Here is a 115,343-nt window from a genome sequence, read left to right on the forward strand (position 1 = left end):
CGCCTCCAGCGCGCACGCCGGGCGGTTTCATCATCCTCAAGTTACTGGAAAAACGTGGCGGCCAGGGGCAGGCACAAATGCGTGATGAAGTGCATGTGCGTCATATCCTGATCAAACCAAGCGAGATCCGTAACGAAGAAGAGACCAAGCGTCTTGCCGAGAAAATCTACGACCGCATCCAGAATGGCGAAGACTTCGCCGAACTGGCGAAAAGCTTTTCGGAAGATCCGGGCTCGGCACTCAATGGCGGCGATCTGAACTGGGTTGATCCGAACTCTCTGGTTCCGGAGTTCCGTCAGGTCATGAACGAGACGCCACAAGGCGAATTGTCCAAACCGTTCAAGACCGCTTATGGCTGGCACGTTCTGGAAGTTCTCGGTCGTCGTTCCACGGATGCTACCGATCAGGCGCGTGAACAGCAGGCGTTGAACGTACTGCGTAACCGCAAGTACGACGAAGAGCTGCAAACCTGGCTGCGTCAGATCCGTGACGAAGCCTACGTTGAGATCAAACTCCCTGGCGCGACCCAGGCTGCGCAGTGAAACCCAAGCGTTTCGCCCTGACACCCGGCGAGCCGGCCGGCATAGGCCCTGACCTTTGCCTGCTGCTCGCCACGCAGCCTCAGCCATACCCCCTGATCGCCATCACCAGCCGTGACCTGCTCCTTGAGCGGGCCGCGCAACTGGGTGTGGCGGTCAGTCTGCTTGACGTCACCCCTGATACGCTTCCCGACCTGCCTGCGCCTGCCGGCAGTTTGTACGTCTGGGATACGCCCTTGGCAGCTGCGGTAGAAACCGGCGTACTGAACAAGGCCAATGCTGCATTCGTCCTGGAAACCCTGATTCGCGCGGGCCAGGGCTGCCTGGATGGGCTGTTCAGCGGCATGATCACCGCCCCGGTGCACAAAGGCGTGATCAACGACGGCGGTATCGCGTTTTCCGGACACACCGAATTTCTTGCCGAACTGACCCACACTGAACAGGTGGTGATGATGCTGGCGACCGGCGACCTGCGCGTGGCGCTGGTGACCACGCACCTGCCGTTGCGCGAGGTGGCTGATGCCATCACGCCAGACCGACTGGAGCGCGTGACACGCATCCTGCATGCCGATCTGGTGAACAAGTTCGGCATTGCCCGCCCGCGTATTCTGGTCTGCGGCCTCAACCCTCATGCAGGCGAAAGCGGGCATCTGGGCCGTGAAGAAATCGACATCATCGAACCGACTCTGGAGCGCCTGCGCAGCGAGGGCCTGGACTTACGCGGCCCACTGCCTGCCGACACTCTGTTTACCCCCAAATATCTGGAGCACTGCGACGCAGTGCTGGCGATGTACCACGATCAAGGCTTGCCCGTGCTGAAATACAAAGGTTTCGGCGCAGCAGTCAATGTGACGCTCGGCCTGCCAATCATCCGCACCTCTGTCGATCATGGCACGGCGCTGGACCTGGCTGGCACCGCAAACATCGACACCGGCAGCCTGCACGTTGCACTGCAAACCGCCTACCAGATGGCCGAGACCCATTCATGACCGAGCAATACCAACACCGGGCGCGCAAGCGTTTCGGTCAGAACTTCCTGCACGACGCAGGCGTTATCGACAAAATCCTGCGCGCCATTCGTGCCAAACCTGAAGACCGGCTGCTGGAAATCGGACCGGGCCAGGGCGCGCTGACCGAAGGGCTGCTCAACAGCGGCGCACAGCTGGACGTGGTCGAGCTGGACAAGGACCTGATCCCGATCCTCACCGGCCAGTTCGGCAACAAGCCAAATTTCAACCTGCATCAGGGTGATGCACTGAAGTTCGACTTCAACAGCCTGGGCGCCGAACCGCGCAGCCTGCGTGTCGTGGGCAACCTGCCGTACAACATCTCGACGCCGTTGATTTTTCATCTGTTGCAGAACGCCAGCCTGATCCGCGACATGCACTTCATGCTGCAGAAGGAGGTGGTCGAGCGCATGGCTGCCGGTCCCGGCGGCGGTGACTGGGGTCGCCTGTCGATCATGGTCCAGTACCATTGCCGCGTGGAGCATCTGTTCAACGTAGGGCCGGGGGCGTTCAACCCGCCGCCGAAAGTGGACTCGGCCATTGTGCGTCTCGTCCCTTACGAAACATTGCCGCACCCTGCCAAGGATCACCGCGTGCTGGAGCGGGTCGTGCGCGAAGCGTTCAACCAGCGTCGCAAGACCCTGCGCAATACACTCAAATTATTGCTGAGCAGTGACGAAATTACCGCTTCCGGGGTAGACGGCAGTCTGCGTCCCGAGCAACTCGACCTGGCTGCATTCGTCCGCCTGGCAGACACTCTCAGCGAAAAAGTTGTGACAGAGTGAACCCTGAGGACAAGTAAACGGCACTGCCAGTCGTCATTTCCCGCTTACTTGTCCTAGACTTGTCTACCTGCCGCACACGCCCTTTTTTCGTTATAGATTTCAAGGCCTATTGCATGCCCGATTCTCGTTACCAGGTCGACGTCAGCGTCGTCACACGCTTTCTCTCGGAACAGTCGCAACCCGAGCAGAATCGCTTCGCTTTCGCCTATACCATCACCGTGCACAACAACGGTGAATTACCTGCCAAGCTGCTGTCGCGTCACTGGGTCATCACCGACGGCGACGGCCATGTCGAAGAGGTGCGCGGCGAGGGCGTGGTCGGTCAGCAACCGTTGATCGAGGTCGGTAAAAGCCATACCTACAGCAGCGGTACGGTAATGACCACCCGCGTGGGCAATATGCAGGGTTCTTATCAGATGCTGGCTGAAGACGGTAAACGCTTTGATGCGGTCATAAAGCCCTTTCGTCTGGCCGTCCCGGGTTCGCTGCACTGATGGCGGTGTACGCCGTTGGTGACCTGCAAGGTTGCCTTGAACCTCTGCAATGCCTGCTCGAGCACGTCCACTTCAACCCCGAGCATGATCGACTCTGGCTGGTGGGCGATTTGGTCAATCGTGGCCCGCAATCGCTGGAAACACTTCGCTACCTGTACGACCTCCGTGAATCGCTGGTGTGCGTGCTGGGCAATCATGACCTGCACCTGCTTGCGGTCGCCCGTAAACACGAACTGCTCAAAAAAGGCGACACGCTGCGCGAAATCCTTGAAGCGCCGGACCGTGACGAATTGCTCGGCTGGGTGCGTCGGCAAAAGCTGATGCACTACGATGCAGAACGCAACGTTGCCATGGTGCATGCGGGAATCGCGCCGCAGTGGTCGTTGAAAAAGGCCTTGAAGCACGCAGCCGAAGTCGAGCAGGCACTTCAGGAAGACCAGCTATATGGCGCTTTTCTCGACGGCATGTACGGCAACGAGCCGGCCAAGTGGGACAACGACCTGCAAGGCGTCACGCGTTTGCGGGTCATTACCAACTACTTCACCCGTATGCGCTTCTGCACCAGCGATGGCAAGCTCGACCTGAAGAGCAAGGAAGGCGTTGAAACCGCCATACCTGGCTATGCGCCCTGGTTCAGCCACCCGAAACGCAAGACCCGTGAGCTGAAAATCATTTTTGGCCACTGGGCGGCGCTTGAGGGTCGCTGCGACGAGCCGGGCGTCTTTGCCCTCGACAGCGGATGTGTCTGGGGCGGTTCGATGACGCTGCTCAACGTTGATACCCTTGAACGTCACCAGTGCAATTGCGATGCTGTCGGCCATGCCGCCAACGGGCTTGTTACAAGCGCACAGGCCGGCACCGCCACTAACCCCCAGGCTCAGGAGCCCAGGCAATGACCGAATTCAAACGTATTCCACCTGAACAGGCACAGGCGCTGCGCGAGCAAGGCGCAGTGCTGGTCGATGTTCGTGATGCGCAGACCTTTCAAAGCAATCACATTCCTGACTCCGTGCATCTGGACAATCACTCGATTGCCGACTTCATCGCCAAGGCCGATCTGGATAAACCGCTAGTCGTTGTCTGCTACCACGGCAACTCCAGCCAGAGCGCCGCAGCCTATCTGGTCGGCCAGGGTTTCTCCGATGTGTACAGCGTCGACGGTGGTTTCGAGCTGTGGCGCGCCACTTACCCTGACGAAACCGTGCAAGGCTGATAAAAAATATTTTTATGACAGCTGATCCCGCGTTCTACGCGGGCTCGCGAGCCATCTGACGAACGGTCAGCCCGTCTTCTCGCGCATCCCTTCTTTATCTTTCCGAATCCGAACTATCCTTAGCCTAGGCCATCCGTATTCAGGGGAGAGCCGGTACACCGGCGCGTGGGTCATCGGTAGTTACTTTTAAGGTGTTCTGGGGGGAAACAGCAGCCGCATTGCGGCCGCTGCCAGCATCGACTGACGATCCGCCGCCGGCTCCACGTATCGAGCGAGGTGACGTCATGAGTATATTCAGCCACTTCCAACAACGCTTCGAAAGCACACGGCAAGAAGAGCTCTCGCTACAGGAGTATCTGGAGCTCTGCAAACAGGACCGCAGCGCCTATGCCTCTGCCGCAGAACGTCTTCTGCTGGCCATTGGCGAGCCCGAACTGGTGGATACCTCTACCAACTCCAGGCTCTCGCGAATATTCTCCAATAAGGTGATACGCCGCTATCCAGCCTTTGCCGACTTCCACGGGATGGAAGAATGCATCGACCAGATTGTTTCGTATTTCCGCCATGCCGCCCAAGGCCTGGAAGAGAAGAAGCAAATCCTTTACCTGCTCGGCCCGGTTGGCGGCGGTAAGTCGTCCCTGGCTGAAAAGCTCAAGCAACTGATCGAAAGAGTCCCGTTCTACGCCATCAAGGGCTCGCCAGTCTTCGAGTCGCCTCTGGGCCTGTTCAACGCCACTGAGGACGGCGCGATTCTGGAAGAAGACTTCGGAATTCCGCGACGCTACCTGAGCACTATCATGTCGCCTTGGGCGACCAAGCGCCTGGCCGAGTTCGGTGGCGACATCAGCCAGTTCAAGGTTGTGAAGCTCTACCCTTCGATTCTCAACCAGATCGCCGTAGCGAAAACCGAGCCCGGCGACGAAAATAACCAGGATATTTCCGCGCTGGTCGGCAAGGTCGATATTCGCAAACTGGAAGAATTCCCACAGAACGACGCCGACGCGTACAGCTACTCGGGCGCACTGTGCCGGGCCAACCAGGGCCTGATGGAATTCGTCGAGATGTTCAAGGCACCGATCAAGGTCCTTCACCCGTTGCTGACCGCGACCCAGGAAGGTAACTACAACAGCACCGAGGGGCTGGGAGCCATCCCGTTCACCGGTATTCTGCTGGCGCACTCCAACGAATCGGAATGGCACAGCTTCCGCAACAACAAGAACAACGAAGCCTTCATCGACCGTATCTACATCGTGAAAGTGCCGTACTGCCTGCGTGTCAGCGACGAGATCAAGATTTACGACAAGCTGCTGTTCAACAGCTCGCTGTCCAAAGCGCATTGCGCGCCTGACACCTTGAAGATGCTCGCGCAGTTCACCACGTTGTCGCGCCTCAAAGAGCCTGACAACTCCAACATCTACTCCAAGATGCGCGTGTATGACGGCGAAAACCTGAAAGATACCGACCCCAAAGCCAAGTCGATCCAGGAATACCGCGACAGTGCGGGCGTCGACGAAGGCATGAACGGCCTCTCTACCCGCTTCGCGTTCAAGATTCTGTCCAAGGTCTTCAACTTCGATCCACACGAAATTGCTGCCAACCCGGTGCACCTGCTGTACGTACTGGAACAGCAGATCGAACAGGAGCAATTTCCGGCCGAAACGCGTGAACGCTACCTGCGTTTCATCAAGGAATACCTGGCACCCCGCTACATCGAGTTCATCGGCAAGGAAATCCAGACGGCGTACCTGGAATCCTACAGCGAGTACGGTCAGAACATTTTCGACCGCTACGTGCTGTATGCAGACTTCTGGATTCAGGATCAGGAATACCGCGATCCGGAAACCGGCGAGATTCTCAATCGCGTGGCCTTGAACGAGGAGCTGGAAAAGATCGAGAAACCGGCCGGCATCAGCAACCCGAAAGACTTCCGCAACGAAATCGTCAACTTCGTGCTGCGTGCCCGCGCCAACAACAACGGCAAGAATCCGACCTGGCTCAGCTACGAGAAGCTGCGCGTGGTGATCGAGAAGAAAATGTTCTCCAACACCGAGGACCTCCTGCCCGTCATCAGCTTCAATGCCAAGGCCAGCAAGGAGGATCAGCAGAAGCACAACGACTTCGTTACACGAATGGTCGAGAGGGGCTACACGGACAAGCAGGTACGTCTGCTGTCCGAATGGTATCTGCGCGTGCGGAAATCGCAATAAAGCAGCTGCAAGCTTCAAGCTATCAGCTGCAAGCGAAAAGCGATCAAGGCCCGGCTTCGGGATCGATGGCGCGCTCGCTTGCAGCTTGAAGCTTACAACTTGAAGCTCCTCGGAGGAGCCTATGAGCTATGTGATCGACCGACGTCTCAACGGCAAGAACAAGAGCACGGTAAACCGGCAGCGGTTTCTGCGGCGTTACCGTGACCACATTAAAAAGGCAGTGGAGGAAGCGGTCAGCCGGCGCTCCATTACTGACATGGAACACGGCGAGCAGATCAGTATTCCCGGACGCGACATTGACGAACCGGTGTTGCATCACGGTCGTGGCGGCAAACAGACCGTTGTTCATCCAGGCAACAAGGAGTTCACCACAGGCGAGCACATCGCCCGCCCTCAAGGCGGCGGTGGCGGCAAAGGGCCAGGCAAGGCAGGCAACTCCGGCGAAGGCATGGATGAGTTCTCGTTTCAGATTACTCAGGAAGAGTTTCTCGAGTTTATGTTCGAAGACCTGGAGCTGCCGAACCTGGTCAAGCGCAACCTGACCGGTACCGACACCTTCAAGACCGTGCGCGCGGGTATCAGCAACGAAGGCAACCCTTCACGTATCAACATCATCCGCACCCTGCGCTCGGCGCATGCGCGACGCATTGCGCTGTCCGGCAGCAGTCGGGCAAAACTCAAAGAGACAACTGTCGAGCTTGAGCGTATGAAGCGCGAAGAGCCCGACAACTTCGGCGATATTCAGGAACTGGAAGTAGAAATCGATCGACTGAAAGCACGTATTCGTCGCGTACCGTACCTCGACACGTTCGACCTCAAGTACAACCTGTTGGTCAAACAACCCAACCCCAGCTCCAAAGCGGTCATGTTTTGCCTGATGGACGTCTCCGGATCCATGACCCAGGCGACCAAAGACATCGCCAAGCGCTTCTTCATCCTGCTGTACCTGTTTCTCAAGCGTAATTACGACAAGATCGACGTTGTGTTCATTCGCCACCACACCAGCGCCCGCGAAGTGGACGAGGAAGAGTTTTTCTATTCTCGGGAAACCGGCGGCACCATCGTTTCCAGCGCATTGAAACTGATGCAGGAGATCATGGCCGAACGCTACCCAAGCAGCGACTGGAATATTTACGCGGCACAGGCCTCGGACGGAGACAACTGGAACGACGATTCGCCCATTTGCCGGGAAATCCTGACCAAACAGATCATGCCCTTCGTGCAGTACTACACGTACGTGGAGATCACGCCGCGTGAGCACCAGGCCTTGTGGTACGAATACGAGCGTATCGGTGAAGACTACGCCGACACGTTCGCCCAGCAGCAGCTGGTCTCTGCCGGTGATATCTATCCGGTATTCCGCGAACTCTTCCAGCGAAGGTTAGTGTCATGACCGCCAGAGAGCAGAAGCGCCAACCCCTTTCCACGGGGTCAGAGTGGACATTTGAACTGATCCGGGCCTACGACCGTGAGATCGGCAGAATTGCCGAACGGTATGCTCTGGACACCTATCCCAACCAGATTGAGGTGATCACTGCCGAACAGATGATGGATGCCTACGCCTCGGTGGGCATGCCCCTGGGCTACCATCACTGGTCCTACGGCAAGCACTTTCTCAGCACTGAAAAATCCTATTCGCGTGGCCAGATGGGGCTAGCGTACGAGATTGTGATCAACTCGGACCCGTGCATTGCCTACCTGATGGAAGAAAACACCATCTGCATGCAGGCGCTGGTCGTGGCCCATGCGTGCTATGGCCACAACAGCTTCTTCAAGGGCAATTACCTTTTCCGCACCTGGACCGACGCCAGCTCGATCATTGATTATCTGGTGTTCGCCAAGCAGTACATCATGCAATGCGAGGAGCGGCATGGCATCGACGCCGTGGAAGATTTGCTCGACTCGTGCCACGCGTTGATGAACTACGGCGTGGACCGCTACAAGCGTCCGTATCCGATTTCCGCTGAAGAGGAACGGCGGCGTCAGAAGGATAGGGAAGAACATCTTCAGCGCCAGATCAACGATCTTTGGCGCACTATTCCGAAGAACGCCGAAAAAAACAGCAAAGAGGACAACGCACGCTTTCCTGCCGAGCCGCAGGAAAACATTCTCTATTTCATCGAGAAACACGCGCCGCTGCTGGAGCCCTGGCAGCGCGAAGTGGTGCGCATTGTGCGCAAGATCGCGCAGTACTTTTATCCACAGCGCCAGACACAGGTGATGAACGAAGGCTGGGCAACGTTCTGGCATTACACGCTGATGAACGACCTGTACGACGAAGGACTGGTCACCGACGGCTTCATGATGGAGTTTCTGCAGTCGCACACCAGCGTGATTTTCCAGCCCGGTTTTGACAGCCCCTACTACAGCGGCATCAATCCCTACGCGCTGGGCTTTGCCATGTATCAGGACATACGCCGGATGTGCGAAAACCCTACCGATGAGGACCGGCAGTGGTTTCCGGAAATTGCCGGCACCGACTGGCTGACGGCGATCAAGTTTGCGATGACCAGCTTCAAGGACGAGAGCTTCATTCTCCAATACTTGTCGCCCAAGGTGATTCGCGACCTCAAGCTGTTCAGCATCATGGACGACGACCAGCAGGAAGACCTGCTGGTGCCTGCCATTCATGATGAAAACGGTTATCGGACCATTCGCGAGATCCTCGCTGCGCAATACAACCTGGGCAATCGGGAGCCCAACGTGCAGATCTACAGCATCGACCGCCGAGGCGATCGCTCGCTGACCCTGCGCCACCAACAGCACAATCGAAAACCTCTGGGTGATTCGACAGACGAGGTGCTCAAGCACCTGCACCGGCTATGGGGCTTTGATATCCATCTGGAAACCCTGCAGGGCGATCAGGTGGTCAAGACCCATCACGTACCTCCAAAAGGCGAGCATGCCGACAGTGAGTATCCCCGGCTTGATATGGCGGTCGTCCATCTTTAGGCGTTAGGGAAGAGCTGTTTAAACGGCTGCTCATGCAGCTTTAGCCTCCGCAAGCACGGCACAAGGTTTATCCTGTCGCGCTTACGGAGGCTTTTTATGCAGATTTATAAAGTGGGCGGTGCTGTACGGGACCGCCTCCTGGGTCAACCTGTCACTGATATCGATTGGGTCGTGGTCGGCGCGAGCACTGAGGACATGCTGGTCAAGGGCTATCGCCCGGTCGGCACAGACTTCCCGGTGTTTCTGCACCCGCTGACCAATGAGGAATACGCGCTGGCGCGCACCGAGCGCAAAAGCGGCGTGGGCTATGGAGGCTTTGTTTTTCATGCAAGCCCCGAGGTAACGCTTGAGCAGGACCTGATTCGGCGCGACCTGACGATCAATGCCATGGCCGAAGACAAGGACGGTAACCTGACCGACCCGTATAACGGTCAGAAAGACCTTGAAGCGCGAATATTGCGCCACGTTTCCCCCGCATTCGCCGAAGATCCGCTTAGGGTCTTGCGCGTGGCCCGGTTCGCAGCGCGCTACGCACGTTACGGTTTCACCATCGCACCCGAGACCTTGGGGCTGATGCGCCAGCTCAGTGAATCCGGCGAACTCAAGGCGCTGACTGCCGAACGAAGCTGGAAAGAAATCTCTCGCGCACTCATGGAAGATCAGCCTCAGGTGTTCATCCAGGTACTGCACGACTGCGGCGCACTCAAGGAACTGATGCCTGAGGTTGAAGCGCTGTTTGGCGTGCCGCAGCCCGCTGCGCATCATCCGGAAATTGACACCGGCGTACATGTTCTCAGCGTGCTAGAGCAATCTGCGATTCACAAACACCCGCTGACCGTACGCTGGGCCTGCCTGCTGCACGATCTGGGCAAAGGGCTGACGCCAGAAGCCGAATGGCCCAGGCACATTGCCCATGAACATACCGGCCTGCGCCTGATTAAAGCGGTCAACGAGCGTTTTCGGGTGCCCAGGGAATGTCAGGAACTGGCACTGCTGGTCGGCCAGTACCACACCCACGGCCATCGGGCGCTGGAACTGAAACCCTCGACTTTGCTGGAGCTGTTGCAAAGTTTCGACGTCTACCGCCGCCCGCAGCGTTTTGAAGAGTTCATTGCGGCGTGCGAGATGGACGCGCGAGGACGTCACGGCTTCGAACAACGCAGTTATCCACAGGCTGATTACCTGCGCGGTGCAGCGCAGGCCGCTCGAGCGGTGTCAGTACAGCCGCTGCTGGAGAAAGGCTTCAAGGGCAAGGAACTGGGCGACGCGCTAAAGAACGAACGCCTCAAGGCGCTGAAAATCTATAAGGCGGAGCACGTCGCCTGACTCTAACTGACTACTATCGCTCCCACGCTCCAGCGTGGGAGCGCAGCCCTGGACGCTCTGCGTCCGATCCTCAGCACCCGAGAACCACGAACCCACTCAGCTAGCTACGCAGCAGACTCTCAGGCGTAAGACCCATGCCGCGCCACTCAAACGCTACCGGCCAGAGCTGCTGATCGATCTGCGCGTCAGCCCAAAGCTTGCTGAAGGCAATCCCCACACCCGGATGCAGACGTTCAGGGGCAATCAATGCCAATGGGCACAGCACGAAGGCATTCTTCAGAATTTCCGCTCTGGGCAAAATCAGCCCGTCGAAATTACCGACCTGCTCGCCATACAACAGCACATCGATATCCAGCGGCAGCCCTTTGCGATCCGGGGCATAGCGGCCATTGTCGGCCTCAATGAATTTCAGACGGCGATCAAGCTCCATCAACGGCAGATCGGTCAACGCCGACACCACCAGATTGAAGAATGGCCCGCTCTTGATGCCCACCGCATGGCTTTCAAAAACCGGCGAGCAACTGAGGTCAGTCAAAAAGCCATCCAGCGCATCCAGCCCGGCATGCAGGTGACGTTCGCGCTCGATATTGCTCCCCAGGCCGAGGAAAATCCGCGTCAGCGACATCCGCGCTCGATCTCCACGCCCACACCGGCAGCGGCCGCTACGGCACCCGGCTTGGTCAGTTTCAGACGCAGCCAGGGAATATTGAATTCGCTCATCAGCACTTCAGCCAGCCGCTCAGCGAAGGTCTCTACCAACTGAAACTGAGCCTGCTCGGCGAAAGCCTGAATACGTGTCGAAACACTGGCGTAGTCGAGGGCCTTGCTCAGGTCGTCGCCTGCCGCTGCAGGGCGATTGTCCCAGGCGAAGCTGAGGTCCAGACGCAGGCACTGGCGAATGCCGCGCTCCCAGTCATAGGCGCCGATGACCGTATCAACCTCAAGGCCCTCGATGAAAACTCTGTCCAAGCACTACTCTCCACTGCACGACAAGGGCGCGATGCGCCGTTAGAATCAGGGCATCCTCGCCCGGAATGGTTAGCATGTTTTGGTTACTGGCCACCTTCGCCTACCTGCTTGGCTCGCTGTCCTTCGCCATTCTGCTCAGCCGCCTGAGCGGCAGGCCAGACCCGCGCGCCAGTGGCTCGGGCAATGCCGGTGCTACCAACATGCTGCGTCTGGCCGGAAAAAAACTGGCCATCCTGACCCTGCTTGGCGACCTCTGCAAAGGCCTGCTGCCAATCCTGATCGCCAGCGCCTCGAACCTGAACATCGCGCAACAGGGCTGGATCGGCGTCTGCGCAGTGCTGGGCCACATGTTCCCAGTGTACTTTCGCTTCCGTGGGGGCAAAGGTGTCGCAACAGCCGCCGGCGTGCTGCTGGGGCTGTACCCGCCCGCAGCCGCCCTGGCGATAGCGGCCTGGTTGCTGACGCTCTACCTGACGCGTACCAGCTCGCTCGCCGCCCTGATTGCCACACCGCTGACCCTGCCATTACTGGCATGGCAAGAACCTCATGCGCTGTTGCCGATGAGCGTATTGACGCTGCTCATCGTCTGGCGCCATCGCGGCAATCTACGCGACCTGCTCGCCGGGCGCGAACGACATTTCTGAAGGGCAACCTGGAATCATCGCACCCTCGCCTGTCATCACAGCCCCGGCAACTGCTCCATGGGCCAACGCGCCTGCACGCTGATGCTCAAATCTTCCTTCTGCCCTGCCTGCAAACGCTGACAGCCCGCAAAGGCGATCATTGCGCCGTTATCGGTACAGAACTCGGGCCTTGCGTAGTAAACATTTCCGCGCAGGTCGCCGAGCATGCTTTCCAGCGAAGCCCGCAGCGCCTTATTCGCGCTGACGCCACCCGCAATGACCAGGCTCTTGAGGCCAGTCTGTTTGAGCGCACGCTTGCACTTGATGGTCAAAGTCTCCACTACCGCCTGCTGGAACGCCAGAGCGATGTCGCAGCGGGTTTGCTCGCTGTCGTCTCCAGCGCCCTGACATTGCTGCCAGGTATTGAGCGCAGAAGTTTTCAACCCGCTGAAACTGAATTCCAGCCCGGGACGATCAGTCATTGGCCGGGGAAAGACAAAACGCCCCGCCACACCCTGCATCGCCGCTTTGGAAATCTCCGGGCCGCCTGGGTACTGCATGCCCATCATTTTGGCGGTCTTGTCGAACGCCTCGCCTGCTGCATCGTCCAGCGTCTCGCCCAGCAGTTCGTACTGACCGATGCCATCGACGCGTACCAGTTGCGTGTGCCCACCGGACACCAGCAACGCGACGAACGGGAACTGCGGCGGGTTTTCTTCCAGCATCGGAGCCAGCAAATGGCCTTCCATGTGGTGAACGCCCAACGCCGGGATATCCCAGGCGAATGCCAGCGCCTGAGCGCACGAGGCACCGACCAGCAATGCACCTACCAGACCCGGTCCGGCCGTGTAGGCAATGGCGTCGATGTCAGTGGCCACGCAGTCCGCCTCGGCCAGTGTCTGGCGAATCAGCGGCAGCATGCGCTTGACGTGATCGCGCGAAGCCAGCTCCGGCACCACACCGCCATAGGCACGATGCAGGTCGATCTGGCTGAATAATGCGTCCGCGAGCAAACCGCGTTCGCTGTCGTACAACGCGACACCGGTTTCGTCGCAGGAGGTTTCTAATCCCAGTACTAGCATGGGGTTGCGCCTTGTAGGGGGCAGATTTGAAGGCGCGCATAATAGTCGTCGACCGAGGTGCCGACCAGCGGTTTTCGATCAGAGGCTTTGCATTCCTCTCAATGAGGGGTTAACATCCGCAACCCTTAAAAACCGACGTACTTTTGTGCAGTGTTTGCACTAAGCGTTGACCCCGGTAATGAATGAAGGTAGCTCTGGATGCCAGCCGTCAAAGTTAAAGAGAACGAACCCTTCGACGTAGCTCTGCGTCGTTTCAAGCGCTCCTGCGAAAAAGCCGGTGTTCTGGCTGAAGTTCGTAGCCGCGAATTTTACGAGAAGCCGACTTCGGAGCGTAAGCGCAAGGCAGCAGCTGCTGTCAAACGCCACGCCAAGAAAGTCCAGCGCGAACAGCGCCGCGCCGTTCGTCTGTATTAATTTACAGACCTTCGTCGCAAGCTTCTGCCTTGCCCGGCCAACCAGCCGGGCTGTCGGCAGTTCCAGCTTCGCTTTTTTGCGTTAACTGGATTGCGCGTTAGCTAGATTGATTGACCTCGTCCAGGCCGCCGATGCGACTCAGACATTCAATCAAGCACGTCCAGCCTGTTCACAGGCTACATCGGCCATGCCCACTCGGGCAGCAGACCGGTCGATGATAAGACGAGTATGCCTTGATGACTTCGCAAGAAGCTCAGCCAAGGCAGCGTCTTCCGTGCACCCAGGCTTATGTATCCGGGTTTTGTCACCCTCAGGTGGACACCCAGCGTGAAGCCTTATGACCTGCCCGCAGGCTCAAGTTTATTTCCCTTTCAGGCCCACACCGACCATCGGATGCAAAGACGTGCCCGTTGATTGCCCACGTCTTCAAAAAGACGGCTGACAGGCTGACGGAACGCTCGTAGAGTCTCCCGATACTTTTGCACCACGCTTGAATGATGAGAACGCCATGGCCGGGCTGATTCCCCAGAGCTTTATCGACGACCTTCTGAACCGCACCGACATTGTCGATGTAGTCAGTTCGCGCGTGCAGCTCAAGAAAGCCGGGAAGAACTACACCGCCTGCTGCCCGTTCCACAAAGAGAAAACACCCTCTTTCAGCGTCAGCCCGGACAAACAGTTCTATTACTGCTTCGGTTGCGGCGCTGGCGGCAACGCGCTCGGCTTCATCATGGATCACGACAATCTGGATTTCCCCCAGGCTGTCGAAGACCTCGCCAAAGCAGCAGGCATGGAAGTGCCTCGCGAACAGGGCGTAAAAGGCCAGAAGCCCCGCCAGCCAACCGATTCCCCGCTCTACCCGCTGCTGACCGCCGCCGCCGAGTTCTATCGCCAGGCGTTGAAAAGCCATCCATCGCGCAAGGCAGCGGTGGATTACCTCAAAGGCCGCGGGCTGTCCGGTGAAATCGCCAGAGACTTTGGCCTGGGCTTTGCTCCGCCAGGCTGGGACAACCTGTACAAGCACCTGAGCAGCGACTCACTGCAGCAAAAGGTCATGATCGATGCCGGTCTGCTGATCGAGAACGCCGAAACCGGCAAACGCTATGATCGCTTCCGTGACCGGGTGATGTTTCCGATACGCGACTCGCGCGGACGCGTCATCGCCTTTGGCGGTCGCGTACTGGGTGATGACAAGCCCAAGTACCTGAACTCGCCGGAAACACCGGTTTTCCACAAGGGCCAGGAGCTGTACGGGCTGTTCGAAGCCCGCAAATTCAATCGCAACCTCGATGAAATCATCGTCGTTGAAGGCTACATGGACGTCATCGCCCTGGCGCAGCAAGGTTTGCGCAATGCCGTGGCAACGCTGGGTACCGCGACCAGCGAGGAGCATTTGAAACGCCTGTTCCGGGTCGTGCCCAACGTGCTGTTCTGCTTCGACGGCGATCAGGCCGGGCGCAATGCCGCGTGGCGGGCACTGGAAGCCACCCTGTCGAACCTGCAGGACGGGCGTCGGGCGCGCTTTTTGTTTCTTCCCGAGGGCGAAGACCCGGACACGCTGGTGCGCTCCGAAGGCACCGACGCGTTCAAGGCGCGCATCAATCAGCACGCCCAGCCGCTGGCCGACTATTTTTTCGAGCAACTGACCAAAGAGTCTGACCCACGCTCGCTGGAAGGCAAGGCGCACATGGCCACCCTCGCGGCGCCACTCATCGATAAAGTGCCTGGGGCGAACCTGCGCATTCTGATGCGCCAACGCCTGACCGAAATTACCGGGCTTACCGGCGAGGCCGTCAGTCAGTTGGTACAGAGCGCGCCGGTGGATGCGCCACCGAGCTACGACCCCTATGTCGATTACGACGCCATGCCTGACTTTGCCGATTACCAGCCTCAAGGCGGTTATGAGCCACAGCAGGAATGGACGCCAAAGAAAACCGGCGGTCAGAATCAAAAAAAATGGGACAACAAATCCTGGGGCAAAAAAGGCAAGCGCCAGGACTTCGAACCTCGAACGCCGCGTGTACCGACCGCTGTCGAGCCGCCCATGCAGGCCGCACTGAGAACCTTGCTGCATCACCCTGAACTGGCCGAAAAGGTCGAAAATGCCAGCCATTTCGCTGCAGAAGACCAATCTAACGCGCAACTGCTGGTCGCCCTTATCGAAGCCAGGCAAAAGAATCCCAACCTGCGGTCGTTACAGTTGATAGCGAGGTGGCACGGGACTGAACAGGGCCGTTTGTTGCGCGCTCTGGCAGAAAAGGAATGGCTGATTGAGGCCGACAACCTTGAACAACAGTTTTTCGACACTATAACTAGCTTATCCGCTCGCCAACGCGAGCGCAGTCTGGAACATCTGATCAGCAAGGCTCGTCAAACCGAGTTGAGCGCAGAAGAGAAAATTCAGCTTAGGGAACTGCTAAATCGCAATGTTCCCGCACAAACCCCGACCTCAACTGGCGCGTGAGGTCATAGCTCGGGTATAATCCTCGGCTTGTTTTTTGCCCGCCAAGACCTTCAGTGGATAGGGTGTTATGTCCGGAAAAGCGCAACAGCAATCTCGTATCAAAGAGTTGATCACCCTGGGTCGTGAGCAGAAGTATCTGACTTACGCAGAGGTCAACGACCACTTGCCTGAGGATATTTCAGATCCCGAGCAGGTGGAAGACATCATCCGCATGATCAACGACATGGGGATCCCGGTACACGAGAGTGCTCCGGATGCGGACGCCTTGATGCTGGCCGACGCCGATACCGACGAGGCAGCCGCAGAAGAAGCGGCTGCAGCGTTGGCAGCGGTCGAGACCGACATCGGGCGTACCACCGATCCCGTTCGTATGTACATGCGTGAAATGGGCACCGTTGAACTTCTGACCCGTGAAGGCGAAATCGAAATCGCCAAACGTATCGAAGAAGGCATCCGTGAAGTGATGGGCGCAATTGCGCACTTCCCTGGCACGGTTGACCATATTCTTTCCGAATACACACGTGTCACCAGTGAAGGCGGCCGCCTCTCCGATGTTCTGAGCGGCTATATCGACCCGGACGACGGCATTTCGCCGCCTGCCGAAGTACCTCCGCCTGTCGACCCCAAAGCCGTCAAGGCCGAAGGCACCGATGACGACGAGGAAGAATCGGCAGACGCCAGCGACGACGAAGACGAAGTCGAAAGCGGTCCCGATCCGGTCATCGCCCAGCAGCGCTTCGGTGCGGTTTCCGATCAAATGGAAATCACCCGCAAGGCGCTGAAGAAATTCGGTCGCGACGACAAGCACGCCATTGCCGAAATGGTTGCACTTGCCGAACTGTTCATGCCGATCAAACTGGTTCCAAAGCAGTTTGAAGGTCTGGTAGAGCGTGTGCGGGGTGCTCTTGAGCGTCTTCGTGCTCAGGAACGCGCCATCATGCAGCTGTGTGTACGTGATGCACGTATGCCACGCGCCGACTTCCTGCGCCAGTTCCCGGGCAACGAAGTTGACGAAAGCTGGACTGACGCACTGGCCAAGGGCAAGAGCAAATACGCCGAAGCCATCGGTCGTTTGCAGCCTGACATCCAGCGTTGCCAGCAGAAGCTGTCGGCACTGGAAGAAGAGACCGGCCTGAAAATAGCCGAGATCAAGGACATCAACCGTCGCATGTCGATCGGTGAGGCCAAGGCCCGCCGCGCGAAGAAAGAGATGGTTGAGGCGAACTTGCGTCTGGTTATCTCCATCGCCAAGAAGTACACCAACCGTGGTCTGCAATTCCTCGATCTGATCCAGGAAGGCAACATCGGCTTGATGAAGGCTGTGGACAAGTTCGAATACCGTCGTGGCTACAAGTTCTCGACCTATGCCACCTGGTGGATCCGTCAGGCGATCACTCGCTCGATTGCCGACCAGGCCCGCACCATTCGTATTCCGGTGCACATGATCGAGACGATCAACAAGCTCAACCGTATTTCCCGGCAGATGCTGCAGGAAATGGGTCGCGAACCGACCCCGGAAGAGTTGGGCGAACGCATGGAAATGCCTGAGGATAAAATCCGCAAGGTATTGAAGATCGCAAAAGAGCCGATCTCCATGGAAACCCCGATCGGCGACGACGAAGATTCGCATCTGGGTGACTTCATCGAAGACTCGACCATGCAGTCGCCAATCGATGTCGCCACTGTTGAAAGCCTGAAAGAAGCGACACGCGAAGTGCTGTCGGGCCTTACCGCCCGTGAAGCAAAAGTTCTGCGCATGCGTTTCGGCATCGACATGAATACCGATCACACGCTTGAAGAGGTCGGTAAGCAGTTTGACGTTACACGCGAGCGGATTCGTCAGATAGAAGCCAAGGCACTGCGCAAGCTGCGTCACCCGACAAGAAGCGAGCACCTGCGCTCGTTCCTCGACGAGTAATCGCACCAGCGAGTCAACAAAACCCCCGGCCTGCCGGGGGTTTTGCGTTTCCGGGAAAAAGAAATCCGGATTTGCAGGTCCAGTCGTCAATTGATCAAATCAAACAGAGGTCAGACGTCGGTCTAATTGCAGGCCATGGCGAATTGACCTACAACTATGTATCACACAGAACACAAGCGCTTGCCAGTCGAGCCTTGGCCAGTGATTGTTACAAATTCACGCCACAACAATATCAGCGATAGTCAGACACGGACGTAAGCCGCATATGCGTGAAGTAATAATCGACACCAATGACCGGGAAGCGTCGTGCCTGTCCGAGGGAAAATTCGCCTCGGTCTTCGCTCAGTGCCCGGACGCCATGATTATCGCAAGCCTTGCCGACGGGCATATCATGGATGCCAATGCGGCGTTCGTTGAACGGACCGGCCTCACCCTTGACGAAGTGATTGGGAAAACGCCCACCCAACTGGATTTGTGGGCAGTGCCAGGTATAGGCCCAAAAGTTTTGCAGCAACTGCAGACAGGCAACATTCATAACCTGGAGATACCCTTTCGGCGCAAGAACGGCGAAACCTTTTCCGGGCTCATGTCCGCCCAGCCTTTCGACCAGAGCTCGACGCCAGCCGTACTGGTGATAGTGCGTGATATCACCCAGCGCAAGCAGGCCCAGCAGCAACTTCAACTTTCCGAAGAAAAATTCGCCAAAGCGTTTCATGCCTCGCCTGACGGGCTGGCTATCACCCGCCAACAGGACGGAATGCTTTTAGAGGTGAACGAAGGTTTCTGCCGCATCACGGGGTATAGCGAAGCGTACTGCCTTGAGCACTCGACATTCGACCTGGGTGTCCGGGTGGATCTGGGCGACCGCTCCAGGCTCATTGAGCAACTGAAGCGGCACGGCTCCGTCCGGGACTTCAGGGCCCGGCTTCGTAATGTTGATGGCAGTATCAAACTGTGCGAACTGTCCTCGCACCCGATCGTCATCGCAGGCGACGACTGCCTGCTGACGATTGCACGGGATATAACCGAAAGCAGACAAATGCAGGAAAAACTGCACTTGGCTGCAACGGTGTTCGAGAGCACAGCCGAGGGCGTGCTCATTACCGACACCAACCAGCGCATCAATGCAGTAAACCGTGCCTTCACTGAGATTACCGGCTACAGCGAGAGCGAAGCCATCGGCCAGACACCTCGCCTGCTCGCCTCAGGCCAGCATGACAGCGCGTTCTATGCCTCAATGTGGCATCAACTTGCAGCCGATGGCCACTGGCAGGGCGAGATCAGCAACCGACGCAAGAACGGCGAGCTCTACCCAAGCTGGCTGACGATCAATGCAGTGCGCAACAAAGCCAACCTCACCACCCATTTCGTCGCCGTCTTCGCTGACATCTCCAGCCTCAAACACGCCCAGGCGCGCCTCGACTACCAAGCCCATCACGACCCGCTCACCGGCCTGCCCAACCGAACCCTGTTCGAGAGTCGCCTTCAATCGGCATTACTGCACAGCGAAGAATCCGGCAGCCTTGGCGCAGTGCTGTTCCTCGATCTGGACCGCTTCAAACACATCAACGACAGCCTGGGCCATCCGGTCGGCGATCTGCTGCTCAAAGGCATCGCACATCGGCTCAAGGAGACCCTGCGCGATGTAGACACGGTCGCGCGCCTTGGTGGTGACGAGTTCATCGTTCTGTTACCTGGCCTGCTGCAGCCCAGCGACGCACAAGCCATCGCCAACAAACTGCTGGCCTGCTTCAACACGCCTTTTGAAGCTGGCGAACATGAGCTCTACATCAGCCCGAGCATTGGCAGCTGTGTTTTCCCGACTGACGGCACCGACGTAGCAACACTGGTCAAAAACGCCGACGCCGCCATGTACCGCTCCAAGGCCAAGGGCCGTAATCGGGTCGAAAGCTACACCTGCGACCTGACCACACAGGCCAGCGAACGCATTGCCCTTGAACAGGAATTGAGAAGAGCGCTGGACCGCAATCAGCTATCCCTGGCCTACCAGCCCAAAATCAGCCTCCTGACCCACGCGCTGATAGGCGCAGAAGCGCTGATCCGCTGGAACCACCCGACCTTCGGCGACGTGCCACCCGAACACTTCATACCGCTGGCCGAAGAAAACGGCATGATCCTGCAAATCGGCGAATGGGTGCTGGAGCAGGCCTGCCAACAGATGGGCAAATGGCGCAAAACCTGTCAGCCATTCGGCCCCGTGTCAGTCAACCTTGCAGGCGCTCAACTGCGCCAGACGAACCTTGTCGAACACATCGAACAACTACTGGCCGACAACGGCCTGGAGCCAGGCTGCCTGCAACTGGAAATCACCGAAAACTTCATCATGAGCCAGACCCAGGAAGCGCTGGCAGTGCTGCACAAACTGAAGAAACTCGGTGTGCAACTGGCCATCGACGACTTCGGTACCGGCTACTCCTCCCTGAGCTACCTCAAACGCCTGCCGCTGGACATCCTCAAGATCGACCAGTCCTTCGTTCGCGGTCTGCCCGAAGATACCCACGACGCCGCCATCGTCCGCGCCATCATCGCCCTTGGGCGCAGCATGCAACTGACCGTGATAGCCGAAGGCGTGGAGAACAGCGAACAGCAGCAATTCCTGACCCGCGAGGGCTGCGAACAGATCCAGGGCTACATCATCAGCCTCCCCCTTCAACCCGAAGAATTCAGCGAGAGATTTCTTCTTATGAATCTTTCGGACGTTTCGGATAGCACAGCCGCGAAACCGCCGTTATAATCCGCGGCCTACTGAGGGCCCATAGCTCAGTTGGTTAGAGCAGAGGACTCATAATCCTTTGGTCCACGGTTCGAGTCCGTGTGGGCCCACCATACTCAAAGCCGCGCATTGCGCGGCTTTCGCGTTTCTGGGTGGTTCTCCACTAATACAGTCCTATGGTCCAAAGGTACAAAATCGGTACAGTACTGGTGCGCCAGTACACCTTTGGAGTCCTTTCAGATGGCAACATTAGTCAAAACTCCTTCCGGCACTTGGAAGGCTTTGATCCGCAAAACCGGCTGGCCAACTGTGGCTAAAACCTTCCGCACCAAACGCGATGCGGAGGACTGGTCACGTCGCACCGAAGACGAAATGGTCAGAGGTGTGTATATCCAGCGCAGCGGCTCCGAGCGCATGACGCTGGAGGCGGCCCTAAAGCGCTACTTGAGCGACATCACCCCCACCAAGAAGCCCACCACTCAGCGCGGCGAAGCTTCGAAGGCAAAGAAGCTCATCGAGCATCTGGGCAAATATTCACTGGCTGCCCTATCCGCTGAAATCATCGCAGGGTATCGCGACAAGCGCCTGAACGAAAAAGGACGCGTTGGAACCACCAGTAACAACACCGTGCGCCTGGAACTTGCGCTACTTAGCCACCTGTTTACCGTAGCCATCCAGGAATGGGGCTTGGGCCTGACCTTTAACCCCGTTCTGAACATTCGCAAGCCGAGCCCTGGTGAAGGTCGTAATCGTCGACTATCCGCCGATGAGGAGAGGCGGCTGATGGCCGCAGTGAATAGATACAGCAATCCTATGCTGGGCTGGATCGTTGGCATCGCCCTGGAAACGGGCATGCGCTCTGCGGAGATCAGCACGCTTCGTAAGCCTATGGTCGATCTGGAACGACGCATCGTGAAGCTTGTAGACACGAAGAACGATGGCCAGCGGACTGTGCCATTAAGTAAGCGAGCAACTGAGCTGTTCAAGGCAGCTATGGCAAACCCTGCAAGACCAGGCGACTGCCAACTTGTTTTCTTTGGTGAGCCAGGTAAAGACAAAAAGCGTCGGCCCTACGCTTTTACAAAGATTTGGGGATCACTGGTTAAAGAACTTGGGTTATCCGACTTTAGATTTCATGACTTGAGACATGAGGCTGTAAGCCGGTTAGTCGAGGGTGGATTGTCCGACCAAGAAGTTTCGGCGATAAGCGGACACAAATCCATGCAGATGCTAAAGCGATATACACATCTTCGCTCTGAAGATTTAGTCAAGAAGATTGATAAAATAAAACAACGACCCAGGTTAAAAGTTTAGCTAAACAAGCCGCAATCAGACTCGAACACAAACCTGACTTTCGATATATCGAATGGTGTCATTACAAATTTTAGCGGCTAAAATTTTAAGCGAATAACCAAAGTAATAATCACACACCAAAAGAATACTTTAATACGCAAAAAAACACCAGAAAAAACAACCGATATATCGAAACTAGATAAATTAAGCAATTGAAAATAAAGGATATTTATTTTTTCTGCTTCCACCTAACAAAAAACTCTTTTAAGCTCTTCGAAACTTCTCTAGGATTGTTTTAGATTTACGAACCCGGAGTAATACTATGAGCACTGAACAAACCATTCTAGAAAAATACGATGGCGCCCCGCTGCTCTCTATTGATCAGCTAGCCGAGATACTACTGAGAAGCAAAAATGGCTTACGCCTCAGTCTCTGCGGCGACAATGAAGTCTCGCGTAAATTTTTGCCTTGCAAGGTAAAGATAGGCAGACGGATTTACTTTCGCACCACGGACGTAGCAAAAGCCTTAGACCAGGACTAACCCAATGGGCATCATACTAAAGGTTGAAAAAACAAAGCCCGAAAATGGCTACACCATTATTCACAATCATATACTCAAAGATAAAAACCTCAGTTTTAAAGCGAAAGGAATTTTATCGCTATTGCTTTCTCTACCGCCTAATCCAAAGCATCTGAGCATGGAGCTTATCGCAAAAAATAACCGGGATGGCATTTCCTCCATTCGCTCAGGAATCGAGGAGCTGAAAAGCGCTGGGTACCTGGCAGTGCACCAAATTAATAACTCTCGCGGGCAATATGACGGGGTTGAGTGGAGCCTTCGAGATACGGCGCTCGGGGTTGAAAACCTAGATAAAAAGCGCGAAATACCGGATGTGGAAAACCCGAACTCGGATCGGCCGCCTTCGGGGAAGCGCGGGCTTATAAATACATACAAAACAAAAACCTTAAAAAACAAGAAAACTACTACTGCTCCCGGTCCGGAAGATGAGAAAAGCCTAGAGGACCTCAGGTTTACCGCCACGATGCTTGCTGAGACCCAGATTCAGGTCCGCAAAGCATTGAAGCAGGTCGCACCATACGACCGACAGAGGATGCTCGACGATTTCTGCGCTGCGGTCAGAGCTGGAGACATAAAAAAATCCGAGCTTGGCTGGCTTCATGGGGTGATCAAACGCTATCGGAACGGTGAATACAACTTTAAGGCGCCTCCGCCAAAGCCCGCATCGGAGCTGACCAGGACGTCTTCACCGAATACAAACTTACCCTATCCGTCTCTCGGCCCCCCAAGTGTCACACCCGCAGAGCGATCGACCGTAGGATTAGAAAGTTTGAGTAAGTTAAAGAAAAACAGATGCAGGCCTAGCTAAATGCTTTAACCCTCTTTCGACAACTGAAGCCCCATCAAATCTAGCTACTTACTTCGGAAGACAACGATGAAAACCTTGAGCCTCAGAATCGCGGAGCGGGTAATCAAAAACGAAGATCCTCGTAGCGCTTTAGCTCATCGAGCAGTAGTAGTGATACATAAAAAGGAAATCCAAGAGGCTATTCAGCGCGGCTATTCAATACTCAGCATTTGGACGACCTTGCGCGAAGAAGGGATGGTAAATTTCGGCTATCAAGCATTCAGCCGTCATACCCGGGCAATCGTCAAACCTCTACTCGATGATACGGAATTGAACAATAAGCGTTGCTCCAGCGAACATACGTAACTAACAAGCTAAACAACTGCAACATTTTCTGACGCAGCACCGACTAATGCCGTTGAAAAACCAACCAACTCTAGATTATTTGCTCCTAACACTGTGATTTGCCAAGCGAGGCAACCAGCACTACTTGGAAAAGCAACGGTGATTTCGAGGGCAAGACAGGTGAAGTTAGCCAACCGACAAGTCGGTTAGCCAATTTCACTATCGCGTATTCGCGCCTGCGGCACTCAATGCTGTCTTGCTCTGCGAGGCAGGTCGCTTCCGCGACGTTATGAACACCAGAAGGAGGTTAAAAATGAGTCCTCACAAACAGCAGGAACACACACGAAAACACGGAAAGCATCTGCGAGTGCCGGTACTACCTGACGAAGAGCAGACGATTAAAGAGAACGCAGCAAATGTTGGTCTGACAGTGGCGGAATATCTACGCCGCTTGAGCCTCGGATACGAGGTCAAGAGCACGCTGGATTCCACCTACGTATTGCAAATCGTAAAGATTAACGCTGACCAAGGCAGATTGGGTGGATTGCTAAAGCTGTGGTTAACAGATGACCCCAAGCTGGCTGTCTGTGGTGGCAATTGGACGCCCGCAGTCGTACGCGCACTTTTAAAGCGGATTGAGACCAACCAGGACGAAATGCTCCGACTGGTACAGGCGCTGAAATTTTAGCGGCTAAAAAATTCCGCTCACCCTACCCTTTGGAGTCCAAATGAAAATTCCCGAAACCCCACGATGGATTAGTGTGCTTATCGCTGCGGCCATACCTCACCTCGCAATGGCAGGCGTTCCGGTATTCGACGGCGCGAACACTAGCCAAACAACCATTAGTGCAATTCAGAACGTAGCGGCAGTAGCCAAACAGATTGAACAGTACAAAATTCAGCTTCAGCAATATCAAAACATGCTACAGAACACAGCTGCGCCGGCGGCCTACATCTGGAGTGAGGCTGACCAGACGATTTCAAAGCTACTCGCGGCTCAGGACACACTCAGCTACTACAAAAATCAAGCTGGGAACTTAGAGCAGTACCTTTCGCGTTATCAGGATGCGGCTCACTACGCTAAAGCACCCTGCATCGGTATGGACACGTGTATGACTCAAGACCAACAAGCAATTGCCGACTCGCAGAGCGATGCCACCACCGCCAGAAAAAAGGCAAATGACGCCCTTCTAACAAGCGTCTCGCGTCAGCAAGAAACCTTGCAATCCGATGCCCAAGCACTTGCAGGTATACAGCGTGCTGCGAGTGGCGCTACAGGTCAGATGCAGGCTATTCAATCAGCAAACCAGTTTGCCAGCGCACAAACCAGTCAGCTTTTACAAATTCGCAGCCTGCTAATTGCACAGCAAAACGCGCTCGCAACCAACGCACAGGTGGAGGCTGATCGTGACGCTCAGAAGCTTGCTGCGGATCGAAAAGCTCTCAGCGGCCGCAATAGCCAAAGCGCAGACAGGCAGTGGTGACGATATGAATGCTTTCATTCGGCGAACCACGTGGCTTGTCCTCATCGCGTTACTGACCAGTGGTTGCGGAGCCGCTGATGACAGCAAGCCCTCTGGTTGCGGAGCGCCACAAACAGAGCAGGCGTCGTCTAAAACGAACAACCAGGAAGCGTGTGTCCTGGGGCATAAAAACACCCAAAGCTCAGACAGGAAATGGTGACTCTATGAAAAGGCTACTACCAATCCACCTGCTGCTCATCGCGCTAGCATTCAGCAGTACGGCTCAAGCAGCGGGTCTGGACAGCGGCGACATGCTCAACAAAATCCTGGATAACTTCTCGACGGTTGCAGTGACTTGGAAAGACGAGATCACAGAGCGCGCCTCATGGCTGTTTTGGGGGTTAGCATCCATCAGCATGGTTTGGACTTATGGCCTGATGATCCTGCGTAACGCCGACATACAAGCCTTCTTCGTCGAGACCATTCGATTCTTCGTAACCTTGGGATTCTTTTGGTGGTTACTAATCAATGGACCAGCTATATCTTTGTCCATCATCGACACCATGCGAGATATCAGCGCAAACGCTTCTGGACTTGGAAGCGGCCTTTCCCCGTCGAGCATCGTGGACATAGGATTCAACATTCTCACCAAGGTCAGCGAGTCAGCCTCGCTGCTATACCCGGTAGTCACCGCCCTGATGCTCGCGGCAGCTATCGTAGTGTTGGTGATCCTTGCACTGATCGCGGTGAACATGCTTCTGCTGCTCATCTCGGCATGGTTGCTGGCCTACGCCGGGATCTTCCTTCTAGGGTTTGGCGGTAGCCAATGGACCTCCGACATAGCGATTAACTATTACAAAACTGTACTTGGCGTCGGTATCCAGCTTTTCACAATGACTTTTCTGATCGGTGTAGGAAGATCATTTTTGGACCAGTACTACCAAGCCTTTTCAGTTGGGACGCCTGATCTGAATAGCCTATGCGTACTCCTGGTCGCATCCGTGGTATTGCTCACTCTGGTCAATAAGCTACCCCCAATGCTTGCCGGCATAATCAGCTCTGGAGGGCAGACCTCAGGCATCGGTAGTTTCGGCGCTGGAGCTGCGATAGGAGCAACGACCATGGCTGCTTCTACCGTAGCTTCGGCAGCGAGCACCGCGTTGGCGGGAGCCAACGAGATAGCTGGAGGCACTTCAGCACTCACGGCTGCCTTTAAAGCTGCCGAAGCCCACATCGACAGCGGCTCCACTGACACAGGTAGCTTTGAATACGGTTCCGGCAGCGAGGAGCACACCACGAGTGGTTCGGAACAATCGGCTTTTGGGCAAGCCATGGGCAATGGACAGAACACAAGCTATGCTTCGAGGGTAGCCCAGACTGGAAGGTTGGCAGCAAGTGCCGGGGCGCTCATCGCTGAACAAGTGGGCCAGAGCATAAGCAGTCGAGCCAGTGCAGCGGTAGAAGATACGGCGGGCGGCAGGGTCGCGGCCTCGATCAATGAGAATAGCAAAACGTCACATTCCGACAAGACCGAGAGGTTCGACGGTGATAGTGTGAGCGGATCCGATGAGTTTGCAGATTTCATTAATAGAGATCCTACTCTGGATTAAATTCCGGTTTAAATATTACTTAGACCGCCGCAAGGCGTCGCGGCGGTTACCTACATAATTTCCACTCGGAAGCAAGGCATGAAAAAATTAGTATCAGACACACAACCACGATTTTTGGACGAGCAAAACGATCTCATAGGTCCTATGCCTATCCTTGTCACGCGTACGACCCTTAGAGCGATACTGAAGAACCATCAAAAAACTTTATTAACTGATTTTGACCAAAGACTAGCAGTATCAACCTGTAGCAATCCCATAGTCTCTGACACTACCAAAACTGGGAAGCTATAATATTCACATCCGATCAGTAAAACGATAATAACTCTACACTAGCGCAAAGTTTTTTAATTCTATAGGCAAATTCATGAACCAAGCTAAAAACCAAAGCCAACAACTTGCTAAAATAAAAAAACACTCTAAAGCTGCTTGGCGAACCCAAAAGAAACTATTTATTTTCTGAACAAGTCAAACGAAAACTATAGACTTTTAGAAAAACAAAAAAACATCCACGTTAGTTATCTAAATCCGACTCATTTGAAAGGGATAGAAAATCGTTCAATGTGTATCTCACGCTGGACTTAACTGAAAGAATAGACGTCTCAGCAATATTTGATCCAGTAATACCCTCAGGAATTATCGTGATTCCACGATCACTGGCGATTTTAGATCTAAAGTCATAAACCTCTTCATGAAATTTGAACTTAACTTTTTCTTCGAACAGAGATTTTTTAAGGGTATCAACTAACGGGATAGGATTTTCATCCTCATCCGTTACGAGTAAAATCTCTAGAAAATAGGGCGCCGGCATCAACCCCAATGCACCTGTCCACCGGTCATTCGAAGCAGAGCCTATATTTAGATAAATACCATAGAGTTTGTCAGTGCGAAGAATCTTGCCATCTAACACTTCTTGAATACGGCTTTCTTTTAAAATTACATTAAACTCATCAGGTAAAGTTATCCGAGTATAGCTCCGTGCTAGCCAGCCTGAAAATGTATCAAGCCATTGCGACTTCATCCAGCCCGCTGACTCCCTATCTGAGTCTACAATGTCATAGTCTGGATCACCGATCCCCGCTAAAGCATCTCGACTAATCCAAATACGTCGCTGGATATTCACCTCAAAGAAAACAGTCTCCCCTTTCCCAATAGCTTCTAGATGGAGAAGCCGAGGATTATTACCTTTACTCAAAGCGTTATCTATTTTTGCAACTCGAGTTGCGGCAACGACTTCCACCACAGGAATTTTTTCAAAATCTGAATTGTAAATATTGCAAGTTTGCGATGCAACTATCCACCATATATCGCCATCAACGCCACAGTGACTCTGCAATCTCTCACCAGAGATTACAGAGCCTTGCCACCAGCCAGCCTTCTTAATAGCTTCAGCCAATTCGACATTAAAATTAGCCAAAATCTGCTACTCTATCAATATCAGCCACATGAGCGCTACCAAGGTAAGTGCTGCCCTTCGTAGGTTGTTGCGAACCTAGACGAGGAGCCAATTCTATTATTTTTTTAGATATCGTATTTAGTTTGGCAATCTCGTCCAAAGACTCATCTTGGATCACATCCATAAATGAACTGCCACTTAGAGGAGTTAACCATACATTCTTTAAACGCTGGAGATTAAATTGAACAGAATGCTCTGAGATCACAGACAACATCACATCCAATATCTTTGTATAAGCGCTTCTAGGCTCAGAACCTTCAAACCAATCATATACAGACTTTCGAGTAACACCAAAAAGCTGAGCAACTTGCGTTACAGACAAGCCTAGTTTAGCTTGAACATCTGCGAGCTGAGTCTTGAAAGACAACTCAGGCTGATCAACCTCTTCTGAAACAATATTTTTAGCCACAACAACTAAGCTACTATCAATCCGAACAGACTGAAAGTCATCTACTGTTAAAATCAGACGTGGATGCTCTCTTATAATACCTGTAAGTCCTGAAGGAAAAGACTGATCTATAATGCGCCCCATGTAAGTTTGTGCAGAAGCAGCACGTTCTACCCAATTACCTAAACCTAGAGCTAAACCTTGAGTCCTGCTCACTTGAACTTTCATAGACGATGCTGAAGACATAAACATCTCCTGCGTCTTCATTGCACCGAACCCAGAAGGATATTGTTCCAAACTAGTCGTTTCCGCGTCGCATATAAGCATTAGGATTCTCCTTTCCAAACTTTAAACGCGTAGTCACTAAAAACCTCTTCATGCCTGAAGAAACCGTTAGCAACCGTATGCAGCTTACCCATTTCCTTTATAACATCTTCTTTAGTCATCTTTTCTGCGGTAGAAGTAATTTTTACAGCGTCCATATCTACTAAAAATTCGTTTACCTTCAAAGCTTCCACTTGAAACGGTTTATCAAAACCATTAAAAACCACTAAAACACTTAAAATATCTTCTGGCAGTGAAAAAGCCCCGGGCACACATGTAACATTTACCCTAAGCTTATAACCACCTTTATCGTATTCGCTTAAAAACCGTCCTCCGCTTGCCTTCAACTCACCTACATCATGAGACAAAAACCTTTCTGAAATATAATCTGAAGGTTTTTCAGTACCTGTAGGCCTGACATGATCAACAAATCTAACACCCATGTTGATCACATGCATAAAATTCATATAAGAAAACAAAGTAACTACTACTCGTTTTACTTTATCTTCAAAATCCGCATAACTTTTATATTTTTTAGTAAATATCAGAATCTGATCTTTACTAATTTGCACTCCATAGCTTTTATCTGAAGGCATCAACATCCAGGCTTCGTGGTTAAAAGCTGCGCCTTGCGGCCCCGTATCAGGACTATCCAAAACGATATGATGCATGAGTGGAAGGACGTCACGGAGGTCGTTCTGAATCTCATCAATTTTCTTCGCTAGCAGAGGCCAAGGAGCGAACCTCACGGAAGCAAGAACATGAGCTAGAGGAGAGTTTTTAAGGACGCCGGTGCGAGTGGTCATTTTGGATCCAAGCCTGAGGAAGCCATTCAATGATAAAACTATACACCAAAGTAAACATTTTTTTGGTTTTTTGACGTTTCGCTAACCTACAGCTGGCCCAGCTCTCCAAGGCCCTACGCCGTTATAGCACTGGATCCCATAGCGTGCATATCAGCCGCCTGACAATAGGCTCAGCGCAACCAGCACCAGGTCGGGAGAGAGGTACGCCGCATGGCAACGGATCGAGAATTCTCCTAGCTGGCGAGGGCTGGACGCTCACACATCAGCTTGTCTGATAACTCAACGCCGCTCACGACACCCAGCGGCGCTGCCAGGTAAAGGAGTCCTCGCGGGAAGCGAAAAGGTACGCCACGACGCGGGAGTGTCAGATGACGAGTGAGGCACCGGAGCGGACGCGTTAACAGCTTCGAAGGAAACGGCTATCACTGAGGTAAAGATGTCCTCGTGCAGGTAGCAGCCCCGGCCATTTCAGATCCTCCCACCTTTTTCTGCGCCTTCGGCGGTTAATACCTATCGTGATAACCTTAATCTCAGACGAACAGTCAATTAAAAAACTCCCCTAGCTAGTTACAAAGTCTTCGTAAGCTCCTCCACCGCTTGAGGATCAACACCTTCCCGTGATAGGAGGCGATTAAAGAGTTCTTGTTCGGCTATGTACATCTTCTTTAACCCTAAGACACTACTGCTACATGACAAGTAACCTGCCATAGCATGACAGACAGCACAGAGTATATCCTCCAACTGCAGCCGTGTTGCCTGACTGAAATCTTCTACGGTAGGTGAAAGGGGAAGATGCGCCTGATAGAAATAGTGCACACCGTATGGCGATCCGTGGATTATCTCTGAAGACGTTGCGTATACAAGTGCATAGGCTGCCAGCAAGCGCGAACCAGCTTTAACTCCAGCAAGCTCACCTACTCGCTTTAATCGGGTAGGAGTGTCGTATTCGCTCCATTCACGAGATATGCCCTTTCTCGTGAATTCGCTCACTTCTACGGGAGCAACTGTAGCACTGGAAATTTTTATAGCAAATTCGCCAATTCCAACATTACGATTTTGTTGCTTCCAAGCACGATACTTAATCCATCGGACGGCCCGTTGGGCTTTCGCGTTGTTTTCTGCTAGTAAAAAAGACGCATTTATGAACGACTCTATGCAGCTTCGCGCTAACGGATAGAGATCCCTGACCGGAATTCCCCTCCAATCAGAGCATTTCAATAGGGTATTGACGGTCTGCCCTGCAGCCATTGCGATTGGTTGAGAGGTTCTCAGCTTATCCTCTGAAAGGCTACAGACGTACACCTCCCCTCTGTAGTTTAGTGTTCCCTGAGTAGTCGCATGCAAAGTGAGGCGAAGCAGCTCCAGTTGTTCATTGATAATGCCACGCAGCACGTCCATCTTTCTACTCTTAGTTCTGTAGCAGCTTTTTTGGAGATCCTATTACGCTATAATTCAAGCAGCCCACCTGAAGTCACAAAGGCGATCGCAAGTACGATGATATAGCTTTAACCCCAAGCTATATCGCTTTAAGCTGCACAGTCAAGTTCTGCAATGCAGACATGAGAATCAAGCCCCGGTTTTTTTCTAAATCATAATTGACACTACGAGCAGTGCAGCAGACACAACAAGCATAGTGAAAGCAAGCGACATGTATAGCCTCGCGGTCTTGGCACTAGCCTCGTTTGAGACTTGTTGCTTTGATTGTGATGCGATATTCGAACTCAAATCCGCAATTGCGGCATCTTTTTCAGAAACTGCAACGAGTAGCTGTTTTTTTAAATCTAATAGCTCGCCACTCAGATTTTCAACCTTAGAAGCCTCTGCTGCTAACAACTCTCTCGTTTCAAAAAGCACCGAGTTCAACCTATCCCTTTCTTTGCAGAATTCAACTTTTTGGCCTTTATAGTGCTTTACCAGATCTATCAAATATTCTTTCGTACTTGGATTACTCAAAGAGCTCCCACTCAAAAAGCCTTTTTCGCTTTGAAGCATTTTTTTAATCCTCTCTTTATGCTTAAACTCCAACTCATCATTAGTCGCCTCATCAGAAATCTTGTAATCAAAAATAGACGGTATTTCCACTTCAATTACTGGTATCGCGACCTTCCTAATATCTATTTGCTTCCGGGCGTTTACTGCGTTCGAGTTACGAATCTCAATATATAACTCACCACCCCATTTTTTCCAAAGCCAGTGCTCACTTTCAAATCTGTAATATACATCAGCATATCTTACGCCCCCTCCAACCAGAGCAATCTCTTTTTCTTGTTCCGCCTCGACAACCTGTAAGTTACAAGATACCTGTGTTCTTTTACCCTCACCAACCTGCAAAGACACATTAAGCCTGAGCTGTTTTATCTCACTAAGTGCCTCCTTAAACAACAGATGACTTAACGACTCTCCACCGACAGCTCCACTACCATCTCCGCTATTTATGTATGAAAAATATGGATAGTTTTTTCCAGAAACGTGTTTTACTGCTAATCGAGTCCCTGGTCTTCCAATACTGAAATATTGATACGGCGTTGGCTGGCCGTTGTAAAAATCTTTGCGCTGTTTGTTAACCTGCCAAGCGGTTACTTGGACATTTCCAGTTTGAGAAGTATATGCTCTAGTTTTTGACATTGCTTATCAGTTTTCCTATGCAACTAAAATCTTAAGTCACCCATACCGGAATGAAGCTCTTTCACGGTATCATTTTGCGAATGGACACGACGATGCTTAAAGCGATCCATGTGATTTTTTCTTAGCTAGGCTTCAAGCCTAAGGTCGCGGGTGCCAACGAAAACGGTACGAATGCGGTACAGCCCCCAGATTGCGAAACCTTGTCCAAACTATGCTCAAACCGTTGCATTTCGCTCCCCCAGCTATGCTAACCTAAGTCAAGCTTTGAGTGATTTCGCTAGGCATATGGTATAGCCCGGCAACTCATAATCCTTTGGTCCACGGTTCGAGTCCGTGTGGGCCCACCATATCCAAAGCCGCGCGTTGCGCGGCTTTTGTGTTTCTGGCGGAACACGTCAGATACAGTCCTATGGTCCAAAGGTACGCGCCTTCACCGCTCAGCTTCCGGACAATTCGAGAGAACCGACCTTTTCAACAGAATCGGCCAAAAACTGCCGTTCAGATCGCAGCTCAATTCTTCGCAGGCGCTGGCGCAGGGGGAAGTTGTTGCACCTCTGTGCAGTCGACCATCGCAACAGGCGCAGCCGCTGGCGGTGCGATGTTCAGCCTCGTTGGCAGTGCAGGCGTATTCGTAGAGACGGCCATCCTGATGCTGTGTTGGCCGCGTTGCTGGTTGCGCTGCGTGTCCGGATGCCTTCTGTTCATGGCGGTACCCGGACCAGGTCAGCGATGCATCGTTGATAAGATGCCCCGAGGCGCCGCAGCCGCTGCACAAACGCAGATCTGGAGGGCTGTCGAACAAGAGGTGTTGTCGTAGAATGCCCACCCTTGAACAACCTCAAAGGAATGAAATCTATGCCCGGCGAAAAAATCAGGAAGACGCTTGTGTATTCGGCGTGGGGGTTACTGTTTTTGAGCGTGGTGGGGGTTCTGGTCATACAGGCTTTCCAAGAAACACCCCAGCCGAGCAAACCCACCTTTCTCAGCGACCTCATCATTGTGACCGCGCGAACGATGGCCCAGAATCGAATAATCGACGAAGATATAACCTTCGTTCGTGCGCAAGCGGCCAACAGTCACGCACTCAAGTTCTATTACACGTTGACCCGTTATGACACTCATCCCAATAACGTTGACTTGGGCGTGATGAAATCAAACATCCTCAAGGCTAATTGCGCCGCGCAAATGCGCAGCGACCAATCGATACTTTCCTTGGGCGGCACCCTCATTTACATTTTTGGCAGCAAAAATGTAAAAGAGGTTGGACAGTTCGAAATTAACAAGCAGAGTTGTGAGGGCTGAGGCTACCCCTGATGTCGCCTGCATGACAGGGGCAGGGCAGCTTTTGCGCTATCCCCTATCCCGGCCTTTCCCGGTGAGATTCAGGTTCAAGCCCGCTTGGGCAACTTCCAGTTCGGCCGGATGAAGTGGCAGGTATACCCGTTCGGTATCCGCTCCAGATAATCCTGATGCTCCGGCTCCGCCTCCCAGAACTCCCTGGCGGGCTCGATTTGCGTGACCACACGCCCCGGCCACAGCTTGGAGGCGTCCACGTCAGCTGCAGTATCTTTGGCAATATCCCTTTGCTGTTCGCTCAGGTAGTAAATCGCCGAACGATAGCTTGGCCCAAGATCATTACCCTGCCGGTTAGGCGTGCTCGGGTCATGGATCTGGAAAAAGAACTCAAGAATCTGCCGGTAGCTGATCACCGCCGGGTCAAACACGATCTCAATCGCTTCGGCATGGTTGCCGTGGTTGCGGTAGGTGGCGTTCGGTACGTCACCACCGGTGTAGCCGACTCGCGTATGCAGCACGCCGGGGTAGCGTCGCAACAAATCTTGCATGCCCCAGAAGCAGCCGCCGGCAAGGATGGCGGTTTCGGTTGAGTTGGTCATGGTCTGTCCTAGCGGTTCATGGAGACAGGGATAGTTATGGGGTGATGTCGGCCAATACCAAGCCGGATGAAGTAAAAAACCGGATCGTGTTGCGGAACGAGTACACGTCCTACCGAAACCTTGGCGCCTTGCTCCGTTGCCTACAGTTGCTTCAGAATCCGCCGGCTTGTGCGGTTTAATCAGCGTCTATCAGGTGTTTCGGTCACTGACAACCCAGTGATCGGGTTTAGTTGACCACTATAATCAGTACCATTGCGTGGACTCATTGCGATCAGGAAAAGGGTCATAAACACATGCCCGTACGTAGAATCAGGCTGATCATGCCCTGCTGCGCATCTGCGGCTTTTGAAGCTTTTCACAACCATAACGTGCGCATGCGCTGGGATAGCTTGTTATCCAGGGCGGTGGTGGAAGACGGCAGCAGTCATCCTTACATTGGTGCAACCTCATCCAATCAGGGCCGTGGCTGGAAACGCCTGTTTGCCATGCGTACGCGCTTCGTAAACTATAAGCCCTCACACCACATTGCTGCTGCCGTCTTGATAGAACCTCAAGGTTTCTTTCAGGAGTGGGCAGCCTCAGTGCACCATAAAGATCTCGGTAATGACACTTCCGAGCTGACATACACCTTCATTATGCGTCTGAGGCCGCGCTGGCTGGGGTGGATGCTCAATTCAATGGTCAACACGCTGTTTGAAATAGAGACCCGGCGACGCTTCGCTGCAATGGCGAAGTATTTGGAAGAGCGCGGATCGACTTCCACATAGCTGAGACGGGTGAGCGCGCACAAGCGGTGACACCTCCCCCGCCCGATTAATGACAAGGAGGTCGCCATGCGCCCTGTTTATACCCCCATCATCCTGGCATCAGTATTGGCATCCGGTTGCACCTTCAAGCAAACGGTGGCTCCCGTCGAGCTGTCTCAGGACTTGGCACCGGAGATTTGCATGATTCCTGCCGATGGCCTGCGCGAAGGGTTCAACACTACCTATGTAAGGTTACTGACCGAAAAAGGCTTCCACACACGACAAATCCCATCGGATAGCAGCCCGTCCAGTTACCCTCTGACAACGACTTATATCGGGAACTGGAGTTGCGATAAGGCTATCTACATGAGTTATGCCGATATTCGCGTTTATCCATTTGGCCAGCAGGTGGGGTATGCTGAATATGATTCGCGCTGGGGTGGCGGTCGAGCAATCGATAAGTTTATCGACGCGGAGAAAAAAACCGAGATGTAGCCTTTTCAAAATTGGATGCAGTGCTCATAAACCCCTGCATATTGATTGTGCATAAAGATTGGGAGCAACCTGGTCGAAAATCTTATGAAAGACTGGCCCGGGACAAACTACTAGCCCAATAAAACATTCCAGTATTAAGCAGAAAATCCAAGGAGCCTTATATTAAACCTAAGAAAACCAAGATAAAAATCTCCATATTTTTGTAGCAGTTTCAAACCGTGCGTGATCGCAAATTAAAGTTGCTGGAAGAAACACAAGGGCAACGGTGCCAAACATTAATCCAAACAGAGTTCCGCCCACCCAAAAACTGCCTCCAGAAACTATCGCCGAGAAAGCGCCTATTATGAATGCCTGCCGACGGTCACGGGACTGATCAGGGTATTTTTCAAACATCAGCACTCATTCCTTCACCCTTGTGTTATTGAAGGGCGCTATTTAGATATGGCATAACTGATTCTGGTAACGTTTCCGCCCCCCCAGGCGGCGTATGGGTAGATCTGACTTACCAAGCAAACGCTACCTCGCAATCTTAACGTTGTCAATTGGCCACTTTACATGTTTTATCACAAGCTGCTTACCACCCCTCGCCTTCTACGTTCACAGTATTATTGCTGATGCAGACCATGCATAGCGCCAGGGACCAGGCCCCTCTGGCAAAGGACTTCAACTACTCCCTCTAGTGCTATTTCGAGCTTAGAGACCGTCAAGGCCGACTGTTTGAATTGCAGTTGCCAAAAGTCGAGACACTAAGCCCGACGACTTGCTACCCAAAGGTTTTCATAAATAAACAGCTCAGCACATCGTCTTACCGCAGCGATTACCTTTGGCGCCTGCTCGCTCAGCTCAACAGACCGCGCCAGTACTTGGTCGGGGGCATAGAATAGGCGGATTGCTTTGGCGATAGCGAAGTAGCTCTTGCTGTATTTCTTCTCGGCAGGCAAGCCCATCAATACCGCCATGTCCTCAAAGCCAATAGGGTTGAGCTGGTCATCCCTGTCGGAACGGCGCATGACGAACAGCCTGGAATTATCCGACAGGCAGAACTCTGGTACCGCAATTCCTGCTTCATTAGCCACCGACTGTTAAGGATTCTTCCACTCCTCTGACATCGCAACCTGCAGCGTGGTCATCATCAGTCGAATACTCCCTCAATTTCCTCCAGTGTAGGCATAACAGCGGGTATGACCGAAAGCTCACAATCCAGCGCCCCGAGCACGCGCGCATAGGCTGTCATGCCTACTGAGAGGTCACCTTTTTCTACGGCGATTATCTTTTGCCGTGTGACGGCTGCCAACGTAGCGAGCCTGGCTTGGGTAAGCCCTCGATTGAGGCGGCGCTGCCGAATCTGCTCGCCAAGACGCGTTGTGATGAGGGAATAGTCCATGTTCCGTATACATAACAAACTAGATTAAATGTAACGTATACCTAACCTTTGAATAAATCAAACTGATATGTGAACGGGGCTTTGAGTCGCGGCACCTACCAACCAAACAACTATAAGCCCACTCCCCCCACAGCATCCTCCCCCCCATCGACCCTCTCAATCACCCGATCAAAACATCCGATTAGCCATCCTCCGAAACATTCCGTAACGTTGTTTCCCCGTGCGACAGATGCGCGCACCGCTTGAGCTTCTGTTCCCCACGCTCAGCCCACGACCACGCACGAGCCCACCATGTCTCTGAACACCCCGCAGCAAATCGCTGAAATTGCCGTCGAAAGCGGCGTCAAGAAGGCCCACCTGGGCCTGTCGTCGTTGATGATCCTGGGCTTTCTGGCAGGGGCTTTCATTGCCCTCGGGTTTCTTCTCGATATTCATGTCAGCACCATGATCCCTCACGAGTGGGCGTCGCTGGGCAATCTGCTTGGCGCTGTGGTGTTTCCGGTCGGGCTGATTCTGGTGGTGCTGGCCGGTGGCGAGTTGCTGACCGGCAACATGATGAGCCTGCCCATGGCGCTATTCGCCGGGCGTATCGGTCTGGGTCAGTTGGTGCGCAACTGGGTACTGGTGACGCTGGCCAACCTTATCGGCGCGCTGTTCGTCGCCTATTGTTTCGGCCATGTGGTGGGGCTGACTGAAGGCCCATTCATGGCCAAGACTGTGGCCATCGCCAATGCCAAGGTGGGGGCCAGCTTCGAACAGGCATTCATCTCGGGTATTGGCTGCAATTGGCTGGTGTGCCTGGCGGTGTGGCTCAGCTACGCAAGCAAGGACGTGATCGGTAAAGTGGTCGGCATGTGGTTTCCGGTGATGGCATTCGTCGCGATCGGCTTTCAGCACATCGTCGCCAACATGTTCGTCATTCCTGCAGCGATCTTTGCCGGCGCCTTGAGCTGGGCGCAGTTCGGCGACAACTTCGTTCCGGTATTTTTGGGTAACGCGGTGGGCGGTGCGGTGTTCGTAGGCCTGGCCTATCACCTGGCCTTCTTCAATGCGGCAGCCCGACCTGCTGAGCTGTCCAGGACCAGCGGCGCGCAAGCACCGGAATAATCTGACGCCATACAGGCTCTGCGGTGAAAAGAGATGACGACCGCAGAGCAAACCAGCAAGTTGAAGAGCAAAACTCACCTCATAAGCAAATAGTCACGAGTTGGCTCGACAAGATCAGCTTTTGAAATGAAGCCGACTCCTCGCGTACCCACCGCCAACCTAGGCCGCACGCGTTCAGACACTGTCCATAAAACCGATCCACGCCGCCAGCAGCAATAAAACCGCCAGCACTCGATTCATCCACTGCACTCGCCAAGGCGATGTGAGCCAGCGGGACGAGCCTGCGCCCATCAGCGCCCAGCTGCCGAGGCAGGGCAAGGAAATCAGAAAAAACACCAGCGCCAGGTAAGACACCGGGCTGCGCTGGCTGTATACACTGACTACCGCCAGCACCATGACCCAGGTCTTGGGATTTACTAATTGCAGTGCTGCGCCACCGATAAAGCCCATCGGCAGACTGTTTTGCCGCTCGATTGAGTCGGTCGGGCTGGCACCTATCTTCCAGGCCAGCCAGGTCAGCCACAGCACGCCGACCCATGCCATGACGCGCTGAGCATTGGGGATCGCGAGCAATGAGTGGCCGACCCCCATGCCAATGAGCAACACCAACAGTGCAGCGCCGGTGCAGGCTCCCAGAATCAACGGTACGACGGCGCGCCAGCCGAAGCGGGCACTGTTGCTTAATACCAGGATGTTGGTGGGGCCGGGGGTAATCGAGGCGACGAAGGCGAACAGAATGAAAGGCAGCATGATCGGCAATCCAGGGCTGAAAACGCCCATGCTGCGACATACCACAGGATCAGTCTGGAAGGTTTGAGCAGCGCAAGCGATAGGCCGCCGGGCTAAGTCCGTAAACGCGCATGAACCAGCGGCCCAGATGGCTTTGGTCAGCAAAGCCCAGATCGCTGGCCACCTGAGCGGGCCAGATTCCGGCTGCCAGCATTCGACGGGCCTTGGCCAGGCGCAGCTGTACCAGATATGCATGAGGCGGCAGGCCGAAGGTCGCCTTGAACGCCCGAGTCAGGCGAAAGCGGTCAACGCCACAAACAGCTGCCAACTCGTTCATGCCCACGTCCTGATGCAGATGCGCGTGCAGATAATCCCTCGCCCGCAAGGCCACCTGCGGCAAGCGCGGATCGGGATCGGTCATGCGTCGCCATTGCACCCGATCAATGAGCTGCGCCAGTAATTCATCCAACGCGCTTTGACGAACGATGCGTAGTTCTTTTTGATGCAGCGCCGTGAAAGCGAACGTGACCGCGTGAGCCAGCCGTGATTCGGTTTGCAGGGTGTTGGCGAAAGAAGGCAAATGCTGGTCGGGAGCCTGTTCGAACAACCCACTGAGCTCCCGGCTCAGCCAATGCGGGTCCAGGTACAGCATCTGATAGGTGAACCCTTCGGCGCACGGGGCATTGCCATCATGAATTTCCCCCGGTTCCAGCGTGAACACCTGCCCGGGCGTGCTGGCATGGCGCTGACGGCGGCAATTGAACTGCTGCACTCCTTGCCGGGTAACGCCCACCAGATAGCTGTCATGCCAATGGGGATCATAGGCATGCCCCTGAAAGTGCGCGTGCAGCGTCTCGATGCCTGTATCAAGGTCACGAGCGAGGTCTATCCAGTGTGTGGAAGGCATAAAACACCTGAATCGATGAAAGCGATTGGTTATCGCTGACGTCAGAAGGTGAGTCTAGAACATTCGTGCATTCATCTTCGATTGGCAGCAGCGCATCAATCAAGGTGCCGTGCGCCGCTCAGCCTGATTCATGTACTCCATCAAAACCTGACTCAACGCCACCGCTCCAACCATCCCCTCCGCCAATTCAACCTCAACCTCCACACCCTGCAATCCTCCCTGTGCTGTCCATTCATCGAGCGCCAATCCATGCAACTTCAAAAACGCTTCGCGCCTGCACCATGCCTTGGCAAAGGCAACCGCACGCATCGACTCGGGCATGCCTGACAGCACACTGGCAACCTCAGCCCCCAGATAATCCAGCGCGACCGCATGCCAGTCCGGCACCGCCTGAACCTGCATCAAGTCCACGCCCACTGCGCCTTGGAGATTGACGGCAGCAAGAGAGAACCCGGCTTCGTGGCTGATGGAAAACCCGGGCTCCGGCAGCCCGTCGATAAGCAATCGCGGCGCGACACCTGGGGCGCTGATGAACGTGATCGCCCCGGATGGCAATTCGAGCCACTGTTCCAAGGCGATACGCACGCAAGCCCGAATGCGGTTTCTGGCCTCATCTCTTGCACAGCCTGGCCTGGTGACGCAGCTGACCAGCAATACATTCTGCCGAGGGAAGGACTCTGGAGGGGCGAGCCGGCCATCTTCATCGAATGCCCAGCTCGCCCCGCACTTCATGCCCTGTCAGGTGACGCGGGACAACCAGCCCAACGGCTGCCGACAGGGATATGTTCGCCCTTCATGACCAGGGTCAGTGCGCCAAGGTGCGCATCGTTGCCGACTACGGCGCTGTACAGCACGGCGCTGCGTGGCCCCATGTACACGCGTTCGCCGATGATGACGTGATCAATCTTCATGACCCGGTCTTCGAACAGGTGTGTTTGCGGGCAGGCACCGGCATTCAGCTCACTATCTGCACCGATGCTGACGCAGTCGAATTCGGTGATGTCGGTTGTGTCCATGTAAACCCCTCGGCCAATCTTGCAGCCGAACAGGTTGAAGGCCAGCGGCAACCACGGAGTACCGCGCAGGTAGCGCATGAAGTTTGGTGCGGCCATGCCTTCATAAAGGCTGGTGATACCTTCCGAAAGCCATACGAATGGCGTCCACATAGGGTCTGCGCGTTTGCGATAGCGCCCCATGACCAGCCACTTCAAGGCTGCGATCAGCAGAAAGTTACCCACGCTGTACGCCATGCCGATGACGGCAAGGTAAGCCAGCACGGCACCCCAGCGCTCTTGGTCGGCGAGTGGCATCAGATCAAGCATCACGGTGTAGCCAACCGCAATCACCACCGCGTGCGGGGTGACAATGCGCACGCCTTCGACCAGACCTCGGGCCAGACGACGCAATGGCGAGGGCTTGAAGGTCAGAGATTCCGGAGCACCACTTACCTGCTCGCGGGCTGGCAGGTGGATGGGTGGTGAGCCCAGCCAGGTATCGCCATCGGCCATCTTGCTGTTATGCGGTGCACAGGAATGGACGCCGATCAGGACGTTTTCCGGCAGCACCGTGCCATCTGAAATGTAACCGCCGTTGCCGACAAAGCTGCGATTGGATACGACCGTGGGCTGCATGGTCATCCAGCCGCCGTCGATACGCTCATCACCGAGCATCACCGCATCCGCAATAAAGGTTTCATCGCCCAGGGTCAGCATGTCCGGGATGACGCCCTGTGCGCTGGAAATCTCGGCGTCGCGCCCCACTTTCGCGCCCAGCAGTCGATACCAGAAGGGCGAATACACCGTGGCGTAGATGCCGGAAAGCACGTTGAGGCTGGCCTCTTGAATCTGGCTGATCAGCCACTTGGCGCAATAAGTGTTGCTGTGTACCGCGTAGCGACCCGGCTTGAGACGTGGAAAGACGATCCAGCGCAATGCGGCAGAGGCCAGAACAGTCGCGACAATCAGCACCGCACTGGCCGGGAACGCGAGCAGGAAATAGCGCGCCAGTTGTCCCAATGGTCCGCTGCCCTCGAACCATGGCAAGACGTTCTGCGTGTCGAACCAGTCGATCAGGAAAAAGGTCGGGAAGACCGGGATGAAGAACAGCGTCGCGACCAGCAGAACGCCGAACACGAAGAACAGTTTTTCTGCCCGCAAACGCGCAGGGCTGGTCACAGGCCGCGCAGGTTGGCCGAGCGTATCGAACGCGCCGACATCACGCGCAGGTGAGCCCTGCCAGATACGCCCCGCCGGAACCTCCCGGCCGTCGGCCATGGCCGATTGCGCCTCAAGATGCCCCCACGGACCGATAGCGGTATTGCCTTCCATGATCACGTAAGAACCGACACAGGCATTGTCCTGCAATGCGATACGTCCCAGATGCAGCTGACCCCGCTCGACGCGTGCGTTCTCGAAGCTCACGCCGTTGCCGACGCTGACCCCGTCACCGATCTCCAGCAGGTCGTGGGCCCGCACCGTGGCCCCGCCGATAATCACTTCCTCACCGATCTTTGCTCCCAGGGCGCGTAGCCACAGGGGATAAAGCGAAGAACCACTCAACAGGTAAGTCGGTGCCGACTCGACCATACGGTCGGCGGCCCACCAGCGAAAGTAAGTGACGCCCCACAATGGGTATATTCCAGGCTTCAGGCGACCAACGATCAGCCACTTGGCCGCCCACGCGATGAAAAACTGCAGAACGGTGGCAATCAGAAACACCGAGATAGAAGCCAGCGTCGCCAAAGCCACAGAGTCGTCAGGCGAACCGGTAAGCAAGTGATAAGTAAAGAATGGCGCGAGCCACTGAGTCATGCGCAGGCTGACCATTACCGGCAATGCCAGAGCCTGAGCCACGCCGCAACGCCAGCGACGCCACGCGGACGGAGGCGTCCAGTCGACCGGGGCAGCCATCTCTTGCGGTGCTTGATCCAGCACTTCGGCAATCGCGCCGATACGGCGTTGCTGGTAAATGTCGCGCACGGTGATTTGTGCAAAGCGAGGGTTCGCCCGCAAGGCCGAGGCCAAACGAGCGGCAAAGAAGGAGTGCCCGCCCAGATCGGTGAAAAAGTCCGCATCGCGGCGGATCGGCATGCCTGGAAAGAGTGAGGCCAACGCAGCAAACAGTGCGATTTCGCCTTCAGTTTCAGCCACGTCGGACTCTGCGCCAGCACCCGCGGCATCAACCGTCAACGGGCGGGCCTTGAGTGTTTTGCGGTCGATTTTTCCGGACGTGAGGCGCGGCATGCTGTCGAGCAACTCGAAATGCCCCGGCACCATGTACGACGGCAACCGGGCCTGCAAGACCTTGCGCAGCTGGCTGGTGAATGTGGAGTCCGTCGATGTATCGCAAACCAGATAAGCAATCAGCTGATCAACGCCACCCTCGTTGCGCAACAGGACGGCAACAGTACCTACGCCGGGCTGTTGCGCCAACAGGGCTTCAATCTCGCCCAGCTCGACGCGAAAGCCACGAATTTTCACCTGATCATCGGCACGTCCCAGGCATTGTACTTGTCCTTCATCGTCGATCCGCGCGAGGTCGCCGGTGCGGTACAGGCGCGCATCGTGATAGCCAGTGGACCACGGGTTAGGCAGGAATTTTTCCTGGGTCAGATCCGGTCTGCCCAGATAACCTTCAGCCAGACCGGGGCCGATGATGCACAGTTCGCCGACTTCGCCACGTGGCAGCAGGCTGGGTGCCAGGCTGCTGCCGACCGCTGGGTCATTGGCGATTACCAACAGACCATAATTGGGGAGCGGCGTACCAATCGAGACCGGGCGACCACGCGACAACCGCGCCAGACTCGCCGACACAGTGGCTTCGGTGGGCCCGTAGGTGTTGAACATTTGCCGGTTCGGCGTGGCCCAGCGGTCGACCAGCGACTCAGGGCACATCTCGCCGCCCAGATTGATCACCCGCAGGCCGGGGACGTCTTCGCTGAACAGCGCCAGCAAGGTAGGCACCGCGTGCAAAACGCTGATGCGCTGCTCGTTCAGCAGACGTGGCAGGGTTTCGGGGTCTCCGCTGGTTTCCTTTGGGCCTATCCACAACGTTGCGCCCACCAGATAGGCAATCCAGATTTCCTCGAACGACATGTCGAATGCCACGGAAAAGCCTTGGTAGACCCGGTCGCTGGCACGGATACCGAGTACCGCGTTTTCGCTGCGCAGGAAATGGCAGATGCTGCGCTGGGAAATCAGGATGCCCTTGGGCTTGCCGGTGGAACCGGAGGTGTAGATCACGTACGCAGGATGATCGGGAAGCACACCACTGCGGCGCACCAACGCTGCGTCGGTCTGTGTCAGCAGCGCTTCGGCCGTCCATACGTTCAGACCGCTACCAGCCAGCAACGGGCTCAGCGCGTTGCAGGACACCAGCCCCACGGCGCTGGCATCTTCCAGGCATATCTGCAGACGCTCCACCGGCGTGTCCTGATCCAGAGGCAGCCAGGCGGCACCCGCCTTGGCGATACCGGCCTGCATCACCAGAAGCTCAATGCCTCGCGGCAACCACAGACCAACGATGTGCCCAGGCCTTACGCCAGCCTTGATCAGCGCAGAAGCCACCTGATCAGCCTGCCGGTCCAGCTCCCCATAACTGATCCGGTGCTCGCCGAAGATCAGTGCCACTTGCTGCGGATTACGCCGGGCGCTGGCTTCCAGCAGATCGGCCAGCACTTCCTCGCGTAGCAGTTCAGGTTGAATCGGACCGTAAATCACGTCCGCCGATTGTTCGTTCTGGCAGGTCTGCAGCAGGTTCAGGTTATTCATGGCAGCAAATATTCGCTCGTCTGAAGGAGATGCCTGAGATTTCTGGTTATGGGGTCAGAGCCGGTCCATCAGCGAGTGGCGTGCATTTTGTGGTGACAAGGTGTCCGCAATATTTCTGTTTTGATACATTTTGGCTGGAGCGCTGCAGCTCTCACCGCGGTGAAAGAACAGGCTGGCAAGGCGAATATGGCAAACACTGGCTGTATGAATCTTGAACAACAAAACGAAGGTGGCGGATAGCCAACAAGGCATTTATGTATCGACCTTGCAGCTCGATGAGGAAAGCGCAGTTCGCTAAAGTGGATTGCATCCATGACTTGGCATGGGTTACAGCAGACGCCACAGGGTCTCACGCGTCGCAGGATCGAAAGTCTGCGACTGACGCTTCATGACGCGCCTTAACCCATCGCCAATACAATCCGTCGGCATCGGACAGAACCCATGCTGACGAAACCATGGGCCATTCCAGGGTGGTTCGCGAAATGTTGTCAGGCTCACCGCATCAGCCCGACGCAAGTGCGCGTACGCCACGACAGACGACAGCAGGCTTTTTCCAACGCCCTTGCCTGAAGCAAGAGGTTCGACCGAGATATTGTCCAGGTATAAGTAATCATCCAGTAGGCGCATGGCTACGAAACCGATGACTTCATCGCAATGCCTGTCTACAGCAACCATGACCCGGCAGGCTTCGAATCTGTCTGCGCCCAGCGGTGGGCTTTCGGCGACATGAGCCAAAGAGGGGATGATCGTATACCGCTGGCGAGCCCGCACAGAGAGACGCTGTAACTGCTCCAGATCGTTGTCATGCGACAACCGCAGATCAAATTCCATCTGGCTTTTCTCCTTGGCTGGTCAACACTGCAGGTGAGGACGGCAACACGCATCAGGTGCTGCCGCCGGCCTTGTGCTCTTCAGTCAGGCAGGGCTCAGCGCCCGACTGAAGAGCAGCTATTTGCCATAGCGGCTGATGAACAGCGCGGCGCGTTTGGTCACCACGGGCAGCGAACTCAGATCGATGGTTTCATTCTCGCTGTGGGCACCCTGCCCCCACGCGCCAAGCCCGTCCAGGCTCGCCGTTACATATTTGTTCACATAGGAAATATCGGCACCGCCTCTTTCCGCTGACGGAGCCGATTCCAGTGCAGGTCCATCAAGGTCCTGGCTGACCTTGCTGTAGGCTTGCAGAAGTTTGCGATTACTTTCGCGATCAACCATGACCGGCATGATTGCCTTGATCTTCAACTCGCTATGGGTCTGTGGCAGCGAGTGACTGGCTATTTCCTGCAGGCGGGCTTCGGCAGAGCCTCGCTGTTCTTCACTGCTGAACCGCAGGTCGCCATGCACGGACACTATTCTGGCGATTGTGGTTTTTCTTCCCGAGGCAGTGCCTTGCCCGCTTGGTACATCTTCCTGGGCTGTGGCACCGCCCAGAATGAGCCCAGGGTTGATGGTCAAGCCTTGTTCACCGGAGAGTTTGGAGCGAATTTCATCAAGCACCCGGGCCGACTCGTACACCGCACCGAAACCGGTTTCAGGCTGAAAAATAGTCGCTGAGTGTTTGTCTATGCCGGTACTGGTCAAAAACCATTCGCTCAATCCTCTGCGCTCGGTGATTAACTGATTGGGCGACAAGGCGAATTCAAAGCCCAGTGCTATGTCACTTCTTTTGGCTTCGGCAATCAGCCATTCTCTGGAAATTTCAGTCGGCTTGGCCGCCAGCTCTTCGTCACCAACCAGGACCACAGAGATATTCATGTCCTGCAATGCGCCGCTGTGTTTCAGCGCCTGCAAGGCGTAAAGAATGGTGACCAGGCCGCCCTTATCGTCGATCACTCCGGGGCCTTTGGCTTTTTTGCCGCCATCTATCAATGAATACTTTTGAAACTTGCTGGTGGCCGGAAACACCGTGTCCAGATGGCCTATCAGCAGAATTCGTTTCGCAGACTTGTTACCGTCATGCACCGCGACAAGGCTACCGGCATGGTTCATCCCTGCGGGCAGCTCGTGCCAACGGGTATCGAAGCCCAGCGCTTCCAACTCTGCCTTCATCAGATCACCGACCTTGACGACACCGTCCACGTTGTCCGTGCCGCTGTTGATGTTCACCAGTTTTTCAAGCAACGCGACCTGCTCGGCACTGTGACTGTCGACGTACGAAGTAATGCTCTGTTCATCGAGCATCGTTCCTGCCAATGCGCCATGGCAGAAAAACAAAGTCGTGAGCAGGGAAATACTTTTTTTCATGGAAGATAAACTCCGCTTGGCCATTAGTGATGACCGGGGCATTGCGCCCGGGATCTCATCAGATTGCCCACAAGGAGCGATGCTGTGCCGTCCTAAGTGTCGGGAAGGCTGATACGGTTCCATTGCGCCAGCAAGTGAACCACTATGAAGGCGGACGAACGGTAGTTGAAATTTTTGGGCCCGAAACAACGTCTGGACGATGAGCCGAATAGCCAGCACAATCGGCTCACCTTATGAGCCGATTAAACCCGTATTCGGCTCACCTCAAAGGCATATCCAATGTCCGAACATCTCTGGATCTGGCAGCAGCCGGACTGGCCCCACTTCAACTGGAGCGATGAACGCATCGCGCCCTTGATACGAGCGTGCGCTAAAGCTCAGGGTCGCCTGCTGGGAATGAGCGGCGTAGTGAGTGGCGATGCCGAAATGCGCGAGGGCGTGGACACCCTGTTGCAGAATATTGTTAGCTCGTCTGCCATCGAAGGCGAGCGACTGAATGTGGGCTCTGTCAGGTCTTCGTTGGCGCGTCGTCTGGGTATTGCCAATAACGGTAAACAAAACCCCCGCAGCGAGGGGTTGGCAGAGCTGATGCTGGACGCCACACGCAGGCACGATCAACCGCTTGACCTGCAACGCCTGTACACCTGGCATCGCTGGCTGTTCCCGGCAGAAGACAGCTTTGTATCCGCTCGCATCCTGGCAGGCCAGTTGCGTAGCGACGAGCCCATGCAGGTGGTCTCCGGGAGACTTGATAGACCGGTCGTGCATTTCGAAGCACCACCGCGCGCAGTGCTTGCGCAACAACTGGACGACTTCCTCGACTGGTTTGCCGCCAGTCAAAATGATCCGGGGCTAGATCCATTCGTGCGTGCCGGCATCGCACATTTCTGGTTTGTGACGCTGCATCCATTTGACGACGGTAATGGTCGCCTGACGCGGGCGCTGACTGACCTGACGCTGACTCAGGGCGATCAACAAGCCATTCGGCTGTTTTCCATGTCTGCCAGCATCCTCGATGACCGCGCCGGGTATTACCATGTTCTGGAAACCAGCCAGAAACGTACAACCGATATCACCGAGTGGCTGGAATGGTTTTTGCGCACATTGCTGAACAGCATTGAGCATGCCTTGGTTCGTATCGAGCGGGTGTTGGCCAAGACGCGATTCTGGCAGTTGCACAATGGTGACGGCTTGTCCGCCGAGCAGGTCAAGGTGTTGAATCGACTGCTTGATGGCGGCGAGCGGGGTTTTGAAGAAGGTCTGAGCGCCGCGCAGTATCAAGCGGTAGCGAAAGTCTCCAAGGCCACGGCGACCCGGCATTTAAGTGATCTGCTTGGCAGAAACTGCCTGACTCGTCTGCCCGGCGGCGGCCGCAGCACTCGCTACCAGATCAATCGGCCCTTGCCATAAGGGCTGCAGAATCTGAGAGGGCTACTAGTCCTTCAAGCGCGCGGCACTGGTAGCATCGACCGTAGCGTCCAACTCTGCACACAGGACACTCCATATAAATGTAGGCCTGAGCCATCAGAAGTCCTCCGGCTTGCTTCTGGGCAGGCGAACGCGCTTGCGGTCGGCCGCTTCAAGCTGTTCGACGCTAAACGACTCGTCGTCTCGCAGCCCCTGAAACAAGCGCTCTGACACACCCAGCCCCCAGACCACCAGCATGAAGTCGCGCAGCGATACGCCGTCTGCGCTGCCTGCTTCGATGCGTCGAAATGTACGCAGCGAAATGCCCAGCCGTTCGGCAAGATCCACTTGCCGAACGCCCTGTTGTAGCCGGGCCTGCTTTACCAGCAGGGCAATCCGCAACAGCGTGTCGCTGCATTGAACGGGGAAAAAAGCTTTCATGAGCAGTTACCAGCGAGCAGGCGCGGGGGTTCAAGGAATCACAAAGTAGTACGTTTGCAGGCTTGAACCTGTAGATAATAGATCATGAAAGTACACATTAATGACCATAAAGCCTCATATAAAGGCATCTTAAAAAGTGCTGGATTTCATCCTTACTGAATTCAGATCGTGATTCCTACCGCTTGAATCCACGATGTCATGTTCACTGATCGCCAACATACACCACCCATCTCCTCTCAAAATGTGGCTTACTGAGACCTGCCATCATCCAATCAGGGAATCTCTTCCCTACCCTCGCGGTCTCTTAACGCATGACGAATTCGCGCTCTGCTTTCATACCCTCCTGGCTTCGCCCTGTTCTGCGTCCGCTGCTGGACCCGTATCGCCGTTATCGGCATGCGCGGCTGATCCACGCGGCGCGGATTGCGGTGGGCTTGCTGGTAACGATTCTGTTGACCACGGGCCTCAATCTGCCTCATGGCGAGTGGGCGTCGGTGACGATGCTGATCGTCATCGGCGGTTTGCAGCACCACGGCAATATCGGCAAAAAGTCAGTCGAGCGCGCCTACGGAACGTTGATCGGAGCTGGTCTTGGCCTGATCGTGGTGGTCCAGCAGGGCTATCTGGAAATGCCGTTGCTGACCTACGCGATGATGTCGGTTATGTGCGGTTTTTTTGCTTATCACGCTATCGGCAAAGGCGGTTACACCGCGCTGCTGTCGGCGATAACGCTGTTTATCGTGGCCGGTCATGGCTACAACCCGATCAGTGACGGGTTGTGGCGCACCGTAGATATTTTGATCGGTATCGCGCTGGCGCTGGCCTTCTCCTTCGCCCTGCCACTGTATGCCGTGTTTTCCTGGCGCTACAACCTGGCCAGTGGCTTGCGTGACTGCGCAAAGGTCTATGGACGCATCGTGCAAGGCCAGCCGGTCACCGCTGACGAGCACCTCAAGCTGACCGCCAGGCTCAACGCCACGATGCTGCAATTGCGCTCGCTGCTGCCGTCGGTTTCCAAGGAAGTGAAGATGTCCATGGTCGAGCTGGACGCCATTCAAGGCCATTTCCGCATGTGCCTGAGCACCCTGGAGATTCTCGCCAATATTCGCCCTGCCGATCTGGATAAAGTGGCGGGCGAGTCGTTTAAAACTTCACTGGATAACGATTACCGGCAGATACGTCGTCAGTTGATCGGCATGGCTCGCGCGCTGCAAACCGGCGCAACCGAGCGTCTGGTGCGCACATCGGAAAGCGCTCCCGCGCAGCCGGTCATTCCAGCCGAGTTGATGGGCTATCACTTGATGACTCAGCAACTGGCACAGAACCTGGACGGGCTCCAGGCACGCCTGGCCAAGACCGCTAAACGCTGGAAGTTTTAAGGAAATACCCGTGCCCGATACCCACCCGCCCGTGCTGGACGAAATTGATCGACAGTTGATCGCAGCGCTGCAAATCAATGCACGCGAAAGCGTCGCCATGCTCGCCCGTCAACTGGGCATCGCCCGTACCACCGTCACCTCCCGGCTGGCACGTCTGGAAAGCAGCAAGGTGATTACCGGCTATGGCGTGCGCCTTGGCCAGCGAGTGGTCAGTGGCGGATTGCAGGCGTATGTCGGCATCACCGTGCAACCTCGTTCGGGCAAGGAAGTGCTACGCCGACTCAGCGCCATGGCGCAGGTGCAGCAGTTATGTGCGGTCAGTGGCGAGTTCGATTACGTCGCGTGGCTGCGTACGGATTCTCCGGAGCAACTGGACCAGTTACTGGACCTGATCGGCAGCGTGGATGGCGTGGAAAAAACCACCACATCGATCATTCTCAGCAGCAAGATCGACCGTGGGCAACCGGTATGAGCAAGCAGTAGTCAGACGCAACCATGCAAAATGGCCGGCAGGTTCGTCATTTAGCACAAACAAACAGCATATCGACGACACTTTGCGTCTTATTTACGTGCCCGCGCTTCTCTAGACTGTTGTTTTTCGCCGTTGCCCATCAAGGTCCGTCATGAAGAACAACCGTCACCCCGCCAACGGCAAAAAGCCGATCACCATGTTCGGCCCCGACTTCCCCTTCGCCTTCGATGACTGGATCGAACACCCGAAAGGTCTGGGCAGTATCCCGGCTGAAAATCATGGCGCGGAAGTGGCGATTATCGGTGCTGGTATCGCCGGGCTGGTGGCGGCCTACGAGCTGATGAAGATGGGCCTCAAACCAGTGGTGTACGAAGCCTCCAAGATGGGTGGGCGGTTGCGTTCGCAAGAGTTTGAAGGTGCCAAAGGCATCGTTGCCGAACTGGGCGGCATGCGTTTTCCGGTGTCATCGACCGCATTCTTTCATTACGTCGACAAACTTGGCCTTGAGTCCAAGCCCTTTCCCAACCCGCTGACCGCCGCTTCAGGCAGCACCGTCATCGACCTGGAAGGCACCACCTATTACGCACAAATGCTCTCGGATCTGCCGGCGCTGTTTCAGGAAGTGGCCGACGCCTGGGCCGACGCACTGGAAAGCGGCTCGCAGTTCGGTGACATCCAGCAGGCCATCCGTGACCGTGATGTGCCGCGCCTCAAAGAGCTGTGGAACAAGCTGGTGCCGCTGTGGGATGACCGCACCTTCTATGATTTCGTCGCGACGTCCAAGGCCTTCGCCAAACTGTCTTTCTATCATCGCGAGGTGTTTGGTCAGGTAGGCTTCGGCACGGGCGGCTGGGACTCGGACTTCCCCAACTCGATGCTGGAAATCTTCCGCGTGGTGATGACCAATTGCGATGAGCACCAGCACCTGATCGTGGGCGGCGTGCAGCAGGTGCCGGTCGGTTTGTGGAGCCATGTGCCCGAGCGTTGCGCACACTGGCCCAAGGGCACCAGCCTGTCTTCGCTGCACCGCGGCGCACCGCGTCCTGGCGTAAAACGCATTGCTCGCGCCGAGGACGGAAGCTTTTCCGTGACTGACAACTGGGGCGACACCCGGCAATACGCCGCCGTGCTGACCACCTGCCAGAGCTGGCTGCTGACCACGCAGATCGAGTGCGAAGAATCGTTGTTCTCACAAAAAATGTGGATGGCCCTGGACCGCACGCGCTACATGCAATCCTCGAAGACTTTCGTGATGGTCGACCGTCCGTTCTGGAAGGACAAGGACCCGGAAACCGGTCGCGATCTGATGAGCATGACCCTCACCGACCGCCTGACCCGTGGCACTTACCTGTTCGATAACGGCGACGACAAGCCGGGCGTGATCTGCCTGTCTTACTCGTGGATGAGCGATGCGCTGAAGATGCTGCCGCAGCCTATCGAGAAGCGTGTGAAGCTGGCGCTTGATGCGCTGAAGAAGATCTATCCGAAAGTGGACATCGCGGCGCGCATCATCGGCGACCCGATCACCGTTTCGTGGGAGGCCGACCCGCACTTCCTGGGTGCCTTCAAAGGTGCGCTGCCGGGCCATTACCGCTATAACCAGCGCATGTACGCGCACTTCATGCAGCAGGACATGCCCAGCGAACAGCGCGGCATGTTCATCGCCGGTGACGATGTATCCTGGACACCGGCCTGGGTTGAAGGCGCAGTGCAGACATCGCTCAACGCCGTGTGGGGCATCATGAACCACTTCGGTGGCAAGACTCACGCCGAGAACCCAGGCCCCGGTGACGTGTTTCATGAAATCGGCCCGATTGCACTGGGCGACTGACAGAAGGAAACCCCCATGCGCATTGCACTGTATCAATGCTCGCCGTTGCCGCTGGATATAAGCGGCAACCTGACGCGCCTGGAAAAACAGTCCCAGGCTGCCGCAGAGCAAGGGGCACAGCTGCTGATCTGCCCGGAGATGTTCCTGACTGGCTACAACATCGGTGCACAGGCGGTCAGTGAACTGGCGCAAGCGCAGGATGGTCCGGCAGCGTCGCGCATTGCCGCCATCGCGCAAGCCAGCGGCATTGCGATTCTGTACGGCTATCCGGAGCGCGGGCCTGATCAACAGGTATACAACGCCGTGCAGTTGATCGACAGCGGGGGCACACGTCTGTGCAACTACCGCAAGACCCATCTGTTCAGTGAGCTGGACAGGTCGATGTTCGCAGCAGGCGAGGATCATTACCCGGTGGTCGAATTGAACGGCTGGCGTCTGGGCATGCTGATTTGCTACGACGTGGAGTTTCCTGAAAACACCCGTCGGCTTGCGCTGGCAGGGGCCGAACTGATTCTGGTGCCGACCGCGAACATGCTGCCTTACGACTTTGTCTGTGAAGTGACCGTACGGGCGCGAGCGTTCGAGAACCACTGCTACGTGGTGTACGCCAACTATTGCGGCAGCGAAGGCGCGATTCGTTACTGCGGGCTAAGCAGCCTCTGCGCACCGGACGGCAGCCGCCCACTGCTGGCAGGTCAGGACGAAGGCTTGCTGGTGGGGACGCTGGAAAAGGCATTGCTGGCCCAGGCCAGGACGGTGAACGACTATTTCGTCGATCGTCGACCGGGGCTGTATACGTCGCTGACTTGATCCCGAGGCGTCACGCTCGGCGCTCCTACACTGGAATGACGATCTCGACTATCGCGCGACGCTCCGCGTCGGCATGCAGTTCTGGACGCTCCGCGTCCTGCCTTGGTTCAGCCATGCTCGCGAACTTCGCCGGTTATCCGCTAGCATGATGCTTTGCATTCCCTGCTGCCGTGGACACCCTCATGCCTGCCCCGCCTTCCTCTGACATCAAACGCCTCACGCTGGCCAACGGCCTGAATGTGGTGCTGTGTCACGAACCGCGCCTCAAGCGCTGCGCAGCTTCATTGCGCGTAGCGGCGGGCAGCCATGATGCGCCGCAGGCCTGGCCGGGGCTGGCGCATTTTCTGGAGCATCTGTTGTTCCTCGGCACCGAGCGCTTCCCTGCCAGCGAAAACCTGATGACGTTCGTGCAGCGCCATGGCGGTCAGGTCAATGCCAGCACACGCGAACGCACCACTGACTTCTTCTTTGAGCTGCCGCAGGCGGTCTTTGCCCAAGGGCTGGAGCGACTGTGCGACATGCTCGCCCGTCCGCGCATGACCATGGCCGATCAACTGCGCGAGCGCGAAGTGCTGCACGCCGAGTTCATCGCCTGGGTCGGCGATAGCGCAGCACGCGATCAGGCTCGCCGGCTGGCATCGATCAATCCACAGCATCCGCTGCGCGGCTTTCATGCTGGCAATCGTTACAGCCTGTCAGTGCCCAACCCCGCCTTTCAACAGGCGTTGCAGGACTTTTATCGATGCTTCTATCAGGCAGGGCAGATGACCCTGTGCCTGAGTGGGCCGCTACCAATCGCCGAGCTGGAAACACTCGCAATCAACCATGGCGCAATGTTCGCCAGTGGTGTGAAGGCCATACAGCAACCGTCCCCACCGCTGATTGCCAATCGACCAAAGGCTGACGAGCAAAACCACCTGTTGTTTGCCTTTGAGGGCTTGCCGGAAAAGTCTGACGAAGCAGTGGCGTTCTTCTGTCACTGGCTTAATGCAGCTCAGCCGGGCGGACTGATTGCCGAGCTGGCCGAGAGGGGCTGTGCCAGCTCCCTGAAAGCCGCACCGCTGTACCAGTTCGGCGGGCAGCTCTTGCTTGATATCGAACTGAAAGATGCCCTCGCGAACACTCTCACCCTCAACAGCCTGTTTTTCAGCTGGCTCGATTTTTTCAAGGCTCACTGGCCGGTGCTGGTCGAGCAATACCAACGCCTCGAAAAACGACGCCTGCACATGCTCGGTGCGTTGGCGCTGGCACATCATTACTGTCGCGAGACGCCTGCGCAGTTAAGCGCGCAAGGCCAAGAGGCATTGCGCGTGCTGCTTGAACATTTCACGCCCGACGCGCTGGTCGGCTCCGCACTCGCCGATACCCACAGCATCGAGCAGGTCAATTGGCGTTTGCCAGCGCCGAATCCGTTTCTCGATACGGCATTCACCAACAGCGATGAAGCCGCGTTTTATCTGCGCTGGGAACTGCCCTCCCCGCAGCCAACCCTCTGGCGGATGCTCTATACAGGGCTCAAGCCATTGATCGAAGACGCACGTCAGGCCGGTGTGACCCTGACGTTCAGTGCTTACGGGCCTTATTGGCAGCTTCAACTGAACGGCCTGCGCGAGCCGATGGTTGCGGTTATCAAACACGCCCTGCATCGCCTGCAGCGCGCTGAGCCCGCATCGCTGGCAGGCGACGAACCTGAGCTGATTCCGATTCGTCAGTTGCTCAAACAGCTTGCCGATCATTACCTGAGCAGCGAACCGCAGCTGACGGTTGGCGATCTGCCAAGCGTATGGGCGGCTTCGCGCTGGATCAGCTTCGCCAGTGGCTTCTCTGCTGCCAGCCAGCCCTTGATAGACGCCACATTGAATGCAGCACCGGGTGTTCGGCAAACAGACTCGCCAAAGCAGCCCGCCACTTTCCCAGGCAAACGCTGGACGACTGAAGCATCGTCCTCGTCGGAAGACGCAGTGCTGGTGTTTTGCCCGGCCCCTACGGCCTCCATTGAAGATGAAGCTGCGTGGCGGTTGCTCGCGCACGTGTCACAAGCGCTCTTCTACCAGCGGCTGCGGGTCGAGCTGCAACTGGGTTACGCCGTGTTCAGTGGCATCAGACTGATCAATGGAAGGACCGGATTACTGTTTGGTGTTCAATCGCCCTCCTGCGACGCAGGGCAGCTTTTTCAGCACATTGAGACGTTCATCGGCAGATTGCCCGAGTGGGTTAGCGACGCAGATGTGTCTGAGCAGATAAAAGCCCTTTCAGCCCAATTCGAGCCGTCGAGCATGCCGGACCAGCAGCAGGCAGACATGCAGTGGCAAGCGCATCTTGCCGGCCATCAGGGTAGCCACTCGCAGGCGTTGCAACGCGCTCTGTCAAATCTGGATACACACTCGTTACTCACTTCTACGGAGCAGCTGACCAATGCCACTGGCGGCTGGCTGATCGTGGCCAATCGCCCTGCCAACGCGGCCATCCCGCTATCCTTACCTGAACGGTAATGGTCTTTCCTGCAGATTCCAGTCCTGCGCAATTGTTAAATTGAGTAACATAGCTCCCTAACTATCTGAACGTATGCCTTCAGCGATGCACTAAGATGTAGTCACCAACCGCAGCACTTATCCGAGGAGATTTTTATGTCGTGGACTAAACCTGCTTACACTGATCTGCGTATCGGTTTTGAAGTCACCATGTACTTCGCAAGCCGTTGATTTCAGTGCGCTGTGAAGCCTCGGTTCGCCGGGGCTTTTTTTATGGTTGTGGCTGTTTTTTATTTCAGAACGTGTGCCAGGAGCTGTCATGTACATCCAGATTCTAGGTTCTGCTGCTGGCGGTGGATTCCCCCAGTGGAACTGCAACTGCGTCAACTGCGCAGGTTTTCGCGACGGTAGCCTGCGTGCTCACGCGCGGACCCAGTCGTCGATTGCGCTGTCCGACGACGGCATAAACTGGGTGCTGTGCAACGCCTCACCGGATATCCGTGCGCAACTGCAGAGCTTTGCGCCGATGCAGCCGGGGCGCGCATTGCGCGACACCGGCATCAGCGCCATTGTGCTGATGGACAGCCAGATCGACCACACCACCGGTTTGCTCAGCCTGCGCGAAGGCTGCCCGCACCAGGTCTGGTGTACAGACATGGTCCATGAAGACCTGAGCACCGGCTTCCCGCTGTTCGAAATGCTCAAGCACTGGAACGGCGGCCTGAACTGGAATCGTATCGAGCTGCAAGGCAGCTTCGTGATCCCCGCCTGCCCGAACCTGCGCTTCACGCCATTCCCGCTGCGCAGCGCCGCACCACCATATTCGCCACACCGTTTCGACCCGCACCCGGGCGACAACATCGGCCTGCTGGTCGAAGACACCCGCACTGGCGGCAAGCTGTTCTATGCCCCGGGCCTGGGTAAGGTCGATGAAGCACTGGCCGAGAAAATGCGTGACGCCGACTGCCTGCTGGTCGACGGCACAATGTGGGATGACGACGAAATGCAGCGCCGTGGCGTGGGCACGCGTACCGGCCGGGAAATGGGCCATCTGGCGCAGAACGGCCCCGGCGGCATGCTGGAAGTCCTCGAAGGCTTTCCCGAGCAGCGCAAAGTGCTTATCCACATCAACAACACCAACCCGATTCTCGACGAAGACTCCCCGGAACGTGCGGAGCTGGTTCGTCGCAACGTCGAAGTGGCCTTCGATGGCATGAGCATCGAGCTTTAGGAGCTGACATGAGCGAAGCGACTGCACTGTCCCCCGCCGAATTCGAACAGGCCTTGCGCGCCAAGGGTGCCTATTACCACATCTATCACCCGTACCATGTGGCGATGTACGAGGGTCGTGCAACCCGCGAGCAGATTCAGGGCTGGGTCGCCAACCGTTTCTACTATCAGGTGAACATTCCACTCAAGGACGCGGCGATTCTGGCCAACTGCCCTGATCGCGAAATCCGTCGCGAGTGGATTCAGCGCCTGCTCGATCATGACGGCGCGCCCGGCGAAGACGGAGGCATCGAAGCCTGGCTGCGCCTCGGCCAGGCCGTCGGGCTCGACCCGGACCAACTGCGCTCGCAGGAACTGGTGCTGCCAGGCGTGCGTTTTGCCGTCGACGCCTACGTGAACTTCGCCCGCCGCGCCAACTGGCAGGAAGCGGCCAGCAGCTCGCTGACCGAACTGTTCGCGCCGCAGATCCACCAATCGCGCCTGGAAAGCTGGCCGCAGCATTACCCGTGGATCGACCCGGCCGGCTACGAGTATTTCCGCACTCGCCTGGGCCAGGCCCGACGCGACGTGGAACACGGCCTCGCCATCACGTTACAGCACTACACTACATATGAAGGCCAGCAGCGCATGCTGGAAATCCTGCAGTTCAAGCTCGATATCCTGTGGAGCATGCTCGATGCGATGTCCATGGCCTACGAGCTGAACCGCCCGCCGTATCACAGCGTTACAGACCAAAAGGTCTGGCATAAGGGGATTACGCTATGAAGCACGATCCGCAGTTCCGAGCGTTGACACCCAAATGGCATCAAGGCTATCGCTTTCAGTACGAGCCTGCGCAAAAGGCGCATGTGGTGCTCTACCCTGAAGGCATGATCAAACTTAACGAGAGCGCGGCCCTGATTGGCGGGCTGATCGATGGCAAGCGCACTATCACCGCCATCATTCATGAGCTTCAGCAGCAGTTCCCCAATGTTCCCGAACTGGGCATGGACGTCGACGAGTTCATGGAAGGCGCCAAAAAGAAAAACTGGATCGATCTTGTCTGACCTGGCCCCCGTCACCAACACCCCGTACATACCGCCCACTCCCGAGGTCGGGCTGCCATTGTGGCTGCTCGCCGAGCTGACCTATCGCTGCCCATTGCAATGCCCGTATTGCTCCAACCCGCTGGATTTTGCCAAACAGGGCCAGGAGCTGACCACCGAGCAGTGGTTCAAGGTCATGCAGGAAGCGCGGGAGATGGGTGCGGCGCAGATCGGCTTTTCCGGCGGCGAACCGCTGGTGCGCCAGGACCTTGCCGAGTTGATCGCCGAAGCCCGGCGCCTGGGTTTCTACACCAACCTGATCACCTCGGGCATCGGCCTGACAGAAGAAAAGATCATCGCCTTCAAGGAAGCAGGCCTGGACCACATCCAGATCAGCTTTCAGGCCAGCGACGAGCAGGTCAACAACATGCTCGCCGGCTCGAAAAAAGCCTTCGCGCAAAAACTGGAGATGGCCAAGGCGGTCAAAAAGCACGGCTACCCGATGGTGCTGAATTTCGTCACCCATCGGCACAATATCGACCGCATCGACAAGATAATCGAGCTGTGTCTGGCGCTTGAAGCGGACTTCGTCGAACTGGCCACCTGTCAGTTCTATGGCTGGGCGCACCTGAATCGCCTCGGCCTGCTGCCGACCAAGGATCAACTGGTCCGCGCTGAAGCCGTTACCAACGAATACCGCGCCCGGCTGGAGGCAGAGAATCATCCGTGCAAGCTGATTTTCGTCACGCCTGATTATTACGAAGAGCGTCCCAAGGCATGCATGAACGGCTGGGGCAATATCTTCCTGACCGTGACACCAGATGGCACAGCGTTGCCCTGCCACGGCGCACGGCAGATGCCGATCCAGTTCCCCAACGTGCGCGATCACAGCATGCAGCACATCTGGTACGACTCGTTCGGCTTCAATCGCTTCCGCGGTTACGACTGGATGCCCGAGCCGTGCCGCTCGTGTGACGAAAAGGAAAAGGACTTCGGCGGATGTCGCTGCCAGGCTTTCATGCTGACTGGCGATGCTGCCAATGCCGACCCGGTGTGCAGCAAGTCCTACCACCACGGGATCATCACTCAGGCTCGCGACGAGTCCGAAACCGCTACTCAAACCATTGAAGAGCTGGCCTTTCGCAATGACCGAAACTCACGACTCATCGCAAAATCCTCCTGAACGCCTGAGCGCCGCCCAAGCGGTCGCTGCAGGCGTCGACTTCGCCGAACTGGATGTCAGCTCGGCGGGCCTGTTCTGGAACGAATACCGCCCCGAAGACGGCGCCTGTCGTATCTGGCACTGGTACGCGAACAGCAAGCGCTGCCTGACGCCACAAGGCTTCAGCGTTCGCAGCCGGGTGTATGAATACGGTGGTGGTTCGTTCTGTCTGGCCGACGACGCGCTAGTGTTCGTCAATGAGCGCGACCAGCAATTGTACCGCCAGACGCTGGACGCCAGCGCGCCGGTTGCGCTGACGGAGGGCGACAAGCGTTATGGCGGCCTGTTCTTTAGCGGTGGTCAGATTCTCGCCGTTGAAGAAGACCACAACACCCATCGGCTGGTCGCTATCGATCTGGCTGACGGGCAGCGCCGATTGCTGGCAGAAGGCGCTGATTTCTACGCATCGCCGATCATCAGCGCCGACGGCAAACGCCTGGCCTGGATCGAATGGCAACGCCCGCATCAGCCGTGGACCAGCACCCGCTTGATGTGTGCAGCGAGACAAGACGACGGCAGCTGGGGCACTGCGCAGTGTGTTGCAGGCGAAGGCGCACAAGAGTCGCTGCAACAGCCACGTTTTGACGCCCACGGTCGCCTGCATTGCCTGACTGATCGCGCTGGCTTCTGGCAGCCGTGGGGTGAATCTCCTTCCGGGTTTGCGCCGCTGCCCGCCAGCCCGGCCGATCACGCTTCTGCGCCTTGGCAACTGGGCAGCTGCACCTGGCTGCCAATCAACGATGGCTATCTGGCGAGCTGGATCGAAGACGGCTCCAGTGTTCTGGGGCTTTGTCAGGCTGACGGCAGCGTCGAGGATTTCAGCGTTGGTTACAGCCGCTTTCGCAGCCTCGCCATTGACGAAGAGTTCGTGTATTGCATCGCGGCATCCGCGGTGAGCACATCTGCCGTGCTGGCTATTTCTCGCCACGACGCCGGTGTTCAGGTGCTTGCCGGGGGAGGCTCGCCGCTGCCGCCCGAACTGATCAGCCGCCCTCAGCCGCTGCGTTATCCCAGCGGTGGAGCCGAGGCCTACGGCTATTTCTACCCGGCCATGACCGGCGCGCAAAAACCGCCATTGGTGGTGTTCATCCATGGCGGCCCGACTTCCGCCTGCTACCCGGTGCTGGACCCACGTATTCAGTACTGGACACACCGCGGCTTCGCCGTGGCAGACCTCAATTATCGCGGCAGCAGCGGCTACGGTCGCGCCTATCGGCAAGGCCTGCACCTGGCATGGGGCGTGGCGGACGTGGAAGATGCCTGTGCGGTTGTCACGCATCTGGCGGGACGTGGCCTGATTGACGAAGGACAGGCCTTCATTCGCGGCGGCAGTGCGGGCGGTTACACCACACTTTGTGCATTGGCCTTTAAGGATGTGTTTCGTGCAGGTGCCAGTCTGTATGGCGTCAGCGACCCGGTAGCACTGGCCAGGGCCACGCATAAATTCGAGGGCGATTACCTGGACTGGCTGATCGGCGACCCGGACAAGGACATCGAGCGTTATCAGGATCGAACGCCGCTGTTGCACGCAGACCGCATCAAGGTGCCGGTGATTTTCTTTCAAGGCGAGCTGGATGCCGTGGTAGTGCCCGAACAGACCCGGGCCATGCTCAAAGCCCTGCAAGACAACGGCATCAAGACTGAAGCGCACTTCTACGCAGACGAGCATCATGGATTCCGCAAGGCGGGTAACCTGGCAGATGCTCTGGAGAAAGAATGGCGTTTTTATCGGGATGTGCTTGATGCCTGATCAAGCCGTGTGATCGTTCCCGCAGCAGGGAACGATCAACGAGTGCTACTGCGTGGTCGGGCGACCTTGTTACTTGCGCGAGAGTTACTTGCGCGAGACGATGATGTAGATCGCGTGGATGATGCCCGGGATATAACCCAGCAGGGTCAGCAGGATATTCAGCCAAAAAGCGCCAGCAAAGCCTACTTGCATGAACACGCCTACCGGAGGCAGCAGAATGGCGAAAATGATACGAATGATGTCCATGAAAAGCTCCTGATTGAATTGGCTCTGATTGGCCATACAGCTAATCGACCCTTGCCGTCGGTGAGGGTTCAACCGGCTCTGGCACGACGCCATTATTCTTTCTCAGGAGATGACTGCCACAGGCATTGGTGGTGCGTGCGCAAGACAGAATACTGCGGGCAGGAAAAACCGAATCGTTAAAACGCAGACAAAGAAAACCCCGCCGAAGCGGGGCTTTCCAGACTGTTTCCCTGATTTCCCTTTCACCCCGCCATCCTGGCAGGCTTCCCTACGTGTCCCTGTTATGTCTTGTTGCGCGTCCTGCGCTACGTCCATGAACAAAGATTAACTTTGGATCCCTTTCTTGGGAAGAGGTCAATTGGCACCACGCAGTGTAAGCAAATGCTTACAAGGCTTTTACAGGTCAGAATTGTGACGCCTTCAACAGGTACAGCGAATCGCTGCCCGCGCGCACCGAGGCATCCAGCGAGTGAATACGCGGCAGCAGACGTGCGAAGTAGAAGCGTGCAGTACCCATTTTGCTTGCGTAGAACTCCTCCTGCTGCTCTTTACCGAGTGCTGCCTTGGCCATCATGGCCCACATGTAGGCATACGCCGTGTAACCGAACAGATGCAGATATTCCACAGAGGCTGCGCCGATTTCATTGGGATTACCGCGCGAGCGGTCCAGCACCCAGCCAGTCAGCTCATCCAGCATGTTCAAGGCTTTTGCCAGCGGCTGGGCGAACTCGTCAAGTGCGCCATCCGCGCCATTGATGAACTGGCGCACTTCATCCGAAAACAGCTGATAGAAAGCGCCGTTCGAACCAACGATCTTGCGCCCCACCAGGTCAAGCGCCTGAATGCCATTGGTGCCTTCGTAGATCTGCGTAATGCGCACGTCACGTACCAGCTGTTCCTGGCCCCACTCGCGGATATAACCGTGACCGCCGAAAACCTGCTGGCCATGAACAGTGGTTTCCAGACCGATATCACTCAGGAACGCCTTGGCGACCGGGGTCAGCAGCGCCACCAGATCATCGGCACGCTTGCGCGCGGCATCGTCTTCGCTGAACTTGGCGATATCCAGTTGCAGGGCGACGTAGCTGGAAAACGCCCGACCGCCTTCGTTGAACGCCTTCATGGTCAAGAGCATGCGACGCACGTCGGGGTGGACGATGATCGGGTCAGCAGCCTTGTCCTTGTTCTGCGCTCCGGTCGGGGCGCGGCTCTGTAAACGATCCAGCGCATACTCGACGGCGCTCTGGTAAGACCGCACGCCCGACGCCAGGCCCTGAATACCAACGCCCAGACGCTCGTAGTTCATCATCGTGAACATCGCCGCCAGCCCTTTGTTCGGTTCGCCGATCAGGTAGCCGGTAGCGTCGTCGAAGTTCATCACGCAGGTCGCCGAAGCCTGGATACCCATCTTGTGCTCGATCGAGCCACAGCTGACGGTGTTGCGCTCGCCAAGGCTGCCGTCGTCGCCGACCATGAACTTGGGCACCAGAAACAGCGAAATGCCTTTCGGCCCAGGAGGTGCATCCGGCAACTTGGCCAAGACCAGATGAATGATGTTTTCGGTCAGGTCGTGTTCGCCGCCGGTGATGAAAATCTTGCTGCCGGTGATCTTGTAGGCACCGTCAGCCTGCGGTTCGGCGCGGGTCCGAATGATGCCCAGATCCGTACCGGCGTGGGCCTCGGTCAGGCACATCGACCCGGCCCAGACGCCTGAATACATATTGGGCAGAAATTTGGTCTTGAGCGCTTCGCTGGCGTGGGTGTCTATCGATACGCAGGCGCCGGACGTGAGCATCGCGTACAGACCGAACGCCAGGCTGGCAGAGTTGAGCATCTCTTCGACCTGAGCCGACACCACCTTGGGCATGCCCATGCCGCCAAACTCGGGATTGCCGCCTACACCGACCCAGCCGCCCTCAGCGTAGGTCTTATAGGCCTCGGGAAAACCTGCAGGTGTGGTGACGACGGTGTCCTTCCAGTGGCAGCCCTCCTCGTCACCGTTACGGCTCAGCGGCGCAATGGTCTTGCTGGTCACTTTACCGGCTTCTTCGAGAATGGCTTCGACCGTTTCAGCATCGACTGTTTCGGCCAGCTCGGGCAGTTGAGCCCAGAGCTTTGAAACCTCGAAGACTTCATTGAGGACGAAGCGCATATCGCGCAGTGGCGCTTTGTAGTCAGCCATGGCAAACCTCGTGAACACGGAGCGAAATTCTGTTGGAGGCTGATCGATGCATGCAGAGACGCAGATCAGCAGTCGAGTTTCACGAGTCTACCCGAACAACATTTCAGAGACATAGGGTCGTGTCATGACTGAATAGTCACAGCAGGTCACGGGGAAAAATAGCAGGATTGGTTCAGGTGGCCGCTTCAGTTGTACGAACAGCGCCGCGCCGGTTCAACTGCCCGTAAGCGACCACACAGTTGCGCCCAGCCCCCTTGGCCGCATACAGCGCCTGGTCAGCACTCTTGAGCACCTCTTCCGGCGTGCGATGTTCCGGCTGGCGTTCGGCAACGCCGATACTGACCGTTACCGACACGCTGCCTGCCTGCGCTCCCCCGCGGCGTTGTCGGCCTTGCTGATCATCCTGAGGGCGACTGTCCTTGTTGCGCAACTGAATCTCGTAATTGGCGATGGTCTCGCGGATGGCTTCCAGATGCGGCATGCATTCATCAATGGTCTTGGCGGCAAACACGATGGCGAACTCTTCGCCCCCATAGCGATACGCCTTGCCACCACCGTTGGTGATTTTTGACAGCTTGCTGGCCACCAGACGCAGCACCTGATCGCCCACATCGTGGCCGTGGGTGTCGTTGAATTTCTTGAAGTGATCAACGTCGCTCATCGCCAGCACATAGTTGCGTCCCAGACGCTGCATGCGTTCATTGAGCGCCCGGCGACCAGGCAGTCCGGTCAGTTCATCCCGGAAGGCCATCTGATACGCCTCGTGAGCCACGGCGGCGGCAATCATCAGCATCACCTGACTGCAGAGGATATTCAGCGTGAACGGCAGGATGAAGGTTTTCGGCAGTGCCCAGAACAATCCCAGCAGGCCGACAATCTGCGCGGCGTGCAGCGGTCGCGGTTTTTCCAGGTATTGCCAGATCAACACCCCGAATGACACCAGGAACATGGCATAGGACAGCTGAATCAGACTCATCCAGGCACCGTGCAATGCAGGCCAGCGGATGTCGGCCAGCCAGAGTTGCAGTTCGACCGGATAACTCTGTTCAAGACCCAGCGCCACACTACCTACCGCCACCAATACCGCGAGCCGCGCGACCATGTCCTGAAACAGATGCGTACGTTCTTCCCACGCGGCATACAGCCCGAACAGCACCGGCAGCAGCAGGCAGACCAGGTGGAAAATCACCGCCGCATCCTCACGGACCTTGCCGTTATCGCGGTAAAAGTCGGTCTGGGTATCCAGCAGGTAGTAGGCGATATACACCGTGAGCATCAGAAACAGCTCGCGCTGACGCCGGTAAACACAGCAATACGCACCGCCCAACAGCAGGACCAGCGTGGGCAGCACATTGAATAGCGATGTGAAGAAGACGTTCAGGTCCTTTACGTACGCAGCCGCAAGCCCCGCCACCAGCAGACCCAGTGAAGGCAAAAAATGACTCAATCGCGCAGCTGATGGACGCAACAAAAGGGGTTATCTCCTACCCGGCATCTGAATGAATGGCTGGCCTGATGGCATTGTGCCCTCCGCCAGCGAACAATGCATCGGCAGGATCAATAAACGAGCTACTTTCTGTAACGGCAGGAGGTGGGAAATGTTTATTGCGGAAGTCGCGGGCGTTGGTGCTATCTGTATCTCGGACCGGATTGAATAGCGCCCCATGGCTGGGATGTGACGCAGAGCGTTACGAAATGCATTACCACGCGCAGTGATGGGAACGAGAGTTATCCGGGGGGTCATTGCTCCCCACAGTCTCGTTGAGATTGGTGTTAACAATGAGCCCAAACGCACCCATAAAAAAACCGCCTGATCAGCGATCAGGCGGTTTTCATGACCGCAGCGAGGCTTAGTAAGCCAGGCCGAAGTCTTCCTCTTTCATGTCCATCAGGTTGGCAGCGCCCGACAGGATCGCAGCAACATGCGTGCGAGTGCGCGGCAGGATGCGCTGGAAGTAGAAGCGCGCGGTCTGGATCTTGGCGCGGTAGAACGCCTCGTCCGACGTACCGGCAGCCAGCTTCTCGGCCGCAAGACGCGCCATGTCGGCCCAGAAGTACGCCAGGCAGGCATAACCGGAGAACATGATGTAATCCACCGAAGCGGCGCCGACTTCTTCGCGATCCTTCATGGCCGCCATGCCGACTTTCAGGGTCAGGTCGCCCCACTCCTTGTTCAGCGCGGCCAACGGCGTCACGAACTCCTGCACCGCTTCGTTACCCTCATTGCCCTGGCAGAACTTGTGGACGATTTTGGTGAAGCCCTTGAGCGCTTCGCCCTGAGTCATCAGCACTTTACGGCCCAGCAGGTCGAGAGCCTGAATGCCAGTGGTGCCTTCGTACAGCATCGAAATCCGGCTGTCGCGAACGTTCTGTTCCATGCCCCACTCGGCAATGAAACCGTGACCACCGTAGATCTGCACGCCGTGGTTGGCGGCTTCAAAGCCCACTTCGGTCATGAAAGCCTTGGCAATCGGCGTCATGAACGCCAGCAAGGCGTCGGCGGCTTTCTTTTGCTCCGGGTCTTCGCTGTACTTGACGATATCGACCTGTTTGGCCGTGAAGTACACCATGGCACGCGTGCCTTCGGCGAAAGCCTTCATGGTCAGCAGCATGCGGCGCACGTCTGGATGGACGATGATCGGGTCAGCGGCCTTGTCCGGTGCTTTAGGGCCGGTCAACGAACGCATCTGCAGACGGTCACGGGCATATTGCAGGCCGCCCTGGAAGGCCACTTCGGCATGCGCCAGACCTTGCAGCGCAGTGCCCAGACGCGCGGTGTTCATGAACGTGAACATGCAGTTCAGACCCTTGTTCGGCGGGCCGATCAGGTAGCCGGTAGCGCCGTCGAAGTTCATCACGCAGGTGGCGTTGCCGTGGATGCCCATCTTGTGTTCGATGGAGCCACAGTTAACCGCGTTGCGCTCACCGATGCTGCCATCGGCAGCCGAGAGGAACTTGGGCACAATGAACAGCGAAATGCCTTTGGTGCCAGCCGGTGCGTCCGGCAGACGCGCCAGCACGATGTGGACGATGTTATCGGCCATGTCGTGTTCGCCAGCGGAAATGAAAATCTTGGTGCCGGTAACCTTGTAGGTCCCGTCAGCCTGAGGTTCAGCCCTGGTGCGCAGCATGCCCAGGTCAGTGCCGCAGTGGGATTCGGTCAGGCACATGGTGCCGGTCCATTCGCCGGAGACCAGCTTGGTCAGGTAGGCGTCCTGCTGCTCGGGGGTGCCGTGCTCGGAGATGGTGTTCATCGCACCATGCGACAGGCCAGGGTACATGCCCCACGACCAGTTCGCTTCGCCGACCATCTCGCTCACTGCCAGACCCAGCGACTCGGGCAAGCCCTGGCCGCCATGCGCAACGTCATGCGCCAGACTCGGCCAACCGCCCTCGACAAATTGCTTGTAAGCCTGCTTGAAACCGGTCGGTGTCTTCACGCCCGACTCGCTCCAGGTGCAGCCCTCGGTATCGCCCACCCGGTTCAGCGGTGCCAGAACCTGCTCGCAGAACTTGGCACCCTCTTCGAGAATGGCGTCGACCATGTCCGGGGTGGCGTCATGACAGGCTGGCAGACTTTGATAGTGCGCTTCATAACCGAGCAGCTCATCACGGACGAAACGAATATCACGCAAGGGGGCCTTGTAGTCAGGCATAGCGATAAACCTCTGCTGATGAATCCTGGAACGAATGACCGGGCGGTCGCTGAAAGCATAGCCTCAAGCACCAGACAATCTCGTATGCCTTGCGGTCAAACAGGTGTTTGAAACATACGTTTACGCCTAAACCTTGTCAATAGCGAAGCGCGCACCATTCGTCCACCCTGCTCTACAGACCGCGCAGGCAAAGGGATCAGGCGCAGGAAAAACGTAAGCGCAAGTTTAGTAGAGGGCGGAAGGTGTTACGGGGGCGATACAGGAGGGTGATGGCAGGCAATTCAGCAAACGACGCCGTGCAGGTGTGGCACGGCGTGGGCGTTACACGAAGCTTTAGAACACAGGATGTTAAGCGTAAGTGTCGATCAGAGTGCCAAGCGCTTCGTCGCTGGCCTTTTGAACCGCAACCCCGGCTTCGACCTGACTCTTGCCGGCGTTGAGCTCGACAATATTGGCAGACAGGTCAGAACGCTGGCTGCGGTCGACGGAACGCAGGTTTTCGAGCTGAAAGTCGGAAGACTGACTTCTGCCCGACACTTCGATATTGGAGCTGGCGATCTGGGTGGCCGCCTGATCCACACGACCTTGCCCGACCTGCATAGCGCTCAGGCCCGGATAAAGGGTGTTGTTCATGGTGATTTGCATAAGCCGATCCTCAGTTCAAAAAACGAACACGTGCCATTGAACCAGCATTTGCGCAGAAATACTCGACAAATAGACTAATGGCACTAGGCCGCATGATAGCCTGACTCTTGAAAAAACCAAAACAACGTTGCCTGTCAGCAAGATAGCGACGCTGTCAGCGCAGTTGCCCTAATTCAAGGTATTGCGCCACATTTCCGGCGCTCGCCTCGTTCAATCGTGGCACGCGTCCAAGACAGGGTGCAGGCAGACGCTCGACCAGCGTGGCGAGGTTTTCCTCCAGCCGCGAGGTGTTTGCGTCTATGACGTTGGCCACCCAGCCTGCCAGGTGCAGACCGTCCCGGGCGATGGCTTCGGCAGTCAGCAGCGCATGATTGATACAGCCCAGACGCACGCCCACCACCAGAATGATCGGCAGATCCAGCGCAATGGCCAGATCGGACAGGTTGCTCTGCCCGGCCAAGGGCACGCGCCAGCCGCCAGCGCCTTCGATCAAGGTGAAGTCGGCCTGTTTATCCAGAATATGCTGCATCGGCTTCAGCAACGAGTCGACCGTCAACACGACACCTGCCTCGCGCGCGGCCAGATGCGGCGCAATGGCCGGTTCGAAAGCCAGCGGATTGACTTCATCGTAATCCAGCTCGACAGAGCACTCGGCCTGTAACGCCAGCGCGTCGGAATTGCGCAGTCCCTGTGCAGTCACTACGCAGCCGGACGCCACAGGCTTGCCCGCCGCGGTGCTCAAGCCCTTCAAGCGGGCGGCATGCAGCAAACCGGCAGCTACCGTGGTCTTGCCAGCATCGGTATCGGTTCCGGTGATGAAATAAGCAGCGCTCATCTCGGTAATCTTCCTTATGACGTGGAGCCGTCAGGCTTTTTCAAGCACCGCGTACACCACTTGATAGGTAGCGGGCAGACCGGCTTCCTGACGGAAGGCTTCGTAGGCCTGAACCATGCCCTTGATCCGCTCGCGTCCGGTCAGGCCACTGGGCCGCCCAGGGTTGAGGTTGTGCGCCCCGAGCGCTTTCAGCTCATGCGTCAGGCTGCGCACATCGGGGTAATGCAACACCTGCGGGCACACATCCAGGCTGCGCACCTGTAAACCGCTGGCAGCGCACAACTGACGATAATCATCCTCGTGACGAAAGCGGTTTACATGAACCTGGCCGTCGACTGCCTGCCAGCTGTCGCGCAACTCGTACAACGTGCCGACGCACAGGCTGGCGAAGGCAAACACACCGCCTGGTTGCAATACCCGGTGAGCCTCACGGAGCACCGCGGCGAAATCCGCACACCACTGCACAGCGAGGCTGGAGAAAATCAGCCCGCAACTCTGATCACGCAGTGGCAGGTGCTCGGCATCACCTGCCACAAAGTGCTGTGCACCGCCCAATGGCTGCGCATGGCGCAACATGCCTTCGGCGATATCCAGCGCGATGCCTTCGCTGCTACTGAAAACCTGATCCAGTGCCCGGCTGAAATAGCCAGTGCCGCTCCCCAGATCCAGCCAGCGAACCGGACTGAACTGCGCAGGCAGACGCGACAGCAGCTCGCTGCCGACGCTGCGCTGTAGTTCGGCCACGCTGTCATAGCTGCCCGCGGCCCGGGAAAAAGACGCGGCGACCTGCCGTTTGTCCGGCAGGACAGAGGGCGGTTTGGGCATAGAAAGATCAGTCATCGTCCAACTCGTGCAGAAAGGCGTGAATCGCAGCGGCTACTCCGTGGGGGTTTTCCACAAGGAATGCATGGCTGGCCTGTTCGATCAGACCGACCTCGACATCCGGCAACAAGGCCAGCAGATCACTTGCTGCTTCAGCCGGCACGAACGCATCAAGTCCGGCAAACAGGTGCAGTTGCGGGCCGCGATAGGTTTGCAGCGCGCCACGTGTATCGAGTTGCTGGAGTATCTTCAGCCCATCGACCAAAGCGGTTTTGGAGCTGTGCGGCGCGCCAGCCTTGAGTAACCGGGCGAGACCGCGTGAGTCTACTGCGCCTTGAGTGCATAACAGGCTGAAACGCTTGAGGGTCGCGTCATGGTCAGCGGAACAGCCGGCCAGAAACGCATCGAAATCCTGCGCGGGCATCGCATTCGGCCACGCGCCCTGGGTGACGAAACAGGCATTACTGGCCAGGGTCAGCAGCCCGCAGCAACCTTCGCCACGCCGTGCTGCCAGCTCGGCGGCGAGCATGCCGCCCAGCGACCAGCCGCCCAGCCAGGCGTTATCCGGCAGGTTGGCGTCCAATTCGTCGAGCCAGTCAGGCAGGTCGCAGCTGTCGATATCCGGCAACGGCTCGATTTCGACCCGCAGGTGCTCGTCAAGCCCGCGCAACGCGGCGGCAAGCGGCTCCAGCGGCGAAACGCCCAAGCCCCAGCCCGGCAGTAGAATCAAACGATCACGCATGGACGGGCTCCGTGGATTCACTTGCATCCAGCAGCGGGTAGCACTGCTCCAGAGCCTCTAATAATAGCTGTACGTCGGCCTTGCTGTGCGCGGCAGACAACGTTACGCGCAATCGGGCACTGCCAGCAGGCACGGTCGGCGGACGAATCGCCGTCACCAGCAAGCCACGCTCACGTAGCAACTGCGACAGACGCAGAGCCCGTCCGGCATTGCCGATCAGGATTGGCTGGATCGGCGTAAAGCTGTCCATCAATTGCAGGCCGATCTGCTCGGCCCCTTGACGAAACTGCTGGATCAGGCTCGCCAGATGCTCGCGACGCCAATGTTCGGTACGCAGCAATTGCAGGCTTTTCAAGGTCGCGCAGGCCAGCGCAGGTGGCTGGCTGGTGGTGTAAATGTAGGGCCGGGCGAACTGAATCAAGGTTTCGATCAGCTCTTCACTGCCGGCCACGAATGCTCCAGAGGTGCCGAACGATTTGCCGAGGGTGCCGACCAGTACCGGCACATCCTCCATGCTCAGGCCGAAGTGCTCGACGATTCCGGCACCGTTTGCACCCAGCGGCCCGAATCCGTGGGCGTCATCCACCATCAGCCAGGCACCCTTGGCCTTCGCAGCCTGCGCCAGCGCAGGCAAGTCAGCGATGTCACCATCCATGCTGAACACACCGTCAGTGACCACCAGCGTATCGCCCACGGATTTCTCCAGGCGGCTTGCCAGGCTGGTCACATCGTTGTGCAGATAGCGCGAGAACCGTGCGCCGCTGAGCAGACCGGCATCCAGCAGCGAGGCATGATTGAGGCGGTCTTCCAGCACCGTATCGCCCTGCCCGACCAAGGCTGTCACCGCGCCGAGGTTGGCCATGTAGCCATTGGAGAACAACAAGGCACGAGGACGACCGGTCAGCTCGGCCAGCGCTTCTTCCAGTTCGTGGTGCGGCGTGCTGTGGCCGATCACCAGATGCGACGCCCCGCCGCCCACGCCCCAACGCTCGGCACCTGCCTGCCAGGCGGCGATCACTTCCGGATGGTTGGCCAGGCCCATGTAATCGTTGTTGCAGAACGCCAGCAACGGCTGACCATCGACAACCACCTGCGGACCTTGCGGGCTTTGCAGCAATGGGCGCTGACGGTAGAGATGTTCGGCGCGACGGGCGTCGAGGCGCGTGCGGAGATCGAAAGACATGCAGGCCCCGGTCCGAAAGATGGCAGTTCAAAACGGGCCGAAGCAGGCCGGCCCGTTCAAGGGGTCAGGCAGAAGCAGCGTCGTAGAACATCGAACTGCTTTGCTGTTCGACCAGCGCCTGTTCGATGGCGGCCTGATGCACTTCATCAGCATGGCCTTCGCCCGCTTCGGGCTTGATGCCCAGACGCGAGAACAACAGCATGTCCTTGTCGGCTTGCGGGTTGGCTGTGGTCAGCAGCTTGTCGCCATAGAAAATCGAGTTGGCACCGGCGAAGAAGGCCAGCGCCTGCATTTGCTCGTTCATCGCTTCGCGCCCGGCAGACAACCGCACGTGGGATTGCGGCATGAGAATCCGTGCCACCGCGAGCATGCGGATGAAGTCGAACGGGTCGACGTCTTCGGCGTTTTCCAGGGGCGTACCGGCAACCTTGACCAGCATGTTGATCGGCACCGACTCCGGGTGCTCCGGCAGGTTTGCCAGCTGGATCAGCAACCCGGCGCGGTCGTCGAGGGACTCGCCCATGCCCAGAATGCCGCCCGAGCAGATCTTCATCCCGGCATCACGCACGTAGGCCAGGGTTTGCAGGCGCTCGCTGTAGGTCCGGGTGGTGATGATGCTGCCGTAGAACTCCGGCGAGGTGTCGAGGTTATGGTTGTAGTAATCCAGGCCCGCAGTGGCCAGCGCTTCGGTCTGCTCCTGATCGAGACGGCCCAGGGTCATGCAGGTTTCCATGCCCATGGCTTTCACGCCTTTGACCATCTCCAGCACGTAAGGCATGTCCTTGGCGGAAGGATGCTTCCAGGCCGCGCCCATGCAGAAACGGGTCGAACCAATGGCTTTGGCACGCGCTGCTTCCTCAAGCACCTTCTGCACTTCCAGCAGTTTTTCTTTCTCAAGACCGGTGTTGTAGTGACCGGACTGCGGACAGTATTTGCAGTCTTCCGGGCAAGCGCCTGTCTTGATCGACAGCAGCGTGGAAACCTGCACACGGTTGGCGTCGAAATGAGCGCGGTGCACCGTTTGCGCCTGAAACAGCAGGTCATTGAATGGCTGTACGAACAGCGCCCTGACCTCGGCTAAAGTCCAGTCGTGACGCAAAGTGGCGGTGGTGCTGGCGCTCATCGGGCGGCTCCTTGGTGTTTCTGGGCAATGCGCGAGGGCGTAAAGGCACCATGCGCTACACGGATGTCGGGCATATTTAAGGAAGAGCCATGCGCTGTCAACCCAACCGCCAATACGAGGTTTACATCTGGTTAAAAAACAAACAACACTGTTTGTTATGCGATGAGCGCAGCGAGGTGCCAATGCCTGTCTGCGTGCCGTGCGAAGCCGAGCTGCCATGGCTGGGCAGCCAGTGCGACTGCTGTGCGCTGCCTTTACCCCTCTCCGGCATGAGCTGCGCGCAATGTTGCAAGCGCCCTCCCGGATTTGCTCAGGTGATCGCGCCGTGGCTGTACGACTTCCCGGTGGACAGCCTGATCACCCGTTTCAAACATAACGGTAAATGGCCGATGGGACGCCTGCTGGCCGAACTGTGTGGGCAGTTTCTACAACACCGTTTCGAGGAAGACCTGCCACGGCCCGATTACCTGATTCCTGTTCCTCTCGCCAACAAACGCCTGCGCCAGCGCGGCTATAACCAGGCGGCGATGCTGGCCGGGTGGCTGGGTAAACAGTTGCAGCTGCCCGTTGACGAACACCATGTGTTGCGCAGCCGGGAGACAGCAGCGCAACAAGGGCTGGACGCCAAGGCACGCAAACGCAACCTGCGCGACGCCTTCACCCTCGTTGATCCCGACTGGGTGCAGGGCAAGCACCTGGCGCTGGTGGACGACGTCCTGACCACCGGTTCGACGGCAGAGGTCATTGCGCGACTGCTGAACAAGGCCGGTGCGCGAAGAGTGGACGTGTATTGCCTGGCGCGCACGCCCAAGCCGGGTGACTAATGGCCCCTGCGCGTCTGGTTTAATATCGTTCCCACGCTCCAGCGTGGTAATGCCTTTCGGGACGCTCCGCGTCCGGTTTCGACGCCATGCGCGAGAGCGATCATACTGCCCTCTCCTACTCGACCATCGCAGATCGCCATGTCGCTACCCACCCCGCTGACGCAACACATGGTCCACCGCCCGCAACGTATCGCGTTGTTGCAGCACATTGCCGAACAGGGCTCGATCACCCGTGCTGCGAAAAGCGCAGGCTTGAGCTACAAGGCAGCATGGGACGCCATTGATGAGCTGAACAATCTGGCGCAAAAGCCGCTGGTAGAACGCAGTGTCGGCGGACGTGGCGGTGGCGGCGCTAAGCTGTCGCTAGAGGGCGAGCGAGTGCTGCGTCTTTATCAGCGGGTGCAGGCATTGCAGGCCCAAGTGCTGGAAGCGGCCGAAGACAGCAGCGACCTTGACCTGCTCAATCGCCTGACCTTGCGTACCAGCGCACGCAATCAGTTGCTGGGGCGGATCGTCAACATCACCCGTCAGGGACACAACGATCAGGTTCGCCTGCAATTGGCTGGCGAGGTGTTCATCGAAGCACAGGTCACCCATGACAGCACCCTGCGTCTGGAGCTGGAAAACGGCACGGAGGTGGTTGCACTGATCAAGGCCGGTTGGCTGGAACTGCATGCAGACAACAGCGAAGAAACAAATGGAAACAATTGCCTGATCGGGCGAATCGATAACGTGACCGACGCTGAAGATGGCCCAAGCGAAGTGCGAATCACACTCCCCGGCGGCCAGACGCTGTGCGCCCTGGCGACACCTGAGCACCTGCATGCACGACAGCTGAAAAGCGGTGCCACGGTGCAGGCAAGATTTGCCGCTTCACTGGTGTTGCTGGGTATACCGATGTAAGCGTCGGCAAGTCATTACCGCGACACAATTCCGTCATATGTGCGCACTAAGGTAGCTGCCATATTCGAGGGAGCCGTGATAATGAAACTATTAGAAGAAAATCAAACCACCGATCTGGAAAATCTGGTCGGCACAGACAAGGTCGGACTCACCCGCCGGGGCTTCATCAGCGCAGGTGCCCTGTGCGGCGCAGCGATGTTTCTGGGTGGCAACCTGTTGAGCCGCACGGTTCTCGCGAACAGCGTCAGCGCAGCGTCCGGCACACTGCTGGGCTTCCAGAGCATCCCTGCCGCCACTGCCGACAGCATCAGCCTGCCGCAAGGCTATACCTCATCCGTTCTGATCAGTTGGGGCCACCCTTTACAGGCAGGCGGCCCGGCTTTCGACCCGAGCGGCAAGGGTACGGCCCAGGCTCAGGAAGTGCAGTTCGGCGACAACAACGACGGCATGTGCCTGTTCCCGATGCCAGGCCACAAGGATCGCGCACTGATGGCGATCAACAACGAATACACCAATTACCGCTACCTTTTCGATCACGGCAAAGAGCCGCAATCGGCTGAAGAAGTGCAAAAGGCACTGGCTGCAGAAGGCGTTTCCGTGATCGAAGTGCAACAGCACAATGGTAAGTGGCAGTTCGTTCAGGACTCGCGCTACAACCGTCGCATTCACGGCAACACGCCGATCAGCCTGAGTGGTCCGGCAGCTGGCCACGACTGGCTCAAAACGGATGCCGACAAGACCGGCACTCAGGCGCTCGGCACCTTTCAGAACTGCTCCAGCGGCCAGACGCCGTGGGGCACTTACCTGACCTGCGAAGAGAACTTCACTGATTGCTTCGGCAGCAGCAACGCCGAGCAGAAGTTCGACGCCGGCATGAAGCGCTATGGCGTGGTTGCTGCCAGCAAGGAGATCAACTGGCACCCGCACGACCCACGCTTCGACGTTGCGAAAAACCCCAATGAGGTCAATCGTCATGGCTGGGTGGTCGAGATCGATCCGTTCGACCCCAAGTCCACACCGGTCAAACGCACTGCACTCGGTCGCTTCAAGCATGAGAACGCGGCGTTCACCCAAACCAAGGGTGGCCGCGCCGTGGTGTACATGGGCGACGACGAGCGTGGCGAGTTCATCTACAAGTTCATCAGCCGCGACAAGATCGATCATCAGAACCCCAAAGCCAACCGTAACCTGCTCGACCACGGCACCTTGTACGTGGCGCAGTTCGATGCAGGCGACAGCAATCCGGATCATCCGAAAGGCAAGGGCCAGTGGGTCGAACTGACTCATGGCAAGAATGGCCTGGACGCGGCTGCCGGTTTCAATAATCAAGCCGAAGTGCTGATTCATGCGCGCCTGGCAGCCAGCGTTGTAAAAGCCACGCGCATGGACCGCCCGGAGTGGATCGTAGTCAGTCCCAAGGACGGTCAGGTCTATTGCACGCTGACCAATAACGTCAAACGCGGCGAAGAGGGTCAGCCTGTAGGCGGGCCGAATCCACGCGCCAAGAACCAATACGGGCAGATCCTGCGCTGGAGCGAAGAAGGCAGCAATCCTTCAGCGATGACCTTCGACTGGGACCTGTTCGTGGTCGCGGGTAACCCGACTGTGCATGCCGGTACGCCGCAGGCCGGGTCGAGCAATATCAACGCGCAGAACATGTTCAACAGCCCCGACGGCCTGAGCTTTGATGAAGCCGGCAGGCTGTGGATTCAGACCGATGGCGACTCCAGCAACAAGGGCGACTTCGCGGGCATGGGCAATAACCAGATGCTCTGCGCCGATCCTGCCAGCGGCGAAATTCGTCGCTTTCTGGTCGGGCCGATTGGTTGCGAAATCACCGGCATCAGCTTTGCGCCGGACTATAAAACCATGTTCATCGGCATCCAGCATCCCGGTGAAAACGGTGGTTCCACGTTCCCCGAGCATTTGCCAAACGGCAAACCGCGTTCATCGGTGATGGTGATTACCCGCGAAGATGGCGGCGTTATCGGCGCCTGATCGGCAATCAGGAAGAGGACGCAGATCGCTCATCGTTATATAAAGGTCTGCTATTGATTCTGGCCGGAGGCCGTGGGAGCGAACTTGTTCGCGAAGAGGGCTGTATGATCGTCGAAAATGCATCGACTGAAACACCGTCTTCGTGAGCAAGCTCACTCCCACAAGGATCTTTACTCCGCCTGATACTGCGCGTCGAGCCCCGCTTTCCGGGCTCATCAAGACTTGAGCATCACGCCGGGCGCAGAGCGTGGGAGCGATGAGCAATCAATCAATCAATCAACCCGTTCACATCGTAGAACGGGTATGGCCCTTCATGGCCGCCGAACACGGCGTTATGACTGACAAACCCCTGTTCCGAATGCCAGCGATGCAGCACGTAGCCGGCCGGCTCCAGGTTGAAATGGGCAGGCGCGGCTTCGTCGAGGTCCAGCACGATCTGGTGTGACGTGCCAGGGCAGATGCTTGCCACGCTGCCACCAAAACGCCGCTGCATGGGGCGATGCAAATGCCCGCACAACAAACGCTCCACTTGCGGATGCTGGGCAATCACACGCTCCAGCGCCGACGCGTTGCCGAAGGGTTCGCGGTCCATGTGCCCTATGCCGGTAATGAACGGCGGATGGTGCAGGATGATCACCGTCGGTACATAAGGACGACGTGACAGCTGCGCGTGCAACCAGTCCAACTGACCGTAATCCAGCCGCCCGCCATGCTCGCCGGGAATGGTCGTGTCCATGCCGATCAGACGTACCGGGTATTTCTCCACCACCCAGTCCAGAGGTCCGCTGGCCGACAATGGCAGGTACACCTGTTCGGCAAACGCCGCCAACAGGTTGTGCCGATCATCATGATTGCCGGGCACCAGATAAAACGGCATGTGCAGGCGTTCCAGTTCAGGCTTGAGCACGGCGTATTCGTCCTCACGCCCGAAGTCGACCAGATCACCACTGATCACCACGATGTCTGGGCGCTGCTTGCTGGCGTTGATGTGTTCGACTGCGCGGCGCAATGCACCCAGGGTATCGACCACGCCATAGGTCAGGCGCCCGTCGGCTTTGAGGTGCAAGTCACTGATCTGGGCAATAAGAAACGGACGATTCAAAATAATCTCTCTACGGAAACGATGTTACGAATGCAGGGTGAACAGCGCCTGCGGCTCAACACTCAGGGCGATGGCAGCGTTGGCGGCGTGAATAACGTTGTCGGTGCTGTCTACCAACAGTGGTTGCGGACCACCGACATCGACCAGCAAGCGGCTTTGCGCCCCCTGAAAAAACTGCCCGACCAGGCGACCCTGAAGGTGCCCGCGCTCCGGCATCAAACGCAGATGCTCCGGGCGGCAATACACCGTGCCCGGCAGATCAGCGCCACTCCATGGCAGCTCGCCGCCGCTTACCTTGAGACCGGCAGGTGTGCGCTCGACCACGCTGAACGCATTCAGATTGCCGACAAACCCGGCGACGAACGCATTGGCAGGTTGTTGATAGATTTCCCTGGGCGTCGCCAATTGCGAGACGCAGCCTTTTTCCATGACCAGAATCCGGTCGCCCAGGGCCATGGCTTCGCCCTGATCGTGGGTGACGAACACCGAGGTGATGCCCAACCCACGCAACAACTGATCGAGCTCGCTGCGCAAGCGCTCACGCAACTGCGCATCCAGTGCCGCCAGCGGCTCGTCGAGCAGCAGCACCCGCGGACGCGGTGCCAGAGCCCTGGCCAGCGCGACCCGTTGACGCTGACCACCAGAAAGCTCGTTGACACGACGATTGCCATGACCGGTCAGGCCAACCAGTTCCAGCAACTCATCGCAACGCTTGCTTCGTTCGGCAGGCGACAGGCCGCGAATCTTCAGGCCGTAAACAATGTTCCCGGCGACGTCTAGATTCGGGAACAGCGCGTAGTTCTGAAACACCATCCCGACGTCACGCCGCTCGATAGGCAGGCGCGTAACGTCCTGATCATCGAACAACACCTGACCGACGTCCGGAAGTTCAAGCCCGGCGATCAGGCGCAAGGTAGTGGTCTTTCCGCAACCGGACGGACCGAGAATCGCCAGCGTTTCGCCAGGCTCGATGGTCAGGTGCAGATCCTTTACAGCAACGGTGCCGTCGGCAAATGCCTTGCGGCAGCCTTTCAGGCGAATGGTAGTTCCGCTCATCGGCTCTCTCCACGGGCAAGACGCGCACTGATGGCCTGCAACGCAATCAGCAGCGGCACAATCAGCAACAGAAAAAGAAGGGTGTAGGCGCTGGCGACTTCCAGTCGGGCTGAGGCGTAGCTGTCGGCCAGACCGACCGGCAGGGTCTTGGTCATCGGCGTGTGCAGCATCCAGGTCAGGTTGAACTCACCCAGCGACAGGGTCACGACCATCAGCACACCGGCCAGAATTCCGGCGCGGCAATTGGGCACCACCACGCTGAAAAAGCGCTTGATCGGCCCGGCGCCCAGACTGGCGGCAGCCTCTTCAAGCACCGGCAGTTGCTGACGCTGCATGACCGCCATGACCGGGCGCACCAGAAACGGCAACGTGAACAACACATGGCCCACCAGAATGAACAGCCAGCTGCTGCGAAAGCTGCCGAACTGGCCGTAGGTCAGCAGCAACGCCAGGGCGCTGGCCAGGCCGGGCATGGCGACGGGGAGGACCATCAGTTCTTCAAAGGCCCGGCTGAAGCGATTGTTCATGCGTACCAGCGCATACGCCGCCGGAACGCCGACCAGGCATACGCAGATCGCACAGGCCACAGCCAGTTGCAACGACAACCAGACAGTCGGTGAATAGGCTTGCCAGACCTGCACCAGCCAGTCGAATGTCAAACCGCTCGACAGGCCCAGAAAATAATTGCGGGTCAGCCCGGCAAGCAGCGAAAGCACTACCGGGACCAGCATGAACGCACAAACCAGTAACGTGAATGCCAGTTGCGCAGCAAACAATGGAGAACGTTTCAAAGGGCAACCCCTGATGTCCCGACCATGCGACGGGCCAGCAACAGCACCGCCCATGTCACTAGCCCGAGGATCACCGACAGCGCGGCGGCTACGGTGAAGTTGGCGTAATTGGTGAACACGTTGTAGATCGCCACCGGCGTGACGTTCAGGCGCGTACCAAGCGTAAATGCCGTACCGAATGCGCCCATCGACGTGGCGAAGCAAATCGCACCGCAGGACACCAGCGCGGGTGCCAGCCCCGGAACGATCACATCGCACACCACCCGCCAATGACCCGCACCCAGCGAATGCGCAGCTTCTTCAAGGCTGCGGTCCAGGCTTTCGCAAGCGGCCATTACAGTGAGGATCACGCGCGGAATCGAGAAATACAGGTAGCCAATGAACAAACCGGTCAGCGAATAGGCGAATATCCAGCGTTCGCCAGCCAGCTCCAGCCCGAGTGCCGCGAAGATGCCTTGGCGACCGGCCAGCAGAATCACCAGAAAGCCCACCACTACGCCAGGAAACGCCAGCGGAAAGGTCAGCAACGCCACCAGCGCAGAGCGTCCGAAAAACTGGTTACGGGCCAGAAACACACCGCTGATACCGCCGACCAGCAACGCCGCAAGCGTGACCACCAGTGCCAGCAGACAGGTCTGCGCCAGGCTGCCGAGGTATTGAGCACTGCTCAACACCTGCCAGTAACCGCTGCCGTTGCCGTCAGAACCTTGTGCGCCGAGCAGGATCAGGTGGGTCAGCGGCAGCAGCCAGAATGCCAGCAACACCGCCAGCGCCGGAGCAAGTGCCACCGCAGCGGTCGGGCGCAGCCGCAGCTTCATAAATCCGCCCTTGTGCAGAGCCAGCGCGTGTCCCGGCGAGGCTGACATTACTTCACCTCACGCAGATAACGGGCAGCAAAGGCTTCCTGCACGGCAGCCATGTGCTGGTAATCCACCACACCGGCACGAGCGTAATCGCTGTCGGGCAGGAACTGCGCGGCCACGTCGGCAGGCATCTTCGAGCGCACTGGACGCAAATAAGCCTTGGCCCACAGCGCCTGGCCCTCGTCAGACAGGACGAAATCCAGCACCTTCTCGGCATTGGCGCGGTGCGGTGCCTTGGCAACCATGCTCATCACGTACGGCACGCCAATGGTGCCTTCCTTGGGAATCACGAAAGCGACGTTGGCCTTGTCCTTGTAGCGAGCGCGATAGGCGTTGAAGTCGTAGTCGACCAGAATCGGCAGTTCACCGGACAGTACGCGTGCATAAGCGGTTTGCTTGGGCACGATGGGCGAGTTCTTCGCCAGCTTCTGGAAGTAGTCGATGGCCGGGCCGAAGTTGTCCAGTGTGCCGCCCATGGCCTGATTGATCGCAACGGCGGACACGTACCCGACGAATGCACTGGAGGGGTCGAGGTAGCCGACCATGCCCTTGTATTCGGGCTTGAGCAGATCCGCCCAGCTTTGCGGCACCGGCAGACCGCCCAATGCGTCGACATTGACCATGATGCCCAGCGTGCCGGAATGAATGGCGAACCAGTGCCCTTCAGGGTCCTTCAGGCCTGCGGGAATGTCGTCCCAGTGCTTGGGTTTGTAGGTATCGACCACACCGGCCTTTTGCGCTTGCAGGCCGAAGGTCACGCCGTAATACACCACGTCTGCGACCGGCGCGGCCTGCTCGGCGACGATCTGCGCCAGCGCCTGCCCCGAGTTCTTGTTGTCCAGCGGCACTTGTACACCGGTGCTGTCGGCAATGGCCTTGAGCTGCGTGCCCCAGTCAGCCCACTCAGGCGGGCAGTTGTAGCAGATGGCGGTTTCGGCGGCCTGGGCGAGGCTGGCCGCACCACATAACAGCAGTGCCGCGAGGGTTTTACTGAGGCTGAGCATGAAGCATCTCCTGGTAGGGCTGGGTGCTTTCGCCGGGCCGGATATGGCACGGCAGACAATGAGAAACCGGTGCCGCGCCGGCAATCCGCGACAGCAACTGGTCGATGACGATGTGCGCCAGTTCGGTAATCGGCTGAACCACACTGCACAGCGTCGGGTGCATCTGCGTGCCCAGCGTGATGCCGTCGAAGCCGATGACCGAAAGACGCTCGGGAACACCCCAACCATTGCGGCGTAATTCGGCAATCAGGCTGATAGCCAATAGATCGTTGGAACAGACCAGCGCGCTTGGCGCAGTCGGACCATGTAACAACGGTTCGAGCGCGGCGAAGTCGGCGTTGGTATGGGCAGGCATTTCAATCACCGGGCGCGCCTCAAGCCCACCCTCGTTCATGGCATCGCGATAGCCTTCGTAACGCAGGCGGGCGCGGTCGGACTGCATGACCGGGCCTGCGACCATCGCAATACACCGATGGCCGGCGTCGATCAGATACCGCGTCGCCAGCGCCATGCCTGCGCGGTTATCCACAGACACAGCGCTGTACTCCTCATTGTCGGTCTGGTGATAGGCCAGCACGAACGGCGTGTCCTCGATGGCCAGGCTCTCCAGCACACGGTTGTGCTCGGCGTCGGTTACGGTCAGCACCAGCCCGTCGACCCGCTGGCGCAGCAGTTCCTCAACCACGGCGCTTTCACGCTCGGCGCTGTAGTCGGTGGTCGCCAACAACAGGTTGTAGCCCCGTGCCCGAGCCGCCCGTTCCATAGCCTGAAACTGCTCGGCGAACACCGGGTTGAGCAGGTTTGGCACGATGACGCCAATCAGATTGGTGGTTTGCAGACGTAACTGTCTGCCCAACCGATTGGGGCGAAAGCCCAGCTCACGAGCAGCGACGAATACTCGCTCGCGGGTCTCGGCGCGCACCACCTCAGGGCTTGCGAAGACGCGTGCAGCAGTAGCCCGGGAAACCCCGGCCAGTCGTGCAACTTCTTTCAAATCAGTCATGGTCGCTCGCTTGAGATCGATCTCATTGGCGGCAACTCTAAGTGGCGAACATGGCTAAACAGCGACCGGAGGATGACCGTTTGGTGACAACTCGGCCCTTGGGCACTTTAAACAGAAGGGGTTTAGCGAACCGGGACCGGTCTGCGTTACCATCAGCGGTCCGACGCGGCAACCTGCTGCGCGCAGGAGTAGTCATGGCTCACCCGTTTGCAACACTCACTCCCGATCTGGTGCTCGATGCCGTTGAAAGCATCGGTTTTCTCAGCGATGCCCGCATCCTGGCACTCAACAGCTACGAAAACCGCGTGTATCAGGTCGGTATCGAAGACGGTCAGCCGCTGATCGCCAAGTTCTATCGGCCCCAGCGCTGGACCAACGAAGCCATCCTTGAAGAACACAGCTTCACTTACGAGCTGGTCGAGGTCGAAGTGCCCGTTGTTGCGCCCATGGTGCATAACGGCGAAACCCTGTTCGAACATGCCGGCTTTCGCTTCACGCTATTCCCGCGCCGAGGCGGACGCGCGCCGGAGCCGGGCAATCTGGATCAGCTGTATCGCCTGGGTCAGTTACTGGGGCGTATCCATGCGGTCGGCTCGACCAAACCGTTCGCGCACCGCGAAGCACTGGGTGTGAATAACTTTGGCCATGCGTCGGTCAATTACCTGCTGGAAAACGACTGCATCCCGCGCAGCCTGCTTCCGGCTTACGAGTCGGTAGCCCGTGACCTGCTCAAGCGTGTCGAAGACGTTTACGCCGCCACGCCGCATACCAACATTCGCATGCACGGTGACTGCCACCCCGGCAACATGATGTGCCGCGACGAGATGTTCCACATCGTCGACCTGGACGACTGCCGCCTTGGTCCTGCCGTCCAGGATATCTGGATGATGCTGGCCGGCGACCGCCAGGAACGTCTGGGTCAGTTGTCGGAGCTGATGGACGGCTACAACGAATTTCATGATTTCGATCCACGCGAACTGGCCCTGATCGAACCACTGCGTGCCCTGCGCCTGATGCACTACAGCGCCTGGCTGGCCAGGCGCTGGGACGACCCTGCATTCCCGCACAGCTTTCCATGGTTCGGCACTGAGCGTTACTGGGGCGACCATATCCTGGCCCTGCGCGAGCAGATGTCAGCGCTGAATGAAGAGCCGTTGAAACTGTTTTGACCTGATGAGCCCCAGATTATCGTGCGGCGCTCCGCGTCGCATGCAGCTCTGGACGCTCCGCGTCCGATCCTGAACAAGCGACGCGGCACAGATGTCGTGAATCAGCCGAACCTGTGTATAACATCCAGCGCTCCAGCGTGAGTACGATCAAAACCATCAACCGCATCACCCCACAATAAAACCGGAAATTTCTGTATTAAAGGGACGCTCCATGCAAGCTGCCAATCCACGCCGTGGATACATCCTGGGCCTGAGTGCTTACACCATCTGGGGCCTGTTCCCCATCTACTTCAAGGCCATCTCCGCCGTTCCGGCCATCGAGATCATCATCCATCGAGTGCTCTGGTCAGCCCTCTTCGGCTCGATTGTGCTGATGTTCTGGAAACATCCCGGCTGGTGGCGTGACCTGCGCAACAACCCACAGCGACTGGCCGTGCTGGCACTCAGCGGGACGCTGATCGCTGCGAACTGGATCGTCTACGTGTGGGCCGTTAACAACGGCCGCATGCTTGAAGCCAGTCTCGGGTATTACATCAACCCGCTGGTCAACGTGCTGCTGGGCATGCTGTTGCTGGGCGAGCGGCTCAGGCGTCTGCAAATGCTGGCGGTCGCTTTCGCCACCATTGGCGTCGCCCAGCAGGTCTGGAACGTCGGCAGCCTGCCGTGGGTGTCACTGGCCCTGGCGCTGACCTTTGCGTTCTACGGCCTGATCCGCAAAAAAGCCCCGGTTGCCGCCTTGCCTGGCCTGGTAGTGGAAACCTGGATGCTGGTGCCGCTGGCATTGATCTGGCTAACGCTCAACCCAACGGCCGTAAGCGCCCAGCCGGAATTCTGGACCACCACGCAAGCCATCTGGCTCGCCGCCGCAGGCCCGGTGACGCTGATCCCGCTGGTGTGCTTCAACGCCGCAGCCCGTCACCTGCCCTTCACCACCCTGGGTTTCCTGCAATACCTCGCGCCCACGCTGGTTCTGCTGCTGGCCGTGCTGCTGTATGGGGAGCACCTGACCACCAGCACCATCATCACCTTCGCCTTCATCTGGGCGGGGCTGGCAATCTACAGTGTGGATATCTGGCTGAAATCCCGCGGCCGAGGCTGATCAAAAAACACACAACACCTCGCAAGCCACGCCCCCCGTGGCCTGCAAGAGGTTCTCCAAGGGTTATCCACAGGCAGGCTAACCTTATCTGTGCACAAGCCATTGAAACTGTTGGTTTTTTGATCAACTTTCGCCAGGCCACGGCGAACGTGGCGTGCAAGGCTATTCCCCCAGGTTATCCACAGGCAGGTGCACGGTTAACCTGGATAACCTGAAAGTGAATCTAGTCCTCAGTACCCAACACCAGCTCCACCATCAGATCATCAGCCAGGGTCTCAAGCCCTGCCTGCAGGTCATCCAGCGACAAGCCCACCGGTACGCCCAGCACTGCATCGGCGTGGAACAGCAACTCGCTGCTCATGGGCGCAGGAGAAACGTCGGTGATCAAGTGTTCAACGTTGACACCCTGCCCGGCCAGCAAGCGGGTGATGTCGCGCACAATGCCGGGGCGGTCGTTACCGACCAGTTGCATGCTGATCAACTGGGTCGGGGCGGTTGTCTCTATCACGCTTTCAGCCAACAGCATGCGAATGCCATGGGCCGACAGGGCGTTCAACGCTTTGATCAGGTCATCGTACTTTTCCGGCTCGACGCCCACCTTGAGGATCCCGGCAAATTGCCCGGCCATGCGCGACATGCGGCTTTCCAGCCAGTTACCGCCCTGCTCGGCAATGCATTGCGCGATACGTTCGACCTGACCCGGTTTGTCGGGAGCAACCAACGTTACGACGAGATGATCCACGGTCAATTCCTCTTCCTGTGCAGGTGATTTGAAAACGGCGTCGGTCGCACCAGTATAGACAGCCCCGAAGGCAGCCAGTGCGCGGTAAATCGTGTACCGTTTGCCACGCTTTATGGAACAATCCCGAGCGCTTTTGGGAACACAATGAATATCATCGTGACCCGATATGAATATCCAGTCGTTTAATGACATATTCAGCGACGTTTTCACGCAACGACGGCTCATGTAGTATCCAGAATCTCGCACTACATGACACCAAGATCAATAACAGAGCGCTCCCCGAGTGTGCTCGACCCTGCTGAGCAGAGTGAGGCAAGTGCAATGACTGAGTACGTTCAAGTCGGTGACCTGCAAGTCGCCAGAGTCCTGTTCGACTTCGTGCAGAACGAAGCCACACCCGGAACCGGCATCGACGCCACTGCGTTCTGGGCGGGTGCGGACCAACTGATCCACGACCTTGCGCCAAAGAACAAGGCACTGCTCGCCAAACGAGATGAATTGCAGGCGCAGATCGACACGTGGCACCAATCGCGCGCTGGACAGGCTCACGACGCCTCGGCTTACAAAGCCTTCCTTCAGGAGATCGGCTACCTGCTGCCAGAAGCAGCGGACTTCCAGATCACCACGCAAAACGTCGATGAAGAAATAGCCACCATGGCCGGACCGCAACTGGTCGTGCCGGTGATGAACGCACGGTTTGCGCTCAATGCGTCAAATGCCCGCTGGGGCTCGCTGTATGACGCGCTCTATGGCACCGATGCCATCAGCGAAGAAGGCGGCGCGGAGAAAGGCAAGGGCTACAACAAGGTGCGTGGCGACAAGGTGATCGCCTTCGCCCGCGCATTCCTCGATCAGGCAGCCCCTTTGGCGGCTGGCTCGCACGTTGATTCGACTGCTTACAAATTGATCGACGGCAGACTGGTCATCAGCCTCAAGGGCGGCAGCAACACGGGCCTGCGCGACGATGCACAACTGGTGGGTTTTCAGGGTGAGGCTTCAGCGCCGTTCGCCGTGCTGCTCAAACACAATGGCCTGCATTTCGAATTGCAGATCGACGCTTCCAGCCCGGTTGGCCAAACCGATGCGGCAGGCGTGAAAGACATCCTCATGGAAGCCGCGCTGACCACCATCATGGATTGCGAAGACTCCATTGCAGCCGTCGATGCCGACGACAAAGTAGTCGTCTACCGCAACTGGCTGGGACTGATGAAAGGCGACCTGGCGGAATCGGTGTCCAAAGGCGGCGAAACCTTCACCCGCACCATGAACCCGGACCGCGTCTACACCACGCCACAAGGCGGCGAAGCCACGCTGCACGGTCGTTCGCTGCTGTTCATTCGCAACGTAGGTCACTTGATGACCATCGACGCGATTCTCGACAAGCATGGCAATGAAGTGCCGGAAGGTATTCTCGATGGCCTGTTGACCAGTCTGGCTGCGATCCACAACCTCAACGGCAATACCTCGCGCAGCAACAGCCGCAGCGGCTCGATGTACATCGTCAAACCGAAGATGCACGGGCCGGAGGAAGCCGCGTTTACCAACGAACTGTTCGGGCGTATCGAGCAGGTGCTGGGCTTGCCGCGCAACACATTGAAAGTCGGCATCATGGACGAAGAACGCCGTACCACGGTCAACCTCAAAGCCTGTATTCAGGCAGCCAGCGAGCGCGTGGTATTCATCAACACCGGCTTCCTCGACCGCACCGGTGACGAAATCCATACCTCGATGGAAGCGGGCCCGGTGGTGCGCAAGGCGCAGATGAAAGCCGAGAAATGGATCAGTGCCTACGAGAACTCCAACGTCGACATCGGCCTGAAATGCGGCCTGCAAGGTCGCGCACAGATCGGCAAAGGCATGTGGGCCATGCCCGACCTGATGGCCGCCATGCTGGAACAGAAAATCGCTCACCCACTGGCTGGCGCAAACACTGCCTGGGTGCCCTCGCCTACAGCGGCTGCGCTACACGCCCTGCATTACCACAAGGTCGATGTATTCGCTCGCCAGGCCGAACTGGCTCAACGCGAGCAGGCATCGGTGGATGACATTCTGACCATTCCCCTTGCGCCGAACACCGACTGGACGCCCGAAGAAATCCAGAACGAACTGGACAACAACGCACAGGGCATTCTCGGCTACGTGGTGCGCTGGATCGATCAGGGTGTAGGTTGCTCGAAAGTACCGGATATCAACGACATCGGCCTGATGGAAGACCGCGCAACGCTGCGCATCTCAAGCCAGCACATGGCCAACTGGCTGCGTCACGGCGTTGTCAGCGAAGCTCAGGTGCTGGAAAGCTTGAAGCGCATGGCACCGGTCGTGGATCGCCAGAATGCCAATGACCCGCTGTATCGCCCGCTGGCGCCAGACTTCGACAGCAACATTGCCTTCCAGGCAGCCGTCGAACTGGTGATCGAAGGTACGCGACAGCCTAACGGCTATACCGAGCCGGTACTGCATCGTCGCCGTCGTGAGTTCAAGGCCAAAAAAGGAATGTAAGGATTTTAGTCATCGGACCTGAGAGGCAGCTTGCTGCCTCTTCGGGAAGGCGATGAGTAAACATCGCGTTTTTTGTTCGAATACCCCAGATACTTTCCAACTGAACGTCTCTGATTGCGTCGGTGATCAACCTGCCATTCCTTGAATCCCCGACAACCTTTCACCCATCCTCGCGCGCACCAAAATAAAAGCGGAACCGAATCCACATATCGACCACCCATCCAGACAGGTCCGAAAACCTCCCGTTCAAGCAGGATAACGTTTCAGGCACCTGCCACAGCTGACTCACCAACGGAAGCAAACCGCGGGTCAGCAACGTAGCCCCCGTTATGCACCCGAGCAAACACGCCTCCCCCGTGCCGCCCTGGCAGTTTGAGGAAGTGTCGCCTGCAACCTCTTGGCGTCATGGCGACAGCCCTTCAAACACGTTTTACGCACCACCGAATGTGCAGTGTCGATTACTACCACCACCTGTATTGATCTGTCGAACTTGATATCTGAGCCGATGGAGCCCGCTCATGACCTTAAGAATCAATACTCGTTCTGCTACCCCGGTTGTACCTCTGGAAACAGGATCTTCGTCGCAGCCGGCAGTACCGTCTGTCACGGCAAGACCGACTGAGCCTCCGCCAGTCGCCAATCCTGCTGCACCTAAATCAGCGCCAGGTGTTCAGCAAGCTCACGGGCTGAAGACGCGCATCGCTGGCAAGCTTTCCGAGCGTCAGACCAATTTCAGTTTCGGTATTCCCGGCACCGGTCGTACTTTAAACCGGCCCTTGCGCAGCGGGATTCCGGAGGAAGGTGAGCACCTATCGAGCGAGGAGAAACACGATCCGTTGCTGAAAGAAGCGCATGAACTGCAGCGCATGGTCGATTCGGCGCTGACCCACCTGAAGGCGGCGCCAACGTCTCTCTGGGAGCGACCCGCCCCTTCAACGGTAAGGGGTATTACCACCAGGATTTTTCCGTGGCTAAAGCCTGCCCCGCTACGCGAGGTCGCCAGCAATGGCAGCAACGCCAAGACCAAGGCCGATAACTCACAGCAAAGCCCTGAAACCATCGCAGCGGCGGTGAAAGAGTTGAGCACCCGGCTGGATCATCAGAGCAAGGTGCTCGCCACAGCCACCCTCGCATTGGTCGCTGCGCGCGAGCATCTTGAATCGCTCGAACAGGCCACCCCACCCACGTCGACCGAACGACTGGACCATGCCAGGGCTCGCGTTCAACAGGCCGACTCCACCACCCGCCTGGCCAGCCAGCAACTTCGGGAGCTGATTCAGGGCACAGAGGTACTGCAACTGGGCGCGCTGAGTGAGGGGCAGGATCAGGTTAAACAGAAAGCCGAGTTCTCTCAGCAGTGGCTGGGCGAGTTGCGCACACGCATGCAGGCGCTGGATGTCCGTTTCGCCGACCGGCACGCTGCCATCGAAATCGAACTGCAACTCAAGGTGGCAGAGACTCGTGAGCTGATTTCACTCGATCACGACATGACCGCGGCCGAGCACACGGCCGCGCACGCCAATATGCAGCTTTCTGCGTTGCGCGCCCAGCGACAGGAGACGCCCGAAGGGTCAGACGAAGCCGACAGGCTGGACACCGCCATTGGACAGACGCTTGCAACGCGTTCACAGGCCATGCAAACACATCAGCAACTGGCAAAAAGACTGGTGCGGGTCGATGCCGATGTTGCGCGCCTGAACGACGAGCTGGGCGAGATTCATCAGCGAATCGCGATCGTCAATGACGAGCGCTTTGCACTCAAGACACTTGATCAGAAACTGCCCGCATCAGACCAGGTCACCACGCCTGCAGAGGGCGAGGCCCAAGAACGAATCGATAAAACCGCTCTCAAGAACGTCCGCGAGCAGTACCTCGCCAGTCAGATCAGTCAAGCGCACGCTTTTGCAGCAACCGGTGCGGATGAAATTCAAGCGGCCCTGCAACGTATCGGCGATCGCCTGCAAGGCACGCCGCCACCCACATCGCTGCCAGCTTTCGCGGTTATCGAGGTAATAACGTCGGCGCTGGCAGACGTGACGGGCAATGACGCCACACGTGCCAACCGTGTGCTCGACGTACTGAGCCAACACCCACTGGAACATTGGCCACGCGTTGCCGAAGAAATGTCGAAGTCGGTCAGGACCCGCAGCGCCACAAACAACAGCATTCAGCAGGACACGCTCAACCTCTGTCGAAAACTGGCAACTGTGCCGCGTGGCATGGAAATGCTGCAAGTGCTCTCCAGCGATGGCACTGCACCGATAGTGGCCGAGCGGGCCAAGCCTTTGCGCGTGTTCTGGAATGCCGATGAAGCGCAGCAGAAAGAGCCCGACGGCAAGGTCAAGGCATGGCTGCAAACCGCCAAACAGGTGGCGCGCAGCAAGCTGGATGGAGACGAGAAGTCGTTCGACGATGTTGATCACGCCGCCTTCAACGCGGTTCGTAACGGTTATTTCAGCAACGCTCCCGGCACGCCCTATGCGCAGCATGACCAGCGCCTGAAAAAAGCGACGATGGAATGGGTCATGCGCGCCGTGGCGGCCAATACCCCGGAGCAAGCAACAGCAACTGCCCCAGCGAAAAGCTCGTTACCACGCCGCCTGGTCCCCACGCTGAACAAAACACCCTTTGCTAAATCGACGCTGGATCGGGCCTACTCGGTGGGCGAAAGCATGGGCCTGCAATCGCCCAGAAAGCAGGTTGATCAGGTGATTTCTGCGCGTATCAGTATGCTGGAAGAAACCCTGAAAAACGCCAAGGGTGCACCAGGACTGCAACTTGAAATCTCGGCCGCCCACGCCATGCTCGATCACCTCAAATCTCTGGAAAAGAAAGGCACTCACCTGTCGCAGGTGACGCTTAAAAATCGCGATGGCAAATCGATGCAAAGCCTGCTCAAGGCCCGCGTTCAACAGCAGCGGCTATCACAGATATGGGATAAGCCAGACGCGAACGGCAAGCGCGCAGTCAACGTACTGCACAAAGCTCAGCACATCGAACTGCCGCCGCTGTACAGCGAACTGGCGAACAGCAAGCTGTCGGTCTACGAGGCAATCAATCGCGTCGATGAGCACCTGCGCGAGATATTGCCGCCAGCGCTGCAACCTGCTCAGTCTGTTGAAGAGGTGCTTGATCAGGACTTGAACGCGGCGATAAAACTGCTGAAAACCCGGCATTTGAGCGAGAAAAGCGACATTGTGACGTTTTTCAAGCCGTTCATTCTTGAAAGCCGCCTGCGCGACCGGCTGCGGCTGGGCGGCGGAGGCACGCTGGGCGTAGGCTTGCCGTCGCTCCCCTACAGCTTGATATCGCCCATCGTGTCACCGATCTTTTCGGCAGAGAAATCTCGCAGTGACGAAGCGTTTGCCCAGCTGTTCATGCCGATTCTGGGAATGGAAATGTCCTTTGGCAAAGCACGAACCGAAGCCGCCGAGGTCACCATCGGTGTGGCGGCGGGAAGCGCGGTTGCAGAGGGTGTGGGGATACAGGCTGCGCTCACTGGCCGCTTTACCGCTCAGGAAACCCAAACCAGCTCGACCCTCATGCGCTTTTTCCGCACCCGTCACAAGGACGATGAAATGCGCGGCAACATGCTGACCGCGCTGGACAGCATGGTCCGCTGGGACATCATCGACCCGCAAAAGGGCCAGCGCTACGCCGGGCCGCTGGAAGCCATACTGGCGCGTAACCCGGAGGTCTCTGTCAGCCAGATAGATGCGACGTCCAGCACCCGCAACGTCGCGGCGCGTATGGCATTGCGCGTCCCGGCGGTACGTTTCAAGGATGGCGCAAGCGATGCCTCTCAAACCCTGACGCCGGAACCTTCGGTCTACGTCGAAGCGGATCGAATCAAGGAAACACGTACGGAAACCGGCGGATTCATCAGCGTTGTCGGCGCCAAGGGTGACACTGCTCAGCAACGGGCGGGGGTCACCGCCAACCTGAACTTCGCGCCGATTGCCAGCTCGGCCACGTCAGCAAAAAAAGGTGCCAACCATGGGGTTCAGGGTCAGGGGCTGGGTTTGCAACTGGGCATGTCCCGAGACCTGGCCTGGGCGCTGGAAAAGAACGAAATATCGCCCTTCCTGATTGGCGACAAACAGGACGCCGATCTGGACCGGCACTACTCCACGCCGCGCGACATGCAGGCCGAAATCACCGCCAACCGCGATCTGTGGTTGATGCGTTGCATCGAAACACTGGAGCCGGATGAGACAGGCAACAAAAACACCCCCGACAACCGCCTGCGCGCGGCTATACACCTTGACGCTTTCGAGGCGACAATCAAACGTCTGGGCAAGGACAGCAAGTATTGCCAGTACAACGTCAATTACTCGATGAAGGGCCGGGCAGGCGCCGAAATAGACGGCTATCGCGGCATTCAGGCTGTGGCTTTGCAGCGCGGAGATGTGCAGGCAGCGGAAAAGGCCCAGCAGGCCATTGACGATATTTTGCTGACCAAAGAAACCTGGCGACCACTGGTGTTGATCGTTCGTGAACGGGCACGGGACTCAACCGTTGTCGGCTGGCGTAACCTGCTGCGTTGGCAGAAGCTCTCCAATATCGACGGTCAGCGCACTGCAGCGCAGTTTCCGCCGCCGTGAAAACGGGGATCGACACGCTGGTCATTCAACTGCACGACTAACGCGTCAATTCATTCCCAGCTCACGCTTTACCAGCTTCACCAGCTGCTTGGTGTTAAGCGGCTTGAGCAGGAAGTCCACCACGTTCAAGTGCATGGCATCGATGGCATCGCGCACGTTGGCATCGCCGGAGACGATAATGATCGGCAGTTCGGCGCGATCCGACTCCCTTACCTTGCGGATCAGGTCCAGCCCGTCGAAAGGTGCCATGCGCAAATCGGTAATCAGCAGTCCGATGGACTGACGCGTCTGGATCATTTCGAGCGCGCTGTCGCCACCGGGTGCGGTCATGCAACTGATGTCATTGAGGCTCAGAATTTCGGCCAGCAGCTCGCGCGCGTCGCTGTCGTCATCGACGATCAGAACTCGTTGCGGTGCGTCACGGGCGGGCGTGAGCATGACCTCATGGAGGGCATTGCGCTCTTCATCGCTCAAAATGTCGTGGTCAATCATTGCAGTCTCATCATTCCCTGAACTAATCCGACAGCAGATATGGATAAATCTGCGATGCATTTCGTCGGCATCCTGGCCAGTCTCCGCTCGCAATCCATTGCGTTCGTCAAATCAGTTACGCCGCAGCAGGCACGGCACTGTCACTCGGTTCAAGCGTAAGACTTACGTCCAATGGGCACCTGGCTGCAAGCGGCCGACCATGAGCACCAATAACAAGAACGCGGAACAGGCCATGAGCAAGGCAGATGCTTTCACCCAGGCAGGCAAGACAGCCGTGCTACAGAACATACACGGCACCATGCAGTTTCTGCAAAAATTCCCGCCTTTCAACCAGATGGAAAACGCGCATCTGGCGTACCTCGTAGAGCAGTGTCAGCTCCGGTTCTATGCTGCGGATGAAAGCATCATCAAGCCTGGCGATGGCCCGGTAGAGCACTTTTACATCGTCAAGCAGGGGCGAATCGTCGGTGAACGTCCGCATTCTGCCAAAGGCGGCACAGAAACAACATTTGAAATTACCACTGGCGAGTGTTTTCCACTTGCGGCCCTGCTGGGCGAGCGTGCCACTCGCACTGAACACCTGGCTGCAGAAGACACCTTCTGCCTGCAATTGAACAAGCAGGCGTTCATCAAGCTATTCGCGCTTTCCACAACGTTTCGCGACTTTGCCCTGCGCGGCGTCAGCAGCCTGCTGGATCAGGTCAATCAGCAGGTCCAGCAGCGCGCCGCTGAAACCCTGGGCACGCAGTATTCCCTGAATACACGTCTGGGCGAACTGGCCATGCGTCACCCGGTGATGTGCAGCCCTGAAACACCCATGCGCGACGCGGTGAAACTGATGCATGAACAGCAGGTAGGCAGCATCGTGATTGTCGACGAGCAGCAGGCCCCGCTGGGGATTTTTACCCTGCGCGACCTGCGTGAGGCAGTTGCCGATGTGAATGCCGATTTCAGCGCGCCGGTCAGACACACCATGAGCCTGTCGCCGTTCCATCTGAGCCCGGACGCCAGCGCATTTGACGCGGCCATCGCCATGACCGGACGTCACATCGCCCACGTGTGCCTGGTCAGAGACGGGCGATTGTGTGGCGTGGTATCGGAGCGCGATTTGTTTTCCTTGCAACGGGTCGACCTGGTCCACCTGGCGCGGACCATCCGCAATGCGCCGCGTATCGAGGCGCTCGCCGGTTTGAGGGGCGATATCGTCCAGTTGGTCGACCGCATGCTGGCCCATGGTGCCTCTTCGACCCAGATAACCCAGATCATTACCCTGCTCAATGACCACACCGTGTGCCGCGTGATCGAGCTGACGCTTGCAGAAAATGGCGACCCCGGCATTGCATTCAGCTGGCTGTGCTTTGGCAGCGAAGGCCGTCGCGAGCAGACGCTGCATACCGATCAGGACAACGGCATTCTGTTTGAAGCCAGCGATGCGGCGGAGGCAGAGCAGATCCGCACGTTATTGTTGCCGATTGCCGAGCGTATCAATCAGAGCCTGGCACAGTGCGGTTTTACCCTGTGCAAGGGCAACATCATGGCCGGCAACCCCGACCTGTGCCTGTCCCGGCTCGAGTGGTCACAGCGCTTTGCAGCCTTTATCCGCGAGGCAACTCCGGAGAACCTGCTGGCATCGAGTATCTATTTCGATCTGCGCGTGGTCTGGGGCGATGAGAGCGGCGGCGAGCAACTGCGCCGCGGCATTCTTGATCAGGTAGCAGACAACAAGCTGTTCCAGCGCATGATGGCCGAGAACGCACTGCGCCAAAGGCCGCCGGTGGGCCGCTTCAAGGATTTCGTCCTGGCGCGCAAAGGCAGCGAAAAAGACACCCTGGACCTCAAGACCGAAGGCCTGACGCCCTTTGTCGACGGTGCGCGCCTGCTGGCGCTTGCCAATGGTGTCGGCGTCAACAATACCCAGGAACGCCTGCGCCAACTGGTCGAACGTGAAGTCATCGACCCCCTGGATGGCGCTGCGTATGAAGAGGCGTACCACTTCATTCAGCAGACCCGCATGCAGCAACATCAATTGCAAAGCCGCCAGAACCTTCCTTACTCCAACCGCATCGACCCTGACACGCTCAACCATCTGGACAGACGCATTCTGCGCGAATCGTTTCGCCAGGCGCAGCGACTGCAAACCAGCCTGACCCTGCGTTATCAACTATGAACCTGTTCGAATGGCTCAAGCCGCGCGCGAAAAAGACACCCTTGCAAGCGCATCAACTGGATCGCCTCAAAAAGCTGCCGGTCTGCGCGCCCCTCAGCGACAAGCCGTTGCGCCAACAGCGCTGGGTCGTGCTGGACCTTGAAACCAGCGGCTTGAACATGAACCGCGATCAAGTGCTGTCCATCGGTGCGGTCGTAATTGAAGACGGTGCCATCGATCTGGGTCAACAGTTCGAGCGTACGCTGTTGCGCGTCGACCACAAGGTCAGCCCGGCCGTGCTTATTCATGGTTTGGCGCCCAGTGCGATTGCCGCGGGCAGCGAGCCGGCCGAGGCGTTGCTGGATTTCATGGAGTTCGTCGGCGAAAGCCCGATTCTGGGTTTTCATGCGCCGTTCGATCAGCACATGCTGTCGCGCGCACTGAAAGAAAGCCTGGACTACCGCTTGCGGCATCCGTTTTTCGATGCCGCAGAAATAGCCCCGATGCTCTGTGAACAAGCCAACCTGCGTCACGCAGGGCTGGACGACTGGACGCAGTTTTTTGGCCTGCATGCCGAAGAGCGTCACAACGCCAGCGCTGATGCACTGGTCACCGCAGAGCTGGCGCTGATCCTGTTCAGCCACGCCCGTCGTCAGCAGATCGACAGCCCGCGGCTACTGGAGGAGCGACTCGGGCAATGGCGCAGACGCAAGCAATCGCACTCGTTTTGACTGCGACCTGCACTTAGCTCTGGGAAATGGTCTTGGCGATCACATCCACCGTCGCGTCGACCTGCTCGCGGTAACGCTTAAGCTCGACCTTGTGCAATTGCTCAAGCTCGATTTGCTGCGAACAGAGGTTCAGCGCAGCCAGAACCAGCAGACGGTCACCGATCAACGTCGGGTATTTGCGCTTGGTGTCGGCCAGCGACGCATTGAGCATCGCCGCGGCCTTCATAAGGGTCAGGTCTTCACCGGCAGGGGCTTTGACCGAGTACTCATTACCCAGAATGGTGAGAACGGTTACACCGTTGCCATCGACGTTCATGCGCCAACAGCGCTTGCGCTGGTCGCGCGATCAACCAGTGCCTGGATACGGGCGGCGGTGCTGCCCTGCTTCTCTTCCTGCTCCATCAGGCTCAGTTGCAAGTTCTCGTTCTCGTCCTTGGCTTTTGCCAGCTCGGCACCGAGCTGTGCATTTGTGTCTTGAAGGGCCTGGTTCTGTTGCACCAGATCACCGACAAGTTGTTCCAATTGGCTAAGGGAGGCTTCCAACATTTTGATTTCTCGAGCAAATTTCAACGGGCGCGTACGATAAAGAAAAGTCGCTGCGCATGCCAGCGCTCAGGCTTTGATACTGATCTGTCATGACGTTGACATGTCCATAACGTAGACGCGTAGGGGGCTTGTGACTACGTATTCGGAATCCGGTTCCTGCTGTTCGTCAGACCGCCCCGAACTGCGACAAATGCGCACAGCCAATGGGCAAACTGACATCACCCTACCCCCCCTCAACCCAGCCTTTTCAAGGGTTTGCGCGAATGTCAGCCATATCCAAAGATAACCGTCAGTAATAAGTCGTCAATATTTAGTGCCTACTGACTCAAGACGTTAGTCGCATGACCGATAGGCAGCCATTCACTGCATTCCCTTCACCGTTAAATCGCATGGATTGCGTACCTGACCCTGGAAGCTTTCTATGTCCCTGCGAAATATGAACATCGCGCCCCGAGCGTTTCTTGGATTTGCCATGATCGGCACACTCATGTTGGTTCTGGGTGTATTTGCACTGTCTCAGATGAGCAAGATCCGTGGCGCCACTGAAGTGCTGGCCGACAACAATGTGCCGAGCATCAAGAGCCTTGACCGATTCGCTGAAGTCAGCATTCGTTTGCGCGTTCTGTCCTATCGATTGCTGGTCAACCGCGACCCGGAAACCCAGCAGAAAACCATCGAGTTGATGGCGATGCGCAACAAGCAGATCACTGACGCTCAGGCGATTTACGAGAAGCTCATCAGCGATCCCGACGAGCGCAATCTTTACAGCCAGTACGTACAACTGCTGGGACAATATCGCCAGCTTGAAGAGCGCCTGAAGACTCTGACTCGCGCCAACAAGATCGATGAATTGCAGGGCCTGCTCAATAACGAAATGCTCAACAACTCCGACCAGATGAATGTTGTGCTCAGCAAACTGGTGGAGTTCAACACGGCTCAGTTGAACCAGGTGAAGAAGGATGCGTCCAGCGAGTACGATTCGGCATTCAATCTGGTCATCGGACTGTTGATCGCTGCCACCCTGCTGACCATCGTGTTTGCCTGGATGCTGATCAAAAGTATTACCACGCCGATTGCCACGGCTCTGCATGCAGCGGAAACCATCGCACAAGGCAACCTGACCCGGCCGATCCAGATCGACGGTACCGATGAAGCCGGTCGTTTGCTGCTGGCCATGAAAACCATGCAGGACAAGCTGCGCGATACGTTGCAGGGAATTTCCGGTTCGGCCACGCAACTGGCCTCGGCTGCTGAAGAGCTCAATGCTGTCACCGACGAAAGCGCACGCGGGCTGGTGCAGCAGAACAACGAAATCGAGCAGGCTGCAACCGCGGTCAACGAGATGACCAGCGCCGTGGAAGAAGTCGCGCGCAATGCCGTCAGCACGTCACAAGCGTCTCGCAATGCTGCGACATCTGCTGGCGACGGTCGTGATCTGGTTCAGGAAACCGTCAGCGCCATCGAACGCATGAGCGGCGATGTGAAAGGTACGGCTGAACTGATCATCAACCTGGCCAGTGAATCGCGTGATATCGGTAAGGTGCTGGACGTGATTCGCGGCCTGGCAGACCAGACCAATCTGCTCGCCCTCAACGCCGCCATCGAGGCTGCACGCGCTGGTGAAGCCGGGCGTGGCTTTGCTGTAGTCGCCGACGAAGTCCGCGCCCTGGCGCACCGCACGCAGCAATCGACCAGTGAAATCGAACGCATGATCGGTAGCATTCAGAGCGGTACGGAGCAGGCAGTGAGTTCGATGCGCAACAGCACCGAACGCGCCGAATCGACGTTGAACATCGCCAAAGGCGCGGGCTTGGCGCTGAACACCATCAACGTTGCAGTCGAAGAGATCAACGAACGCAACATGGTCATCGCCAGTGCTGCCGAAGAGCAGGCGCAAGTCGCTCGCGAAGTGGACCGCAACCTGGTCAACATCCGCGACCTGTCTGCACAATCCACCACCGGCGCCAATCAAACCAGCGCGGCCAGCACCGAGCTATCCCGCCTGGCCGTGGACCTCAACAGCATGGTGTCGCGCTTCGCACTGTAAACACACGAAAACTCAACTGGCGTGCCGGCGCTCCGCGTCAGTACGCCGTTCTGGACGCTCCGCGTCCTCTTGCGACGCAGAGCGTCGCGAACTGCATACCACGCTGGATCCCGACTATCGTGCGACGCTCCGCGTCGCATGCCTTTCCGGACGCTCCGCGTCCTCTTGTGGCGTAGGGCGACTAAAGCCTCACACTCGCAAACGTCGATTCATTACGCGCCTGACTCAACGCCGACATCGGTCCGGACAATGGGGCGAGCACCATTGCCTGCGGGATCGGCATCATGGCGACCTGTTGCGCGGTGTTGGAACCCACGCGCTCGTCACGCGGCGGAATGCCGAAGTATTCGCGGTAGCATTTGGAGAAGTGTGGCGTCGATACGAAGCCGCACACCGACGCCACTTCGATGATCGACATCGGTGTCTGCTTGAGCAGTTGCCGAGCGCGGATCAGGCGCAGTTTCAGGTAGTAGCGCGACGGCGAGCAGTGCAGGTATTTCTGGAACAGTCGCTCTAGCTGCCTGCGCGACACGGCGACGTACACCGCCAGCTCGTCAAGGTCGATCGGCTCTTCAAGATTGGCCTCCATCAACGCCACAATTTCCTGCAGCTTTGGCTGATTGGTACCCAGCATGTGCTTGAGCGGCACGCGCTGATGATCCTGTTCGTTGCGAATGCGTTCGTAGACGAACATCTCGGAAATCGCGGCCGACAACTCACGACCATGATCGCGGCTGATCAGGTGCAGCATCATGTCCAATGGCGCCGTGCCACCCGAGCTGGTGAAGCGGTTACGGTCCAGGGTGAACAGCCGGGTGCTCATCGACACGCGTGGAAAGGCTTCCTGCATTGAAGCCAGACACTCCCAATGCACACTGCAATCGAAGCCATCCAGCAAGCCGGCACACGCCAGCGCCCAACTGCCGGTGCACACCGCGCCGAGGCGACGTGACTGACGTGCCTGGCTCTGCAGCCAGCTCACGTGTTCACGCGTCACGGTGCGCTGAATGCCGACACCACCACAGACGATGACGGTATCGAGTGCCGGAGCCTTGTGCATGGCGGCATCCGGTGTGATCTGCAAACCGTCACTGGCCCACACCTGACCGCCGTCCACGCTCAGCGTGGTCCAGCGATACAACTCGCGGCCCGATAGCTGGTTAGCCATACGAAGAGGTTCTACCGCCGATGCGAGGGAGATCAGGGTGAAGTTATCCAGCAGCAGAAAGCCGATGGATTGTGGCGCGCGGTTCTGAGGTTGGGCCCCTTGATTGAACGATGTCATCACACTATCTCCTCACATATGGCATTGGTTGGCCCCAGGACAGGCTCTTCTTATAGCCCTCTTCATTGATGGGCTTTGTGATGACATCGCAAATCCCATGCCGGAAATTGATCAGCCATTCAACAACACCTGAAAACGACGTCGCGAAGTGTCTATCCAGCAGCGACCCGAGTGTCTGTTTGCGACGCCAAGGCGCGCTGGCCGCACTCTTGATGAGCAATTCGGTAGCACACCGGGAAACGTCATGGGGCTAGACGTGCCCCAAGTGCTACTCAAGGCACGCCCTGAAAAATCAGGTCGTCAGCGGGTTTTCGCGCTAAAAGGTGGCGGCCATCGAGGCGTGTGATCAAAAACCGCGCAGCCGCTAAAAAGTGCGGACAGACCTGACGACACGACCGCACGGGCTGACCCGATAATGAACTTGTCGGCGTTACTCCCCTCCAAAAGACCGCGTTCGCGCAGGCACCGACCTGCCAACCGACCGCTGCCGACCTGCGCAGCGACTGTGTAACGTACTGGCCGTTTTTCAGCAGTCCCAACACTGCAACCGGGCGTGTGTACGATGCAACGAATCTGTAAGCGACCTTGCGCGCACTGGATACGACGCCTCCTGCACTGGATACGACGCCCCCTGTAGGCGTTTGATTTTCCCTGTTACATGATCGGTTCCGACTCGATCGCCCGGCGCAGTGATGGAGCTTCGCGAAAAGCCTCGCCAACCCATAAGCCGCGTCAGCGTTCACCTGCTGATGACTAGAAGAAACTCACAGGAGTCCACCCATGAAAGGTTCCAAATCGTTGCTGTTGGCCGCTACGCTCTGTATGCCGGTGCTTGCTCAGGCAGCCGAGCCAGAGGCCTGTCATACGGTCAACTTCTCCGACGTAGGCTGGACCGATATCACCGTTACCACTGCGGTCACCAGCGCCGTACTCGAGTCCCTGGGTTACACGACCAAGACCACCATGATTTCCGTACCGGTGACCTACAAGTCGCTGGCCGACGGCAAGAACATGGACGTGTTCCTCGGCAACTGGATGCCGACCATGGAAAACGACATCAAGCCGTATCGCGAAGCCGGGACTGTCGAAACCGTGCGTGCCAACCTGGAGAACGCCAAGTACACCCTGGCAGTGCCTCAGGCGCTCTACGACAAAGGCCTGCATGACTTCGCCGACATCGCCAAATTCAAGAAGGAACTGGGCGGCAAGATCTACGGCATCGAGCCCGGCAATGATGGCAATCGCCTGATCCAGAGCATGATCGACAAGAACGCCTTCGGCCTCAAGGACGCAGGTTTCAAGGTTGTAGAGTCCAGCGAAGCCGCAATGCTTTCGCAGGTTGACCGCGCCGTGAAACGCAAAAACGACGTCGTGTTCCTCGGCTGGGAACCGCATCCAATGAACACGCGTTTCAAGATGAAATATCTGACTGGCGGTGATGACTTCTTCGGCCCCAACTATGGCCAGGCGACCATCTACACCAACACCCGCAAAGGCTACAGTCAGGAATGCAGCAACGTAGGTCAGTTGCTCAAGAACCTGTCCTTCACACTGGACATGGAAAGCACCCTGATGGGCAACGTCCTGGACGACAAAATGAAGCCTGATGCCGCCGCCAAGGCGTGGATCAAGAAAAACCCGCAAGTACTCGACACCTGGCTCGCCGGCGTGACCACCGTCGATGGCAAGCCAGGCCTGGAGGCAGCCAAAGCCAAGTTGACCCAGTAAGCCGACAGCAGGCGGGGCTGACCCGCCTGCTGCCCTCTTCACCTTCCGCAAGCGGACACCCGAAATCATGCTGACTGACCATAAAATCCCTCTGGGCGAGTACATCGCCGCATTTGTCGATTGGTTGACGGCCAACGGCGCCGACTACTTCGACGCGATTGCCTCGACACTGGAAATGATGATCCACGGGTTCACTTTCGCGCTGACCTGGTTCAATCCATTCGTACTGATCGGCCTTATCGCCGCCCTCGCGCATTTCATCCAGCGCAAGTGGGGCCTGACGGTTTTCGTCATCCTTTCGTTTCTGCTGATCCTCAACCTGCATTACTGGCAGGAAACCATGGAAACCCTGGCGCAGGTGCTCTTCGCCACGCTGGTGTGTGTCGTCATCGGCGTGCCGCTGGGCATCATTGCCGCGCACAAGCCGCTGTTCTACACCATCATCCGGCCATTGCTCGATCTGATGCAGACTGTTCCCACGTTCGTCTATCTGATCCCGACCCTTACGCTATTCGGTCTGGGCGTAGTGCCCGGCCTGATCTCGACCGTGGTCTTCGCCATTGCTGCACCGATTCGCCTGACGTATCTGGGCATCCGCGATGTACCCCAGGAATTGCTGGACGCCGGCAAGGCCTTCGGCTCGTCGCGCCGCCAGTTGCTGACCCGCATCGAACTGCCCTACGCCATGCCCAGCATCGCTGCCGGGATCACCCAGTGCATCATGCTGTCGTTGTCGATGGTGGTGATTGCCGCGCTGGTCGGTGCCGATGGTCTGGGCAAACCCGTGGTCAACGCACTGAACACAGCCGATATCGCGCTCGGCTTCGAAGCCGGTCTGGCAATCGTATTGCTGGCCATAATGCTCGACCGTATCTGCAAACAACCCGAAGCCAAGGTAGGGTCTGACGCATGAGTATCATCAAATTCGACAAGGTAGACGTCATCTTCTCCAAGGACCCGCGTGAAGCCCTCAAGCTGCTGGACGAAGGCCTCACGCGTGACCAGATTCTGAAAAAAACCGGGCAGATCGTCGGCGTCGAGAACGCCAGTCTGGACATCGAGAAAGGCGAAATCTGCGTGTTGATGGGCTTGTCCGGCTCGGGTAAATCCAGCCTGCTGCGCTGCATCAACGGCCTCAATACCGTCAGCCGTGGCTCGTTGTTCGTCGAGCATGAAGGCTCGCAGATCAACATCGCCAACTGCAGCGCGGCCGAGCTGAAAATGATGCGCACCAAACGCATCGCGATGGTCTTTCAGAAGTTCGCCCTGATGCCCTGGCTGACAGTACGCGAGAACATCAGCTTCGGCCTGGAAATGCAGGGTCGCCCGGAAAAGGAACGACGCAAGCTGGTCGATGAAAAGCTCGAGCTGGTGGGCCTGACCCAGTGGCGCAACAAGAAGCCGGACGAGCTGTCCGGTGGCATGCAGCAGCGAGTGGGGCTGGCCCGTGCACTGGCAATGGATGCCGATATTCTGCTGATGGACGAACCGTTCTCGGCGCTTGACCCGCTCATCCGCCAAGGCTTGCAGGACGAACTGCTGGCCCTGCAAAGCAAGCTGAGCAAGACCATCGTCTTCGTCAGCCACGATCTGGATGAAGCCCTGAAGCTCGGCAGCCGGATCGCCATCATGAAAGACGGCCGCATCGTGCAATACAGCGTGCCAGAGCAGATCGTGCTCAATCCGGCAGACGAATACGTGCGCACCTTCGTTGCACACACCAACCCACTGAACGTGCTGTGTGGTCGCAGCCTGATGCGCACGGTCGATGAGTGCACGCACGTCAACGATTCGGTGTGCCTGGACCCGAGCGGCGACTCATGGCTCGACCTGGCCGAAGGCAATGTGATCAAGGGCGCACGGCAAGGTGCTACGCCCCTCGATCTGCAGAACTGGACCCCCGGCCAGGACGTCGGCACCCTCGACCGTCGCCCTACCCTGGTGCACTCCAACATCGGCATGCGCGACGCATTGCAGATCCGCTACCAGACCGGCAACAAGCTGGTCCTGCAGGACGGCAACAAAGTGGTCGGCATTCTCGGGGATACCGAGCTGTATCACGCACTGCTGGGCAAAAACCACGGCTAAGGCCTGAAAATTAAAGTCTGAAACCGACAAGCCCGCTTCCCTGTGCTGGAATCACTCCAGCCGGGAGCGGGCTTTTTCGTTTGCGGCCTCGTCACCGCGCAACGCCTCTTCTGCTATTTCCGTTCCCTTGGCCCCCATGTCGTAAACGCACCTTTGTGTGGCGTCCATAGGCATTTGGCGACTTCGGTCCGGCCCTACCATCGCTCTCAGAGGGCTCTGTTCGGCCCTAACGACAAGTCAGGCGCCGCGCCGCCGCTGGGAGATCCGCGATGTTCAGCAAGCAAGACCAGATCCAGGGTTATGACGACGCACTGTTGTCGGCAATGAACGCCGAGGAGCAGCGTCAGGAAGACCATATCGAGCTGATCGCCTCGGAGAACTACACCAGCAAACGCGTGATGCAGGCGCAGGGCAGCGGCCTGACCAACAAGTACGCAGAGGGCTACCCTGGCAAGCGTTACTACGGCGGCTGCGAGCACGTCGACAAGGTCGAGCAACTGGCCATCGAGCGCGCCAAACAGCTGTTCGGGGCCGATTATGCCAACGTCCAGCCACACTCCGGCAGCCAGGCCAACGCAGCGGTCTATCTGGCGTTGCTGCAAGCAGGCGACACTGTATTGGGCATGAGCCTGGCGCACGGCGGTCATCTGACCCACGGTGCCAAGGTCAGCTTCTCGGGCAAACTCTACAACGCCGTGCAGTACGGCATCGACACCACCACCGGGCTGATCGATTACGACGAAGTCGAACGCATCGCCGTCGAATGCCAGCCGAAAATGATCATTGCCGGTTTCTCGGCCTACTCGAAGACGCTGGATTTTCCGCGCTTCCGTGAAATCGCCGACAAGGTAGGTGCCTACCTGTTCGTCGACATGGCGCACGTTGCAGGTCTGGTGGCTGCCGGTCTCTATCCGAACCCGCTGCCGTATGCCGATGTGGTCACCACCACCACGCACAAGACACTGCGTGGCCCACGCGGCGGCCTGATTCTCGCCAAGGCCAACGAAGAGCTGGAGAAGAAATTCAATTCCGCCGTCTTCCCCGGCGGTCAGGGCGGCCCGCTGATGCACGTTATCGCCGCCAAGGCCGTGTGCTTCAAGGAAGCGATGGAGCCAGGTTTCAAGGCTTATCAACAGCAGGTCATCGACAACGCACAAGCGATGGCGCAGGTATTCATCGACCGCGGCTTCGATGTGGTTTCAGGCGGGACCGACAACCATTTGTTTCTGGTCAGCCTGATTCGTCAGGGCCTGACCGGCAAGGACGCCGACGCGGCACTGGGCCGTGCGCACATCACCGTCAACAAGAACTCGGTGCCCAACGACCCGCAGTCGCCGTTCGTGACCTCCGGTCTGCGCATAGGCACGCCGGCCGTCACCACCCGCGGCTTCAAGGTGACCCAATGCGTCGAGCTGGCGGGCTGGATCTGCGACATTCTCGATAACCTCGGTGATGCCGATGTCGAGGCCAACGTCGCCAGCCAGGTAGCAGCCTTGTGCGCCGATTTCCCGGTTTATCGCTGAGTCAGGAGTAGCCTTACATGCAGCATTACTCAGGCTTCGGCCTTCTCAAGCATTCCCTCAGCCATCACGAAAACTGGCAGCGCATGTGGCGCACGCCGACCCCGAAAAAGGTCTACGACGTGGTCATCGTCGGCGGTGGCGGGCACGGTCTGGCGACTGCCTACTATCTGGCCAAGGAGCACGGCATCACCAATGTGGCCGTGGTCGAGAAAGGCTGGCTGGGCGGCGGCAACACCGCACGTAACACCACCATCGTGCGCTCCAACTACCTGTGGGACGAGTCGGCCCACCTTTATGAGCACGCGATGAAACTGTGGGAAGGCCTGTCCCAGGACCTGAACTACAACGTCATGTTTTCCCAGCGCGGCGTCTACAACCTGTGCCACACCTTGCAGGACATGCGCGACTCCGAGCGGCGTGTCAGCGCCAACCGCCTGAACGGTGTAGATGGCGAACTGCTCAACGGCAAGCAGGTCGCTGAGGAAATCCCATACCTGGACTGCTCGAAAAACACCCGCTACCCGATCATCGGCGCAACCGTTCAGCGCCGTGGCGGCGTAGCTCGTCACGACGCAGTGGCCTGGGGCTTTGCGCGTGCCGCCGACGCCTTGGGCGTGGACCTTATCCAGCAGACCGAAGTCATCGGCTTTCGCAAGGAAAACGGCGTGTGCATCGGCGTCGAAACCAACAAGGGTTTCATCGGTGCCAAACGTGTCGGCGTGGTAACCGCCGGTAACTCCGGGCACATGGCCAAACTGGCGGGCTTTCGTCTGCCGATCGAATCACATCCTTTGCAGGCACTGGTCTCCGAGCCGATCAAGCCGATTATCGACAGTGTCATCATGTCCAACGCCGTGCACGGCTACATCAGCCAGTCCGACAAGGGCGACCTGGTGATCGGTGCCGGTATCGACAGCTGGGTCGGTTACGGCCAGCGTGGCTCTTACCCGGTGATCGAACACACTATTCAGGCCATCGTTGAGATGTTTCCAGTGCTGTCGCGTGTGCGCATGAACCGCCAGTGGGGCGGCATCGTCGACACCACGCCGGACGCCTGCCCGATCATTTCCAAGACGCCGGTGCCGAACATGTTCTTCAACTGCGGCTGGGGCACAGGCGGCTTCAAGGCCACGCCGGGCTCGGGCAACGTGTTTGCCGCCAGTCTGGCCAAAGGCGAGATGCACCCGCTGGCCAAACCGTTCTCCATCGACCGTTTCCACAACGGCGCGCTCATCGACGAACACGGCGCTGCAGCCGTAGCCCACTAACAGGAGAACCCGACCATGCTGCATATCTTCTGTCCTCACTGTGGCGAACTGCGCTCCGAAGAGGAATTCCACCCGTCCGGCCAGGCGCATATTCCACGCCCGCTGGACCCAGGTGCCTGCACCGATGAGCAATGGGGCGACTACATGTTCTTTCGCGATAACCCGCGCGGCCTGCACCACGAGCTGTGGATACACGCTGCCGGTTGCCGCCAGTACTTCAACATGACGCGCAATACCGTGACCTACGAGATTCTCGAAACCTATCCGATTGGTACGAAGCCGCAGTTCACGGATCAGGGAGACAAGGTATGAGCCAGACCCAGCGCCTGCCCAACGGCGGCCGTATCAATCGCAGCAAGGTGCTCAACTTCACCTTCAACGGCCAGACCTATCAGGGCTTTGAAGGCGACTCGCTGGCCTCTGCCCTGCTGGCCAATGGCGTCGATATCATCGGCCGCAGTTTCAAATACTCCCGCCCGCGCGGCATCTTCGCAGCGGGTTCGGAAGAGCCAAACGCCGTGTTGCAGATCGGCGCGACCGAAGCGACGCAAATCCCCAACGTGCGCGCCACGCAACAAGCGCTCTATGCAGGACTGGTCGCCACCAGCACCAACGGCTGGCCAAGCGTGAACACCGACGTCATGGGCATTTTGGGCAAGGTCGGTGGCAAGCTGATGCCACCGGGCTTCTACTACAAAACCTTCATGTACCCGCAATCGTTCTGGATGACTTACGAAAAGTACATCCGCAAGGCTGCGGGCCTGGGGCGCTCGCCGACCGAGAACGATCCGGACAGCTATGACGCGATGAACCAGCACTGTGACGTGCTGATCGTAGGCGCTGGCCCTGCCGGCCTGGCCGCCGCGCTGGCTGCGGGCCGCAGTGGTGCCCGAGTGATCGTTGCGGATGAACAGGAGGAGTTCGGCGGCAGTCTGCTCGACAGCCGTGAAAGTCTCGATGGCAAACCCGCTGCCGAATGGGTGGCTACGGTGGTCGCCGAGCTGAAAAGCCTGCGCAACGTGACACTGCTGCCGCGCGCCACGGTCAACGGCTACCACGATCACAATTTCCTGACCATTCACGAACGTCTGACCGATCACCTCGGTGATCGCGCGCCCATCGGCATGGTTCGCCAACGCATGCACCGGGTACGCGCCAAGCGCGTGGTGCTGGCTGCCGGTACTCATGAGCGCCCGCTGGTTTACGGCAACAACGATGTGCCGGGCAACATGCTGGCCGGCGCCGTTTCGACCTATGTCCGGCGTTACGGCGTAGCACCGGGTAAAAAACTGGTGCTGTCCACCAACAACGACCATGCCTACCGCGTTGCGCTGGACTGGCTCGACGCCAGCCTGCAAGTGGTTGCGATTGCCGATGCGCGGCACAACCCGCGCGGCCCGCTGGTTGAGGAAGCCCGCGCCAAAGGCATTCGCATTCTGACCGGCAGCGCAGTGATTGAAGCGCGTGGCAGCAAACGCGTGACAGCTGCCCGCGTCGCCGCAATCGACGTCAAGACGCACGCAGTCACCAGCCCCGGCGAATGGCTTGATTGCGATCTGGTGGCCAGCTCCGGCGGCTACAGCCCGATTGTGCACCTGGCCTCGCACTTGGGTGGCAAGCCGGTATGGCGTGAGGACATCCTCGGGTTTGTACCGGGCGAAGCACCGCAGAAACGTATCTGCGTAGGCGGCGTCAACGGCGTCTACAGTCTGGCTGACAGCCTGGCCGATGGCTTCGAAGGTGGCGTGCGCGCGGCCAGCGAAGCAGGCTTCAAGGTGGTCGAAGGCGTGATGCCCAAAGCCCTCAGTCGCGCCGAAGAACCGACACTGGCGCTGTTTCAGGTGCCGCACGAGAAAGGCACCGCTCGGGCCCCCAAGCAATTCGTCGACCTGCAGAACGACGTGACCGCTGCCGCCATCGAGCTGGCGACCCGTGAAGGTTTCGAGTCGGTCGAGCACGTAAAACGCTACACCGCACTGGGTTTCGGTACTGATCAGGGCAAGCTGGGCAACGTCAACGGTCTGGCCATCGCCGCCCGTTCACTGAACGTGTCGATCCCGGAAATGGGCACCACCATGTTCCGTCCCAACTACACGCCGGTCACGTTCGGCGCGATAGCCGGGCGTCATTGCAAGCACATCTTCGAACCGGTGCGTTTCACCGCACTGCACGCCTGGCATGTCAAAAACGGTGCCGAGTTCGAGGATGTCGGTCAGTGGAAACGCCCGTGGTACTTCCCGAAAAACGGTGAAGACCTGCCCGCAGCCGTCGCTCGCGAATGCAAGGCTGTGCGTGACAGTGTGGGTCTGCTGGACGCTTCTACGCTGGGCAAGATCGACATTCAAGGCCCGGATGCCCGCGAATTCCTCAACCGCATCTACACCAACGCGTGGACCAAACTGGACGTGGGCAAGGCTCGCTACGGCCTGATGTGCAAGGAAGACGGCATGGTCTTCGATGATGGCGTGACTGCCTGCCTCGCCGACAACCACTTCCTGATGACTACCACCACAGGCGGCGCTGCACGCGTCCTGCAATGGCTGGAAATCTATCAGCAGACCGAATGGCCGGACCTGAAAGTGTATTTCACCTCAGTGACCGATCACTGGGCGACGCTGACGCTGTCCGGCCCCAACAGCCGCAAGCTGCTCAGCGAAGTCACCGATATCGATCTGGGCCGTGAAGCCTTCCCGTTCATGACCTGGAAGGAAGGTCTGGTCGCCGGTGTGCCAGCTCGCGTATTCCGTATCTCGTTTACCGGTGAGCTGTCCTACGAGGTCAACATTCAGGCTGACTACGCCATGGGCGTTCTGGAAAAGATCGCCGAGGCAGGCAAACAGTACAACCTGACGCCTTACGGCACCGAGACCATGCACGTGCTGCGCGCAGAGAAGGGTTTCATCATCGTCGGTCAGGACACCGACGGCTCGATGACGCCCGACGACCTGAACATGGGCTGGTGTGTCGGCCGGACCAAGCCATTCTCGTGGATCGGCTGGCGCGGCATGAATCGCGAAGACTGTGTACGCGAACAGCGCAAGCAACTGGTCGGCCTCAAGCCTGTCGACCCGACCAAATGGCTACCAGAGGGCGCGCAACTGGTGTTCGATACCAAACAGACGATCCCGATGAGCATGGTTGGCCATGTGACTTCCAGCTATGCACACAACTCGCTGGGCTATTCGTTTGCGATGGGCGTGGTCAAAGGCGGCCTGGCGCGCATGGGAGAGCGGGTCTTCGCGCCTTTGGCAGACGGCAGCGTGATCGAAGCCGAGATCGTTTCCTCGGTGTTCTTCGATCCAAAGGGCGAGCGCCAGAATGTCGAGTAACACGCGGAGCGCCGATCATCAGCAGCAAACAGAATTCAAGGCAGGTGATTCATGACCACAGCGAACGTTTACCAGCAGCGCCCGACCACCGATGTCAAAGCCGAGTCGCCGCTGTTCCACGCAAACCTCGACAGCCTGATTGGCAAGGGGCGCGCCAGCCCCGGCGTGTTCCTGCGCGAGAAAAAGCTGCTGGGCCACCTGACGATTCGTGGCAATGCCCACGATCCGGCCTTCGCCGCAGGCGTACACAAGGCGCTTGGCATGGAGCTTCCCGCCGCACTGATGCTGGTCATCAGTGGCGAAAGCTCGCTGCAATGGCTTGGCCCGGATGAATGGCTGCTGATCGTGCCGAGCGGCGAAGAGTTCGCGGCAGAGCAAAAGCTGCGCGAGGCGCTGACCGGGTTGCATATCTCCATCGTCAACGTCAGTGGCGGCCAGTCGATCCTCGAACTGACCGGTCCGAAAGTGCGCCAGGTATTGATGAAGTCCACCAGCTACGACGTGCACCCGGACAACTTCCCGGTGGGCAAGGCCGTCGGCACCGTGTTCGCCAAATCACAACTGGTGATCCGCCGTACCGGTGAAGAAACCTGGGAGCTGCTGGTCCGCCGCAGCTTCTCGGATTACTGGTGGCTGTGGTTGCAGGATGCGAGTGCCGAGTACGGGCTGAGCATTCAGGCGTGAAGAGCCTGGAACCGGGGCTGAAACCGCAGCGTCGGTCTCAATGAAGACTCCAGAGGGAGAGGCCTGTGGGAGCGGACTTGTCCGCGAAGACGGTAGTCCAGACATTTCCGGTGAATGTACCGCCCCCTTCGCGAACAAGCGAAGCGTCGCCCGGTACGCTCCCACAAGATTTGTGTATAACGCGGAGCATTGGCACAAGAGTCAGCCGTATCTGTGGATAACGAACATTCAGGAGCTTTGATTCAATGAGCCGCGCGCCCGATACGTGGATTTTAACCGCCGACTGCCCCAGTGTACTGGGCACGGTAGATGCGGTGACCCGCTTCCTGTTCGAGCAGGGCTGCTACGTCACTGAGCACCACTCCTTCGATGATCGCCTGTCAGGGCGTTTCTTCATACGCGTGGAATTTCGTCAGCCCCAGGCTTTCGACGAACAGGCTTTCCGGGCCGGGCTGAGCGAACCAGGCGAAGCCTTCGGCATGATCTTCGAACTCACAGCACCCAACTACCGGCCAAAAGTGGTGATCATGATTTCAAAAGCCGATCACTGCCTGAACGATCTGCTCTATCGCCAGCGTATCAATCAACTGTCCATGGACGTGGTCGCGGTGGTGTCCAATCACCCGGATCTTGAGCCATTGGCTGGCTGGCACGGTATTCCGTACTACCATTTCCCTCTGGACCCGAACGACAAGCCTGCGCAGGAAGCGAAGGTCTGGCAGGTGATCGAAGAATCCGGCGCAGAGCTGGTGATTCTCGCCCGCTACATGCAGGTCCTTTCACCCGATTTGTGCCGCAAGCTGGACGGCAAGGCGATCAACATCCACCACTCGCTGCTGCCCGGTTTCAAGGGTGCCAAGCCTTACCATCAGGCTTACAACAAGGGTGTGAAACTGGTGGGTGCCACCGCGCATTACATCAACAACGATCTGGACGAAGGCCCGATCATTGCTCAAGGCGTGGAAGTGGTTGATCACAGCCACTATCCCGAAGACCTGATTGCCAAAGGTCGAGACATCGAAGGTCTGACACTGGCCCGCGCAGTGGGCTATCACATTGAACGGCGGGTGTTTCTCAACGCCAACAGGACGGTGGTTTTATAGCTGCAACTGCTTCTCTCTGCTCCACCACAATAAAAGCGAGGTGACATGTATGTCTGGTAATCGCGGTGTAGTGTATCTCGGCGCTGGCAAGGTCGAAGTGCAATCAATCCCCTTCCCGAAAATGGAAGACCCACGCGGCAAGCGCATCGAACACGGCGTGATTCTGCGCGTAGTCTCCACCAATATCTGCGGCTCGGACCAACACATGGTGCGTGGTCGCACGACGGCGCAAACCGGGTTGGTCCTGGGTCATGAAATCACCGGCGAGGTGCTGGAAGCCGGGCGCGACGTGGAACATCTGAAAGTCGGTGATCTGGTTTCTGTGCCGTTCAACGTGGCCTGCGGTCGCTGCCGCAGTTGCAAGGAACAGAACACTGGCGTCTGCCTGACGGTCAACCCGGCCCGCCCCGGCGGTGCATACGGCTACGTCGACATGGGCGACTGGGTCGGCGGTCAGGCTGAATACGTCCTGGTGCCTTACGCTGACTTCAACCTGCTCAAACTGCCAGACCGCGACGCGGCGATGGAGAAAATCCGCGACCTGACCTGCCTGTCCGACATACTGCCCACCGGCTACCACGGTGCAGTGACCGCAGGTGTGGGGCCTGGCAGCACGGTTTATGTGGCAGGCGCTGGCCCGGTCGGCCTGGCTGCGGCGGCGTCAGCACGCTTGTTGGGCGCGGCGGTGGTAATCGTCGGCGACGTCAACCCGAAACGCCTGGTCCACGCCAAGGCCCAAGGCTTCGAAATTGCTGACCTGTCCCTGGACACGCCACTGCACGAACAGATCGCTGCCCTGCTCGGCGAGCCTGAAGTGGATTGCGCCATCGACGCCGTAGGCTTCGAAGCACGCGGTCACGGCCATGCTGGCGCTCAGGCCGAAGCACCCGCCACCGTTCTCAACTCGTTGATGGGCGTGGTGCGCGTCGCAGGCAAGATCGGCATCCCCGGCCTGTACGTCACCGAAGACCCAGGTGCGGTAGACGCTGCCGCAAAAATGGGCAGCCTGAGCATTCGCCTCGGCCTGGGCTGGGCCAAATCCCACAGCTTCCACACCGGCCAGACCCCGGTCATGAAATACAACCGCCAGCTGATGCAGGCAATCATGTGGGACCGCATCAAGATCGCCGACATAGTGGGGGTCGAGGTGATCAGTCTGGATGAGGCTCCGCGGGGTTATGGCGAGTTTGATTCGGGGGTGCCGAAGAAGTTTGTGATTGATCCGCATGGGTTGTTTGGCGGGGCGTAGATCCATCTTCGATCTTTTAAAGCAGCGCACTTTATGCAGGTGCGCTGCTTCCTGAGAGCGCCAGTCGAATTTCCTTTCTAAAACCGCACGGCAATATTCACGGAAGACGTGGGATCTGACTGCCTGAAGTTAACACTTGCTGAAATACTGTAAGAATGATCTCTCCGCAACGTTTCCCCTCTTCTAATTACCTCCAAGGCACGTGCTTTAGAGCGTGAAAGTCTTGGGTACTCATAAATTGTGTCCATTGGCAGATCTCCAGTGAGCACCCGCTGGAATGGCGTTGCGGGAAGCTCGATACGCTTTGGACGGCGCACCACTCCGCTTGGGAGGTGGTAGATATTACGAGGTGCTATTGAGGACTTAGGGGCGGCCCATCTTGTATGCAGCCGCGCGTCGCTTGGTACCGCAGGTAAACGCCGTCGAGTTTTTAAATGAGCCGGCACATTTTCAGGTTGGGCCAGTTTATTGATGAAATCTGGAACAACTGCGGGCCCTTTGGCCCCTGAAACACCTCCTGTACGCGTTAAACCCGAGGAGGTTGGGATGCCAGGCACAAGAACGCTATGGCGGTGCTCAGTGACTTTTTTCGCAGCGACCAAAGCTTGTCTATTTCGGAATATCAGTGCCAGTATTCGAGCATTAACGTGCCCCGTCGGATCAACCCGATTAACCGGATCCCCCCCACAGTACCCATACGCATTCACCCCACCCTCACCAAACGGGCTCAGACTGTCCGGGCTGTTGAACCTCATCAACACCGGGTTAAACGCCCGATACCCATTCCCCAGCAAATAGTGCCCCGTCACCGGGTCAACCCGCTGGCCAGTAAAGCCCGGCAGGCTTGCGCGGCCTGAAGGATAACGATGTCCGTAAGGCGTGTAGGCAAACTCCAACCCCTGAGCGGCAATCACTGACTGCTGTTGATCCGTCGCCAACAACGTGCCGTCGCGCTGATTATTTTCTGCACTCAGGCACGCCAGCAAATGCTCATCCGTGCGCATAAGAGTGTGCTGGACCTGCCCCTGAATCTGCGTAGCCAAGAGTGTCTTCTGATAAAAAAGGCAAGTGCTGCCCTGCCCCGCGGCCGAACAATCGGCCAGGCGATCCAATGGATCGTAGCGATAAACACAGAGCACGGATTGCCCAGACGAAGCCATGGCTTCACTCCTTGAAGTCACCCATTGCAGCAAGTCTGGGCTGACTATCTGCTTGCGCCCAGCTAGCAGAACTACTAGGTGCCAGGCCGAAAGGCGCTGAACACAGTCATGCCGGCGCACAGACCGAAGCGCCCTTCACTCATTGATGGGCGTGACTTAAACACAACAAAACCTATTATCAGCGTCATGGTTAAAAGGCGCTCCGCCTACCCCTTTAACCAACTGGGTGGTTGGCCATTATCGGAATCGATTTGACGCGCCCGCCCGCTTCTCGATAGTGCCATTGCCACCTCTAAGACGCTCAACCGCACGTCTATAATAGTCAAGATTATTCTTTACAACATACGGTACAAAATCACCTCTACCAATATATGATTCATTTGTCAGGACCAGTTCATCACGCCGTCTTTTAGCTTCATGAATGTCTACATCTTCACCTTCTATCCTCAGGTAACTTTTTCGAGCAGGAACGAATGGTGGAGCATTGCTGGGCGGCCCTTTCTTTGGAGGGATGGGCGGTGGGACATTGCTCGGCAGTCCTTTCTTGGGAGGGCGGGGTGGTGGGGCAACAAATTGTGACCTATCGATAATACCAGATGCAGACATATGCGAGCTCACCGAGTTAGTTGAAGTAGTTACCTGTGTGGACCCGAAACTCTCGACAGGATCAAGCAACGGGGAAGATAGAGAATCCTGGCTAACGTTTCGACCAAGTAAGCGCTTTTTCACACTGCTTGCTCTTTTCAAAATGCTCACTAAAAACGTTGGCAAATGTCCGCCTGGATCAACCCGATTAACCGGGTCCTCCTCACAATATGCATACGCATTCAACCCGCCCTCGCCAAACGGGCTCAAACTGTCCGGACTATTGAACCTCATCAACACCGGATTAAAAGCCCTGTACCCATTGCCCAGCAAATAATGCCCTGTAATCGGGTCAGGCCGCTGGCCGGTAAAGCCCGGCAGGCTTGCGGGGCCTGAAGGGTAACGATGGCCGTAAGGCGTATAAGCAAACGCCAAACCCTGTGCCGCGATCACGGACTGCTGTTGATCCGTCGCCAGTAACAGACAATCGTTCTGGTTGTTTTCTACACTCAGGTGAGCCAGCAAATGCTCGTCCGTACGCAGAAGCGTGTGCTGTATCTGCCCCTGAATTTGCGTCGCCAAGCGATTCTGCTGATAAAAGAACCGGTCGCTCCCCTGCCCGGCAGGCGAGCAGTCGGCCAAGCGATCCGTTGCGTCGTAATGGTAAGTGCAGAGCACTACAGGGCTGGCAGAAGACATGAACATCACCTGCGGCAATCGATGATAGAACCGTAATTCTGGGCGTGTTATCTCGTGCTGCACAGCTAGCAGAAATGCTAGGGAGCCCACCTCGTCTGCCAGAGCCGATTCAGGCAAATGAAATAACTGCCTGTCTTCAGCGCGTTGGGAACAAGCCTCTGTTGCTCACAGTCAAACCGTCTGCTTTACCGCCCACTCATGGGCGGTTCAGGTTTGATAAGGGTGACGCAATGAAAACTGCACGCGGTATGGCTTTGGTAACGTTGATGGCACTGGCTGCAAGCCCGGTGTTTGCCTTCAATCTGAATGACGCCGCAAATGCGGTTTCCAATGCCACGAGTGGCAATCAGAAAGCCACAGCGGCCCCTGAAGTCGCAGGACTGCTTAATACCCTTGGCACCCAGCTCAATGTCACCCCTGAACAAGCCGTTGGCGGAACAGGCGCATTGCTCGGGCTGGCGAAGAACAAGCTGACCAGCACCGATTATTCGCAGTTGGCCAAATCGGTTCCCGGCCTGGAGCAGATGTCCGGCACCTCCGCACTGGACAGCCTGGGAGGCGCAAACGCACTGGGCAGCCTGCTCGGTGGCAAGTCCGGCGATAACTCGATGCTCAACAGCGCACTGGGCAACGTGCAGAGCATGGGTGATGTGAATAACGCCTTCAAGGCACTGGGCATGGACAGCACGATGGTCAGCCAGTTTGCCCCGCTGATTCTGCAATACCTCGGGCAGCAAGGTGCCAGCGGTTCGGCGTTGCAGAGCCTGAGTGGGTTATGGGGTTCCGGCAGCTGATTCAAGCCGCAACGCCGCAATACGCGCATCTTTCTCCACCCAGAGCTGGTTGACCCAGCTCTGGATTTTCTCGCGAAACA

At 57.4% G+C, this 115,343-nt stretch carries 100 protein-coding genes, 1 tRNA gene and 3 pseudogenes (2 of these 104 running past the window's edge); 61 read left to right on the forward strand and 43 right to left on the reverse strand.

Annotation, left to right across the window (positions count from 1 at the left end):
- The 10 genes from RYB66_RS16470 to RYB66_RS16515 all read left to right on the forward strand — a co-directional run.
- Positions 1 to 542, forward strand: the final stretch of a protein-coding gene (locus RYB66_RS16470; protein WP_002551891.1) for a peptidylprolyl isomerase. It extends 781 nt beyond the left edge of the window; the window shows 542 of its 1,323 coding nt (coding positions 782–1,323); the start codon falls outside the window, past its left edge; it ends in the stop codon at positions 540 to 542.
- Complete coding sequence (gene pdxA / locus RYB66_RS16475) at positions 539 to 1,528, forward strand: 4-hydroxythreonine-4-phosphate dehydrogenase PdxA (RefSeq protein WP_005744001.1); 990 nt, start codon at positions 539 to 541, stop codon at positions 1,526 to 1,528. Before RYB66_RS16470 ends, pdxA begins: the two co-directional genes overlap by 4 nt.
- Positions 1,525 to 2,331 (forward strand): 16S rRNA (adenine(1518)-N(6)/adenine(1519)-N(6))-dimethyltransferase RsmA, encoded by an 807-nt coding sequence (rsmA, locus tag RYB66_RS16480; protein WP_004660123.1) that lies wholly within the window; start codon positions 1,525 to 1,527, stop codon positions 2,329 to 2,331. The genes pdxA and rsmA overlap by 4 nt, the downstream gene beginning before the upstream one ends.
- Before the next feature lie 113 nt (positions 2,332 to 2,444).
- On the forward strand, positions 2,445 to 2,825 hold the full coding sequence (apaG, locus tag RYB66_RS16485; RefSeq protein ID WP_005744003.1) for a Co2+/Mg2+ efflux protein ApaG: 381 nt from the start codon (positions 2,445 to 2,447) through the stop codon (positions 2,823 to 2,825).
- Positions 2,825 to 3,721, forward strand: coding sequence for a symmetrical bis(5'-nucleosyl)-tetraphosphatase (locus RYB66_RS16490; RefSeq protein ID WP_005744004.1), 897 nt, complete (start codon positions 2,825 to 2,827; stop codon positions 3,719 to 3,721). Before apaG ends, RYB66_RS16490 begins: the two co-directional genes overlap by 1 nt.
- Positions 3,718 to 4,038, forward strand: a complete 321-nt coding sequence (glpE, locus tag RYB66_RS16495) for a thiosulfate sulfurtransferase GlpE (protein WP_004660117.1) — start codon at positions 3,718 to 3,720, stop codon at positions 4,036 to 4,038. Before RYB66_RS16490 ends, glpE begins: the two co-directional genes overlap by 4 nt.
- 284 nt (positions 4,039 to 4,322) lie before the next feature.
- The gene (locus tag RYB66_RS16500) at positions 4,323 to 6,245 is read left to right on the forward strand and encodes a PrkA family serine protein kinase (protein ID WP_002551885.1); all 1,923 of its coding nucleotides are present in this window, start codon (positions 4,323 to 4,325) and stop codon (positions 6,243 to 6,245) included.
- Positions 6,246 to 6,366: 121 nt separating this feature from the next.
- Positions 6,367 to 7,638, forward strand: coding sequence for a YeaH/YhbH family protein (locus tag RYB66_RS16505; RefSeq protein WP_316894872.1), 1,272 nt, complete (start codon positions 6,367 to 6,369; stop codon positions 7,636 to 7,638).
- Positions 7,635 to 9,197, forward strand: coding sequence for a SpoVR family protein (locus RYB66_RS16510; protein ID WP_002551883.1), 1,563 nt, complete (start codon positions 7,635 to 7,637; stop codon positions 9,195 to 9,197). Before RYB66_RS16505 ends, RYB66_RS16510 begins: the two co-directional genes overlap by 4 nt.
- Positions 9,198 to 9,293: 96 nt before the next feature.
- Positions 9,294 to 10,523: a multifunctional CCA addition/repair protein gene (locus tag RYB66_RS16515; protein ID WP_005744006.1), complete on the forward strand. Its 1,230-nt coding sequence runs from the start codon at positions 9,294 to 9,296 to the stop codon at positions 10,521 to 10,523.
- Positions 10,524 to 10,623: 100 nt separating this feature from the next.
- Here RYB66_RS16515 and folK read toward each other — a convergent pair whose 3' ends face one another.
- The gene (folK, locus tag RYB66_RS16520; protein ID WP_005744007.1) at positions 10,624 to 11,148 is read right to left on the reverse strand and encodes a 2-amino-4-hydroxy-6-hydroxymethyldihydropteridine diphosphokinase; all 525 of its coding nucleotides are present in this window, start codon (positions 11,146 to 11,148) and stop codon (positions 10,624 to 10,626) included.
- Positions 11,139 to 11,492 (reverse strand): dihydroneopterin aldolase, encoded by a 354-nt coding sequence (gene folB, locus RYB66_RS16525; protein WP_002551880.1) that lies wholly within the window; start codon positions 11,490 to 11,492, stop codon positions 11,139 to 11,141. Before folB ends, folK begins: the two co-directional genes overlap by 10 nt.
- A 74-nt stretch (positions 11,493 to 11,566) precedes the next feature.
- On the opposite strand from folB, the gene plsY reads away from it, so the two are divergent.
- Entirely contained in the window at positions 11,567 to 12,136 is a 570-nt protein-coding gene (gene plsY, locus RYB66_RS16530) for a glycerol-3-phosphate 1-O-acyltransferase PlsY (protein ID WP_316894875.1), read from the forward strand.
- 35 nt (positions 12,137 to 12,171) lie between these two features.
- Here plsY and tsaD read toward each other — a convergent pair whose 3' ends face one another.
- The gene (gene tsaD, locus RYB66_RS16535; RefSeq protein WP_002551878.1) at positions 12,172 to 13,197 is read right to left on the reverse strand and encodes a tRNA (adenosine(37)-N6)-threonylcarbamoyltransferase complex transferase subunit TsaD; all 1,026 of its coding nucleotides are present in this window, start codon (positions 13,195 to 13,197) and stop codon (positions 12,172 to 12,174) included.
- Positions 13,198 to 13,395: 198 nt separating this feature from the next.
- On the opposite strand from tsaD, the gene rpsU reads away from it, so the two are divergent.
- The 12 genes from rpsU (at position 13,396) to trbL (ending at position 26,805) form a co-directional block, all read left to right on the forward strand.
- Positions 13,396 to 13,611 carry a 30S ribosomal protein S21 gene (gene rpsU / locus RYB66_RS16540; protein WP_002551877.1) on the forward strand — a complete coding sequence of 72 codons (216 nt, stop codon included), beginning with the start codon at positions 13,396 to 13,398 and terminating at the stop codon, positions 13,609 to 13,611.
- Positions 13,612 to 14,119: 508 nt separating this feature from the next.
- Complete coding sequence (gene dnaG / locus RYB66_RS16545; protein ID WP_005744009.1) at positions 14,120 to 16,075, forward strand: DNA primase; 1,956 nt, start codon at positions 14,120 to 14,122, stop codon at positions 16,073 to 16,075.
- A gap of 67 nt (positions 16,076 to 16,142) precedes the next feature.
- Complete coding sequence (rpoD, locus tag RYB66_RS16550; protein WP_316894879.1) at positions 16,143 to 17,993, forward strand: RNA polymerase sigma factor RpoD; 1,851 nt, start codon at positions 16,143 to 16,145, stop codon at positions 17,991 to 17,993.
- A 277-nt stretch (positions 17,994 to 18,270) separates the two neighbouring features.
- A complete protein-coding gene (locus RYB66_RS16555; RefSeq protein ID WP_410478413.1) occupies positions 18,271 to 20,748 on the forward strand; it encodes an EAL domain-containing protein in 2,478 nt (825 codons plus the stop codon).
- 15 nt (positions 20,749 to 20,763) lie between these two features.
- Positions 20,764 to 20,840 (forward strand) — tRNA-Ile (locus tag RYB66_RS16560).
- 127 nt (positions 20,841 to 20,967) lie between these two features.
- Positions 20,968 to 22,041 carry a site-specific integrase gene (locus RYB66_RS16565; protein WP_316894882.1) on the forward strand — a complete coding sequence of 358 codons (1,074 nt, stop codon included), beginning with the start codon at positions 20,968 to 20,970 and terminating at the stop codon, positions 22,039 to 22,041.
- A gap of 301 nt (positions 22,042 to 22,342) precedes the next feature.
- Positions 22,343 to 22,561 (forward strand): hypothetical protein, encoded by a 219-nt coding sequence (locus RYB66_RS16570; protein ID WP_003316232.1) that lies wholly within the window; start codon positions 22,343 to 22,345, stop codon positions 22,559 to 22,561.
- Between the two features lie 4 nt (positions 22,562 to 22,565).
- Positions 22,566 to 23,408: a phage replication protein gene (locus tag RYB66_RS16575; RefSeq protein WP_316894885.1), complete on the forward strand. Its 843-nt coding sequence runs from the start codon at positions 22,566 to 22,568 to the stop codon at positions 23,406 to 23,408.
- A gap of 66 nt (positions 23,409 to 23,474) precedes the next feature.
- Positions 23,475 to 23,753, forward strand: a complete 279-nt coding sequence (locus RYB66_RS16580) for a TraK family protein (protein WP_096135284.1) — start codon at positions 23,475 to 23,477, stop codon at positions 23,751 to 23,753.
- Between the two features lie 292 nt (positions 23,754 to 24,045).
- Complete coding sequence (traJ, locus tag RYB66_RS16585) at positions 24,046 to 24,420, forward strand: conjugal transfer transcriptional regulator TraJ (RefSeq protein WP_024651933.1); 375 nt, start codon at positions 24,046 to 24,048, stop codon at positions 24,418 to 24,420.
- 40 nt (positions 24,421 to 24,460) lie between these two features.
- Positions 24,461 to 25,216, forward strand: a complete 756-nt coding sequence (trbJ, locus tag RYB66_RS16590) for a P-type conjugative transfer protein TrbJ (protein ID WP_316894889.1) — start codon at positions 24,461 to 24,463, stop codon at positions 25,214 to 25,216.
- A gap of 152 nt (positions 25,217 to 25,368) precedes the next feature.
- The gene (gene trbL, locus RYB66_RS16595; RefSeq protein ID WP_284403574.1) at positions 25,369 to 26,805 is read left to right on the forward strand and encodes a P-type conjugative transfer protein TrbL; all 1,437 of its coding nucleotides are present in this window, start codon (positions 25,369 to 25,371) and stop codon (positions 26,803 to 26,805) included.
- 511 nt (positions 26,806 to 27,316) lie between these two features.
- Here trbL and RYB66_RS16600 read toward each other — a convergent pair.
- From RYB66_RS16600 to RYB66_RS16620, 5 genes are all read right to left on the reverse strand, one after another.
- Positions 27,317 to 28,219: a hypothetical protein gene (locus RYB66_RS16600; RefSeq protein WP_316894894.1), complete on the reverse strand. Its 903-nt coding sequence runs from the start codon at positions 28,217 to 28,219 to the stop codon at positions 27,317 to 27,319.
- A complete protein-coding gene (locus RYB66_RS16605) occupies positions 28,212 to 28,892 on the reverse strand; it encodes a hypothetical protein (protein WP_284403570.1) in 681 nt (226 codons plus the stop codon). The genes RYB66_RS16600 and RYB66_RS16605 overlap by 8 nt, the downstream gene beginning before the upstream one ends.
- Positions 28,893 to 28,972: 80 nt before the next feature.
- Complete coding sequence (locus RYB66_RS16610; protein ID WP_284403568.1) at positions 28,973 to 29,776, reverse strand: TIGR04255 family protein; 804 nt, start codon at positions 29,774 to 29,776, stop codon at positions 28,973 to 28,975.
- Positions 29,777 to 30,343: 567 nt separating this feature from the next.
- Positions 30,344 to 31,174 carry a DUF5677 domain-containing protein gene (locus RYB66_RS16615; RefSeq protein WP_284404547.1) on the reverse strand — a complete coding sequence of 277 codons (831 nt, stop codon included), beginning with the start codon at positions 31,172 to 31,174 and terminating at the stop codon, positions 30,344 to 30,346.
- 186 nt (positions 31,175 to 31,360) lie between these two features.
- Positions 31,361 to 32,401 (reverse strand): hypothetical protein, encoded by a 1,041-nt coding sequence (locus RYB66_RS16620; RefSeq protein WP_316894899.1) that lies wholly within the window; start codon positions 32,399 to 32,401, stop codon positions 31,361 to 31,363.
- Between the two features lie 855 nt (positions 32,402 to 33,256).
- Between RYB66_RS16620 and RYB66_RS16625 the strand changes: the two genes are divergently transcribed.
- The gene (locus RYB66_RS16625) at positions 33,257 to 33,703 is read left to right on the forward strand and encodes a hypothetical protein (protein WP_316894900.1); all 447 of its coding nucleotides are present in this window, start codon (positions 33,257 to 33,259) and stop codon (positions 33,701 to 33,703) included.
- 86 nt (positions 33,704 to 33,789) lie between these two features.
- Here RYB66_RS16625 and msrA read toward each other — a convergent pair whose 3' ends face one another.
- Positions 33,790 to 34,296 (reverse strand): peptide-methionine (S)-S-oxide reductase MsrA, encoded by a 507-nt coding sequence (msrA, locus tag RYB66_RS16630; RefSeq protein WP_316892118.1) that lies wholly within the window; start codon positions 34,294 to 34,296, stop codon positions 33,790 to 33,792.
- A gap of 293 nt (positions 34,297 to 34,589) precedes the next feature.
- Here msrA and RYB66_RS16635 point away from each other — a divergent pair, with 293 nt between their 5' ends.
- Together RYB66_RS16635 and RYB66_RS16640 are read left to right on the forward strand one after the other, a co-directional pair.
- The gene (locus RYB66_RS16635) at positions 34,590 to 35,063 is read left to right on the forward strand and encodes a hypothetical protein (protein ID WP_316894902.1); all 474 of its coding nucleotides are present in this window, start codon (positions 34,590 to 34,592) and stop codon (positions 35,061 to 35,063) included.
- Between the two features lie 66 nt (positions 35,064 to 35,129).
- A pseudogene (locus RYB66_RS16640) lies at positions 35,130 to 35,534 on the forward strand (Sbal_3080 family lipoprotein); the annotation flags it as partial.
- Positions 35,535 to 35,705: 171 nt separating this feature from the next.
- On the opposite strand, the gene RYB66_RS16645 reads toward RYB66_RS16640, so the two are convergent.
- From RYB66_RS16645 to RYB66_RS16655, 3 genes and pseudogenes are all read right to left on the reverse strand, one after another.
- Positions 35,706 to 35,930 (reverse strand): hypothetical protein, encoded by a 225-nt coding sequence (locus RYB66_RS16645; protein WP_316894903.1) that lies wholly within the window; start codon positions 35,928 to 35,930, stop codon positions 35,706 to 35,708.
- A 467-nt stretch (positions 35,931 to 36,397) separates the two neighbouring features.
- Positions 36,398 to 36,616 (reverse strand): annotated as a pseudogene (locus RYB66_RS16650) (HipA domain-containing protein); the annotation flags it as partial.
- A gap of 53 nt (positions 36,617 to 36,669) precedes the next feature.
- A complete protein-coding gene (locus RYB66_RS16655) occupies positions 36,670 to 36,921 on the reverse strand; it encodes a helix-turn-helix transcriptional regulator (RefSeq protein WP_005744016.1) in 252 nt (83 codons plus the stop codon).
- A 291-nt stretch (positions 36,922 to 37,212) separates the two neighbouring features.
- Here RYB66_RS16655 and RYB66_RS16660 point away from each other — a divergent pair, with 291 nt between their 5' ends.
- A complete protein-coding gene (locus RYB66_RS16660; protein WP_005744017.1) occupies positions 37,213 to 38,028 on the forward strand; it encodes a formate/nitrite transporter family protein in 816 nt (271 codons plus the stop codon).
- Positions 38,029 to 38,202: 174 nt separating this feature from the next.
- On the opposite strand, the gene RYB66_RS16665 is transcribed toward RYB66_RS16660, so the two are convergent.
- From RYB66_RS16665 to RYB66_RS16690, 6 genes are all read right to left on the reverse strand, one after another.
- Positions 38,203 to 38,778 (reverse strand): LysE family translocator, encoded by a 576-nt coding sequence (locus RYB66_RS16665; RefSeq protein ID WP_044299238.1) that lies wholly within the window; start codon positions 38,776 to 38,778, stop codon positions 38,203 to 38,205.
- 49 nt (positions 38,779 to 38,827) lie between these two features.
- On the reverse strand, positions 38,828 to 39,664 hold the full coding sequence (locus RYB66_RS16670; RefSeq protein ID WP_005744020.1) for an AraC family transcriptional regulator: 837 nt from the start codon (positions 39,662 to 39,664) through the stop codon (positions 38,828 to 38,830).
- A 99-nt stretch (positions 39,665 to 39,763) separates the two neighbouring features.
- Positions 39,764 to 40,396, reverse strand: a complete 633-nt coding sequence (locus tag RYB66_RS16675; protein WP_005744021.1) for a 4'-phosphopantetheinyl transferase family protein — start codon at positions 40,394 to 40,396, stop codon at positions 39,764 to 39,766.
- Positions 40,393 to 44,433, reverse strand: coding sequence for a Pls/PosA family non-ribosomal peptide synthetase (locus RYB66_RS16680; protein WP_316894907.1), 4,041 nt, complete (start codon positions 44,431 to 44,433; stop codon positions 40,393 to 40,395). Before RYB66_RS16680 ends, RYB66_RS16675 begins: the two co-directional genes overlap by 4 nt.
- Before the next feature lie 327 nt (positions 44,434 to 44,760).
- On the reverse strand, positions 44,761 to 45,264 hold the full coding sequence (locus RYB66_RS16685) for a GNAT family N-acetyltransferase (RefSeq protein ID WP_316894909.1): 504 nt from the start codon (positions 45,262 to 45,264) through the stop codon (positions 44,761 to 44,763).
- A 117-nt stretch (positions 45,265 to 45,381) separates the two neighbouring features.
- Positions 45,382 to 46,677 (reverse strand): M20 family metallopeptidase, encoded by a 1,296-nt coding sequence (locus tag RYB66_RS16690; protein WP_316894911.1) that lies wholly within the window; start codon positions 46,675 to 46,677, stop codon positions 45,382 to 45,384.
- Between the two features lie 279 nt (positions 46,678 to 46,956).
- Here RYB66_RS16690 and RYB66_RS16695 point away from each other — a divergent pair, with 279 nt between their 5' ends.
- On the forward strand, positions 46,957 to 48,087 hold the full coding sequence (locus RYB66_RS16695) for a Fic family protein (RefSeq protein WP_005744027.1): 1,131 nt from the start codon (positions 46,957 to 46,959) through the stop codon (positions 48,085 to 48,087).
- Positions 48,088 to 48,201: 114 nt separating this feature from the next.
- On the opposite strand, the gene RYB66_RS16700 is transcribed toward RYB66_RS16695, so the two are convergent.
- Positions 48,202 to 48,525, reverse strand: a complete 324-nt coding sequence (locus RYB66_RS16700; RefSeq protein ID WP_004654729.1) for a helix-turn-helix domain-containing protein — start codon at positions 48,523 to 48,525, stop codon at positions 48,202 to 48,204.
- A 311-nt stretch (positions 48,526 to 48,836) separates the two neighbouring features.
- Here RYB66_RS16700 and RYB66_RS16705 point away from each other — a divergent pair, with 311 nt between their 5' ends.
- From RYB66_RS16705 to RYB66_RS16755, 11 genes are all read left to right on the forward strand, one after another.
- On the forward strand, positions 48,837 to 49,904 hold the full coding sequence (locus RYB66_RS16705; RefSeq protein ID WP_004654731.1) for an FUSC family protein: 1,068 nt from the start codon (positions 48,837 to 48,839) through the stop codon (positions 49,902 to 49,904).
- A gap of 10 nt (positions 49,905 to 49,914) precedes the next feature.
- Entirely contained in the window at positions 49,915 to 50,376 is a 462-nt protein-coding gene (locus tag RYB66_RS16710; RefSeq protein ID WP_005744028.1) for an Lrp/AsnC family transcriptional regulator, read from the forward strand.
- Between the two features lie 151 nt (positions 50,377 to 50,527).
- Positions 50,528 to 52,207, forward strand: a complete 1,680-nt coding sequence (locus tag RYB66_RS16715; protein ID WP_005744029.1) for a flavin monoamine oxidase family protein — start codon at positions 50,528 to 50,530, stop codon at positions 52,205 to 52,207.
- A 15-nt stretch (positions 52,208 to 52,222) separates the two neighbouring features.
- On the forward strand, positions 52,223 to 53,017 hold the full coding sequence (locus tag RYB66_RS16720) for a carbon-nitrogen hydrolase family protein (RefSeq protein ID WP_005744030.1): 795 nt from the start codon (positions 52,223 to 52,225) through the stop codon (positions 53,015 to 53,017).
- Positions 53,018 to 53,199: 182 nt separating this feature from the next.
- Positions 53,200 to 55,509, forward strand: coding sequence for a pyrroloquinoline quinone biosynthesis protein PqqF (gene pqqF, locus RYB66_RS16725; RefSeq protein ID WP_316894914.1), 2,310 nt, complete (start codon positions 53,200 to 53,202; stop codon positions 55,507 to 55,509).
- A 135-nt stretch (positions 55,510 to 55,644) separates the two neighbouring features.
- Entirely contained in the window at positions 55,645 to 55,719 is a 75-nt protein-coding gene (pqqA, locus tag RYB66_RS16730; RefSeq protein ID WP_003422658.1) for a pyrroloquinoline quinone precursor peptide PqqA, read from the forward strand.
- Between the two features lie 88 nt (positions 55,720 to 55,807).
- A complete protein-coding gene (pqqB, locus tag RYB66_RS16735; RefSeq protein ID WP_002555560.1) occupies positions 55,808 to 56,719 on the forward strand; it encodes a pyrroloquinoline quinone biosynthesis protein PqqB in 912 nt (303 codons plus the stop codon).
- An 8-nt stretch (positions 56,720 to 56,727) separates the two neighbouring features.
- Positions 56,728 to 57,483, forward strand: a complete 756-nt coding sequence (gene pqqC / locus RYB66_RS16740; protein ID WP_057404989.1) for a pyrroloquinoline-quinone synthase PqqC — start codon at positions 56,728 to 56,730, stop codon at positions 57,481 to 57,483.
- A complete protein-coding gene (gene pqqD, locus RYB66_RS16745) occupies positions 57,480 to 57,764 on the forward strand; it encodes a pyrroloquinoline quinone biosynthesis peptide chaperone PqqD (RefSeq protein ID WP_005744034.1) in 285 nt (94 codons plus the stop codon). The genes pqqC and pqqD overlap by 4 nt, the downstream gene beginning before the upstream one ends.
- Positions 57,757 to 58,926: a pyrroloquinoline quinone biosynthesis protein PqqE gene (pqqE, locus tag RYB66_RS16750; RefSeq protein WP_005744035.1), complete on the forward strand. Its 1,170-nt coding sequence runs from the start codon at positions 57,757 to 57,759 to the stop codon at positions 58,924 to 58,926. Before pqqD ends, pqqE begins: the two co-directional genes overlap by 8 nt.
- Complete coding sequence (locus RYB66_RS16755) at positions 58,889 to 60,715, forward strand: S9 family peptidase (protein WP_005744036.1); 1,827 nt, start codon at positions 58,889 to 58,891, stop codon at positions 60,713 to 60,715. Before pqqE ends, RYB66_RS16755 begins: the two co-directional genes overlap by 38 nt.
- A gap of 84 nt (positions 60,716 to 60,799) precedes the next feature.
- Here the strand turns inward: RYB66_RS16755 and RYB66_RS16760 are convergent, their stop codons facing one another.
- The 10 genes from RYB66_RS16760 to bioB all read right to left on the reverse strand — a co-directional run bounded on the left by RYB66_RS16760 (position 60,800) and on the right by bioB (position 72,149).
- Positions 60,800 to 60,961, reverse strand: a complete 162-nt coding sequence (locus RYB66_RS16760) for a YqaE/Pmp3 family membrane protein (protein ID WP_002555565.1) — start codon at positions 60,959 to 60,961, stop codon at positions 60,800 to 60,802.
- Between the two features lie 403 nt (positions 60,962 to 61,364).
- Complete coding sequence (locus RYB66_RS16765; protein WP_057423907.1) at positions 61,365 to 63,143, reverse strand: acyl-CoA dehydrogenase C-terminal domain-containing protein; 1,779 nt, start codon at positions 63,141 to 63,143, stop codon at positions 61,365 to 61,367.
- Between the two features lie 172 nt (positions 63,144 to 63,315).
- Positions 63,316 to 64,614, reverse strand: a complete 1,299-nt coding sequence (locus RYB66_RS16770) for a sensor domain-containing diguanylate cyclase (RefSeq protein ID WP_016982669.1) — start codon at positions 64,612 to 64,614, stop codon at positions 63,316 to 63,318.
- 379 nt (positions 64,615 to 64,993) lie between these two features.
- On the reverse strand, positions 64,994 to 66,799 hold the full coding sequence (locus RYB66_RS16775) for a phenylacyl-CoA dehydrogenase (protein ID WP_002555568.1): 1,806 nt from the start codon (positions 66,797 to 66,799) through the stop codon (positions 64,994 to 64,996).
- 348 nt (positions 66,800 to 67,147) lie between these two features.
- Positions 67,148 to 67,444, reverse strand: coding sequence for a hypothetical protein (locus tag RYB66_RS16780; protein WP_004654758.1), 297 nt, complete (start codon positions 67,442 to 67,444; stop codon positions 67,148 to 67,150).
- A gap of 154 nt (positions 67,445 to 67,598) precedes the next feature.
- Positions 67,599 to 68,279, reverse strand: coding sequence for a dethiobiotin synthase (gene bioD, locus RYB66_RS16785; protein WP_005744043.1), 681 nt, complete (start codon positions 68,277 to 68,279; stop codon positions 67,599 to 67,601).
- 30 nt (positions 68,280 to 68,309) lie between these two features.
- Positions 68,310 to 69,119, reverse strand: a complete 810-nt coding sequence (gene bioC, locus RYB66_RS16790) for a malonyl-ACP O-methyltransferase BioC (protein WP_046835287.1) — start codon at positions 69,117 to 69,119, stop codon at positions 68,310 to 68,312.
- Positions 69,112 to 69,843: an alpha/beta fold hydrolase gene (locus RYB66_RS16795; protein WP_016982666.1), complete on the reverse strand. Its 732-nt coding sequence runs from the start codon at positions 69,841 to 69,843 to the stop codon at positions 69,112 to 69,114. Before RYB66_RS16795 ends, bioC begins: the two co-directional genes overlap by 8 nt.
- Complete coding sequence (gene bioF, locus RYB66_RS16800) at positions 69,836 to 71,026, reverse strand: 8-amino-7-oxononanoate synthase (protein ID WP_316894917.1); 1,191 nt, start codon at positions 71,024 to 71,026, stop codon at positions 69,836 to 69,838. Before bioF ends, RYB66_RS16795 begins: the two co-directional genes overlap by 8 nt.
- Before the next feature lie 64 nt (positions 71,027 to 71,090).
- On the reverse strand, positions 71,091 to 72,149 hold the full coding sequence (gene bioB, locus RYB66_RS16805) for a biotin synthase BioB (protein WP_002555574.1): 1,059 nt from the start codon (positions 72,147 to 72,149) through the stop codon (positions 71,091 to 71,093).
- Positions 72,150 to 72,238: 89 nt separating this feature from the next.
- Here bioB and RYB66_RS16810 point away from each other — a divergent pair, with 89 nt between their 5' ends.
- From RYB66_RS16810 to RYB66_RS16820, 3 genes are all read left to right on the forward strand, one after another.
- Positions 72,239 to 72,973, forward strand: coding sequence for a ComF family protein (locus RYB66_RS16810; protein ID WP_005735066.1), 735 nt, complete (start codon positions 72,239 to 72,241; stop codon positions 72,971 to 72,973).
- Between the two features lie 138 nt (positions 72,974 to 73,111).
- Entirely contained in the window at positions 73,112 to 73,876 is a 765-nt protein-coding gene (locus RYB66_RS16815; RefSeq protein WP_316894918.1) for a TOBE domain-containing protein, read from the forward strand.
- Between the two features lie 81 nt (positions 73,877 to 73,957).
- Entirely contained in the window at positions 73,958 to 75,874 is a 1,917-nt protein-coding gene (locus tag RYB66_RS16820) for a PhoX family protein (RefSeq protein WP_005735064.1), read from the forward strand.
- 268 nt (positions 75,875 to 76,142) lie between these two features.
- On the opposite strand, the gene RYB66_RS16825 is transcribed toward RYB66_RS16820, so the two are convergent.
- The 6 genes from RYB66_RS16825 to RYB66_RS16850 are packed head-to-tail and all read right to left on the reverse strand — an operon-like array spanning position 76,143 to position 81,693.
- Positions 76,143 to 76,976, reverse strand: a complete 834-nt coding sequence (locus tag RYB66_RS16825) for a phosphodiesterase (protein ID WP_005781118.1) — start codon at positions 76,974 to 76,976, stop codon at positions 76,143 to 76,145.
- Positions 76,977 to 77,000: 24 nt separating this feature from the next.
- Positions 77,001 to 78,032 carry an ABC transporter ATP-binding protein gene (locus tag RYB66_RS16830; RefSeq protein WP_005781120.1) on the reverse strand — a complete coding sequence of 344 codons (1,032 nt, stop codon included), beginning with the start codon at positions 78,030 to 78,032 and terminating at the stop codon, positions 77,001 to 77,003.
- The gene (locus RYB66_RS16835) at positions 78,029 to 78,823 is read right to left on the reverse strand and encodes an ABC transporter permease (RefSeq protein WP_002555581.1); all 795 of its coding nucleotides are present in this window, start codon (positions 78,821 to 78,823) and stop codon (positions 78,029 to 78,031) included. Before RYB66_RS16835 ends, RYB66_RS16830 begins: the two co-directional genes overlap by 4 nt.
- On the reverse strand, positions 78,820 to 79,689 hold the full coding sequence (locus tag RYB66_RS16840) for an ABC transporter permease (protein WP_005735061.1): 870 nt from the start codon (positions 79,687 to 79,689) through the stop codon (positions 78,820 to 78,822). Before RYB66_RS16840 ends, RYB66_RS16835 begins: the two co-directional genes overlap by 4 nt.
- Positions 79,689 to 80,690, reverse strand: coding sequence for an ABC transporter substrate-binding protein (locus tag RYB66_RS16845; RefSeq protein WP_005735060.1), 1,002 nt, complete (start codon positions 80,688 to 80,690; stop codon positions 79,689 to 79,691). The genes RYB66_RS16840 and RYB66_RS16845 overlap by 1 nt, the downstream gene beginning before the upstream one ends.
- Positions 80,674 to 81,693 (reverse strand): substrate-binding domain-containing protein, encoded by a 1,020-nt coding sequence (locus RYB66_RS16850; protein ID WP_005781127.1) that lies wholly within the window; start codon positions 81,691 to 81,693, stop codon positions 80,674 to 80,676. Before RYB66_RS16850 ends, RYB66_RS16845 begins: the two co-directional genes overlap by 17 nt.
- 194 nt (positions 81,694 to 81,887) lie before the next feature.
- On the opposite strand from RYB66_RS16850, the gene RYB66_RS16855 reads away from it, so the two are divergent.
- A complete protein-coding gene (locus RYB66_RS16855; protein ID WP_002555585.1) occupies positions 81,888 to 82,862 on the forward strand; it encodes a serine/threonine protein kinase in 975 nt (324 codons plus the stop codon).
- A gap of 211 nt (positions 82,863 to 83,073) precedes the next feature.
- On the forward strand, positions 83,074 to 83,961 hold the full coding sequence (gene rarD, locus RYB66_RS16860) for an EamA family transporter RarD (RefSeq protein ID WP_004663394.1): 888 nt from the start codon (positions 83,074 to 83,076) through the stop codon (positions 83,959 to 83,961).
- A 223-nt stretch (positions 83,962 to 84,184) separates the two neighbouring features.
- Here rarD and RYB66_RS16865 read toward each other — a convergent pair whose 3' ends face one another.
- Entirely contained in the window at positions 84,185 to 84,703 is a 519-nt protein-coding gene (locus RYB66_RS16865) for a glycine cleavage system protein R (RefSeq protein ID WP_005744056.1), read from the reverse strand.
- Positions 84,704 to 85,024: 321 nt separating this feature from the next.
- On the opposite strand from RYB66_RS16865, the gene RYB66_RS16870 reads away from it, so the two are divergent.
- Entirely contained in the window at positions 85,025 to 87,202 is a 2,178-nt protein-coding gene (locus RYB66_RS16870; protein ID WP_316886395.1) for a malate synthase G, read from the forward strand.
- 866 nt (positions 87,203 to 88,068) lie between these two features.
- Complete coding sequence (locus RYB66_RS16875) at positions 88,069 to 91,806, forward strand: type III effector (protein WP_316895006.1); 3,738 nt, start codon at positions 88,069 to 88,071, stop codon at positions 91,804 to 91,806.
- 45 nt (positions 91,807 to 91,851) lie between these two features.
- Here the strand turns inward: RYB66_RS16875 and RYB66_RS16880 are convergent, their stop codons facing one another.
- Positions 91,852 to 92,298 (reverse strand): response regulator, encoded by a 447-nt coding sequence (locus RYB66_RS16880; protein WP_002555590.1) that lies wholly within the window; start codon positions 92,296 to 92,298, stop codon positions 91,852 to 91,854.
- Positions 92,299 to 92,530: 232 nt separating this feature from the next.
- On the opposite strand from RYB66_RS16880, the gene RYB66_RS16885 reads away from it, so the two are divergent.
- Positions 92,531 to 94,465 carry a putative nucleotidyltransferase substrate binding domain-containing protein gene (locus RYB66_RS16885; protein ID WP_005735054.1) on the forward strand — a complete coding sequence of 645 codons (1,935 nt, stop codon included), beginning with the start codon at positions 92,531 to 92,533 and terminating at the stop codon, positions 94,463 to 94,465.
- Entirely contained in the window at positions 94,462 to 95,175 is a 714-nt protein-coding gene (locus tag RYB66_RS16890) for a 3'-5' exonuclease (RefSeq protein ID WP_316889677.1), read from the forward strand. The genes RYB66_RS16885 and RYB66_RS16890 overlap by 4 nt, the downstream gene beginning before the upstream one ends.
- 13 nt (positions 95,176 to 95,188) lie before the next feature.
- Here the strand turns inward: RYB66_RS16890 and RYB66_RS16895 are convergent, their stop codons facing one another.
- Positions 95,189 to 95,491: a cell division protein ZapA gene (locus tag RYB66_RS16895; protein ID WP_005735052.1), complete on the reverse strand. Its 303-nt coding sequence runs from the start codon at positions 95,489 to 95,491 to the stop codon at positions 95,189 to 95,191.
- Positions 95,488 to 95,721, reverse strand: a complete 234-nt coding sequence (locus RYB66_RS16900) for a hypothetical protein (protein ID WP_002555595.1) — start codon at positions 95,719 to 95,721, stop codon at positions 95,488 to 95,490. The genes RYB66_RS16895 and RYB66_RS16900 overlap by 4 nt, the downstream gene beginning before the upstream one ends.
- A 487-nt stretch (positions 95,722 to 96,208) precedes the next feature.
- Here RYB66_RS16900 and RYB66_RS26675 point away from each other — a divergent pair.
- Both RYB66_RS26675 and RYB66_RS16905 read left to right on the forward strand, forming a co-directional pair.
- Positions 96,209 to 96,637: pseudogene (locus RYB66_RS26675) on the forward strand (MCP four helix bundle domain-containing protein); the annotation flags it as partial.
- Positions 96,638 to 97,768, forward strand: a complete 1,131-nt coding sequence (locus tag RYB66_RS16905; protein WP_410041768.1) for a methyl-accepting chemotaxis protein — start codon at positions 96,638 to 96,640, stop codon at positions 97,766 to 97,768.
- 181 nt (positions 97,769 to 97,949) lie between these two features.
- Here RYB66_RS16905 and RYB66_RS16910 read toward each other — a convergent pair whose 3' ends face one another.
- Entirely contained in the window at positions 97,950 to 99,053 is a 1,104-nt protein-coding gene (locus RYB66_RS16910; protein ID WP_002555597.1) for a GlxA family transcriptional regulator, read from the reverse strand.
- A gap of 780 nt (positions 99,054 to 99,833) precedes the next feature.
- Between RYB66_RS16910 and RYB66_RS16915 the strand changes: the two genes are divergently transcribed.
- The 10 genes from RYB66_RS16915 (at position 99,834) to fdhA (ending at position 112,025) form a co-directional block, all read left to right on the forward strand.
- Positions 99,834 to 100,781 carry a choline ABC transporter substrate-binding protein gene (locus tag RYB66_RS16915; RefSeq protein ID WP_002555598.1) on the forward strand — a complete coding sequence of 316 codons (948 nt, stop codon included), beginning with the start codon at positions 99,834 to 99,836 and terminating at the stop codon, positions 100,779 to 100,781.
- Positions 100,782 to 100,845: 64 nt separating this feature from the next.
- The gene (gene choW, locus RYB66_RS16920; protein ID WP_170846044.1) at positions 100,846 to 101,694 is read left to right on the forward strand and encodes a choline ABC transporter permease subunit; all 849 of its coding nucleotides are present in this window, start codon (positions 100,846 to 100,848) and stop codon (positions 101,692 to 101,694) included.
- Positions 101,691 to 102,869 (forward strand): choline ABC transporter ATP-binding protein, encoded by a 1,179-nt coding sequence (gene choV / locus RYB66_RS16925; RefSeq protein ID WP_002555600.1) that lies wholly within the window; start codon positions 101,691 to 101,693, stop codon positions 102,867 to 102,869. Before choW ends, choV begins: the two co-directional genes overlap by 4 nt.
- A 269-nt stretch (positions 102,870 to 103,138) precedes the next feature.
- A complete protein-coding gene (gene glyA / locus RYB66_RS16930) occupies positions 103,139 to 104,392 on the forward strand; it encodes a serine hydroxymethyltransferase (RefSeq protein WP_004655925.1) in 1,254 nt (417 codons plus the stop codon).
- 17 nt (positions 104,393 to 104,409) lie between these two features.
- Positions 104,410 to 105,660: a sarcosine oxidase subunit beta family protein gene (locus RYB66_RS16935; RefSeq protein WP_002555602.1), complete on the forward strand. Its 1,251-nt coding sequence runs from the start codon at positions 104,410 to 104,412 to the stop codon at positions 105,658 to 105,660.
- 15 nt (positions 105,661 to 105,675) lie between these two features.
- Complete coding sequence (locus tag RYB66_RS16940; RefSeq protein ID WP_002555603.1) at positions 105,676 to 105,972, forward strand: sarcosine oxidase subunit delta; 297 nt, start codon at positions 105,676 to 105,678, stop codon at positions 105,970 to 105,972.
- A complete protein-coding gene (locus tag RYB66_RS16945; RefSeq protein WP_002555604.1) occupies positions 105,969 to 108,989 on the forward strand; it encodes a sarcosine oxidase subunit alpha in 3,021 nt (1,006 codons plus the stop codon). Before RYB66_RS16940 ends, RYB66_RS16945 begins: the two co-directional genes overlap by 4 nt.
- Before the next feature lie 51 nt (positions 108,990 to 109,040).
- Complete coding sequence (locus tag RYB66_RS16950; RefSeq protein ID WP_004655930.1) at positions 109,041 to 109,673, forward strand: sarcosine oxidase subunit gamma; 633 nt, start codon at positions 109,041 to 109,043, stop codon at positions 109,671 to 109,673.
- A gap of 245 nt (positions 109,674 to 109,918) precedes the next feature.
- Complete coding sequence (gene purU, locus RYB66_RS16955) at positions 109,919 to 110,776, forward strand: formyltetrahydrofolate deformylase (RefSeq protein WP_316894922.1); 858 nt, start codon at positions 109,919 to 109,921, stop codon at positions 110,774 to 110,776.
- 49 nt (positions 110,777 to 110,825) lie between these two features.
- Positions 110,826 to 112,025: a formaldehyde dehydrogenase, glutathione-independent gene (gene fdhA / locus RYB66_RS16960; protein WP_316894923.1), complete on the forward strand. Its 1,200-nt coding sequence runs from the start codon at positions 110,826 to 110,828 to the stop codon at positions 112,023 to 112,025.
- Between the two features lie 77 nt (positions 112,026 to 112,102).
- Here the strand turns inward: fdhA and RYB66_RS16965 are convergent, their stop codons facing one another.
- Together RYB66_RS16965 and RYB66_RS16970 are read right to left on the reverse strand one after the other, a co-directional pair.
- Entirely contained in the window at positions 112,103 to 113,185 is a 1,083-nt protein-coding gene (locus RYB66_RS16965) for an RHS repeat-associated core domain-containing protein (protein WP_316894924.1), read from the reverse strand.
- A gap of 237 nt (positions 113,186 to 113,422) precedes the next feature.
- On the reverse strand, positions 113,423 to 114,469 hold the full coding sequence (locus tag RYB66_RS16970; RefSeq protein ID WP_316894926.1) for an RHS repeat-associated core domain-containing protein: 1,047 nt from the start codon (positions 114,467 to 114,469) through the stop codon (positions 113,423 to 113,425).
- 230 nt (positions 114,470 to 114,699) lie between these two features.
- Between RYB66_RS16970 and RYB66_RS16975 the strand changes: the two genes are divergently transcribed.
- Positions 114,700 to 115,263 (forward strand): DUF2780 domain-containing protein, encoded by a 564-nt coding sequence (locus tag RYB66_RS16975; protein WP_004654797.1) that lies wholly within the window; start codon positions 114,700 to 114,702, stop codon positions 115,261 to 115,263.
- Here the strand turns inward: RYB66_RS16975 and RYB66_RS16980 are convergent.
- Positions 115,243 to 115,343 carry the final stretch of an acyltransferase gene (locus RYB66_RS16980; protein ID WP_004654799.1) on the reverse strand. It continues 799 nt past the right edge of the window, so only the last 101 of its 900 coding nucleotides appear in the window; the start codon falls outside the window, past its right edge — the gene reads right to left on this strand; its stop codon occupies positions 115,243 to 115,245. The genes RYB66_RS16975 and RYB66_RS16980 overlap by 21 nt on opposite strands.

It is taken from the genome of Pseudomonas syringae group sp. 243L2, from assembly GCF_032587875.1.
GTDB classification, from domain to species: Bacteria; Pseudomonadota; Gammaproteobacteria; order Pseudomonadales; family Pseudomonadaceae; genus Aquipseudomonas; species Aquipseudomonas amygdali.

Excerpts from the sequence above, each read along its gene's own strand:
- RYB66_RS16810 (WP_005735066.1), top strand. The coding sequence starts at position 72,239 with ATGCGCTGTCAACCCAACCGCCAATACGAGGTTTACATCTGGTTAAAA.
- rsmA (WP_004660123.1), top strand. The coding sequence starts at position 1,525 with ATGACCGAGCAATACCAACACCGGGCGCGCAAGCGTTTCGGTCAGAAC.
- bioD (WP_005744043.1), bottom strand. The coding sequence starts at position 68,279 with ATGAGCGCTGCTTATTTCATCACCGGAACCGATACCGATGCTGGCAAG.
- rpoD (WP_316894879.1), top strand. The coding sequence starts at position 16,143 with ATGTCCGGAAAAGCGCAACAGCAATCTCGTATCAAAGAGTTGATCACC.
- RYB66_RS16680 (WP_316894907.1), bottom strand. The coding sequence starts at position 44,433 with ATGAATAACCTGAACCTGCTGCAGACCTGCCAGAACGAACAATCGGCG.
- RYB66_RS16880 (WP_002555590.1), bottom strand. The coding sequence starts at position 92,298 with ATGATTGACCACGACATTTTGAGCGATGAAGAGCGCAATGCCCTCCAT.
- RYB66_RS16695 (WP_005744027.1), top strand. The coding sequence starts at position 46,957 with ATGTCCGAACATCTCTGGATCTGGCAGCAGCCGGACTGGCCCCACTTC.
- bioB (WP_002555574.1), bottom strand. The coding sequence starts at position 72,149 with ATGAGCGCCAGCACCACCGCCACTTTGCGTCACGACTGGACTTTAGCC.
- glpE (WP_004660117.1), top strand. The coding sequence starts at position 3,718 with ATGACCGAATTCAAACGTATTCCACCTGAACAGGCACAGGCGCTGCGC.
- RYB66_RS16665 (WP_044299238.1), bottom strand. The coding sequence starts at position 38,778 with ATGCTGCCTTTCATTCTGTTCGCCTTCGTCGCCTCGATTACCCCCGGC.
- RYB66_RS16565 (WP_316894882.1), top strand. The coding sequence starts at position 20,968 with ATGGCAACATTAGTCAAAACTCCTTCCGGCACTTGGAAGGCTTTGATC.
- RYB66_RS16510 (WP_002551883.1), top strand. The coding sequence starts at position 7,635 with ATGACCGCCAGAGAGCAGAAGCGCCAACCCCTTTCCACGGGGTCAGAG.
- RYB66_RS16870 (WP_316886395.1), top strand. The coding sequence starts at position 85,025 with ATGACTGAGTACGTTCAAGTCGGTGACCTGCAAGTCGCCAGAGTCCTG.
- RYB66_RS16855 (WP_002555585.1), top strand. The coding sequence starts at position 81,888 with ATGGCTCACCCGTTTGCAACACTCACTCCCGATCTGGTGCTCGATGCC.
- RYB66_RS16655 (WP_005744016.1), bottom strand. The coding sequence starts at position 36,921 with ATGGACTATTCCCTCATCACAACGCGTCTTGGCGAGCAGATTCGGCAG.
- RYB66_RS16915 (WP_002555598.1), top strand. The coding sequence starts at position 99,834 with ATGAAAGGTTCCAAATCGTTGCTGTTGGCCGCTACGCTCTGTATGCCG.
- pqqD (WP_005744034.1), top strand. The coding sequence starts at position 57,480 with ATGAAGCACGATCCGCAGTTCCGAGCGTTGACACCCAAATGGCATCAA.
- RYB66_RS16830 (WP_005781120.1), bottom strand. The coding sequence starts at position 78,032 with ATGAGCGGAACTACCATTCGCCTGAAAGGCTGCCGCAAGGCATTTGCC.
- RYB66_RS16895 (WP_005735052.1), bottom strand. The coding sequence starts at position 95,491 with ATGAACGTCGATGGCAACGGTGTAACCGTTCTCACCATTCTGGGTAAT.
- RYB66_RS16505 (WP_316894872.1), top strand. The coding sequence starts at position 6,367 with ATGAGCTATGTGATCGACCGACGTCTCAACGGCAAGAACAAGAGCACG.
- RYB66_RS16580 (WP_096135284.1), top strand. The coding sequence starts at position 23,475 with ATGAAAACCTTGAGCCTCAGAATCGCGGAGCGGGTAATCAAAAACGAA.
- RYB66_RS16795 (WP_016982666.1), bottom strand. The coding sequence starts at position 69,843 with ATGCGTGATCGTTTGATTCTACTGCCGGGCTGGGGCTTGGGCGTTTCG.
- RYB66_RS16760 (WP_002555565.1), bottom strand. The coding sequence starts at position 60,961 with ATGGACATCATTCGTATCATTTTCGCCATTCTGCTGCCTCCGGTAGGC.
- RYB66_RS16910 (WP_002555597.1), bottom strand. The coding sequence starts at position 99,053 with ATGACATCGTTCAATCAAGGGGCCCAACCTCAGAACCGCGCGCCACAA.
- rpsU (WP_002551877.1), top strand. The coding sequence starts at position 13,396 with ATGCCAGCCGTCAAAGTTAAAGAGAACGAACCCTTCGACGTAGCTCTG.
- dnaG (WP_005744009.1), top strand. The coding sequence starts at position 14,120 with ATGGCCGGGCTGATTCCCCAGAGCTTTATCGACGACCTTCTGAACCGC.
- RYB66_RS16500 (WP_002551885.1), top strand. The coding sequence starts at position 4,323 with ATGAGTATATTCAGCCACTTCCAACAACGCTTCGAAAGCACACGGCAA.
- RYB66_RS16780 (WP_004654758.1), bottom strand. The coding sequence starts at position 67,444 with ATGCAAATCACCATGAACAACACCCTTTATCCGGGCCTGAGCGCTATG.
- traJ (WP_024651933.1), top strand. The coding sequence starts at position 24,046 with ATGAGTCCTCACAAACAGCAGGAACACACACGAAAACACGGAAAGCAT.
- choV (WP_002555600.1), top strand. The coding sequence starts at position 101,691 with ATGAGTATCATCAAATTCGACAAGGTAGACGTCATCTTCTCCAAGGAC.
- RYB66_RS16940 (WP_002555603.1), top strand. The coding sequence starts at position 105,676 with ATGCTGCATATCTTCTGTCCTCACTGTGGCGAACTGCGCTCCGAAGAG.
- RYB66_RS16935 (WP_002555602.1), top strand. The coding sequence starts at position 104,410 with ATGCAGCATTACTCAGGCTTCGGCCTTCTCAAGCATTCCCTCAGCCAT.
- RYB66_RS16775 (WP_002555568.1), bottom strand. The coding sequence starts at position 66,799 with ATGCCTGACTACAAGGCCCCCTTGCGTGATATTCGTTTCGTCCGTGAT.
- RYB66_RS16715 (WP_005744029.1), top strand. The coding sequence starts at position 50,528 with ATGAAGAACAACCGTCACCCCGCCAACGGCAAAAAGCCGATCACCATG.
- purU (WP_316894922.1), top strand. The coding sequence starts at position 109,919 with ATGAGCCGCGCGCCCGATACGTGGATTTTAACCGCCGACTGCCCCAGT.
- RYB66_RS16890 (WP_316889677.1), top strand. The coding sequence starts at position 94,462 with ATGAACCTGTTCGAATGGCTCAAGCCGCGCGCGAAAAAGACACCCTTG.
- RYB66_RS16820 (WP_005735064.1), top strand. The coding sequence starts at position 73,958 with ATGAAACTATTAGAAGAAAATCAAACCACCGATCTGGAAAATCTGGTC.
- rarD (WP_004663394.1), top strand. The coding sequence starts at position 83,074 with ATGCAAGCTGCCAATCCACGCCGTGGATACATCCTGGGCCTGAGTGCT.
- RYB66_RS16965 (WP_316894924.1), bottom strand. The coding sequence starts at position 113,185 with ATGGCTTCGTCTGGGCAATCCGTGCTCTGTGTTTATCGCTACGATCCA.
- RYB66_RS16620 (WP_316894899.1), bottom strand. The coding sequence starts at position 32,401 with ATGTCAAAAACTAGAGCATATACTTCTCAAACTGGAAATGTCCAAGTA.
- RYB66_RS16690 (WP_316894911.1), bottom strand. The coding sequence starts at position 46,677 with ATGAAAAAAAGTATTTCCCTGCTCACGACTTTGTTTTTCTGCCATGGC.
- RYB66_RS16945 (WP_002555604.1), top strand. The coding sequence starts at position 105,969 with ATGAGCCAGACCCAGCGCCTGCCCAACGGCGGCCGTATCAATCGCAGC.
- RYB66_RS16625 (WP_316894900.1), top strand. The coding sequence starts at position 33,257 with ATGCCCGGCGAAAAAATCAGGAAGACGCTTGTGTATTCGGCGTGGGGG.
- RYB66_RS16610 (WP_284403568.1), bottom strand. The coding sequence starts at position 29,776 with ATGACCACTCGCACCGGCGTCCTTAAAAACTCTCCTCTAGCTCATGTT.
- trbJ (WP_316894889.1), top strand. The coding sequence starts at position 24,461 with ATGAAAATTCCCGAAACCCCACGATGGATTAGTGTGCTTATCGCTGCG.
- msrA (WP_316892118.1), bottom strand. The coding sequence starts at position 34,296 with ATGACCAACTCAACCGAAACCGCCATCCTTGCCGGCGGCTGCTTCTGG.
- plsY (WP_316894875.1), top strand. The coding sequence starts at position 11,567 with ATGTTTTGGTTACTGGCCACCTTCGCCTACCTGCTTGGCTCGCTGTCC.
- RYB66_RS16575 (WP_316894885.1), top strand. The coding sequence starts at position 22,566 with ATGGGCATCATACTAAAGGTTGAAAAAACAAAGCCCGAAAATGGCTAC.
- bioC (WP_046835287.1), bottom strand. The coding sequence starts at position 69,119 with ATGACTGATCTTTCTATGCCCAAACCGCCCTCTGTCCTGCCGGACAAA.
- RYB66_RS16605 (WP_284403570.1), bottom strand. The coding sequence starts at position 28,892 with ATGTCTTCAGCATCGTCTATGAAAGTTCAAGTGAGCAGGACTCAAGGT.
- RYB66_RS16850 (WP_005781127.1), bottom strand. The coding sequence starts at position 81,693 with ATGACTGATTTGAAAGAAGTTGCACGACTGGCCGGGGTTTCCCGGGCT.
- folK (WP_005744007.1), bottom strand. The coding sequence starts at position 11,148 with ATGTCGCTGACGCGGATTTTCCTCGGCCTGGGGAGCAATATCGAGCGC.
- RYB66_RS16975 (WP_004654797.1), top strand. The coding sequence starts at position 114,700 with ATGAAAACTGCACGCGGTATGGCTTTGGTAACGTTGATGGCACTGGCT.
- RYB66_RS16840 (WP_005735061.1), bottom strand. The coding sequence starts at position 79,689 with ATGTCAGCCTCGCCGGGACACGCGCTGGCTCTGCACAAGGGCGGATTT.
- RYB66_RS16765 (WP_057423907.1), bottom strand. The coding sequence starts at position 63,143 with ATGGCTGACTACAAAGCGCCACTGCGCGATATGCGCTTCGTCCTCAAT.
- RYB66_RS16660 (WP_005744017.1), top strand. The coding sequence starts at position 37,213 with ATGTCTCTGAACACCCCGCAGCAAATCGCTGAAATTGCCGTCGAAAGC.
- tsaD (WP_002551878.1), bottom strand. The coding sequence starts at position 13,197 with ATGCTAGTACTGGGATTAGAAACCTCCTGCGACGAAACCGGTGTCGCG.
- RYB66_RS16845 (WP_005735060.1), bottom strand. The coding sequence starts at position 80,690 with ATGCTCAGCCTCAGTAAAACCCTCGCGGCACTGCTGTTATGTGGTGCG.
- RYB66_RS16970 (WP_316894926.1), bottom strand. The coding sequence starts at position 114,469 with ATGTCTTCTGCCAGCCCTGTAGTGCTCTGCACTTACCATTACGACGCA.
- pqqF (WP_316894914.1), top strand. The coding sequence starts at position 53,200 with ATGCCTGCCCCGCCTTCCTCTGACATCAAACGCCTCACGCTGGCCAAC.
- RYB66_RS16815 (WP_316894918.1), top strand. The coding sequence starts at position 73,112 with ATGTCGCTACCCACCCCGCTGACGCAACACATGGTCCACCGCCCGCAA.
- RYB66_RS16900 (WP_002555595.1), bottom strand. The coding sequence starts at position 95,721 with ATGTTGGAAGCCTCCCTTAGCCAATTGGAACAACTTGTCGGTGATCTG.
- RYB66_RS16490 (WP_005744004.1), top strand. The coding sequence starts at position 2,825 with ATGGCGGTGTACGCCGTTGGTGACCTGCAAGGTTGCCTTGAACCTCTG.
- fdhA (WP_316894923.1), top strand. The coding sequence starts at position 110,826 with ATGTCTGGTAATCGCGGTGTAGTGTATCTCGGCGCTGGCAAGGTCGAA.
- RYB66_RS16615 (WP_284404547.1), bottom strand. The coding sequence starts at position 31,174 with ATGGACGTGCTGCGTGGCATTATCAATGAACAACTGGAGCTGCTTCGC.
- RYB66_RS16755 (WP_005744036.1), top strand. The coding sequence starts at position 58,889 with ATGACCGAAACTCACGACTCATCGCAAAATCCTCCTGAACGCCTGAGC.
- RYB66_RS16705 (WP_004654731.1), top strand. The coding sequence starts at position 48,837 with ATGACGAATTCGCGCTCTGCTTTCATACCCTCCTGGCTTCGCCCTGTT.
- glyA (WP_004655925.1), top strand. The coding sequence starts at position 103,139 with ATGTTCAGCAAGCAAGACCAGATCCAGGGTTATGACGACGCACTGTTG.
- pqqB (WP_002555560.1), top strand. The coding sequence starts at position 55,808 with ATGTACATCCAGATTCTAGGTTCTGCTGCTGGCGGTGGATTCCCCCAG.
- apaG (WP_005744003.1), top strand. The coding sequence starts at position 2,445 with ATGCCCGATTCTCGTTACCAGGTCGACGTCAGCGTCGTCACACGCTTT.
- RYB66_RS16875 (WP_316895006.1), top strand. The coding sequence starts at position 88,069 with ATGGTCGATTCGGCGCTGACCCACCTGAAGGCGGCGCCAACGTCTCTC.
- RYB66_RS16675 (WP_005744021.1), bottom strand. The coding sequence starts at position 40,396 with ATGAAGTGCGGGGCGAGCTGGGCATTCGATGAAGATGGCCGGCTCGCC.
- RYB66_RS16685 (WP_316894909.1), bottom strand. The coding sequence starts at position 45,264 with ATGGAATTTGATCTGCGGTTGTCGCATGACAACGATCTGGAGCAGTTA.
- RYB66_RS16670 (WP_005744020.1), bottom strand. The coding sequence starts at position 39,664 with ATGCCTTCCACACACTGGATAGACCTCGCTCGTGACCTTGATACAGGC.
- RYB66_RS16720 (WP_005744030.1), top strand. The coding sequence starts at position 52,223 with ATGCGCATTGCACTGTATCAATGCTCGCCGTTGCCGCTGGATATAAGC.
- RYB66_RS16700 (WP_004654729.1), bottom strand. The coding sequence starts at position 48,525 with ATGAAAGCTTTTTTCCCCGTTCAATGCAGCGACACGCTGTTGCGGATT.
- pqqC (WP_057404989.1), top strand. The coding sequence starts at position 56,728 with ATGAGCGAAGCGACTGCACTGTCCCCCGCCGAATTCGAACAGGCCTTG.
- RYB66_RS16885 (WP_005735054.1), top strand. The coding sequence starts at position 92,531 with ATGAGCAAGGCAGATGCTTTCACCCAGGCAGGCAAGACAGCCGTGCTA.
- RYB66_RS16645 (WP_316894903.1), bottom strand. The coding sequence starts at position 35,930 with ATGTTTGAAAAATACCCTGATCAGTCCCGTGACCGTCGGCAGGCATTC.
- bioF (WP_316894917.1), bottom strand. The coding sequence starts at position 71,026 with ATGTCTTTCGATCTCCGCACGCGCCTCGACGCCCGTCGCGCCGAACAT.
- RYB66_RS16950 (WP_004655930.1), top strand. The coding sequence starts at position 109,041 with ATGACCACAGCGAACGTTTACCAGCAGCGCCCGACCACCGATGTCAAA.
- RYB66_RS16635 (WP_316894902.1), top strand. The coding sequence starts at position 34,590 with ATGCCCGTACGTAGAATCAGGCTGATCATGCCCTGCTGCGCATCTGCG.
- RYB66_RS16515 (WP_005744006.1), top strand. The coding sequence starts at position 9,294 with ATGCAGATTTATAAAGTGGGCGGTGCTGTACGGGACCGCCTCCTGGGT.
- RYB66_RS16570 (WP_003316232.1), top strand. The coding sequence starts at position 22,343 with ATGAGCACTGAACAAACCATTCTAGAAAAATACGATGGCGCCCCGCTG.